The sequence below is a fragment of the Corynebacterium sp. LK14 genome (assembly GCF_008042215.1).
Classification (GTDB): Bacteria; Actinomycetota; Actinomycetes; order Mycobacteriales; family Mycobacteriaceae; genus Corynebacterium; species Corynebacterium striatum.
Map to the genome: position 1 here is coordinate 1 of NZ_NOVQ01000009.1, position 113,942 is coordinate 113,942.

Below are 113,942 nucleotides of genomic sequence, written 5' to 3' on the forward strand. Positions count from 1 at the left end.
TGCATCGACATATTTTCCGCCAAGATGCGGTCTCTCAACGAGACGGACCACGCGGTCCTTCGCATCCTGGTCAAATTTCCTTGGCATGTTCCAGATTTTCCCATCTACTCAAACGGAACAAAACCTGGGGCACTTCAGAAGTAGTTCGGTTCTCTAGAGATCGGGAACACTATGAAAACTCAGTCAAAAGCACTAACTTCACTAGCTTCCATAGCTATCCTTTTTGCTAGTCAGGGACTAGCCTCCGCTGCAGAAAAGGACGATCCTACAACCCCCTCAAGAGTTCCAAGAACAGACCGTTGCGGAAGGAACAGTCACCCCGGAGGTTCTGGATCAAGCTTTTGAAGAACTGATCAACTCGGATGTTCCCCGAACTGTAAATGATGACTCCACCGTAACCTTCGACCTCGAGCACATGGATCTAACGTTAAGGGATCCACATGCCATCACCCCCTATGTGAGCGGAGGGAAAGAAAACGGGGGATTCTGGGTAGAGTTCACCCCTCTTGAGCAGGATATGATAATCAGCGGATCGGGGTTTGCCCTAGGGGCCGCCATCTGCGCCATTCCCGGTGTCGGGTGGGCTGCCTGCACCGTCGTTGGAGCCATCATCACTGGGGCAACAGTAGTCCTCAGTCACCACAAACGCTGCAATAATCGCTTAAAAGCCCATTACACGTGGGCCGGAAGAGTCCGAGGCATCGAGTGTACTTAACGATCAAGTGTAAAGAGGACTAATGAACAGACATAAAATATCTCCCAATGCGATTGTCGTTGCACTATTTGGGCTGGCAATTTCAGGTTATGTCGCCATCACAAACAAGTCGATCCTCGGATTTTTCATCCTCATACTGCTCACTATAGTTGCAGCGGTACTGGTCAATCGCGTCAAAAACAATCATCAGGAATAACCAGTGAGTAAAGTCGTCAGCCGGCGGTTGCATCCGTTAGCGTGGTGTACGAGTTAGTTCTTGTGATGGGCCCCGAGGACAAATAGGGCGACCATCATGGGTACCTTTCGAACCAACTTCTACCTATCCTCGAAAAGGACGCCGGGCGTGACCCCTGAAAAGTAGACAAGGTGAGTGGCAGTAATGCTGCCTTGGTCAGTGTAATAGATTGGGCTTCAAAGACATCGGGCGATACCTGTCCGCATCATGAGTGTCGGCGCTGTGTGTTGTATCTGATGCACCACCGAAATACCTCCCGCCGGCATTGCAGCGGATTGTCGAAGACTTTCCTATTGCGCAGGACTTCTCTTTTCATCGTGGAATTAAATGACTCTGCTAACGCATTATCTGCACTGGTACCGATAGCACCCATGGACTGGATTACGCCAAGTTCCTGGCATCGTGTGCTAAACGCTGCTGATGTGTACACCTTGTGAGCCGTGGTCCGAGTGATAAATTGGGCCCGCCTTTGTCCTTGCGGGATAGTCCAGCGCTGCGCATCAGCCGGGCTGTGTGCTCGCGTCCAATGTTAATGCCCCGGCGGCGCAGCACGTGCCGCATCTTCTGTACGCCGTAGACGTCGTAATTTTTGGAAATGAACGTCGTGACTATGCTCCACGAGGGCAGCGTCGCGAAGACTGCGGGCGCTTAAGCCCCGGGCCTTGGATTGGCGGTATCCACGCGAGCTAAGAAAGATGCCTTCGCGATGCGTGTTTAACGTCTGGCAGATGATCTCGACGCAGCTTGGCGGCCTCTGCCACAAGGTCCTCAGGCAACCGTTCGGTAACGCGTCCCTCACGTCGAGCGGGCTTGCGTCCATTGCCCCGCTGTGTGCCATGATCTTGCAGGCTGCCTGCGTCGAAATACTCTCCGCCAGAATGCGGTCTTCCACGAGGCGGACCACACGGTCTTTTGCCTCCTGATCAAACTTCTTCGGCATGTTCGAGAATTTTCCCATTTACTCAAACGGAACAAACCGAGGGCATTTTACGGTAAGACCGAAGGAGAAAACCCAATATCAAAGGCCGCCCAACGTCGCGAAAGAAAACCAAGAACTGCGTAGGGCCTACCTCAGCTTTTAAGCGAGGCGTAATAGGCGGCGTATCGGCTGCATCGACACCATGGATCATGGAACTGAGTGTTTCTAGCGACGGAGAATTATCACCGAGAACCCGAAGGATCTCTGTCCAAGTCATACCCTCGTCATAAAGTTTCTTCACCGTAGGGCGAAGAGCTCTTAGTCGAGCCGGAGAAAGCTGCTTTCCGGTCATAGACATAACTCAAGGTTCTCTCCGTGCACTGGCCTACAAACCAGCACACGACTCGCGCTACACGAGGTCTCATAAAAAGTCCGCAGTCCCTCGTCAAGCGCGTGCGAACGCGACCTCAAGGTCTGCTTTTGCGTGGCTGGGTGTTTGCTAAGGGGCCGTGATTACTTCGCCGCGCGACGCTGACGAGCGAACTCAGAGAGCACGGCACCCGCAGCAACCGAGGCATTCAAGGACTCAACCCAGGCGGTCATCGGAATGGACATGATGACGTCGCAGTTCTCGCGCACCAAACGGGAGATGCCCTTGCCCTCCGAGCCGATGACGATGACCACAGGGTCCTTGCCGCCGGTGTAGGTATCGAGGGTGTGCTCGCCGCCAGCATCAAGACCCACGACCTGGTAACCCGCCTGCTGGAACTCCTGCACCGTACGGGTTACGTTGGTCACGCGCGCCACTGGCAGGCGAGCCGCGGTACCCGCGGAGGTACGCCATGCCACCGCAGTCACCGAAGCCGAACGACGCTCCGGAATGATGACGCCGTGGCCGCCGAACGCAGCCACCGAACGGATGACGGCGCCCAAGTTGCGCGGGTCGGTGATGTTGTCGAGGATGACGAACATGCCCGGCTCGCCAGCGTCCTTCGCGCGGTCCATGAGCTCGTGGAAGTCCGCGTACTTGTACGGCGGAATCTGCAGGCCGATGCCCTGGTGCATACCATTGCCGGTCATGCGATCCATCTCGTGACGCTGAATCTCAAGGATAGGAATGTTGCGGGAATTCGCAATGGCCACGGCCTCCGACAGGCGCGCGTCGTTGCGGGTGCCCTGCACGATGTACAGCGAGGTAGCAGGCACCTTTGCGTGCAGACACTCCACGACCGGGTTACGGCCGACGACCATCTCCGCCGTCTCCTTCTGGTGGCGGCCCGAGTTGCGGCGCTCGCGCTCCAGCTTGGCCTTGTGCTTCGCGTGGTAGACGCGGTCCTCTGCCTTAGGCGTTGGTCCCTTGCCCTCAAGGCCCTTCTTTACCTGGCCGCCACTGCCTTTAGTAGCGCCTTTCTTGTTGGTCTTGCGGATGCCCGCGCCGCCGCGGCCGTGTGTACGTGCCATGAATTCTCCTTAGGCTAGCGACCAGGTGGGGCCGTCAGCAGTGTCAGTGATGGTGATGCCAGCGGCGGCGAGGCGGTCGCGGACGGCGTCCGCAGTTGCCCAATCCTTCTCCGCGCGGGCTTGGGTACGGCGTTCCAGTTCCGCTTGGACGAGGACGTCCAGCGCTGCATCCGCATTGCTTGTCGACGTCCCATCTTTCCACTGTTCATCCAACGGATCAAAGCCCAGCACCGCGGCCATGGCGCGCACGGACTCAGCCGCCTTGCGGGCCTCGTCTGCAGACCCCTCTGCCAGCGCCTTGTTTCCGGCACGGACCGTGGTGTGGATTTCGGCCAGTGCCTTCGGAACGGCGATGTCGTCGTTCATCGCGTCCTCGAAGCCCTGGGTCCAGTCTCCTACAACGAGGTCGTCGAACTTGTTCACGAAGTCCTCGATGCGGCGGTACCCGGCAGCGGCCTCGGTCAATGCCGCCTCGGAGTATTCCAGCACGGAGCGGTAGTGCGCGGAGCCGAGGTAGTAGCGCAGCTCGACCGGGCGGACGATCTCCAGCATGTTGTCGATGGCCAGCACGTTGCCAAGGGACTTGGACATCTTCTCGCCGGCCATGGTTACCCAGTGGTTGTGCATCCAGTAGTTGGCAAACTTATCGCCCGCCGCGTGCGACTGCGCTACCTCGTTCTCGTGGTGCGGGAACTGCAGGTCAAGGCCACCGCAGTGGATGTCGAATTCGCTGCCTAGGTAGTAGGTGGACATGGCGGAGCACTCCAAGTGCCAGCCTGGGCGGCCTTTGCCCCACGGGGTGGGCCAAGAAGGCTCGCCGGGCTTGGCGCCCTTCCACAGGGCGAAGTCCTGCGGACCGCGCTTTCCGCGCGCAAGCGCCTCTTGTCCCTCGCCTTGGTCCATATCCTCGACGCGGTTGCCGGACAGGGAGCCGTAGTCAGAGCCCTCTGCAGCGTTCCAGGCGGTCACATCAAAATAGACCGAACCAGCGCCGTCTACCCCCGCGGTATCGTCAGGTACCGCGTAGGCGAAGCCGGCGTCGATAAGCCGCTGCATGTAGTCCACCATCTGGGTAACGAATCCCGTGGCGCGTGGCTCTACCGATGGCGGCAGGACGCCCAGGGTGTTGTAGGCCTTGGTGAACTCGCGCTCGTAGGTGGAAACCCACTCCCACCAGGGGCGACCGTTGTCTGCGGCCTTGTTGAGAATCTTGTCATCGATGTCGGTGACGTTGCGGACGAAAGCCACGTCTAGGCCCTGCGCCATGAGCCAGCGGCGCAGGATGTCGAAAGCTACGCCGGAGCGCAGGTGGCCGATGTGCGGCTGGGCCTGCGGGGTGGCACCACACAAGTAAATCGAGGCATGCCCTTCTTTTACGGGCACGAAATCGCGCTGGGTGCGGGTGGCGGTGTCAAAAATGCGTAGGTTACTCACCCGAACCATTCTAGGCTATGGGCTCTTGGCTGTTTGCGGTTGCTTTAAGACACAGAGTTGCGCCTTCCACGCGCGCCTTTCCCGGCAGATACCCAGCCCTGGAAACCAAGACCTCCTGTTCGCTTTCGCCCACGCTTTCCGACGCCGCGCTTTTTACCAGGAAGCTGCATTTCCAGGGCTGGGTGTTTGTGGAGGGAGGAGCGGCCGAGCGTCGGACGCGCTGGGGCTAGGCTTAGTGCTCGGCGCGGAGCGCGGCGGCGAGGAGCGAGCCAGCGGTGCGGTCGGTCTCCTGCAACATGAGCGGGTCGGTTCCCGGCATCGGGGAAATCGTGGTGTCAGGCCACTGCGAGTAGGTGGGGATGCCGATGACGTGCAGGCGCGGATCGGTGCTGCCGTCGGGGCGAACAACCTTGCGCTCCCAGGTGGTCTCCGGGGAACCCGTGGCGTTGCCGTGGTCCACGAATGGACGCACGCGCTCCTGCAGGGAAACCGCGAGGAGGTCTGACGGGCGGCGCACGTCGGGGGAGTGCATCCACGCATCGATGAGGCAAGGGCTGGTGGCCGTGCGCTCGCCGGAAGTCAGCGTGAACTCGGCATCGGTCCAGCTCAAGACGGGGCGGCCGCCGAGGAAGGTGGCCAAGCCGGCGTCGACGAGGGCGAGCAGCTGGCGGGTGCGGAACAGCGGCGGGCCGGAGCCGACCATCTGGCCAAAGGCCATGAATTCCTTGTAGTTGGTGGTGCGCGATTCCCAGGTCATGCGGCCCTCAGAGCCGGCAATCGAGGAAGGCTTGCGGGCCGCGGAAATGGCCCACAGCGCGGCCTTCAAAGGGGAGTCGGCAGCAGCGACTGCTTCCACGATGTCGCGGGCAAGTCCCTCAGCGATGTAATCGGTGAGCTCTTCGACGGTGGTGTCGGCGAAGTCAGCGAGGGGATCGACCCAGTGTGCCAAGTCGAGTGGCTCGGAAGAAACGCCCTCGAGTGCTGCGTTGAGCTCGCGGGAAAGTCCCACGACGTCCTGTGCGGAAAGCTTCGCTGCGTCGATACGGGAGACAATCTCCGTGAGCGGAACCTGCAGCGCATCTGGGCTAACGCGTGCCTGGGTCTCGTAGTACTCGGCGTAGGCATCGCGCACGATGTGTGGCAACAAGTCGCGGCCGAAGTCCACCTCGCGGCCTTGGACCAGTGCCAGCTGCTTGCGGAAGCGCACCAGCTCCGCGCGCGGCGGCAGTGCGTGGTACTCGGATTTTGGGATGTAGGGGTAGCCGCGGCCGGAGGAGACCACGAAGTGTGGCTCGTTGCCGGATGGCTCGTAGCGCAGGCCCGAGCGGGTGGAGTTATCGGTGTGGAAGACGCCGCCGCGGTCGATGGTCAGGAGCGCCATGATGTCGAAGAAGCCCATGCCTAGGCCGCGCACCAGCACATCCTGGCCCGCCGGCACCTCGGAAATGGGCTGTTCAACTGGGTTGTTGGGGCGTACCCAATGCAGCGGGGAGGAGACCTCGGCCAGGTGCTGCTCAGAGTCAGTTAGACCGGGAACCTGCCAGCCGTAGGCCAAGGCAGTGGCGTCGCTTGCAACGTGGGAGCCGTCGGCAAGATCGATGACGTCGTGGCCCTCAGCCTCGTTTACAGCTACTGCGCGCGAGGAGTGGTTGACCACGGTCACGGTCTTAGGCAGCTGTGCCAAAGCCACCTCGAAAGCCCAGCGCAGGTAGGCGCCGTAAAGCGCACGCGATGGGTTGGACTCGGGGCGGGTGGCCTCGATTTCGGCGCGGAAGGACTCGTCGATGGTGACGGGGTGGGCGTCGAAAAGTGCCTGCTTAGTAGGGGAGATGCCATCTCGTTCACCACGCAGGAGCTGGATCCACTCGTACTGTATGGGGCCTTCCAACACGGGGGCCGTCATGGTGGACTCGGGCTCGGTGAAGAGGGTGACCGCGCCTGCGAGGGTGTTCATGCACAACGTCTGGGTTTGTTCGGTATCCCAGATGCGGCCGGCGCCGAGCTGCGCGTCGTCGATGAGGTGCAGCGTGAGGCGTGGGATCTCCGTAAGCGTGTGCAGGTGAGCGGCGAGGCGCTCTACGACTGATATGCCGCGTGGGCCCATGCCCACGATGGCGATGGATGGCGTGGATTCATGCGAAGCCAATTCTATTCATCCTTAATGGCGGGTCTGCAGGCTCGCCGTTTGAGAAAAATTATTAGACCGTTTTGTCTATGGAATTTATACCAACAAGTCTACGTTGTGTTAGTTTACAAGCCTATTTACACTCTCATAAACGAAAGCTACCTCGTGAAAAAATTCCGCACTATCGCCAGCGTATTGGGTGCAGCGGCCCTGCTCGCAGGATGCGCAGCGCCCAGCGGCGAACAGGCAGGGGAGGACAGCAACGTCCTGACCTACCTTGAGCCGCAATTCTTCCGCACGCTGTATCCACCAGCGGCCGGCTTTTACCCGAATGGCGGCGTGGTTAACCAGCTGACCGACCGCCTGCTTTACCAAGACCCTGAGACTTTGGAGCTCTCGCCGTGGATCGCCACCGAGATGCCCGAGGTGAACAAGGACGCCACCGAGTACACGTTCAACATCCGCACGGACGTGACTTATTCCGACGGCACCCCGCTGACCGCGGAGAATGTGGTGCGCAACTTCGATCTTTATGGTCTCGGCGATAAGTCGCGCACACTGACCTCCTCGGAGCAGATTGCCAACTATGACCACGGTGAGGTCGTGGACGAGGACACCGTGAAGTTCTACTTCTCGGAGCCTTCCCCGGGATTCCTGCAGGCCACCTCCTCTTATAACGCGGGCCTTTTGGCGGATAGCTCTCTAGAGCTCGAGGACGAGGGCTTCGGACCGGGCAACGCGAAGAAGGTTATTGGCTCCGGCCCGTTCGTGGTCGATTCCGAGAAGATCGGTACCGACCTCGTTCTCAAGACCCGCGAGGATTACGACTGGGGTCCACCGGCAGTGGAGCACCAGGGCCGCGCCGACATCGACGGTGTGCACTACATCTTGGCTGCAGAGGAGTCCGTGCGCACCGGCGCGATCGTCTCTGGTCAGGCCGATATTGCTCGCCAGATCTCCGCGCCGCAGGAAGGCCTCCTCGAGGACAAAGGCGTGCAGATCATCTCTCACGGCACCAACTCCATTAACAACCAGTTGGGCTTCCGCTTCAACCACCCGTTCCTGCAGGACAAGCGAGTACGTGAAGCCATCATTCACGGCATCGACCGCGAGGAAATCCTCCGCGTGCTCTTCTCTGAGTCCTACCCGCTGGCTAAGTCCTCCGTGGCCCAAACCGGGCTGGGCTTTAAGGACCAGTCGGCGGCGTACACCTTCGACCCTGAGGAATCGAAGCGCCTGTTGGATGAGGCCGGCTGGAAACCAGGCCCGGATGGAATCCGCGTCAAGGACGGCAAGCGCCTAGTCCTGCGTTCGAATACCGCGCTGCCACAGCCGCGTTCCAAGGAAGTCATGACCATGGTCCAAGATCAGCTGGGCAAGCTGGGCATCGCCATCGAGATCAACCCGGGCGACCAGGCAACTCAGAACGCAGATGCGAAGTCCATCGACAAGGTGCAGCTCTATCACATCATGGTGGGCCGCGCGGACTATGACGTTATTGTCTCCATGTACTCGGTGAACAACCGCGACGCCCTGCTCAACCAGGACGAAGAGGGCAATCCTCTCGACGCGAAGCTGGAAGAGCTGCTGGGCAAGGTGACCTCCAGCCCCAAGTCTGAAGACCGTAAGAAGGCCGTCGAAGAGGTGCAGGACTACTTGACCGAACAGGCTTACGTCATCCCGTTCTTCGAGGAGCCGCAGGTCTACGCAGTGGCACCGGAAGTGCACGGCTTTAGCCCCGAGTCCGTGGCCCGCCCGTGGTTCTACGAGGTCAGCCTTGAGCAGGAGGATAAATAAATGACTACCAAGCAATTTGCCGCCCGCATTGGGCAGGCCATCCTGGTGCTGCTGGTGACCTACACCGTGGCCTTCTTCCTGCTGTCCGCATTGCCTTCCGACGCGGTCATGTCCCGCTACGGCGACCCCGCCCTGGGCCTGTCCGAGGCGGAGATTGCCGCCATCCGTGAGGAGATGGGCGTCGATAAGCCGCTGCTCGTGCAGTTCTTTACCGGCCTCATCGGATTCTTCACCGGCCACTTCGGAAACTCCACGCAGACGGGTGCGGCGGTGTCGACGCTCATTGCCGACGCCCTCCCACACACGTTGATTCTGGCTGTCTGCTCGATTGGCCTGGCCATCATAGTGGCGCTCCTCGTGGCCTTCCTGGCAACCCTGCCGGGACTCGGCGCGATTGCCACCTTCTTCCGTGGGCTGCCTTCCTTCATGGTTTCCCTGCCGGGCTTCTGGATTGGTATCCTGCTCATCCAGCTCTTCTCCTTCCAGCTGGGCTGGGTGCGCATCATTGAGCCTTCCAGCATTGAGGGCCTGATTCTGCCCACGCTGACCCTGTCGGTACCGATGGCGGCACCGCTCATTCAGGTCCTCATTCGCTCCATCGACGAGACGCAAGCGATGCCTTTCGTGCAGGCGGTGCGCGCTCGCGGCGCCTCGGAGTCGTGGATCTTCTGGCGCAACATCTTGCGCAACTCCCTCCTTCCGGCACTGACTATGGCGGGCCTGCTCTTCGGTGAGCTCGTTGGCGGTGCCGTGGTCACGGAGACCGTCTTTGGCCGCAACGGCCTGGGCTACATGACGGCGCAGGCGGTCTCCAACCGCGATACGCCGGTTCTGCTGGCCATCGTCCTCATCGCCGCGACTGCCTACGTCATCGTCAACCTCGTGGTGGATCTGCTGTACCCAGTCCTGGACGTGCGTCTGCGCCGTCCTGCCCAGGATTCTGCGAAAGGAGCCCGTGCATGAGCGCGCCAACATCTAACGCCGTGAACACCGCACATCCGGTCGACGGCAGCACCACACTGCGCCGTAACCGCCGCCCCGTCGGCCGCGCCCAGCGCAACCCGTGGACCAGCCCGGCCTCCATCGTGGCTTCCGTCATCCTGGTGGTGGCTTTCCTCGCCGCCCTTTTCCCGGGCCTGTTTACTAACTCTGACCCGTACGCCGGCACCGACGTCGCGCTGCTGCACCCGAGCTCCGAGCACTGGTTCGGCACGGACGCTGTGGGCCGCGACCTCTACGCTCGCGTGGTCTACGGCGCCCGCCAATCCCTGCTGGGCGCGCTGATTGCTGTGGCCGTGGGCCTCGTGGTCGGCACCTTGCTCGGCCTGCTGGCCGGCTCGCTGCGCGGCGGGGTCGATTCGGTCATTATGCGCGTGGTTGACGTGCTGCTGTCTATCCCCGGCATCTTGCTGTCCCTGTCCATCATCATCGTGCTGGGCTTTGGCTCCCTGCAGGCCGCCGTGGCTGTCGGTGCGACGTCGATTGCCACCTTCGCCCGCCTGGCCCGCTCCCAGGTCATCACCGTGGCTGGCTCCGACTACATCGAGGCCGCCTACGGTGCTGGCGCCACCCCGGCGCAGGTCATGGCCCGTCACATCCTGCCCAACTCCCTGACCCCGGTCATCGCCCTGGCCACCCTGCAGTTCGGTTCCGCCATCTTGCAGCTGTCCATCTTGGGCTTCCTGGGCTACGGCGCCCCAGCGCCGACTCCGGAGTGGGGTCTCATCATCGCGGAGGGCCGCGACTTCATGGCTACCGCATGGTGGCTCATCATCTTGCCGGGCTTGGCAATCGTGGCCGTGGTGGTCTCTGCCAACCGTCTTTCCCAGAACTTCCGAGCGGAGGCATAAAAACTCATGACTGATAACCACACTCCTTTGCTCAAGGTTCGCGACCTCAATGTTTCCTACACCACCGCGGCTGGCGAGGTGTCGGCCGTCCAGGGCGTCAGCCTCGAGGGCTACCCGGGCGAAATCACCGCCATCGTGGGCGAGTCCGGTTCCGGCAAGTCGACGTCGGCGATGGCCGCAATCGGCCTGCTTGCCTCCAACGCGCAGGTCGACGCCGGAACTATCGAGTTCCAGGGCCGCGACATAACAGACCTCGACAACAAGCGCTGGCGCGAGCTGCGGGGCCGTTCCATTGGCCTCATCCCGCAGGACCCGAACAACTCGCTCAACCCGTTGAAGACAATCGGTGCTTCGGTGGAGGAGGGCCTGGCTATCCATGGCGTTGGCACTGCGGCTGAGCGCAAGCAGCGTGCCATCGAGCTGCTCGACCGCGTGGGTATCGATGACCCTGAGCGCCGCTACGGCCAGTACCCGCACGAGCTTTCCGGTGGCATGAAGCAGCGCGTGCTCATCGCGGCTGCAGTGGCGCTCGAGCCCGAGCTCATCATCGCCGACGAGCCAACCTCCGCGCTTGACGTCACGGTGCAGAAGGTCATCCTGGACCTGCTCGATGAGATGCGTCGGGAAACCGGCGTGGGCATCCTGTTCATTACCCACGACCTGGCGGTGGCAGGCGATCGCGCCGACCGCATCGTGGTGATGGAAAAGGGTCAGGCGCGCGAGTCGGGCCAGGCGGTCAAGGTTCTCACTGATCCGCAGCACGCTTATTCACGCCGCCTGCTTGCCGACGCCCCGTCCCTGTCCGTAGCCGACGTCGCCAACGCTAAGCGTCGTCCCGCGCCCAGCACCGAGACCGTGCTGCGCGTGCGTGACCTCACCCAGCGCTACGGCGACTTCCTCGCGCTCGATGGCGTGAGCTTCGATGTCGCCAGGGGAACCACCCATGCGCTGGTGGGCGAGTCCGGTTCCGGCAAGACCACCACTGGCCGTTCCATCGCCTTGTTCAACGCGCCGACCTCTGGCTCCATCGAGCTGGCCGGTGCGAATGGCGGCCCCACCGAGCTGACGAAGCTGAAGGGCAAGGCTCTGCGCGAGGCCCGTAAGAACGTGCAGCTGGTGTACCAGAACCCGTATTCCTCCCTCGACCCGCGCCAGTCCATCGGCGACGCCATCGCTGAGCCACTGCGCAACCTCGCGGGCGCGTCCAAAGCCAAAGCGAAGATCCGCGCCCAGGAATTCCTGGAGCTGGTTGCCTTGAACCCGCAGCACTACGACCGCCGTCCGCGGGAGCTTTCCGGTGGACAGCGCCAGCGCGTGGCCATTGCCCGCGCGATGATCGTGGAGCCGGAGTTGGTGGTTCTCGACGAGGCAGTCTCTGCGCTCGACGTGACCGTGCAGGCACAGATCCTGCGCCTGCTGGCAGACCTTCAGGACGAGCTGCAGTTGACCTACGTCTTCATCTCCCACGACCTCGCCGTGGTCAACCAGATCTCGGACACGGTCTCCGTCCTCTCCCACGGCCAGCAGGTAGAGTTGGGCCGCACCGCGGACGTCTTTGCGAACCCACAATCCGAGTTCACCCGCACCCTCATCGACGCGATCCCAGGACAGCGTTACCGCGCCGGTGACCTCAATCTGGGCCTGTAAGGGCCCGAAAGTTAAGGAGTTTTCATGGCAGACATCATCAACCAACTAGCCGAGGTCAGCCCGGAGATTGCTAAGCTGCGCTCCCGCCGCCCTGACGCTTTGGCTAACGCGCAGCTCTCCTTCGAGGCACTCCTCGAGCCGGCTGAGGAAGGAACCTTCCCGTTTACTGAGCGCTATGCCGTGGCCGCCTTCGTGGCTGGCATCTACCAGTCCACGAACGCCCGAGACTTCTACGCCGACTTGCTGGCTGACGACGCCCCGGCAGAGCTCAATGCCGCGGTACAAGAGGCCATTGCGCACGGTATTTCCGTCGGCCCATACGCAGATGCCGAGGGCATTTCTGGCGATGCCGCCGGATTCATCACCTTCGAGTCCGTTGCCGGGCTAGGAGAACGCCTCGTTGCAGCCTTCGACTTCGCGCACCTGCTGGTGTTCCATCCCAAGGACGCAGCGCCCGAGGCCATCGGCCACCTGCAGGCGGCGGGCTGGTCGGACGATGACATCGTCACCCTCGCGCAGCTCATTTCCTTCCTGTCCTTCCAACTGCGCGTCATCCACGGCCTCGTGGTCTTGGGCGGCTCTACGGCTTGTGCTCCGGAAACTGAGAGCAAGGAGGGCGTCGCCAAGCCAGGCTGGCAGAACCACGAACGCACCCTGACCCCGGACGTCCATGCCCCAGAAGGTTTTGTGAACCACTCCCTGGGCTGGAAGCCATGGCTGGCACCGCTGCCCAAGGATGAATTCACCCCAGAACACACCGACGCGCTGATCCGCCCGGAGCGCATCGACTCCGAGTATTTCCGCCTGCTGGCCCGCGACCCTGCGGCGCTGAAGGCACGCACACTCACGGACCTAGATATCTTCTACAACACTGACGGAGGTATGGGCCGCGCCGAGCGTGAGCTGGCCGCAACTGTGGTCTCCCGCTTTAATGGCTGCGAGTTCTGCGCTTCGGTGCACCAGCAGCGCTCGAAAGACGAGGGCGGCGATGCCGATGCCGTGGATCGTCTGCTCTTTGAGGGACTCGACGCAGATCTGGGTTCTGAGCAGTGGGGCGTTATTCGTGACGCCTCCCGCGAGCTGACGCGTACTCCGTTCGCCTTCAACTCCGGTTGCGTGGCCAAGCTGCGTGGCGTCGGATTCGATGATTTGGCCATCATCGACCTCATCAACTCCGCCTCTTTCTTCAACTGGGCCAACCGCCTGATGCTCACCATCGGCGCACCCGACGTGCCTAAGCGCTACCGTTAACAGCAAATAAGACGAGAAGGAGTAAACCATGACCACCTCGAAGATTGCGGTTGTAACAGGTGCCACCGGCGGCATGGGCCGCGAAATCATCCTTGACCTCGCGCGCGACCACCACGTGTATGCGTTGGGTCGCCGCGCAGACGAGCTCGCAGGCATGGACAACGTGACCCCAGTTGCCATCGACCTTGTGGAAGCTTTGGACAAGGGCGAAGAGGAAAACATCGGCCTGCCGGAGCTCGACCGCGTGGACGTCCTAGTGCATGCGGCGGCACGGGCGGACAAGTACTCCGTGGAATCGGCGCGGCCGAAAAACTGGCGCGAGCAGATGGACCTCAACGTCCACGCGCCTTCTGAGGTCACCCGCCGCTTGCTGCCGCAGCTGCGCCAGGCGGAGGGCATCGTGGTGTTTATCAACTCCGGAGCTGGCATTCATAGCTACGGTGACAACGTGATTTATTCGGCCACCAAGCACGCTTTGTACGCGCTTGCCGACGGCCTACGTATTGCCGAGCCTGCCATCCGCGTCAGCACTGTCTCGCCGGGACCGACTGACACCCCAATGCTAAAGGGACTACAGGATTACGACCCTGCCCATGTCATTGCACCTATTGAAGTAGCAAAGGCAATTCGCGCTGCAGTGGATGCGGGACCTTCAACGCAGCTTACTGAGATTCGTGTTCGCCCACGTATTGAGCTGGCGTTAAGAAAATAAATGAAGTAACCATACTAGTTATGGAAGTCACAGCTCCTCGACATGCGATTTTCCGAGAGGTCGGTAAGATCTGGGAACTGTGACTGAAACCACCCGCCGCAGGCCGGCTTATTTGACCATCGCGGATTCCCTGCGCAGCAGGATCGAGTCCAAAGTTCTCAAACCCGGCGAGCGATTCCCCACCGAGCGCGAACTTGTTCAAGAGTTCGGCGTCGCCCGCATGACGGTCCGTCATGCGCTCGACATCTTGCAGATTGAGGGATTGATTGATCGCAAGCGCGGCCGCACCGGTGGTACCTTCGTACGCGCTATTCCACCGACTCTGAGCCTCACCAGCGAGCACGGCATCCTACAGCAGCTCACTGAGCGCGGATTTAAGACGCGCGTGGAAGTTATCTCCCTCGATAAGCTCGAGGTTCTTTCTCACGTGGCTGGAACCCTAGGTGTGGAAGATACCGCGTTAGTGTGGGAGCTCAAGGGTGTCCACTACGTCGACGAGACCCCAATCAGCGTCACCAAGGTCACTATCCCAGTCGAGCTCGTACCGGATCTGGATGAGCATGAACTCAACCAGCCACTCCTGCCACTGCTCGAGACCTATGGACTCAAGTCTGTGTACAAGCGCGAAAACATCATTGCCGCCACTGCCCGCGCGGAGGAGCAAAAACTTTTGGGCGTGGGCCGCTCTCACCCGATGCTGCGCTTTAGCCGCATCATCAAGGCAGCTGATGACACCGTCATCGCCTTCCAAGAAGAAACGCTGCGCCCCGACGTCGCCAACGTCGAGGTCGTCTTGGGCGAGGATCCTTCCCACCAAAAGAATCCCCGCACCTCGACTAGCGCCAGCTTGTCCTGACTAGTGCCAGCTGGCGCTAGTCAGCGTCTACTGCGCGGTTACGCAGCGCACGCGCCATGCGGTCGCGCTGCTCGGTCACGGAGCGGCGCAGGCCGCCCGCCAGATCGCGCTTGAGGAACTCGTCGGCCTCATCCAGGGTCTCCTGCGAGATTGCCCACGACGGGAACAGGCCGGTCACGGAGGTCAGGCCAATCTCGGAGGACTGGGAAGACCAGACCTTCTCCGCCACGTCGAAGAACTCTGACGTCGGCAGCAGCTCATCGGAGCCGGGGTAGGTGAGTCCCTCAAGCTTCGAGGTCAGCTCGCGGTTGGTGAGCTCACCCGCCACGATCTCGTCCCACACCGCGCGCTTGTTATCAGCAGTGTTGACAGCCGCGCGCGCACGCACCGCAGCCTGGTAGCCCGTGGCGGAGTTATCGCGAGCCAGCTGGGCGTCTACAGCAGAGGAGACGTCGCCAAGCGCGCCGTCAGCAGCCAGCGCCGCGATGGCGTACCAACGCAGGCCCTCGTCGTCCGAAGACTCCAGAACGTCCTGCAGAAAAGCGCGGGTGCCATCGGTCAGGCGAATCTTTGCCAGCGCCTGGGCGAAGACGATGGAGCGCTCCGGATCGGAATCCTTGGTGCCTTCGAGGAGGGCGTCGGCAAGCAGCGTCGACTCCTTGGCCCACGCTGGGTCTGCGTAGTTGGATTGCGCCGAAGCCGCCTGCTGCACGATGCGCTCGAGCACCGCCAGCTCGGTCTCTGCCGCTGCGCCGCGCGCTACGAGCGCCACGAAGTCGCGGGCGCGCATGGTGCCGCCGCGGGTCATCTCCCATGCTGCGGACCAGCACAGAGTACGCGCCATTGGGTCGGCGAACTTGTCGATGTTTTCGACCATGAAATCCAGCGACTTGGAATCCAGCTCGATGAGCGCATAAGTCAGATCATCGTCGTTTGGCAGCAGGAAGTCGATGTCTTGTTCCTTGCGGCCTACAAGCTGCGGAATATCGGTGTACTCGCCGTCGATATCCATCTCAATGCGATCGGTGCGAACGGCCTTGCCATCTACCAAGTTGTAGATGCCCACGCCCGCGCGGTGGGTGCGCAGCGTCTCGCCACGCTGGACCAGCTGTGCGGTGGTGATGACCCCGGCGTCGTCAGTGTCTAGCTCAACTGCAAACGTGTTGATGCCCGTGGTCTTGAGCCACTGCTGCGCCCAGAAGGACAGGTCGCGGCCGCTGGAGGTTTCGAGTGAGGAGAGGAGGTCGTCGAAAGTAGCGTTGGAGTACGCATGCGCTTTGAAATGGCGGCGCACGCCGGCGAAGAAGTTCTCGCGGCCCACGTATGCCTGCAGCTGCTTGAGCACGGACGCGCCCTTGGCGTAGGTGATGCCGTCGAAGTTCTGCTCCACGGTCTCAATGTCAGAAGCATCGGTGGAAATCGGGTGCGTGGTGGGCAGCTGATCCTGCTGGTAGGCCCACGACTTCTCCACGTTGGCGAAGGTGACCCACGCGGTGTCGTACTGGGTTTCCTCAGCCTGGGAGATGGCGGCGGACCAGGTGGCGAAAGATTCGTTGAGCCACAGATCATCCCACCACTCCATGGTGACCAAGTCGCCGAACCACATGTGAGCCAGCTCGTGGAGGATGGTGTCCGCGCGGCGCTCGTACTTGTAGTGGGTGGCCTTGGAGCTGAAGACATATTCGTCGCGGATGGTCACGCAGCCTGCGTTCTCCATGGCGCCGGCGTTGAACTCTGGCACGAAGATTTGGTCGTACTTGCCAAACGGGTACGCAAAGCCGAAGTTGCGGTGGTAGAAGTCGAAGCCCTGCTTGGTCTCGGTGAGGATGCGTTCGGCATCGAGGTGCTCCGCCAGGGAAGCGCGGCAGTAGACGCCCAGCGGCACTTCGAGCTTCTGCGCTGGGTTGCCCTCTGGGTGTTCGCTCAGTTCGCCGGTCCAGGTGTCGGTGACCTCGTAGTAGGGGCCAGCGCACAGGGCGACCAGGTAGGTGGACAGCGGGTAATCGATCTCAGTGGACCAAGTCTGGGCGCCGTTTGCGCCCGCCGTGGTCTGGGTGGGGCCGTTCGTGATGACGGTCCAGTCAGCTGGGGCATCGAAAGCCAGCGAGTAGGTGGCCTTCATGTTGGGCTGGTCGAAGCAGGCGAACACGCGCTTGGCGTCGGCGGTCTCGAACTGGGTGTAGAGGTAGACCTTCTCATCTGCTGGATCCACGAAGCGGTGCAGGCCCTCGCCGGTGTGGGAGTAAGGAATCTTGGCTACGACCTTGAGCTCGTAGTCAGCCACCTGTAGGCCCGAAAGGGGAACGCCGAACTTGGCCTCATAGGCGTTGGTGGGCAGGGGAGCACCGTTGAGGCGGAGCTCGAGGAGTTCCTCACCGCGCAAGTCGATGAAGGTGGATCCCGCTTGCTTGGCGTGGAAAGACACCACGGTGGTGGAGATAAAGTGCGTCTCCGAATCCGTGAGGTCTAGGTGAACGTCGTAGTGCTTCACGTCAATCATCTGCGAGCGGGCGTTTGCCTCCTCGCGGGTGAGGTTGATCGAGGTCATTGGGTGTGCTCCTCTGCTTGGTGAATAAGTTTCTGCATCAACCTTAGTCGTGCGCCTAGGGTGGGAAATCGTCAATTACCAATGAATTTTTGTTTGAAGGAGTCAGCATGGCTGAAACCGTGAAGTTTTGGTTCGATTGCACGTGCCCGTTTGCGTGGGCGACCTCCCGCTGGATTAAGGAAGTAGAAAAGGTCCGCGACATCGAGGTCACCTTCGAGCCCATGTCGCTGTCCGTGCTGAACGACGGCCGCGATCTTGATCCCGGCTACATGGAAATGATGAAGGCTAACTGGGGCCCTGCCCGCGTTGCCGCAAAGGTGGCGATTGAGGCCCCAGAGAAGGTCGACGCTTACTACACCGCGATGGGCACCCTCATCCACGGCAAGGGCCAGGGTGGCAAGAAGGGTTACGGCGCCTACGACGAGATCATTGCGCAGGCGCTTTCCGACGCTGGCTTGCCCGCCGAGTTCGCTTCCGTTGCGAACACCGAGGAGGTGGACGAGCAGCTGCGTGCTTTCCACAACGCCGGTATTTCTGAGGTCGGCGACGAAGTGGGAACCCCGGTGGTCAAGCTTGGCGATACCGCTTTCTTCGGCCCAGTTATCACCCGCATCCCAGACGGCGAGGAAGCCGGCGAGATCTTCGACGCCGCTGTCCGCCTGGCGCAGTACCCTTACTTCTTCGAACTCAAGCGCACCCGCACCGAGTCCCCGCAGGTAATTGAAGATTAATTCCTGGCCTTGGACTCTTGGGCCGGCTTGAGGCTGGCCCACGCAGTGAAGGACAACACTGCTGAGAAGACCGTGACGAATGGGATGAAAAAGCTCAGCAGGGCAAAGCCCCCGGCACCCACCATGAGGTTCCGGGGCTTCGTGCTGTCTGTGCTCATTGCCGTGACCAGTGCCAGAGCGGCCATGACAAAGGGGGCGATGCGTGAGACGACGATCATGGCAGCGCGCGCAGTCTCCGGCGAGACGCTGAGCGAATCGAGGCGCTCCTGGAACAAGAAGGTCCACAGGACCTCGACCAAGACCAAGACGATAAAGGCCAAGCCGATGACGAAGTAACGCTTGCCGGTGCGGGAAGGCTCGTTGAGGTGCAGATACGTGATGGAGAGGAACAACAGCACCAGCAACGTGGCTATGGGCGCCACCATGCCTGCGATGTTGATGATGGGCAGCGTCATCTGCGCGGAGTATTCCTCCCACGCTGAGTGCGCCCAGGTAGCCCACGACGCCGCGCCAATCAGTGCGGTAATTCCCACCCGGAGGTCACGGTGTGCGGGGAAGCAGTAGAACGCTCCGAGCACGATGTGGGTGAGGGTAATCAGGATAGTGCCCACGAGCGGCCCCACGAAGGGCGGAAGAATGATCGGAAAAATCGCTAGCAAGAACACGCTGGCGATGAAGATGCTAATTACTAGTTGGGTGGCGAAGCGTACATTCATGGGGGCGCTGCCACCTTTCATCTGAGGTATCCCTGGAGGCATCTCTTAACGGGGGGTTGATTATTGCTAGAACGTCGATCATAGCAACAGGGTTGCTCGCGAGACTGTAGTATCTGGGGCATGCGCGTTTATCTAGGAGCAGACCATGCAGGTTTCGAGACGAAGAATGTCATCGCCGAACACCTGAAGAAGCAGGGCCACGATGTTATCGATTGTGGCGCACACGTTTATGACGCTGAGGATGACTACCCAGCATTTTGCATCGAGGCAGCACTGCGTACTGTCAACGACCCAGGCTCCCTCGGCATTGTCCTTGGCGGCTCTGGCAACGGTGAGCAGATTGCAGCGAACAAGGTAAAGGGCGCTCGTTGCGCTTTGGCGTGGTCCCCAGAGACCGCCCGCCTGGCTCGCGAGCACAACAATGCACAGCTCATCGGCATTGGCGGCCGTATGCACTCTGAGGAAGAGGCGCTCGCTATTGTCGACGCCTTCCTTGACCAAGAGTGGTCCGCTGCTGAGCGCCACCAGCGCCGCATCGATATCCTTGCTGAGTACGAGCGCACCGAGATTCCACCGGAGATTCCGGAGGCTTAAGAGCCCTTTAACTCCGCCGCACTTAAGAGAAAAGCGTTCCCCAAACCATTGTGGTTGGGGAACGCTTTTTGCGTTTAGCGCGTCCTACTTGACGTGGAACTCGTTCGGGTGCGGACCGCCGCGGCCTTCCTCGCCCAAGTCGAGGTCGGTGATTGCCGCCATCTCGTCCTCGGTCAGTTCGAAGCCGAATACATCGAAGTTCTGCGCAATGCGCTCCGGGTTAGCGGACTTGGGGAACACTATGACGCCGTTTTGCAGGTGCCAACGGATGATGACCTGGGCAGGGGAGACGCCGTATTTCTCAGCAGGCTCGGTAACTGCGTCGACCTCGAAGAGGTCCGTCTGGCCCTGGCCCAGTGGGCCCCAAGCCTCGATTTTTACGCCGTGGGCGCGGAAGGCGTCCAGCTCGCGCCAACGCTGCAGGTAAGGGTGCAATTCTACTTGGTTTACCACAGGGGTGACGGAGGTGTGGGTTTCTAGCTGCTCGAGGTGCTCCAGCTCGAAGTTGGAGACACCAATGGACTTGGCCTTGCCGGCCTTCTGCAGCTCAATCATCTGCTTCCATGCCTCGACGTAGTTGCCGTCTTCCGGGCATGGCCAGTGGATGAGGTAGAGGTCCACGTAGTCGAGGCCTAGCTTCTTCAAAGACTCGTCGAGTGCAGCCGCGGCATTGGTCTGGCTGTCATTCCACAACTTGGTGGTGATGAAAAGCTCCTCGCGCGGGATGCCGGAGTTGGCGATTGCGCGGCCTACGCCTTCCTCGTTGCCGTAGACGGCAACGGTGTCGATGTGGCGGTAGCCCACGCGCAGTGCCTCAGCGACGAGATCCTCGGTCTTGTCTGGGTCGACTTTGAATACGCCGTAGCCCAGCTGCGGGATCTTCTTGCCGTCGTGCAGTTCAATCATTGGTACAGTCATGCGGCCCAGACTACGTGCATTTGCCACGGCTTGGCAGGCGCCACCGAATAAACACGGTTTATCCACGGGAAAAGCCCCTGACCATGTGATCAGAGGCTCCTTATGAATCTAGTAGCAGGGCGTTAAAGCGGCATCTAGAAGTCGAAATCGAAGTCGAAGAGTCCGCCGCCGTCGCCACCATCGTCGCCACCGAAGAGGCCGTCGAAGAGTCCGCCGCCGTCACCGTCGCCGCCCATGTCGCCGCCGGCATCTCCCATGTCGCCGCCCATGTCACCGCCGAAGTCGCCGCTTTCAGCTGCAGCAGCGGAGTAACCGATGCCCGACATTCCAGCGAACATAGCGTTGAACATCATGGAGTAACCCACCATCCAAACACCGGTGCTAAGAGCATCGGCCCACCAAGGGCGGGAGTACCAACCGGCCGGAACCGGGCGACCCGCGACCATGCCACCTGGGTAGTAGTTAGGAGTCTCGTTGGATGCATAAGGCGAGGCAGTAAGGGTCTCGCCATTTGCTTCAACGGTGCGGCGCTCGGTGACCTTACCGGCCTGGCGCTGACCCTCTAGTGGCGGCAGCTCGGGGCCGGGGTTCATGCCCATGATTTCGCGTGCAGCGTTGACGTAGTGCATGCCCTCGAGCGCAGACTCGCGGGCCAGGTTTGCCTGCTTAACAGTGGTGGCTTGCGAAATTGCTGAGTTCGCAGCGGTAAAACGCTCGGATGCGTCGGCCATGGCCTGCATCGATGCAGTGTCGGTTCCGGAAATCTGCATCACCTGGCCGCCAAGGCGCTCGGTCCAGCGGCGGGCATCGGCGAGAGCATCATCAAACTTCTGTGCTTCGAGCTCAGCCTGCTTCTTCTTATTGCCGCGGGAGGCCAAGTATGCAGCGCCGCCGCCGAGGACGATGATTACGAGGAGTAATGACACTTAAACTCACTTCCGATTTCTAAAGACTAAATTTCGCACTTACCGACACAACGCTACCGCCTCGCAATTAGTTCCCCGCCAGATCTGCCAAAATCCGCGCTTAATCTGTGGAGTTGGGTGCATGGAAGCCAGCCGCGGGGCGCCGATTAGTGGCCCCAGTTTCCTATTCTCGGTCGCGGTGCGCTAAAGTAGTCCGCACGTCAAACATCGCAGGATGTAGGACTGTGGGAATGTCGTATAGTGGCTAATACCTCAGCCTTCCAAGCTGAAGACGCGGGTTCGATTCCCGTCATTCCCTCCAAGTTTCACCGCTCGGCCTTTCTCGAGGCTCGGGCGGTTTCTGCGTTCTGGGGGAGGGGCTGGCGCCTGGTTGCTGGGTCGGCTGGATACCCAGACCCTAAAGGTCCCTCTCTAAAGGTACTTTTACGAGTACCTGCCGTTGCATGGCAGGGCTTTATGGTCCCTTTACCCCAAAAAGGGGCCAAACGAATGGGACCAAACCAAAGGGACCACTTTGTCCCGCGTCGAGTACTGCCGCTACGGCAGACATTGTCTGCGATCAATCGCAGGGAATTGCACACCTCATTTACGCCTCTCCAGGCTCGCAAGAAACGGCTTAAGGCAAGCAAGTTGTGGATGCATTCGCGGCACAAATTAAGGCCCAATAACCTGGGAAAACTCGCTTAAGTGGGGGTCGGTGTTAGGTCAATTAGCGATATGCCGGTACACTAACCCCAGTAAGCAACGCAGCCACGGCGAAAAGCATGAAATGTTTGGAGACTGTGGAGGCCTACATACGGGGCGTGGCGCAGTTTGGTAGCGCACCTGCTTTGGGAGCAGGGGGTCGCAGGTTCAAATCCTGTCGCCCCGACGTATGGGGGTCTGAAAATACCCTTAAAAGTATTTTCAGACCCCTTATTTACATTCTGAACCAATTTATGCCAGGAGAGTTTCTCGTGAAGACCACCGTAGATAAGCTGAGCGATACCCGCGTCAAGCTCACCGTCAACGTTCCGTTCGCTGAGCTGGACAAGGAAATCGACCAGGCCTACGCGGCGATCGCGCAGCAGGTATCTATCCCGGGTTTCCGCAAGGGCAAGGCTCCGCGCCAGCTTATCGACGCCCGCTTCGGCCGCGGCCCGATTCTCGAGCAGGTTGTCAACGACATGCTGCCAACCCGCTATGAGCAGGCAGTTCAGGAGAACGAGCTCAACGTTATTGGTCAGCCAGATGTTGACATCTCCAAGATCGAGGACAACGACTTCGTCGAGTTCACCGCTGAGGTTGATGTTCGCCCAGAGATCACTGTTCCGGACTTCTCCAAGCTCTCCGTTACCGTTCCAGCCATCGAGGCTAAGGACGAGGACGTCGACAAGGCTCTTGAGGAACTAGCTTCCCGCTTCGGTGAGCTCAAGGACACCAAGCGCAAGATGAAGACCGGCGACTTCGCCATTATCGACATTGTCGCTGAAATCGACGGCACCAAGCTGGACGAGGCTTCCTACGAGGGCATGTCCTACCAGATTGGTGACGACGACCTCATCAAGGGCCTCGACACCGCACTGCGCGGCATGAAGACCGACGAGGACACCGAGTTCACCTCCACCATCCAGTCCGGCGAGCACGCTGGCGAGGAAGCAACCATCAAGGTTCACGTTCAGCAGACCAAGGAGCGCAAGCTTCCGGATCTGGATGATGAGTTCGCACAGATGGCTTCCGAGTTCGACACCATGGAGGAACTCCGCGAGTCCACCAAGACCCGCGTTGAGGAGTCCAAGAAGGCTGAGCAGGCTGCCAACATCCGCGACGAGGTTTTGAAGGCTGCCCTCGAGGGCACCGAGTTCGAGCTTCCGACCGCTGTGGTTGACGAGCAGGTTCACGCACAGCTCCACCAGATCCTGGGCCAGCTGGCACACGACGAGAAGGCTCTCGCCCAGCTGCTCGAGGCACAGGGCACCACCCGCGAGGACTTCGATAAGGAAGCTCGCGAGTCCGCTGAAGAGTCCGTCCGCACCCAGCTCTTCCTGGATGCTGTTGCAGACGAGGAGCAGCCTGAGGTCTCCCAGCAGGAGCTGACCGACCACATCCTGTTCACCGCTCAGTCCTACGGCATGGACCCGAACCAGTTCATCCAGCAGCTGCAGTCCAACGGCCAGATTGCTAACCTCTTCTCCGACGTCCGCCGTGGCAAGGCTCTTGCAGCCGCTATCTGCCGCGTTGACGTGAAGGACGAGGACGGCAACAAGGTTGACGTTGAGCAGTACTTCGGTGAGATCGAAGAAGAGGGCGCTGAAGATGCTACCGAGGAGAAGTAGTTTTCTTTCGTAGCGAGCGGTTTCTAGCGCACTAGCAAACCCCGGATTCATTCATGAATCCGGGGTTTGCGTGATCGTGAATGCCCTCTAGAGATGTGCTGTGATGTTTAGTGACTTCTTGGACTCGGAGTCCAGTTAGTTTTTTGACGCGGAGTCTAGGAAGTTTATGGACAGGATGTCTAATGACTTTTTGGACTCTGGTTTCTTGACAATGTGGGGATGGCAATTCCCATTACTCTCCGCAAGAAGATAGCGGATTTCGACCCCATCCGTGAGGGCATCACGGTCCAGCAGTTCTGCAAGAACATCGGTGTATCGAAGCAGACGTACTACAACATCAAAGCACGTATCGCCGAACGCGGGCGGGCTGGCATCGTGCCGGACAGCACGGCACCGCTGAACCCGCGACGGGTCTACGATGACAAGATTCGACAACAGGTCCTGCATGCTCGCGGTACGTTACAAGCCCGCGGCCAAGACTGTGGCCCATGGTCAATCTTCTACTTCTTCCTCGACGAACTCGGCTACGACCAACCACCATCACGAGCTTCAATCGCACAATGGTTGCACGAGGCTGGCGTCGCTGACATCAATGCACGTAAACGACCGCGTAAGTCCTACAGACACTTTGCCAGGGGCGAAGTCAATGAACTGTGGCAGATCGATGCGTTTGTCTACAGACTCTTCGATGCGCCTCACACGCAAGTGACTATCTACCAGGTTATCGACGATGCCAGCCGCTTCGACGTCGGCTCCCAAGCTTTTGGAACTCCAGAAAACGGCACCGATGCCCGCATCACGCTGCGTGGAGCCATTGATGCTTACGGGCTTCCCCAAGAAGTCCTCTCTGACAACGGTGATGCCTTTGCCACCTACCATCGCGGCCGGCTGTCGCAAACCGAACGCTGGCTCGCCAGCCTGGGAGTTCAATCAAGTACGGGTTTTGCTCCCACGACGCAAGGCAAAGACGAGCGATCGCACGAAACCATGACCAGGTTTTTGGATGCTCGTACCCCCACGACACTGGCGCAGGTCCAACAGCTGATTGTCGACTACCACAACTTCTACAACACACGCCGTCGCCACCAAGGACTTCTTAGGGGCAAGATGCACATCACCCCAGCCCAAGCCTGGGAGATTATCTCGCATGCCCAGCCACCGACGCAGCCGATTGACCCAGATGTTTTATGGACAAAAATCGCGAAACAATATCACCGGATTCACCCCGACAACCAAGCAGATGCCTTAGCAGCCGACACGGTGGTCGCGACAGATAATGCCCTGGCTGAAGTTGCAGCTTCAGACAAGGCACCAGGTAACGACATTCAGGCGATCCAGCAAGATACACCCCATGCCGATTCCTCAACCGTAATGCCAAGCTCTACCGGTGTAAATGCACTCTGGCCTATCCCGGACAAGCTGTGGATCAACAAAAGCGGGGTGGTCCGCGTCATGGGACACGGCCTCTACGTCGGGCTGCGCTTTAAAAATCGAGCCATCTACAGCAGCGTAGCCGGTGACTATGCGGAATCTTTTACTGATCACGACGGTGAGAAACTGTTTTCATTTCCGCTACCGATACAACTGAATCAGCGTCCACCCGGCGGTCAAATCAACATAAACCACGTTGTCGGCATGTGGCACCGACAACCCCCAGAGCTAAAGCCCAACCTCTCTGGACCACGGCCAAGCCGCCGGAAGAAGCCAAGCTAGCACCAGTACAAAAACTCCGTGGACTCCCCGTCCAAAAAGCGGGGAGACTCCGCGTCCACAAAGTCCCTAGACTCCGAGTCCACAGAGTAGCTGGACTCCAAGTCCAAAAACCTCATGGACATAACACCTCTAGAGATGTGCGTGGGTCTTAGCTGGTTAAGGCATTGTCCACCAGAGCCAGGAAGCGCATGACGTAGTCCTTCACAAATTCTGCGGTGTGGTCATTAAGGCGGCCCGAGTCTTCGAAAAGGGTGGGTGATTGGCCGAGGAATACCTCGGGCTGCCCAGGAAAAGGCATATCAAAGTAAGACAGGGCCAATCGGAGGTTCTTTTGTGAGCTGTACCCACCCATGCGCCCTACGGAGTGGCTGATGATTCCTGCGGGAAGGTTCTTCCAAGCCACATCTGAGTTGGGTTTAGAACCGATGTCCACCGCGTTTTTGAGGCATGCGGGGATTGTGCGGTTGTTTTCGGGCGTAATGAAAAGGACTCCGCTAGAGTTCTTGATGGTGTCGCGGAAGGTGGTGTACGCGGACGGAGTTGGCTTGTCCGTGACCGCGGGATCATCGTAGTCGAAGTCATAAAGGGGCAAGTTGCGGATTTCGAGGATGTTTGCCTCGTAGTCTTTCGGGATCATTGTGAGTACTTCGTGCGCAATCTTGCGCGCAATTGATCCGCGACGCAGGCTACCTACGATAACGGTGATGCGTGGGGTGGAAGTCATACTGAACCTTCTTTCTTCATTGGGGCTGGATTAAGGGAGAAAAGGCTTGCAACCGAAAGCTGGCGGCGGGCCGGCACTGTGGGCGGCAGCGAGAAATCCCTCTACTTTGTCATCTTCTTCATTACGGAAATACAGTTCAATTAGGCCCAAGAGCCCTCCCAGGACGGCCTCGCGTGCGGCCGAGGTTTGTAGCAGCCGCAATGCCGCAGGTTGGTTTCCTTCACGAATAGCCTCAAACAATGCAATGGTTTCAAGCCAGCTTCCTTGGTCTGGTCGTGGGAAGGGATTAGAAATCCCAGTCATCATCACTCGTTTCTTCAGCGGTACCAATGACATAGGAGGAGCCTGAACCAGAGAAGAAGTCATGGTTCTCATCTGCTCCAGGAGCTAGGGCGGCGAGAATTTCTGGGTTAACTTCCGTTTCCTCAGGTGGGAAGTAATCTGGGTAGCCCAAGTTCATCAGGGCCTTATTTGCGTTATAGCGAACGAATACGGCCACATCGTCCATGAGTCCTAATGGTTCATATAGTTCGCCGGAGTATTCCAGCTCTAGGGAATAGAGCTCCTCGAGCAAAGAGATGGTGAAATTCTTCATCTCTTGTTGCCTTTGAGGAGAAGAAGATTCTAGGCCACGCTGGTATTTATATCCCGAGTAGTAACCGTGTACTGCCTTGTCACGCAGAATGAGGCGAATCATGTCTGCCGTATTGGTCAGGGTGGCGTGGACAGAAAAGTGTAAGGGGAGATAGAAACCTGCGTATAGAAGGAGCGAAGAAAGCAGCGTCGATGATACCTTGCGCTTGAGCGGATCTGGCCCGTAATAGTGTGTGAGGACTTTCTTGGCACGTGCTTGGAGAAGGTCATTATTCACCGCCCAGCGGTAGGCTTCGTCGATTTCCTTTGTGCTGCTTAGCGTAGAAAACACTGAAGAGTAAGAACGGGCGTGAACTGATTGCATGAAGGCAATGTTGGTGTAAACGGCCTGCTCATGCTCGGTGCGGGCATCTTGAATCTGGCAGATTTCTCCCACGGTAGCCTGCACGGTATCTAGAGTGGTCAGGCCTGTGAACACCCGCATGGTGAGGTTACGCTCTGAGGGCGTCATTTTCTGCCAGGCTGAGAGATCATTAGAAAGCGGCACTTTCTCCGGCAGCCAGAAATTGGCGGTGAGCCGGTTCCATACTTCAAGATCCTTTTCGTCACTCACACGGTTCCAATTGATGGGGCGGATGCGGGCTGAGGGATCATGCCGGAAGCCCGGAGGCGTAACAGAGATGCTAGTTAACGCAGCAGCGTTCGATGCTGAAGTCATTACTTTTTCCTTTCGGGTGAATTGGTAGTGCAAAAGATGGGAGGTCAGTGCTCCTACAAAGCGCAGGAGACGCAGCCTTCGACCTCAGTGCCTTGGAGCGCGGATTGGCGTAAACGGATGTAGTACAAGGTCTTGATGCCGGCCTTCCAGGCATAGATTTGCGCCCTGTTGATATCCCTAGTGGTGCTGTCGGCAGTAAAGAACAAGGTCAGAGAAAGGCCTTGGTCCACGTGCTGCGTGGCCATGGCGTAGGTATCAATGATTTTCTCGTATCCCACGGTGAAAGAGTCCTCGAAATACTCCACATTGTCGTTGGTCATTCCCGGCGCGGGGTAGTACACGCGCCCCAAGCGGCCTTCCTTGCGAATTTCGATCTTGGAGGCAATCGGGTGGATGGATGCAGTCGAATCATTGATGTAGGAAATTGATCCAGTGGGTGGAACTGCTTGTAGATAGGCGTTATATATTCCGTCTCGGGCCACCTGATTCTTTAATTTCAGCCAGTCCTCGCGTGTAGGAATCCGCACGCCTGCTTCATGGAAAAGCTGCTCTACTCGCTTGGTGGCAGGTACCCATTCCTGTTTGAGATACTTGTCGAAGAATGCGCCGGAGGCATAAGCAGAGTCTTCAAAACCCTGGAATCGCTGACCTTTCTCTACCGCTAACGCATGGGATGTGCGCAGCGCATGATAGGTCACAGTCAGGAAATAGAAGTTGGTAAAGTCCAAAGCCTCGGCGCAGCCATAGTGAATCCGTTTGGAAGCAAGGAAACCATGGAGATTCATCTGCCCCAAACCAATCGCGTGCATGGATTCATTGCCTTTAGCAATGGAAGGAACTGCTTCGATATCGGTAAGTTCTGAGACTTGGGTGAGCGCGCGCACTGCGGTTTCTACAGTTGCTCCAAAATCCGGTGATTCAAAGGCCTTAGCGATGTTGAGCGAACCCAGATTGCATGAAATGTCTTGGCCGATGGTGGCGTAATTGCCAGATGGGTCAAGAGTGGATGGCGCGTTGACTTGAAGGATCTCGCTACACAGGTTGGACATATTGATATGCCCTTTGAGGGGATTAGAGCGATTGACCGTATCTTCGAAGAGGATATAGGGGTAGCCAGATTCAAATTGAAGCTCAGCAAGCGTAGTGAAAAACTCCCTGGCCTTGATGGTGGTGTGCGAAATTCGCGGATTGGTCACCAGCTCGTCGTAATGCTCGGTGATAGACATGTCGGACATGGGCACGCCGTATTCGCGAGCAATGTCATAAGGACTAAACAGATGCATGTCCTTGTTCTCTTTGGCCAGGCGAAACGTTATATCCGGAATAACGACACCCAGTGAAAGGGTCTTGATGCGAACTTTTTCATCTGCATTTTCCCGTTTGGTATCGAGGAAGCGAAGAATATCTGGGTGATGCGCATGCAGGTAGACAGCCCCAGCGCCCTGGCGGGCTCCCAGTTGGTTGGCATAGCTGAAACTATCCTCCAGAATCTTCATAACTGGGACTACGCCGGATGCTTGGTTCTCAATCTTTTTGATCGGGGCTCCGGATTCGCGCAGATTGCTTAGCAATAGGGCCACGCCACCGCCGCGTTTTGATAGCTGTAGCGCGGAGTTCACACTGCGGCCAATGCTCTCCAAGTTGTCTTCTATTCGCAGGAGGAAGCAAGACACCATTTCGCCGCGCTGAGCCTTGCCTGCGTTGAGAAAAGTAGGGGTGGCGGGCTGGAATCGTCCGGACATGATGTCGTCCACCAGTTTCTCTGCAAGAGCTTTGTCGCCTTGTGCCAGGTAAAGAGCTGTGGTGGTGACGCGTTCTTCGTAGCCTTCGAGGAGTGTTGAGCCGTCAAAGGTTTTTAGCGCGTAGGAAGTAAAGAACTTAAATGCGCCGAGGAATGTGCGGAACCGATGCTGGGCGCGATGTGCTCTGTCATATATGGCGCACAGGAACTCGTCCTCGTAAAGTTCGAGGAAACCCCGCTCATAGTATTCATTATCTACTAACCATTCCAGGCGTTCCGTGGTGGAGCTAAATGTGCGCATGCGGGGAGCAACATGGTGGGCTAAATAATCCTGTGCTGCCTGAATGTCTTTGTCGAACTGAATTCTCCCGGAAGAATCGAATAAGTTCAGCTGCGCGTTGAGCGCATGGTAACTTTTGCGCTTACCAACGCCGCTCTCGTCGTTAGCACCGGTGGTGATGCGATGGGTTGCGTCAACAGGCTGCGCGGGTGTGGTCTGCGGAGGGGTCATTGTGTAGTCCAATCTGTGTGGTCCGGACGTGTTCTTCATCTTTTGACGTGTTCTTGCTGTTCCCAAAACTTGTGAAGACCTTGTTTTACGGTGTCAATATCTTTTTGGGTGCCGAGTAGCTCGAAGTGATACAGCTCGGGCACGTGGCACTTGGCGGAAATGATTTGGCCGGCTACGCAGTAGGCGTTACCGAAATTGGTGTTTCCTGAGGAAATGACGCCGCGGATAAAGGATCGATTGATTGGGTCGTTAAGGAAAGCGATGACCTGTTTAGGAACCGCGCGTTTGAGAGAGCCGCCTCCGTAGGTGGGGACGACGAGTACATACGGGTGTGAAACCTGGATCATTCCGTTTTTCTTGGGCCGTAGTGGAATTCGCACTGCGGGTCTGCCTAGGCGTTCCACAAATCTTTTTGTGTTTTCAGAAACGCTCGAAAAGTACACCAAATCTGGTGAGTCTGACATAGCAATCCTGCTCATCCTGGCCTGAGCCATTCGTGGGATATGTGATATCCGATAGGTTAATTACGTGTGGGCGGAGTTGCAAACTACGGTGCAACGTATATTTTAAAAGCGCAGGTAATCTTAGGTTTAGGCGGAGGGGATGGCTTTTATGGGGTATGAGGAGCTACAAAAACTGCGTCGGTAGCCGGGCGCCCGAGCAGTACCCACGGAGCGCTACCAAATACTCGAACTTCGAGTGAGTCTGAAAAGGGGGCTCCTTCGCGCGTGTCTAGAACGGCACCCGTGACAATGCCGTGTTCTTTCAGGAAAGCTAGTAGTTGTGGGTCGGAATCGGAGATCCGTTCAACGATCACCTGAGATTGTGCTCCGCTGTCAGAGAGCCGGTGTGCACGAGGAATCGTGATGATCCCATCGGCTGTGGGAATAGGATCGCCATGTGGATCCCTACTGGGAAAATTGAGGAATTTGTCCACGCGCTCTATCAGCATGTCCGACACTGCGTGTTCGAGATTTTCTGCTTCGTCATGGACTTCGTCCCATGTATAGTCCAATGCCTGTACCAAGAAAGATTCAAGCAATCGGTGACGGCGCACCATATCCAATGCATACTGTCTACCCCGACCGGTGAGCTCCACTGCTCCGTAAGGTGTGTGTGATACCAACCCTTGCTTGGTCATTTTGCGCACTGCATCGGAGACTGAGGAGAGTTTGAGCCCTAACCGTGCTGAAATAAGTGTGGCGGTTACGGGCTCAGATGACCATTCCTTTAGCCCCCAGATGGCTTTCAAATAATTCTGTGTGCTAGTGGAAAGCTCGGAAACAGACATGGGTAAATCTTAACCCAGCACCTTAGTGTGTGCTGACGTAGCGCTTCCAACGCTCATAGCGAACAGGGGCCCAATTTGAGAAGAATGTCGGTAAGGTGGGGCCAGTTAAAAATTCTTCAATTGAAGGAGCATCATTAATGTCTGAGAAGATTTCAATGAACTCATCCGCTACTGGTATGAGCCTGGGCGATAGCGTCTATGAGCGCCTCTTGCGCGAGCGCATTATCTTCCTGGGAACCCAGGTGGACGATGAAATCGCCAACAAGCTCTGCGCACAGATTCTGCTTCTGTCCGCTGAGGACCCAACTCGGGACATCTCCCTGTACATCAACTCCCCGGGCGGCTCCGTCACGGCGGGTATGGCTATTTACGACACCATGAAGTACTCGCCATGCGATATTGCCACCTATGGCATGGGCTTGGCAGCTTCCATGGGCCAGTTCTTGCTCTCCGGCGGCACTAAGGGCAAGCGCTACGCTCTGCCACACGCTCGCATCATGATGCACCAGCCTTCCGCTGGCGTGGGTGGCACTGCTGCTGACATCGCCATTCAGGCTGAGCAGTTTGCTCAGACCAAGCGCGAAATGGCGCAGCTGATCGCTGAGCATACCGGCCAGAGCTTTGAGCAAATCACCAAGGATTCTGACCGTGACCGTTGGTTCACCGCACAGCAGGCCAAGGAATACGGCATCGTTGACCACGTCATCGAGTCCGTAAACGGCCCGATCAATAACTAGGGAATAAGGAGAATTATCACTATGTCTAACCTTCAAATGCCTAATTCCCGCTACGTTCTGCCGGAGTTTGTCGAGCAGAACGCACAAGGCTCTAAGACCACCAACCCGTACTCCAAGCTCTTCGAAGAGCGCATCATCTTCCTAGGAACCCAGGTTGATGACACCTCGGCGAATGACATCATGGCGCAGCTGCTGGTCCTCGAGTCCCAGGATCCAGATCGCGACATCACCATGTACATCAACTCCCCGGGTGGCTCCTTTACCGCGCTGATGGCCATCTACGACACCATGCGCTACGTCCGCCCAGACGTGCAGACCGTCTGCCTGGGTCAGGCTGCATCTGCTGCAGCCGTCCTGCTGGCTGCCGGTGCACCGGGCAAGCGTGCGGCACTGCCGAACTCCCGCGTGCTGATTCACCAGCCACGCACCCAGGGCACCCAGGGCCAGGTTTCTGACCTAGAGATCGAGGCTAACGAGATCGAGCGCATGCGCCGCCTCATGGAGAACACCTTGGCTGAGCACACCGGCCGTACTGCGGAGCAGGTTCGCATCGATACCGATCGTGACAAGATCCTGACCGCCCAAGAGGCAGTAGAGTACGGCATCATCGATACCGTCTTTGATTACCGCAAGCTCAACGCCTAAAACCAGTAGTTAAGCTAAAGCCCTTGCACCGTATTCGTGGTGCAAGGGCTTTGGTTTTAGTTCTATAGGTCTTGGTGCGTCACCCAAATCCGTTCTACGGATGGATGTGTCTAGGCAGCCGCCACATCAGCACAACGCTGACGATGATAGCGATACCGCTGAAAATGAATAGGCCTGGGTACGGTGCCTCGATTGGGATACTGAAGGTGTATGCGGCCCAGTTTATCGCGATTGCTAGGAAATAGACTAGGAGAATGCCTCCAGCGGCGGTGATGGTTCGCATAGCGATACTTCTATTATCAAGCGCTTTGAAGAGCATCCCTATCGCCGTGCCAGCATAGCCCGCAACGAGGTAAGTGGTCAGGAATGCCAGGACAGAAAGCAAATGAGCTAACCAAGTTGGAAGGGTGCCGGTATCGCCGTTGACAGCAACCTCAAAAGAGCTATCGACATCAACGCCTGCGGATACCGCGATGTAATGTGCTGCGGCGGCGACGAGTCCAAAGATGACGGAACCCACGATGACAAACCCGTGAGCTGCGATCTGCCACCGCTTCTGCGGCATATCGAGGCTGCGCAAAACCTTGAACTGCGAGGTTGCGCTTGCGCAAAGTATCGCCCAAAAGATAGCCGAGAAGATGATCCAGAAAGTGGGATTAACGCTAACTTGGCTGGAGTCATGCGGAACTAGGTAAGCGCCCACGGCGAGCACAATGATGAGGGGTGCAAATACTGCGATTGTCTTTCGGTGTGCCGAAACGAGTGCGGTCATGGTGTTGCTCCTTTAAAGCTGTGCGGATACAAGTGAGTCGATGAGTTGGACGTCGTCTGGGAAATCGGTGTCTATGCCGTGGAGAAGAGTATTCAGCGGCTCCGCTAGTTGGACACGTACGCGAGAGGTTCGCCCGAGCTTTTGCTGGCTGACGACGCTCCCCGTGAGTGCGGCAACTGCGTCATCAACGGCACTGCTCTCGCCCGTGAACAGTGGATATAGTTCCCGCTGTTCGTCGAGCAGAAGTGGACCAACCGCGCGGCCTTTCTGCACGACGATGAGCCCCTCAACGAGGCCAGCGAGATCCTCGGCGCGATGTGAGGATAGAAGTAACGTCCAATCGTCGTTGTGGGATGCGTGTTCGATGATGACTTGGCGCAGTACCTCACGCGTCGGTACGTCTAGCCCAGTGAAAGGCTCATCCATCAGCGTGACAGGCGTGCGTGCAGCAAGAACGGTGATGTTGGCAATCAATTGGCGCTTGCCGGTGGAAAGCCTCGAGCAGACCTCTGAGGGGTGAAGCTCAAAGCGGGCTAGGAGACGGTTCGCATAGGCGATGTCGAGTTCGCCTCGTGCTTTCTGGGCGATGTGAAGGTGATCTTTCACTGTGTGCCCCGCCAGCAAAATGTCAGCGCCAGTGCGTGCAAGGGCAGTTGGGGCAGTCTCGATAGAGCCGGATGTCATTGGAAGGTGACCCGCAATCGCTCTCATAAGCGTCGTCTTGCCCGCACCGTTGGTGCCGATAATGCCGTAGATTCCGGGCTTCAATCGGATCGAGTGAGCGTGGAGAAAGTCCTTTACTCGGAGGTCTTTTGCCTCGATAGTGTGCATGGTTATTCTCCTTCGCTTTTGATGAGTTCGATGAGCTCAGCCGTTGTGATTCCGAGGGCTCGTGCTTCGGCTAGAAGCGGTGCGACGAAATCCTCGTGTAATGCGGCACGACGCTTTTCTCCAACGCGGGTGCGCGCTTCGGGAGTGACGAACATTCCAAGTCCGCGACGCTTTTCGAGCAGGCCTTCGTCGAAGAGCGCGGTTAAGGCCTTGGACGCTGTCGTGGGGTTGACTGAGTGGAATGCGGAAAGCTCGTTTGTGCTGGGGGCGCGGTCGCCGGGGGCGAGCTGGCCGGACATGATCATGTCGCGGATGCCGCTGGCGAGTTGTTGGTAGAGGGGGAGGGGATTGCCCATGAGACCTCTTTTCGGATGCGTGACTGATAACAAAGCGGTTTGTGGGTTTGTGGGTTTACCACCTATGTGGGTAACCCTAAATGAGCTTTGATGTATCGTCAAGGGCAAGCGGCAGAAGTGGAGGTTGATGCTCCGACCCTTGGTCGATTCGGCTGCAAATATAAGTGTGAAAGTTTTCGCAGTGCGGGGCCGTGACGTGGAATTTTCTGCAGCTGCGTGCCTTGACAATTATTTCGGGCAACCAACCGATTTGTTGTTACCGAGAATTAGTGGTCAACTATTTATATGTCAGATCACAATACGCAGCTGTCTGGCGCGACAGCACACAAAACGGAGTCTGAAGAAAGACTGTTCTTCGGGCATCCGTGGGGCCTAGCCAACCTATTTGGCATCGAGATGTGGGAGCGTTTCAGCTTCTACGGCATGCAGTCGATCGTTTTGCTCTATATGTACTACTCCGTCACCGATGGCGGACTAGGCATGGACAAGACCGCTGCAACGTCCGTGGTTGGTGCCTACGGCGGTCTGGTCTATATGGCCTGCCTTTTGGCCTCTTTGGTTGCAGACCGAATTTTGGGCCCGGAGCGCACCCTGTTCTACTCCGCGAACCTGGTGATGCTCGGTCATATCGCTCTGGCGTTTATTCCGGACGTTATTGGTCTGGCGATTGGTTTGGTTCTCATTGCCATCGGCTCTGGCGGTGTGAAGACCACCGCCCAAGTGGTGCTTGGCTCGCTATATAGCCGTGATGACACCCGCCGTGACGGTGGTTTCTCCATTTTCTACATGGGGGTCAACATCGGCGCTCTATTCGGCCCGTTGATCACAACGATCATGTGGGGCTGGAAGGGATTCCACTGGGGCTTTGGCCTCGCGGCAATCGGCATGTTCGCGGGCCTGATTCAGTACACCCTGATGCGCAAGTCCACCATCAAGGATGCAGGCCACGAGGTCCCGAACCCTGCTAGCAGCAAGCAGATGCTGCTCGGCCTAGCTGCCGTCCTTGGCATCGTGGCAATTGCGGTAATTTCCATCGCAACCGGCGTTGTCAAGGTCGATTGGCTATCCAACATCGTCACCGTCGTTGCGCTGTTGGCGGCAATCGTATTGTGGTGCCAGATGTACTTCTCCGAGCTGGTTGATGCGGAAGAAAAGAAGCGTCTGCTGGGATTTATCCCTCTGTTTGTCTCTGGTGTTTTGTTCTTCGGTATCTTCCAGCAGCAGTTCACCGTCATGACCATCTATGCGGACGTGCGCTTGGACCGTAACGTCTTCGGCATCGAGATTCCGCCGTCACTCGTGCAGTCCTTCAACCCGATCTTCATCGTGATCTTCTCTGCGGTTTTCGCAACGATGTGGACCAGGCTCGGTAACCGTCAGTGGTCCACGCCGGTGAAGTTCGGTGCCGCCAACATCATCATCGGTATTTCTTTGTTCTTCTTCCTGCCGTACTCCGGTACCGGTGCAAATTCCACGCCGATGTTTGCCATCATTGGCATCCTCTTCCTGTTCACCATGGGCGAGCTTTTGCTGTCCCCGGTTGGTAACGCGCTTGCTACCAAGGTCGCGCCACGTGCCTTCCCCTCCCGCATGATGGCGGTGTGGATGATGGCCGTTGCCATGGGTACCTCCTTGGCTGGCTCCCTGGCTGGTTTCTACAACCCGGAGGATGCCACCGCAGAGAACACCTTCTTTATCTCACTTGGCGTGGCCTCCATCGTGCTGGGCGTCATCATTCTGGCTCTGAGCCGCTGGGTGGTCAAGAAGTTCGCTACCTTCCGCTAACGGGGAGGAAGGATAGCTTCGGGGGATTCGGGGAGGATTTGGCCGCCGTCGACAATGAGCGTCTGGCCGGTGATGTAGCTTGCTTCACGAGATGCAAGGAAGACGGCGGCATTTCCTATGTCGCGAGGGGTACCGAGGCGGTGCATCGGCACCGAGCGAGTCATCTGGTCTAGGTATTGCTGACCTTGGCCCTCCAGGCCTTCGGTCAAGATATTGCCCGGCAGTACGCCGTTGATGGTGATATTGTCACGTGCGACTTCGAGGGCTGCCGAGCGCATGAAGCCCTGCTGGGCGGCTTTCGACGCCCCATAGTGGGCCCAACCTGGGAAGCCAGTGTGGGAACCAGTGATGGAAGTCGTGATGACGATGCGGCCGTAGTTCTGCTTGCGCATAAAAGGCAGTGCTTCCTGGACCACCTTGAACGTGCCGTGGGTGTTGATGGCGAACATCGCCTCCCACTTTTCATCCGTCATCTCGTCCAAGGGGCAGTTGGGGAATACGCCCGCATTGGAACAGACGATGTCGATGCGGCTGTGTTTGTCCACCACAGTGCGGTAGAGCTCACGTACGGATTCACGGTCGGTGACATCTACCTTGAGGGTCTCCGCGCCGAGCTCGGCGGCAGTAGCTTGGGCGTGTTCTAGATCGATGTCAGCAATGACGACGTGTGCGTCTGCTTCGCGCAGCGCGGATACAATTCCGCGCCCGATGCCGGCGGCGCCACCGGTAACGATGGCAACTTGGTTCGTCAGGTCGAACATGATGGGGTCTCCTTCGGCTGGGAAGATGAAAAGCGGTTTCCACCTTCCCAGCGTAGAGGCTAAACCCGGCTGGTGAGAGGGGCGTCGGAAAGCGCGGCGTCAGCAGGCGTAGAAGCTGGAGCTTCATCGGCGATCTTGGCGGAGTAGGTGCGCACACCGAAGAGGGAAAGTGCGGCGAGAAGCGCCGTTGCACCAGCGAGTGTGTACAGGCCCGTCGGAGTCCAGCCGGAGCTGAGGAGGTAGCCGGCGAGGAACGGGGCGAGCGTTGCCCCCACGCGTGCGATGCCGATCGCAGCGCCGGTACCCGTGGTGCGCAGTGCAGACGGGTAGGCCTCGGGAGCAACCGTGTACAGGCCGGTGATGCAGGCATTCAAGGTGAGGTCCACGCCGACGCCCAGGGAGAACATCAGGGTCGGGATGGACGTGGAGAAAATGAACCCCACGAGCACGCCGGAGGCTACCAAGCACGAGACGATGAGCAGTGGGCGGGCATCGAACTTCGTGGTGAGGAATCCGAAGATGAGCGCACCGATGGTGCCGCCGAAGGACAACATGATGCCGCCGATGACGCCCTGCTGCGCGGTGAGGCCTTCCTCCGTGAGCAGCTTCGGGGTCCACTGGGAAGTGAAGTTGTAGGCGAACATCACGAAGGAGAAAGCCAGCCACAGCTTGATGGTCGTGCGCACGAAGGAGGGCGGAGAGGATGTCCTTGAAGGAAGCGTGCGGTTCTTCGTCCTTGGCGGCGCGGACGCTGACCTCGCCCTTGAGACCCAACTTGGCGACGACGGTAAGGCCGGCACCTACCCAGAAGATGGCCTGCCAACCGTAGGACGGCGCCACGGCCGATGCGATGACGCCGCACAAGGAAGCGCCCAGGCCGTAGCCCGAGGCATAGATTGCCACCGCCAGGCCTCGGAAGCGGAGATTCGAGTATTCGCTGACCAAGACGGTGACGCAGACGAGCACGCCGCCGACGCCGATGCCGGTGAGAACGCGGAAGATGAAGAGCAGAGCGAAAGTCGGGGCGAAGGCCGTGGCAACTAGGCCCACCAAGTCGATGAAGAGCGAGATGGTGATAAGGCGTGTACGGCCCATACGGTCGGCGGTCGGGGCAAGGAAGAGGGAACCCAGGCCGATGCCGATGAGGGCGGCGGAGAGCAGCCAGCCGAGCTGGACGTCACTCAAGGTGAAGGCTTCGGTCACCTGGCCGGCGCCGAATGCCATCGCGACCATGTCATAGCCGTCGAGAGCGTTGCGGTACAAGGCAACGAAAATGATAGACCATTGCCGCAATCCCATAGGGGAGCTGTCGATGAGCTTACGGATATCCATGTGTGCTGCAACCTTTGCGTTTGTTTTAAAGATATGACTTAGGGCCTTTTGGGGAGGTCCTGATTGCTTGCGGACAAGGTACTGGACAGCTTGGTCTATGTCTACGGAGTAGCTTTTTAAATTCATGAACGGCCCTGGAGAGGTATCAATCAAAGGTTGAGGCTGCGCCACGCGGAGGAATGAATGAGGGTCGTGTCGTGTTGATTTACTAAGGTGGAGATATCTGTGGGACGCGCCTTCTGGGTGTGCAGGATACGAGTACTCTCCGCATCGGAATCCGCCCACCTCAAGTTGAAGAAAAGCGAGTGGAAAGACCTTAATGGCACGTATGCAAGAAAGCGCTGACCTGCTCAAGTGTTCCTTCTGTGGCAAGAGCCAGAAGCAGGTGAAAAAGCTCATCGCCGGCGGCGGTGTCTACATCTGTGATGAGTGCATTGAGCTGTGCAACGAGATCATCGAAGAAGAGCTCGGCGCCGCTGCGGCTGCTGAGACCTCGGACAAGGAAGTAAAACTTCCCCGTCCGTCGGAGATTTCTTCCTTCCTCGACAAGTACGTTATTGGCCAGGATCAGGCTAAGCGTGTGCTTGCAGTGGCTGTGTACAACCACTACAAGCGCATCAAGGTAGAAGAGACCGCGGGCCTTGAAGGGCGCCGCAAGAAGGTCGAAGATGAGGACGTAGAGATTGCTAAGTCCAACATTTTGCTGCTTGGTCCCACCGGTTCCGGTAAGACCTACCTGGCGCAGACTCTGGCGCGCATGCTCGACGTCCCGTTTGCCATTGCGGACGCAACCAGCCTTACCGAGGCGGGCTACGTGGGCGAGGACGTGGAAAACATCCTCCTCAAGCTGCTCCAGGCGGCGGACTTTGATGTGGAGCGCGCACAGCGCGGCATCATCTACGTCGACGAGGTGGACAAGATTTCCCGCAAGTCTGAGAATCCCTCGATCACGCGTGACGTCTCCGGCGAGGGTGTGCAGCAGGCGCTGCTGAAAATCCTCGAGGGCACCGTCGCTGCGATTCCGCCGCAGGGTGGGCGCAAGCACCCCAATCAGGAGTTCATCCAGCTGGATACCTCCAACATTCTCTTCATCGTCGCCGGCGCGTTCGCAGGCCTGGATAAGGTCATCGCGGAGCGCGTGGGCAAGAAGGGCGTGGGCTTTGGCGCCAAACTGGAGACTGCGGACGAGCGCGAGAAGCTCGACCTCTTCTCCGAGGTCCGCCCTGAGGACCTCGTGAAGTTTGGCCTCATTCCTGAGTTCATCGGCCGTCTGCCCATCGTGGCTACCGTGGATAACCTTGACCGCGAGTCCTTGGTCAAGGTCTTGGTCGAGCCGAAGAATTCACTGGTCAAGCAGTACCAGCGCCTGTTCGAGATGGACGGCGCGGAGCTCGTGTTCGAGGACGGGGCATTGGGCGCTATCGCGGAGCTCGCGCTCGAGCGTAAGACCGGTGCACGTGGTCTGCGCGCGATCATGGAAGAGCTGCTGGTACCCATCATGTACGAATTGCCTGACCGCGAAGACATCACTGCGGTCCACATCACCGAGGCCTGCGTGAAGGGTGAAGATGAGCCAAGCTTTGTCTACACCGACGCTGAAAAGGAATCCGCCTAAGGGCAGATGGCTTTAAGGGGCCGCAGATCACTTAAGATCTGCGGCCCTTTAGGCATAAAGCTAAAGAGCAAAGGTTTAGGTGTAGATGTCAGACCCGCTCTGGTCTTCGTCGCTGGAGTAGATATCTTGTGGGATTGAGTCGTTGTCTTCCACCGAGGCTCCCGTGGACAGATAAGAGCTGTACCCCGAGTCCGGGATGTTTGCGGTGAGGAAAGCCAAGACTGCGTCGACCGCCATGCGGTGCATACCCTCGGTGTTTTCTGGGCTGTGCATGTCGATATCCAGCAGGTTCTGCATCATTGAACGGTTGGTTACGCGGTACATCGTTAGCGACGCAATGAGCGTGAAGATGTCATTGGCGGAAATACCCGGGCGGAACGCACCGGAATCCTGACCCAGCATGAGTAGCTTGTCGAGGTGCAAGGAGACCTCAGAGACGTCGATGAGCGCCTGGCCCGCCTCCAAAGCACCTGTGGAGGTTTCCATGGTCATCATGCGGATTGCTTCAGGGTGCTTAACGTGCTGCTTGAATAGCCAGTCAACGAGCGTGCGGACGCCTTCTACCGGGACGGCTGAATCAATGTCGAGAGAACCCGCCGGCGGGTTGAGGCGGCGCGCGGCCGTGCTCAGAGCCTGCTGGTAGAGCCCCTTCTTGTCGCCGAAGTGGTAGTGGATCATGCGCTTGGACATGCCAGCGAGGCGGGAGATATTGTCCAACTTTGCGTCAGCAAAACCCAACTCAGAAAACTGCTCGATGGCTACGTCGATGACTCGCTCGACGGAGCCTGAGAGTTCGGCGGTGCCGACGGAATCGGTCGAAGCCGAATCAGTGGCGTCCATGGTCATAATTTTTACGTCCTTGATGTCCTATGTCAGTACGAATCTTTCCCAGATTCTTCTCTTTTCCTCCTCCTATAGTGCCGAAAAACAAACATTTCCGAGATTCAAGTAAGAATAAAGTCGCGAACTGCGGGACATTCGGGGGTAGTTTGGTGGAAATTGTGATTAAGGATGACTCCGAAAGAGGGGAGTTGTCCACGACACGTTCGGGCAAAAGAGGGCTAGTGTGGGGATTGAAGAACGCCATTTCTGGCACCGCTTTTCCTTAGGAGGACTGAACATGACCCAGGCTGCTAATCAACCAGTGAAGATCACCGTCACCGGTGCAGCCGGCAACATTGCGTACTCACTTTTGTGGCGTATTGCTGCTGGCGACGTCTACGGCAAGGACACCCCAGTAGAGCTCGCGCTGTTGGAGATCCCGCAGGCCGTCGGCGCTGCAGAGGGCGTTGCCATGGAGCTGGCCGACTCCGCCTTCCCGCTTCTGCGCGGCATCACCGTCACCGATGATCCGGACGTAGCTTTCAAGGACACCAAGGCTGCCTTCTTGGTTGGTGCACGCCCGCGTTCTAAGGGCATGGAGCGTGCCGACTTGCTTGAGGCAAACGGTGCCATTTTCACGGTCCAGGGCAAGGCTATCAACGACAACGCTGCACGCGACGTCCGCGTGCTCGTCGTGGGCAACCCAGCAAACACCAACGCCTTCATCGCAGCAAACAGCGCACCGGACCTTGACCCGAGCCAGTTCAACGCGTTGATGCGTCTGGATCACAACCGCACCCTGAGCCAGCTCTCGCTCAAGACGAGCCGCCCCACCGCTGAGTTCACCAAGGTTGCCGTATGGGGCAACCACTCCGCCACCCAGTTCCCAGATCTCACCTACGTCAACGAGGAAGTGGATCAGGACTGGTACACCGGCGAGATGATCCCCAAGGTGGCTAACCGTGGAGCAGAGATCATCGAGGTGCGCGGTCACTCTTCCGCTGCCTCTGCTGCCTCCGCAGCGGTGGACCACATGCATGACTGGATCCACGGCACCGAAGACTGGCGCACCGCAGCCGTAGTCTCTGACGGCTCTTATGGCGTGGACGAGGGCCTCATCTTCGGCTTCCCCACCGTGGCCAAGAACGGCACCTGGGAGATCGTCCAGGGTCTGGAACTCAGCGACTTCCAAAAGGAGCGCATCCAGGCCAACGTGGAGGAGCTGCGCTCCGAGCGTGAGGCAGTCCAGCACCTTCTCAAGTAGGACCTTCTCAAGTAAGAGGGCTAGAGCTCGAGATTATCGATAAGCCGCACCGGGCCCACGTGTGCGGCAACCAGCGCTAGAGCCGGGCGGGCATTAACGTCCACCGGCTTAAGCGTTTGTGGATCCACCACCGTGAGGTAATCCACCCGTACACCATCGCTTGCATCTAGGGCTTTGGATGCTTCCTCCGCGGAGTTGAACTTGCCGTCCCGCAGGCCAAAGAGGGTGCGCGAGAGCGCAAGGGCCTGCGTCCGCTCGGCATCGTTTAGGCGCTGGTTGCGGCTCGACTCAGCCAAGCCGTCCGCTGCACGCACGATGGGCGCAGCCACCAGCTCCACGGGGAAGTCCAAGTCTGCGACCATCCGGCGCAGCACCGCTACCTGCTGGGCATCCTTTTGCCCAAAGTATGCGCGGGTGGGGCGCACCAGATTAAACAGCTTCGAGACCACCGTAGCCACGCCGTCGAAGTGCCCTGGCCGAGAGGCGCCTTCCAGCACCTCACCCATGGCCCCGGTGCGTACCCACGCTAGCGGGGTGCCACTCGGGTACATCTCCTCCACGCTCGGGGCGAAGACAGCATCGGCGCCTAGTGATTCCACGAAGGCCGCGTCTGCCTCCACGTTGCGTGGATAGTTCCGGAAGTCGTCGCACTCGCCCAAATCGCTAAACTGCAGCGGATTGACAAAGACTGAAACCACGACGACGTCGTTAGCTTCCCGCGCCGCCTTAATCAGCGAGCCATGGCCTGCATGCAGCGCGCCCATCGTGGGCACGAGGCCCACGCTGCGGCGTTGACCATCCTGCTGCGCACGAAACTCAACGAGTTCTTTTTTAGTAGTGAATACCTGCACGGTTACTTAACCTTCTTTCACAGAGTCGCCAAAGGACTCTGCCTCGTTTGGAAATTTACGCTCAGCCACGTCGGCGGCGTAGGCGCGGGCGGCGTCGGAAAGCACGGTGCGCAAGTCCGCGTATTGGCGCACAAAGCGCGGCGTCTTGCCCGCGCCCATGCCAAAAGCGTCGGTCCAGACCAGAATCTGCCCATCGCAGGCATTGCCCGCGCCGATGCCGATGGTGGGGATGGAGACCTCCTTGGTCACCTGCGCCGCGAGCTCAGCCGGAACCATCTCCAGGACCACGGCGAAGGCGCCTGCGGTGGCAACAGCCTGGGCGTCGGCAAGCAAAGGCCCCGCCGCCTCGCCACGGCCCTGCACTACGAAACCACCCAGCGCATGCACTGACTGCGGGGTGAACCCGATGTGCGCGCACACCGGAATGCCCGCGGCAACCAAAGCGGAAATCGTCGGCGCAATCTCCTTGCCGCCCTCAATCTTGACCGCCTGCGCACCCGTCTCCTTCAGCATGCGGACCGCCGAGCGCAAAGCCTGCGCCGGGGATTCCTCATAGGAACCAAAAGGCAGATCCACCACCACGAAGCTGCGGGAGGTGGCCTCAACGACCGCGCGCGTTAGCGGAATCATCTCCTCCATGGTTAGCGAGAGCGTGGTCTCGCGGCCCAAAACCACGTTGGCCAAGGAATCGCCCACCAAAAGCAAGTCGATTCCCGCCTCATCGAATACCGCGGCGGTCATGCAGTCATAGCTGGTCAAACAAGAAAAGGGTGCGCCCTTAGCCTTTGCCTTGGCAAAGAAACGAGTACGCAGGCGCGCCGGGGAAGTTCCAGGATGTGAAGACATGACAGACAATGTATTCAGTCGCCGGCGCCCGCGGTGCCAATTTCGCCCAATGGGGGTGAAAAAGCCAGTTGACCGACAGGGTAGACTTGTCCGGGTGACTGAGCAGAACAACGCTGTAGATAAAGAGCAACTAATAGGCACTAACCGGGCTGACGCGCTTCCGAAGTCCTGGGAGCCGCAGGCGGTAGAAAAGGACCTTTACGAGTCCTGGGTGGAAGCAGGCTACTTCACCCCGGATGCCACCAGCGAGGCAGAGCCTTATTCCATCGTGCTGCCGCCACCCAACGTGACCGGCCAGCTGCACATGGGCCACGCCCTAGACCACACCCTCATCGACTCCATCATTCGCCGCAAGCGCATGCAGGGTTATGCCACCCTGTGGCTGCCGGGCGCCGACCACGCGGGTATCGCCACCCAGACCAAGGTCGAGGCCAAGCTCAAGGAGACCGAGGGCAAGAAGCGCTGGGACTACGAGCGCGAGGAGTTCATCTCCAAGGTCTGGGAGTGGAAGGAAGAATACGGCGGCACCATCCAGAACCAGATGCGTGCCATTGGTGACTCCGTGGACTGGTCCCGCGAGCGCTTCACCCTGGACGAGGGGCTGTCCCGCGCGGTCCAGACCATCTTTAAGCAGCTTTACGACGCCGGCATGATCTACCAGGCCCACCGCCTGGTCAACTGGTCCCCGGTGCTGGAAACCGCGGTCTCTGACATTGAGGTCGTGTACAAGGACGTCGAGGGCGAGCTCGTGTCCATCCGCTACGGCTCGCTAAACGACGACGAGCCGCACCTCATCGTGGCCACCACTCGTGTGGAGACCATGCTTGGCGACGTCGCGATTGCCGTCCACCCCGACGACGAGCGCTACAAGGACCTGGTGGGGCAGGAGTTTGCTCACCCCTTCCGCGAGGATCTCAAGCTCAAGGTCATCGCTGATGATTACGTGGACATGGAGTTCGGTACCGGTGCTGTGAAGATCACCCCGGCCCACGACCCGAACGACTACCAGATGGGCCTGCGTCACAACTTGGACATGCCGACCATCATGGACTCCACCGGCCACATCGCGAACACCGGCACCAAGTTCGATGGCCTGACCCGCGAGGAAGCGCGAGTCGCCATCCGTGAAGCTCTCGCCGAGCAGGGGCGCATCGTCAAGGAAATCCGCCCCTATGTCCACTCCGTGGGCCACTCGGAACGCTCCGGCGAGCCGGTCGAGCCGCGCCTTTCCCTGCAGTGGTTCGTGGCGGTAGAAAAGCTGGCCAAGTACTCCGGCGAAGCCGTGCGCGAGGGCGATACCAAGATTCACCCGACCTCCCTCGAGCCGCGTTACTTCGAGTGGGTCGATGACATGCACGACTGGTGCATCTCCCGTCAGCTGTGGTGGGGCCACCGCATCCCAATTTGGTACGGCCCGGAGACCACCGACGCCGAGGACAACACCACCCGCGATATCGTCTGCGTCGGCCCTGACGAGGAGCCGCCAGCAGGCTACGAGCAGGATCCAGACGTTCTGGATACCTGGTTCTCCTCCGCACTGTGGCCATTTTCCACGCTGGGCTGGCCGGAAAAGACTCCGGACCTGGAGAAGTTCTACCCAACCAACGTGCTGGTCACTGCCTACGACATCCTGTTCTTCTGGGTCGCCCGCATGATGATGTTCGGCACCTTCGCTGGCGTCCAGACCCCAGAGCTGCTCAACGCTGGTGATGGCTCCGCGCGCGATGGCCGCCCGCAGATTCCTTTCCACGACATTTACCTACACGGCCTCGTCCGCGATGAGCAGGGCCGCAAGATGTCGAAGTCCCTGGGCAACGGCATCGACCCGATGGACTGGGTACGCGACTATGGTGCAGATGCCCTGCGTTTTACCCTGGCCCGTGGCGCCAACCCGGGCGTCGACCTGCCGCTGGGCTCCGACGCCGCTGCGGCTTCCCGTAACTTCGCCACCAAGCTTTTCAACGCCACCAAGTTCGCGCTCATGAACGGCGCTGGCGTGGCGGAGCTGCCGGCCCGCGAGGAGCTGACCGACGCTGACCGCTGGATCCTGGACCGCGCCGAAGAGGTGCGTGTCAAGTTTGACGCTTACCTGGACGATTACCAGTTCTCCAAGGCTAATGAGCTGCTCTACCACTACATCTGGGACGAGCTGTGTGACTGGTACCTGGAGATTGCCAAGTCCCAGATTCCGCGCGACGTCGATTCGGCAGATACGTCAGACGCGGAGCGGCTGACCGGCCGCAACACCCAGATCGTCTTGGGCCGCGTCCTCGACGTCGTCCTGCGCCTGCTGCACCCGACCATGCCTTTCGTCACCGAGGTCCTGTGGAAGGCACTTACCGGCGGCGAATCAATCGTGATTGCCCCGTGGCCAACCGCGGCTGATACCAACGGTGGCGTGGCCACCGACGAGGTTGCCGCTCGTCGTATCGCGGACGCCGACAAGCTCATCACCGAGCTGCGCCGCTTCCGCTCTGATCAGGGCGTGAAGCCTTCGCAGAAGGTTCCGGGCCGCCTGGACTTCGCCTCCGTTGACCTGGCTGGCCAGGAGAACTTGGTGCGCAACCTTGCTAACACCACGGTTCCGGGCGAGGACTTCACCGCGTCCGCCTCCATCGAGGTTCGCCTGTCCCAGGGCACCGTCGAGGTCGCACTGGATACCTCCGGCGCAGTCGACGTTGAGGCAGAGCGCAAGCGCCTGGAAAAGGATCTGGCCAAGGCAAATAAGGAGCTCGAGCAGACCGGCAAGAAGCTGGCTAATGAGTCCTTCCTAGCCAAGGCTCCGGACGAGGTCGTGGAGAAGATCCGCACCCGCCAGCAGGTGGCACAGGAAGAAGTCGACCGCATCACCGCACGCTTGGAGGCACTTAAGTAGTGAGCAAGCGAGAAGATCGCGAGGAATACGAACTCGTTGATGCCTTGAAGGAGGGCACTGAAGGCGGACCCGTGGAGATCACGGAATCCGGTCTCAAGCTCAATCTCGGTATGGGCGGCGAGGAGGAATACGAGGAGGCAGCGCCGCTCGAGGTCAACCCGGAGGAGCTGCAGGAGCTCGCGCTTGTCGACGCCGAGCTCAACGCCCGCGCGCCCGAAACCCAGATCGCTCCGAGCCTGGAACGCATCCAGGCGTTGATGGATTTGCTGGGTAACCCGGAAAAGTCCTTCCAGGTCATCCACGTCGCGGGCACGAACGGCAAGTCTTCGACTTCCCGCATGATCGACTCCTTGCTACGCGCCTTCCACCGCCGCGTCGGCTTGGTGACGAGCCCCCACCTGCAGCTGGTGAATGAGCGCATCGGTATCGATGGCCGCCCGATTCACCCGCGTGACTTCGTACGCATCTGGAACGAGATCAAACCCTATGTGGAGATGGTGGACGCGCGCTCCGACATCCCGATGTCCAAGTTTGAGGTGCTCGTGGCGATTTCCTACGCGGCTTTCGCTGATGCGCCAGTCGACGTCGCCGTGGTCGAGGTCGGCCTCGGCGGCACCTGGGATGCCACCAACGTGGTCAACGCCGAGGTCTCCGTCATCATGCCGGTGGGCCTCGACCACACCGACTACCTAGGCGATACGCTCGCCGAGATCGCGGGGGAGAAGGCCGGCATCATCAAGGCACGCGACGTCGATGCGGACGATGTGTTGGCCCCGCGTGAGAACATCGCCATCATCGCCGAGCAGGAGCAGGAAGCCATGACGGTGATCCTGAACCGCGCGGTGGAGGTCGGCGCGGGCGTGGCTCGTTCCGGCAGCGAGTTCGCCGTGCTCGAATCCCGCATCGCGGTCGGCGGCCAGCAGCTGAACATTCAGGGCTTGGGCGGCCTCTACGAGGACGTCTTCCTGCCGCTGCACGGCGAGCACCAAGCCAAGAACGCGGGCGTGGCGCTGGCTGCGGTCGAGGCCTTTTTCGGGGCATCGTCTGGCAAACCGCTCGATATTGCCACCGTGCGCACTGGTTTTGCCAAGGCTATTTCGCCCGGCCGCCTAGAGCGCGTGCGCACCAGCCCCACGACCTTCATCGATGCATGCCACAACCCGCACGGCGCCAAGGCGTTGGGTGCGGCACTGGATCGCGACTTCGACTTCGCACGTCTCATCGGCGTGCTCGGCATCTTCGAGGACAAGGACGCCGAAGGCATCCTCACCGCGTTGGAGCCTTACCTGACGGAGGTAGTCATCACGCAGAATTCTTCGCCTCGTGCACGTGATGCCTATGAGCTTGCGGAACTTGCTCGCGATATCTTCGGCGAGGAGCGCGTCTACGTGGAGCCTGATCTGCCCGGTGCCTACGCGCAAGCAGTGGAGCTTGCGGAGGATGCGGAAGTTCAGTCCGGCTCAGGTATCGTCATCACGGGTTCAGTCGTCACCGCTGGCGACGCCCGCGCGATGTTTGGAAAGGATCCCGCATGAGTGACTCTCGCCGCGACAGTGTGTCCAACAGTGCCCCCAATAGTGTCCCCGCTGAGGAAATCAGCCCCCTTGGCCTAGGTGAGGCCCCGGTCAAGGACCCGCTGAAGCAGTTCGGCGGAATGGTTGTGGCCAGCTCCCTGACCATGGAGTTGCTCACGCTGGTACTCGCGTTGCCGCTGCTCTACAAGCTCTATGACGGCACCTTGTGGACACCTTTCAATTACTCGGTGGTCATCGGCATGGCCGTGATTCTCTTGGTGAGCTTCGCGTTCACGAACAAGCCATGGATCGTCAACGCCATGATTGCGCTGCACGTGCTGGCAATCGTCTTAGGATTTATGATCCACTGGTCCATCGCCGCCATCATGATAATCTTCGGCCTGCTGTGGCTGATGGCCTCCTACATGCGCGGCATCATCGTCGAGCGCATGAAGCGTGGCTACCTCACTACGCAGCACCTCAATAAGTCGAGTTAAGTGTTGCGAGTTTAAGCACAGACGACGTCCTACGTGTCCTTCAGGGATTCACGCAGGACGTCTTTTGCTTGCATAACCAGGCTTTATCTGGTTAAAGCCCCAGCGTTCGCTGGACCTGGAGAAGGAATGAGTGCAGCGGCTTGATAGCACCGACTGCAACGGCGATTGCCGCAAAGAGGCCTAGCAGTACTGCGAGAGGAGTCCCTGCTGAAGAGGAAGGCGAAGGCTTCTTGGGCTTTTCTGGAGGTGTTGGCTGCGGGGAGCTTTCAGTTGGAGGTACCGGCTGCGGGGAGCTTTCAGTTGGAGGTACCGGCTGCGGGGAGCTTTCAGTTGGAGGTACCGGCTGCGGGGAGCTTTCAGTTGGAGGTACCGGCTGCGGGGCCGGTTCTTTGGCCGCAGTATCCACGCGGCGCAGCACATAATACTCCTCATAATCTCCGCGCGATTCATCGAGGGTGGGGACAAAAATGGCTCCGTCCTTGCGGGCGATGAATGAGCCATTGGCCACGTTGGTTGTTTCGCGGCCGTTTGGAAGGGTGAAGGAAGCAGTGGTCTCAAACGTTCCCGGCTTGAGCCAGTTGAGATCCCCTGTTGCGCCATTTTGTTGAATCGGCGTGCCTTCGGCGTCGAAAGCTAGCGACGCCCAGCCCGGGAGCACTGAGCGCGTGGGCTCGGTTACGGCTACTACATCGCGCTGGGCAGCATCGTAGCGCAGGATCTGTGCCACGGCGGAGGCCCGGTTCGGATTCTTGTCGAAGCGGTAGATGGTGGAGCCATCGCTAACCAATGAGTTCATGTACAAAGTGTTGTCGCCGTGGCGTGAGCCCTTCATAAACTTTGCTCGGTCACCGACCTCAGTAGCGGAGGGCTTGATTGAATAGAGCAGTCCCTTCGCGGATTTGTCCTCGTTGTCGAGCAAGATGTCAACGGCACCGTTGTACAAGAAAGTTCCATCTTCCATGGGCACGAGTTCCGCGTTGTCTTTGGTGCTAATGATATTGCCCCATGCGCCGTCGCCGCCGGAAGCTGGGGTATCGCCAAAGAGCTGCGCGGCGTCGGGAAGCTCTGCTTCGTGGAACGAACCTTTGGTACCGGTGACCAAAGTTGCGCTGGTAAAGGAATTGTTCTTGCCGGTAGCTACTGCGGCTACGGTGTCAGTCTCTGGGTGGTATCCCACGGCGTAGATGGGCTGGGAAGCAGTGAAGACGGTGCGTGGTTCGGACAATGAATCGGCGCTGACGTCCACTGCCTTCAAGTCGTTGCCCTCGCCGTAGTAAAGCACCGAATGCTGGGAATCGAAGGTCACGATGTTGCGGTCGGTCGTGGCTGCGCGGCGGGAAGCGAGCTCTTTAAGCTCCGAGTTGAGGAGCGCAAAACCGTGTCCCTTGGGCATGGAGACGATGATGTTCTGGCCGGCTTCAAAAAGCTGGTGAACGCCATCGTCGTACTTTGCCTTCGAGTCCCATTTCGCGGTAGACAGCGTTGGTCCAGACGTATTGAGCGGAGCGGCCTCACCGGCATAGCTCAAGGAGACTGGGTCGAGGCCTTCGCCGTCAGTGTAGAACTTGCTGAACATGGTGTTTCCCTCGGGGGTTAGCGTCGATGCAATATTCGACCAATCGACGCGGCCGTTGGCTTCTCGCAGCGTTGCCGATTGAGGTTGGAGCTTCGCAATTTTTACCGGCTTTTCAGGGGCGAAGGTAGTGCCGGAGAGGTATTGGCGTGAGCTGACCGTCGCTTCGAGATACGACTCTTCCGGAGCGAGCACGACCTTGGGATCCTCGAAGTGGAGATCGAGGTCGCAGTGGCCTTCGAGCGGGTTCGATGCGTTTTTGCAGTACTTTCGGTAGACCACCGTGCCGTTGAATTGCGCTTCGGTTCGCTTCGCTGCCTTATCGACAGTGAGGTCGGTTAGTTCGAATTCGAAAGCGTTGCCTTTGCGCGTGGCGCCATCTTTGACCAAGGTGGCACCGCCGGTGTAGTTGTTGAAGCTGGCGCGGATTCCCCAGGTCAGGTGGCCGTCCGTGGCGGGGATAGCCAGAGCAGGTGGCGCAAGCGGAATAAGAGAAGCTGTCACTAATGCGGCGAGAAATGTGCCACGGCGAGAAGTCATTGATCCTCCTTGGGAGAGAACGAAGATGAAAATTTAAAGTGTCAGTGGGAAGAGCCGAAAATGGATCTCACTGGCGTGAATAAATTAAGCACACCTAACGTAGGTAAAGCTAACCTTAGTGTGCGGTGGGGGTGGCGCAAAGGGGTACCTTTACGGAAAATGCATAAGTTCCATTTGGTGGAGGGGCTGTGGGTGCCGCTGTTTGTGCCGGTTGGAGCGACTAACCTAGGTCGAGCACTGCCCGCAGCTCTGCAAAGGCTGCGGCCACAACTGTATGAGTGACGGCACGGCCAGCGCGTTCTTTCGTGAGCAGTCCGGCCTCGGTGAGTTTCTTTAGGTGATGGGATACGGTGGGCTGGCTGAGCCCGCTAGATTTGGTGAGGTCATTGACACTGACTGGTCCGCAGCCTTCCGTCGCCAGCTGGGAAAGTAGGCTTAGGCGGGCGGGGTCGCCCAATATTTTGAATAGCTGGGCGTACTTCTGCGCTTCTTCGGCAGTTAGCGGATTCGCGCCCAGTGCGCAGCATTCTTGGTTGGGGGAGGGCATGCACCCATTATATATTGACGACTGTCGATAGAACGGCTTATGTTCATATCGATAGGAATCGATATGAAAGGTAAGCTGTGACCACTCAAGCCGCGGAGAAAATGTCCGTGAAACTGTCAATTCTTGACCGCTTCCTGCCGTTGTGGATCTTGCTCGCGATGGGGTTCGGTCTTCTGTTAGGCAATGCCGCGCCGGGGCTTTCCGACGCCCTCGATAGCGTCAAGGTAGGCAGCATCTCCATTCCCATCGCGCTTGGCCTCCTCGTCATGATGTACCCGCCGCTGGCCAAGGTTCGCTATGACAAGGCTGCTGAAATCGCGGCCGACAAGCGCTTGATGACGGTCTCGCTCATTCTCAACTGGCTGGTGGGCCCGCTGGTGATGTTCACCCTGGCGTGGCTGTTCCTGCCTAACGACGCCGAGCTGCGCACCGGCCTCGTCATCGTCGGCCTTGCCCGCTGTATCGCCATGGTCTTGGTGTGGACTGATCTGTCCTGTGCCGACCGCGAAGCCACCGCAGTGCTGGTGGCCATCAACTCCGTGTTCCAGGTTTTCATGTTTGGTGTCATGGGCTGGTTTTATCTCCACATTCTTCCTTCCTGGCTGGGCCTTGAAACCACCTCCGCCGAGTTCAGCTTTTGGGCGATTGTGACCTCAGTTCTGTTATTTCTCGGTATCCCCCTGCTGGCAGGCGTGCTAAGCCGCATCCTGGGGGAGAAGTTCAAGGGGCGTCAGTGGTACAACGACGTCTTCATCCCACGCATCTCGCCGCTGGCTCTCATCGGCTTGCTCTACACCATCGTCCTGCTCTTTGCCCTGCAAGGAAAGCAGATCTCCTCTGAACCATGGTCCGTGGTGAAGGTGGCAATTCCACTCTTCCTCTACTTCGTGGTGATGTTTAGCGTGGCGTTGGTGACGGCCAAGCTAAGCGGCATGAACTACGCGCAGGCGGCTGCCGTGTCCTTCACTGCCGCCGGCAACAACTTCGAGCTGGCCATCGCCGTCTGCATTGGCACTTTTGGCGCGGCTTCCGGCCAAGCCCTCGCTGGTACGGTGGGTCCTTTGGTAGAGGTCCCCGTCCTCGTGGCCTTGGTCTACGTGATGCTGTGGATTGGTCCCAAGTTCTTTGCTGGCGACGCCACGCTCCCGCAGCACCGCGGCTAGTCTCGCCGTAAACTGAGCAACCATGCGCTATCTCTACTTCGCATTGGCGGCCTTGGGCTGCATCGCTGCCCTCATCTTGCGTGCCATGACCGGCCAGCCGTGGGCGCCCCTCGTGGCCCTCGTTGCTGCAGCCGTGTTCCTCGTTCTGGGGCTTATGCAATCGGCTAAGCCAGCCGCTGCGGTCTCTGTGGAAGACCTTGACGAATCCCAGCGTGAGAAGCTTCGCCGCCTGCTTGACAACGGTCAGTTTGGCACGGCGGTCAAGCAAGTTCAGCTGTGGTTTAAAGGGGTGGGATACGAGCACGCCGAGGAAATCGTGCGACAGCTCACTTAAACCCCCTAGCGCAAGACGATGCGCCATTGCTCTAGTACTATGTCACCCATGACTGAACGTACACTCATTCTCATCAAGCCGGACGGCGTTAAGAACGGCCACATCGGCGAGATCATTGCCCGCATCGAGCGCAAGGGCCTCAAGCTGGTTGCTATGGATCTGCGCGTTGCAGACGAGGCTACCGCTAAGAAGCACTACGCAGAGCACGAGGACAAGCCATTCTTCGGCGAGCTCGTTGACTTCATCACCTCCGCACCGCTGGTTGCCGGCGTTGTCGAGGGCGAGCGCGCTATCGAGGCGTGGCGTCAGCTGGCCGGCGGCACCGACCCAGTTTCCAAGGCCACCCCGGGGACCATCCGCGGTGACTTCGCTCTGACCGTTGGCGAGAACGTCGTCCACGGTTCCGACTCCCCAGAGTCCGCAGAGCGCGAGATCTCCATCTGGTTCCCGAACCTGTAAAGCATCTAGCTTTTAGCCCGCACTCGCTTGGCGAGTGCGGGCTTTCCTCGTGCTTGGCGCCCCTTCTCCTTCGCTTTCTTTTTCGCTGGTGCCGTATTTGCACCGCGTTGGCGCAATTTGCCAAATATGCCGCCAAAACCACCCCATTTCAGCGCACTATTTGGCAAAATGCGCGGCCCAAGCCTTAGCGGCCCCAGTAGCCGCAGACTCCGCAGTCGCCAACCAGCTCCTAGCCTCAGCTAACGCCTCCGCGCCTCATACATGCTCCGCACACCCAACTCGGTCAGCGTGACATCCCACGTGCGAGTGTTATCGGAATGGCGCACACCGCGCAGCTTCACCACGCCGACCTTTTCCAGCTCGCGTAGGCGCTCTTCCAATGCTGGCGTGACACCCAACAGTTTGCTAAGGCGTGCCGCGGTCACCATGTTTCCCTCCACCGCACCTGCGGCCACAAGACACGAAATGATGTCTGCATGCTTTGTCACCGCATCGAGCGTGGTGACAGTGATTCCCTCAAGAGACGTGGACTCCAAAGTCGTGCGGATCCTCCTGCGCCCCACGCGGTAGGGGCCATTCATACTTGCCCACGCGCCTAGGGAGAAGGCCGGGACCAAGTAGATTGCCTTCACGACGCTCAAAAGGATAGGGGAGACGGTCACATCTGGGAGGAGCCCAAGGTCGTCCATACCCCACAGGACGGGTGGCAGTGCAATGGGAATAAACGGCCCGATGTACGCAAGCGAAGAGTAGTCGCCCGACTTGAATTCTTCGGGCGCGGCCTGAATGAGCTTCGGCTTTTTGCGAACAACGTTGATACCCGCGGCAACCGTCAAGACGATGCAAATACCTACCAACAGGTACTGGCCGGGGTAATGCGGAAGATCGGAACTTGAGAGCGCAAAGGCCAGCGACAAGGGAACGCTCGTGATGAACAAATCTTTGATTGATGGTTCATTAAGCGCCCGTGCCTGCGCCACTGTGTGCGGTGTGTCCACAGGTTTGGCAACTTCCGCAGTGGCGTCCGCGCCTTCCTCGGGCCCCTCAGTGTGCTCATCGATTTCCGCCATGGGCAACAGGATAGATCACAAGAGCGTTCGGCAAAGCACAGACGAGAGCAAAGTTGTGCCAGAATGGACGGAAGAAAACTAAATAACGCACCATACATTCCGGCTCCCTCGTGCGGCGGCGGTAACGAGTAGACGTTTGAAACAACAGTTACAGAAATCTTGTTGCCTGCGCCCGGGGAAGAGGCCGCTGATTTGTCAGGAGAACGTCACCGCATGGCGACTAAAAAGACTGAAACCAAGAAGAACGAAAACGCAAAAACTACAACTGAAAACCCGCTTTCCGCGGCGGCAGCATTTGCCCAAAAAGTAGACCGGGCCAGCTTCGCCGCGAAGACCCGCCTCCACGCCGTGGCCAAACAAATCGGTTTGAGCTCCAAAGAGCTCGCTGCCGAGTACGCAGAGCTCGGAGTTAAGAAGGCCGCTCAGTCCTCGCTGACCCCAGAAGAGATTGGCCAAGTCTTCGACGCCATCATTGCCAAGGCCGCTCTGGCCAAGGACACTGACGCTGCTGCAGAAGCACCAGCCAAGAAGTCAAGCAAGAAGTCTGCCAAGAAGACCACGAAGCGCGCGGTTAAGAAGGCCACCAAGAAGGCCGCACAGGAGCCAGAAGCGCCGCTTGACGACGCCGTCGATTCCTCCACACCACAGGAACCACAGGAACCACAGGAACAGACGGTAGACCCCACTGCTGACGAGAAGCTGCGCAACCGCGTTCGCAAGAATGTCGAGAACGAGATTTCCCAGATTGAGGAGAAAGTCGAGGCAGAGCTTGTCGACGCCGCCGAAGAGCAGCGTGAGGACTATCAGAACCGTGAGACACACCAGGGCCGTGAGGTTCAGCAGGACACGGGCACTGTCGACGTCGAGAAGCTGCATGAAGCCCTCGTAGAGGCCGGTGATGACTTCGACGAGGACGACTACGCCCCAGTCATCACCCCGATGCCGGACGACGAGCCGGAAGTCTACGATTTCGCGCCCATCTTCATGGCGCCGAAGCTTGAGAAGCCAGCGCCGCGTGCGCAGCGCGAAGACAGTCGCGACGACCGCGAGGACCGTGAAGGCGACGACTCTCACAAGGAAGAATCCCGCGGTGGCGGACGCCGTCGTGGCAGCCGTGGCACCTCCCGCGGTCGCGGCGGCAGTGATTCACGCCAAGACGCTCGCACCAACACCGATGAGCCAGAGCTCATCGAAGAGCCAAAGGCAATCAAGGGCTCTACCCGCATTGAGGCGCAGCGTCGCCGTCGCGCAGAGCTGCGCGAGAAGGGCCGCGTGCGTCAGCACATCGTCTCCCAGGCAGAGTTCCTCGCACGTCGCGAGTCTGTTGAGCGCACCATGGTCGTCCGCGACAAGGAGCGCACCGACGGCGCCGGCATCATCACCCAGGTTGGCGTCCTCGAGGATGACCTCCTCGTCGAGCACTTCGTCACCACCGAGGCGCAAGCTTCGCTCATTGGCAACATCTACCTGGGCCGCGTACAAAACGTCCTGCCTTCCATGGAGGCTGCCTTCATCGACATCGGACAGGGACGCAACGGCGTCCTCTACGCCGGTGAGGTGGACTGGCGTGCCGCGGGCCTTGGCGGACGCGGACGCAAGATCGAAAACGCACTCAAGTCCGGTGACCAAGTCCTGGTTCAGGTGGCTAAGGATCCAATCGGCCACAAGGGCGCACGTCTGACCACCCAGATTTCCCTGGCAGGCCGTTACCTGGTCTACGTTCCAGGTGGCCGCAGCGCAGGTATCTCCCGCAAGCTGCCTGTCCCTGAGCGCAAGCGCCTCAAGGGCATCCTCGAGCGCGTTATCCCGGGTGACGGCGGCGCCATCATCCGTACCGCTGCGGAGAACGTGTCAGAGGAAGCAATCGCAACTGACGTGAACCGTCTCCACGACCTGTGGGAGGACATCACCAAGCGCGCCGATCATGAGAAGTCCACCAAAGGCGCCAAGCCGGTCACCCTTTACGAAGAGCCGGACCTGCTGGTCAAGGTCGTCCGTGACCTCTTCAACGAGGACTTCACCAAGCTCATCGTTGACGGTCGTCGTTCCTACAACACTGTCAGCGCTTACGTTGATTCCATGGCCCACGACTTGGCCGACCGCGTGGAGAAGTACGACGCCCGCGAGCACGGTGGCGAGGACGCCTTCGTGACCTACCGTATCGACGAGCAGCTGCACAAGGCGCTCAGCCGTAAGGTGTGGCTGCCGTCTGGCGGCACGCTTGTCATCGACCGCACGGAGGCGATGGCCGTCATCGACGTCAACACCGGCAAGTTCACCGGTTCCGGCGGCAACCTCGAAGAGACTGTCACCCGCAACAACCTGGAGGCAGCCGAGGAGATTGTGCGCCAGATGCGCCTGCGTGACTTGGGCGGCATGATCGTCGTCGACTTCATCGACATGGTCCTGCCTGAAAACCAGGAGCTGGTCCTGCGCCGCCTCAAGGAGGCTCTTGGCCGTGACCGCACGCGCCACCAGGTCTCGGAGGTCACCTCCTTGGGCCTGGTGCAGATGACCCGTAAGCGCCTGGGCACTGGCCTCGTCGAGACCTTTTCCACTGAGTGCGAGGCGTGCCACGGACGCGGAATCATCATCCACGAGTACCCAGTGGATGAAGAGCAGGAAAATGACGCCCACGAACACAAGGGTCGTCGTCCGCGTCGCGAGCGCCGCAAGCCAGAACACGATCCGCAGCAGCACCCAGCTGCCGTGGCCATGCACCGCCACGAGGAAGCCGAGGACGCCCGCGCGGCAGCTTCCAACGACGCTGAGTCTCATGAGGAACAGAAGACCTCCATCGAGGATCTCGTCGCCGGCATTATTGTCAACGATGACAAAGACGAAAAGCGCGAGCACAACGATTCTCAGGAGAACAACCGTAAGCAGCGCCGCGGCCGCCGCTCGCGCCGTTCTAACCGCCAAGAGGGCCACGCGTACAAGGAGCAGCAGGACTCCGCGGATGACATCGCCAGCATCGGTTATGCAGCTGCCGATAATGCAGCTGAGCTTGACGACGTCGCCGAGTTCAATTCCTACGTCGCCGACGAGGAACCTCAGGTAGAAGCGCAGGTTGAAAATCAAGAAAAGGAGCAGCGCGAAGACGCGGGCGCAAAGCGCTCTCGCGGCCGTGGCCGCCGTCGCAGCGCCCGTACCAACGCGTCCCAGAAGTCTGAGCCGCAGAAGTCCAAGCCGCGGAAGTCTGAGCAGACCTACGAGGAAGCCGTAGCTGAGTTCGAGGCCTCCCCGCGTCGTAAGCGTCGCACCCGTGGCAACTCGCGTTCGGATCACCGCCCGCAGCCGCAGGACTTTCTATCGCCGGCTGAGCACCACTCCGAGGAAGCGAAGCCGGAGCAGAGGGCAGAGGATAAACCAAAGGCGGCAGCTAGGCGTGCGCGTGGTCGCCGCAGGGCAGTTCGCCACACCACAGTTAAGGCTCCACAGGCTGCAGTTGAGCAGGTGAAAACAGAGGAAACGCCGGCAGAGGAAACCAAGGTAATCCGCCGTGGTCGCAAGCGTGCTGTGCGTAAGGTCGTCGCTCGGAAGGCACCCCAGAATGGGGCAGGGGAGACGTCGGAAAGCGCAGCTCAGCCCAAGGAAAAGGCAAAGGTCGCCAAGAAAGCAGACAAGAAGCCAGAGGCGGCCGAAACCCCGAAGGCGGGCACACGCGGGCGACGCCGCGTAGCACGGCGCAGCGCAAAGTAGGTCAACGCCACGCGGGGCAGAAAATACGCGGTTTGTATTTTCTGCCCGTGGCGGGGTAGTCTTTGACAGTCGCTGTTTAGACCACGAATGCGCCTCGGCGGGTCGGGTCGCGGATTTCACGCGGGCTCCTGCAGGTGAGCGCCAGGTATAAACGCAATAAGTAATTGTCCATTCAGAAGTGGCTCACCCTGCTGCTTCTGAGCCGAGTTTAGATAAGGGGTAACCCTCTATGTACGCGATCGTCAAGACCGGCGGAAAGCAGTACAAGGTTGCTGAAGGTGACCTCGTCAAGGTCGAGAAGATCGAGGGTGAGCCGGGTGCGTCCGTAGCTCTCACCCCGGTTCTGCTCGTCGATGGCGCCACCGTTAAGGCAAAGGCTGCTGACCTCGAGAAGGTCTCCGTCTCCGCTGAGATCGTCGAGCAGGGCAAGGGCCCGAAGATCGACATCTTGAAGTACAAGAACAAGACTGGTTACAAGAAGCGTCAGGGCCACCGTCAGCCGCTGACCGTTCTGAAGATCACCGGTATCAAGTAAGCCTTAACCGGCTATTACATCCCTGAAGGAGGGAAAACCACATGGCACACAAGAAGGGTGCTTCCAGCTCCAGCAACGGTCGCGATTCCGAGTCCAAGCGTCTCGGTGTCAAGCGCTTCGGTGGTCAGCAGGTTAAGGCCGGCGAGATCATCGTGCGTCAGCGCGGCACCAAGTTCCACCCAGGTGAGAACGTTGGTCGCGGTGGCGACGATACCCTGTTCGCACTCGAGGCAGGCGCTGTTGAGTTCGCTATCAAGCGCAACCGCCGCATCGTGAACATCGTTCCGGCTGAGCAGGCTGCAGTTGAGGCTTCTGCCTAATTAAATAACGCCAAGAAGGTCTGATTCCGATTGAGGTGTCAGGCCTTCTTTTCGTTTTCTTGATCCCAGGTGATCGAAGACCGTATCGGCTGATCTAGGCTTTGGACGGTGTCTTTAAGCGAGTCTAGGGCCGACTGGGCATCATGACGCCCAGGTAAATGACCTAGGACGCTAAACCGTGTTGTGCGTTCTAGCAGTGTGAGAACGGCTGACTTGTTTTCTTTGCCCAAAATGAGATCCCCTTCCCAGTGGTCAGGTACAGCCCGGTCATTAGCTTCTGCTGGGCGCTGGTCAATGGAACAGAACTCATCAACAAAGCGTCTGCGGGGTGACTGTTCGCGCACGCTAGTGCGCGTACGGCGTTTAGTACGCCCACTGGGCAGTGAGAGTCCTAGGTCTTTAAGTCGGTCTTTTGGCTCAAGATAGAAAGCTTCATAGATTGTTTCGGCACTCACGCGCATGTCCTTATCATCAGGAAAGCCAAGCCGGATTCGGCCTTAGTCCGCAAAAACGCCTTTCCAACACAGCATAACCCCAGGCCACAGCGTTAGGGGCCAGCAAACACGGGATTTGTTGTGAAAGTCGGGTGCTCACGCCGAGCCCAGCCGTCCTGGCTGCGGCTCGGTCTTTTTATGCCCCGGGTTGCTTGAAACCCCTGGCATAAATCCACCTACGGGTGAAAAGTCATGGTCTGTGAGCGAGATGTTTGCTCCTGGGGTATCAGGGATAAAAATCGCGTTATCTTTCGCCGTTTCGCGTTTTGACAGCGGCCGGCAATTATCAATAAAATACGGCCAGCACTGTTGTCTCGCGGCAGTCTCATCCTTTTACTCTTCCAAGGAGATTCCTATGTTCAAGCGTTCACTCGCGTCCTTCGCTGCCGTCGCCGTCGCCTCTGGTGCGGTTGTTGCGCCGGCGAATGCCATGACAGTCACGGTCAATGATGATACGACCTGCACCATTGAGCTCACTGATGAAGAAGCTAAATTGACAGGCTCGAAACCGTCGGCAAACCTCAACAAGGAAGAAGCTGCTCATCTTAAAGCGACCCTCCTAGACAAACAGCTGCCTGCCCTTGGCGCGGAAATAGAGAAGGATAAACAGGAACTGGATAAGCCCGGACTTGGCGAGGAGAAGAAGGCGGCCTTGAAGAGCGCGCTGGAGGAGAAACAGAAGAGGTTCACCGCCAACAATAACTTCAAGAAGGCGCTGGAGGCGTGCATCGACGGGAAGAGCTACGACTCGAATCAGTCCGATGACTCCAAGCAGCCTGATGGCTCGAATAAGCCTGATGACTCGGGTAAGCCTGGTGGCTCGGATAAGCCTGGTGACGGACACGCTTCGTCTTCGATCGACGGAGCAGGAATCGGCGTCATAGTCGCGGTTCTCGGCATCCTGGCCGCCGCGCTGTCGTTCATTAAGCCGCTGCTCCCGGCTCAGCTGCGGGCTCTCCTGCCGTAAGTAGGTACCCACTCCGGGCTCAGTAGCCACCCCCCCGCCGCGGTCTCAAAAGAGATTGTGCGCGGGGTTTCGTGCTTTCCTGGTAAGCATAGGGCATGCTCGTGGCGATCTTAAGGCCTGTTTTCCCATTACATGGGACATAAATGCATCTCGCAAGTCGGTAGAGGTCTAACAAAGTGAGATAATCGGGCGACATTTCTTCTTATGAGGGCGCGCCGTACGGCGCTGCGCCGGCAAGTAACACTCGCCATAGAAAGACTGATGACTTTTACCTGACTTCTACGATTTGGTTGAGTCCGCGAGTTTCGGCTTAGTCTTCAAGGATTGTGGTGATGAGGTTCGTGGTTTCTTCGTTGATGTTGGGCGGGATGTCGTAGTGGTGTGTGCCGGTATCAATGGTGGTGTGGCGCAGCCTTTTAAGCCGCTCCACTAGTTTCGGCGCGGTCACACCACTTGTGAGGTATATGTGCTTTGACATGGCTAAAGCCGCCATCACAACCGTCAAGTGGGCACGGATAGCGTCTTGGGTATGGTGGAAGATTGGTCGCGCCTGCAGATCGGTTTTCGCCATCCGGAAGGCGTTTTCGATGTGGTAGAGCTCGTGATAAAAGCTAATGACTGCTCGACCGGACAACTGTTCTTGGGACAGCTGGTGACGTAGCCTTTCCAGCCGGTTAGCGACAAGGCCTTGTCGTAGGCTTTCTCGTTGACAGTAAGCTTCGCCCCAGCCTTGGACACGAACCGTGGAAGTCGAGTTGGTTTGGTGGCGTTGACGGCGGCTTTGGCTTTTTCTTTTTGCTTACAGGGTGAATACGCGTCGTACTTGTAGCGTTCGGGGCTAAACCCCACACACAAACCATCAGACACTCTCTCGCAGGCGGGCCCGTGCTGGTGGTAGTATGAGCAGCTCAGATTAAGAAAAACTGCTACTTATTTTTAAGGGCGAGGAAACCAACTTCATGGCACGTTTTATTGACCGCGTCGTACTTCACCTGCAGGCCGGCGACGGAGGCCACGGCTGCTCTTCGGTGCACCGTGAAAAGTTTAAACCGCTGGGCGGTCCAGACGGCGGCAATGGCGGCCACGGAGGAGACATCCTGCTGGAGGTTTCCACGCAGGTTCACACCCTGATGGACTTCCACTATCGTCCACACCTAAAGTCCGGCCGCGGTAACAACGGTGCTGGTGACTGGCGCAATGGCGCCCGCGGCGAGGATCTCATCCTCGAGGTCCCGGCCGGCACCGTGGTCTACTCCGAGGACGGCGAGATGCTGGCGGACCTTACGGTTCCTGGCACCCGTTTTGTAGCCGCGGAAGGCGGCTTTGGCGGCCTTGGCAACGCAGCCCTAGCCTCTGCTGCCCGCAAGGCGCCAGGCTTTGCGCTTCAAGGCGAGCCGGGCGAGGCCCGCGATCTGGTGTTGGAGCTTAAATCCATGGCAGATGTCGGCCTCGTCGGTTTCCCATCGGCCGGCAAGTCTTCCCTAATTTCCGTGCTTTCTGCGGCCAAGCCAAAGATTGGTGATTATCCGTTTACCACTCTGCAGCCGAACCTCGGCGTGGTGGACATGGGCTTTGAGTCCTTCACCATGGCCGATGTTCCAGGTCTTATCCCCGGCGCTGCTGACGGCAAAGGCCTCGGATTGGACTTCCTGCGCCACATCGAGCGCACCGCGGTGCTCGCACACGTCGTTGACGTTGCCACCTTGGAGCCGGGCCGCGACCCGCTTTCCGATATTGAGGCGCTCGAGGAGGAGCTCGCAAAGTACCAAGAACTGCTGGACCAAGACACTGGCTTGGGTGATCTGCGGCAGCGTCCACGCATCATTATCTTGAACAAGGCGGATATTCGGGAGGCGGAGGAACTAGCAGAGTTCGTCAAGCCAGAGCTGGAGGAGAAGTACGGCTGGCCCGTCTTCATCATTTCTGCGGTGGCACGCAAGGGCCTCGATCCGCTCAAGTACAAGCTGCTTGAAATGGTCAAGGAGCACCGCCGCACACAGCCGAAGGTCAAGGCGGATAAGAACCACACGATCATCCGCCCACGTGGCGAGCGTAAGTCTGGCTCCCACGCTGACTTCACCGTGCGCCCTGATCCCGAGCTTGCCGGTGCCTTCGTGGTGGAGGGTGACAAGATCGAGCGCTGGATTGTGCAAACCGACTTCGAAAATGATGAAGCCATCGGCTACCTTGCTGACCGCTTGGCCAAGGCTGGTGTGGAAGATGAGCTGTTTAAGCAGGGCGCTGTTGAGGGTTGCCCGGTGACCATCGGTGGCATCACCTTCGAGTGGGAGCCGATGACTGGCGGCCGTGCCACGGATGCCGGCCGCGGCTTCGACGGTCGCCTCGGCGGCACCGAGCGTGTTTCCGCCGCTGAGCGTAAGCGCGCTTCGCAGGCTCGCCGTGGTCTCATCGACGAGTATGACTTTGGCGATGACGAGAAGGTCACCCGTGAGCAGGCGAACCGCGATCGTTGGCAGGGCTAGGACCAAAGGTCTGTATGCTGGGATGGCATGACCTCTGACACATCAGATCGCCGTTCCATCCCTACTCTCAACGAGTCCTTTCCGGAGTATCCGCTGCCGCTAGAGCCCTCGCAGGGCAAGATTGCGCAGCCAGATTTCCCGGAATTAGGCGAACCCGCTGCATATCAATCCGAGCTGCGCAGCGAGCTAGCTCGGGCCAAGCGCATCGTGGTCAAGATTGGCTCCTCGTCTCTGACTAAGGACGATTTCACTACCTCTACCGAGAAGATCGACCGCATCGTCGACGCCATCTGTGCGCGCATGCAGGTCTCTGATGTCATTCTGGTTTCCTCGGGCGCGGTTGCCGCTGGCATTCGCCCGCTGGGGCTCAAGCGTCGCCCGCAGGATCTTGCTACCAAGCAGGCGGCTGCCGCGGTGGGGCAGGTGCACTTGGCTTATGAGTGGGGCGTGTCCTTCGCCCGCTATGGCCGCTCCATCGGGCAGGTACTTTTGACCGCCTCCGATACTGGGCAGCGTGATCGCGCGCGCAACGCGCAGCGCACCATCGACCGCCTACGCCAGCTCGGCATCGTGCCCATCGTTAATGAGAACGACACCGTCGCTACCTCGGAGATGCACTTCGGTGATAACGATCGCCTCTCTGCATTGGTGGCGAACTTGGTCGGTGCCGACGCACTGTTCCTCCTGTCTGACGTGGATGGCTTGTACGACAAGAACCCCTCTGAGCCCGGGGCCAAGTTCATCGAGGAGGTTCGCACGGGCAAGGACTTGAAGGGCGTCGTCGCTGGTGATGGCGGCCGCGTGGGCACCGGCGGCATGGCCACCAAGGTCGCCGCAGCGCGCATCGCCACGCGCGGAGGCATCCCTGTTCTGCTGACTGCGGCTGACAACATCGGGCGCGCGCTTGCCGACGCCTCCGTGGGCACCGTGTTCCACACCCGCCCCGAGCGCCATCTTTCGGCCTGGAAGTTCTGGGCTCTCTACTGTGCCGATACCGGCGGTGCTGTGCGCCTTGACGAGGGCGCGGTAGAGGCCGTGACCAGGGGAGGAAACTCCCTACTGGCAGTTGGCGTCACCGAGGTCATCGGCGAGTTTAACGCCGGGGAAATCATCGACATCCTGGGACCCAAGGGCGAGAACATCGGCCGTGGCGAGGTGGGCTTTGACTCGAAGATTTTGCGCTCGGTCATCGGCCGCCACACCGAGGAGCTGCCCGAGGAGCTGCGCCGCCCGGTCGTGCACGCCGACTACCTTTCTAATTACGCCTCTCGAATCTAGACGCTAGAAGCGAGAGAAACCCTAGGAGAAGACCATGAAATACGCCATGTTGCCGGAACAATGGGAAGAATCCATCGAGACCTTGCGGGGAGCTGGCCATGAGCTCGCGGAGCTTTCCGATGCCGACTTCCTCATCTACAACGGCGACGGCTCGGACTTCCCGTTGCCACTGCCGGAGAACATCAAGTTCGTGCAGATTCCGTCTGCAGGCGTAGACCATCTGCTCGACGTCATGAAGGAGACCGACGTTATCTGGTCCAACGCCGCTGGTATATTCGATAACACCGTGGCGGAATCCACCATCGCGCTGCTGCTCGCGCAGCTGCATGCCCATCGCTATGTCAACGACACCTTCTCCAACTACGAAGAGGTGCAGGATCACAAGTCCTACCTGCACGAGGACAAGACTGTGGCGATCATCGGCGCCGGCGGCATCGGCAAGCGGCTCATCACGATGCTCTCTGGCTTTGGCCCGCGCATCATTGCCGTAAACCGGTCCGGCAACGAGGTCCCAGGCGCGGATGAGATCTATCCCATCTCCGAGGTGGACAAGGTCTGGCCTGAGGCCGACTACTTTGTGCTCATCGCGCCGCTTACCCCGCAGACCCACCACATGGTCAACAAAGACGTGTTTGCCCAGATGCCGAATCACGCGGTGGTGGTCAACGTGGGCCGTGGCCCACTCATCAGTACCAAGGATCTTTTAGCAGCGCTGGACTCTGGCGAGATTGCCGGCGCAGCGCTCGACGTCACTGAGCCGGAGCCGCTCCCGGATGATCACCCGCTGTGGAAGGACCCGCGGGTGGTCATTACACCGCACATTGCTAATACCCGTAACTCGGTGCGCCGCCACTTGGGAGCACACACCGCAAAGGTGGCCGCGGCCTTTGAGGCCGGCGAGGAAATTCCTACCCGTGTGGATCCGAACGCTGGATATTAAAGTCTAAAAGCATGGACAAAGACATTCGTGTAGGAGACGCCGAACGCCACAATGCCCTAGACCTCCTTAGCACCCACTTCGCTAACGGTCTCATCGACATCAACGAGTTCGAAGACCGCACAGGAAAGGCGGCTGTTGCGCGTACCCGCGGCGAGATCGCTTCCCTCTTTGAGGACCTTCCTGACAATCCAATTGCAGAGGTCGCCCCGTTCAAGGAATCGGAAGCGCAGGCCGAGCTCGACCGGCTCCAGCGCCGCGGAGGGTTAGTCCACCGCATCGATGCCGTCATTTGGTCAGCGACGATGATCCTCTTCTTCCTGGGTCTTTTCGTCTTAGACTTGAACTATTTCTTTTTTGTCTTCCCGATTGCAGGTATCGCCTCGTGGGGCGTCAGGGAGGCGGTCAAGCTCTCCGACGACGACGAAAAGCTTTATGAGGAATTGAAAAAGAAGGATGACAAAGACCGGGCCGAGCGCCTACGTCTGGCAGCCGAGCGCCGCAAGGAGCTGGGGCAGTAGTCCGCGGGGTCCGCGGGGGGAGTGGCTGCGCGCTTGGGCTATAGCCGCGCGTGACATACAGCGCGGATAACCATGCTGCTGGGGATGAGTTTCTTCAAGAGGATTCTATTCAGCTTTAAAGTGACCTAAATAAAACTCGGGGGGACCATTTTCCGGGCCTATGTGAGTGTTGTAACCTTACCCTCGTTCAATTTAGCCAAGCCTTAGTTAACCTGGTTAGTGTTCGTGAGCAAAGGATTCTCTTTCATGACCCATTCAAACTTGCCCAAGTACTCCGTCCGCATTGCGGCAGCCACCCTGGCCATGCTCGCATCCGTGACTGCGTTGAGCGCGTGCAGCAGCAACGAAGACACCTCCGCGTCCACCGGCTCTACCGGCGCCGCGGGGGACGCTGCTCTAACCATCACTGACGTCGCTGGCCGCGAGGTCACCTTCGACAAGCAGCCAGAGCGCATCGTCCTGGGCGAGGGCCGCGGTGTGTTTGCCACCTCGATCCTCAACCGCGAGGATCCGCTCGAGCACGTCGTTGCACTCGGCAAGGACTTGCATGAGGCTGCACCCAGCTTCGAGTCCAAGTTCGCCGAAACCAATGCGGCGTACAAGGATCTGCCGACTATCGGCAACATCGCCAAGGGCGACGTAACCGTCGAAAACCTGCTCGCGCAAAAGCCGGACGTCGTGGTCATGACCCTCGACCACAAGAAGGGGGCGGAAAAGACTGGCTTCCTGGACAAGATGGACCAGGCCGGCCTGAAGTACGTCTTCACCGACTTCCGTCAGAAGCCACTGGAGAACACCCCGAAGTCCATGGAGGTCTTCGGCCAACTCCTCGGCCGCGAGGACAAGGCCGCAGAGTTCAACAAGTTCTATACCGGCAAGGTAGATGACATCAAGTCCCGCGCGGAAAAGGCAGGCAACAAGCCGCGCACTCTGGTCTGGCGTGCCGCGGGCCTGAAGGATTGCTGCTCCACGGTCAAGGACTCTAACCTAGGTGACCTGGTTAATGCCGCTGGCGGCGAGAACCTGGGCGATAGCCTGCTGGACACCGAGTCTGGAGACCTTACCGCAGAAAAGGTGCTCGCTGAGCAGCCAGAGCACATCATCGCCACCGGCGGCGCATGGGCCAAGGACCCGGAAAAGCCGGAGGTCCTGCCGCACGTGGAGATGGGTTACGCGGCCAAGGAAGAAAAGGCACAGGAGACCCTCGAAGGTCTGCTGAAGACCCCGGGCTTCGACCAGCTTGAAGCGCCGAAGGCAGGCAACTTCCACGCTGTCTACCACCAGTTCTACGATTCGCCTTTCAACGTCTTCGCCCTGGAGCAGTTTGCCGTGTGGATGCACCCAGAAACCTTCAAGGACTTAGACCCAGAAAAAGACTTCGCTGACTTCCACGACAAGTGGCTGCCCATCGACTACAGCGGCGTTTTCTTCACCACCAAAGACGCACACAAGCACTAGAAAATGGCACTTTTGACCTCTTCTGATCGTTCGCAGACTGACCAGAAAACCGAAACCAACCAGGTAGTCGCCGAGTACCGTAGCAATAACTTCCGCAAGGCACTCACCATCGGTGGACTGGTGCTGGCTGCCTTCGTGGCCTTCGTCATCGCCACGGTGGTCGGCCCGATTCACCTTTCCCCGATGGAGATGCTGCGTGGCATCTTCTCACCTGGCCAGGTGGATGAGACCACCCGGACGGTGCTGTGGAACCTGCGCCTGCCGGCGTCGGTTATGGCCGTGCTCATCGGCGCCGCACTGGCGCTATCCGGCGGGCATATGCAGACCATTCTGGATAATCCGCTGGCGGAGCCTTTCACCTTGGGTATTTCGGCAGCAGCCGCTTTCGGTGGCGCGGCCTCCATCGTGCTGGGCTGGACCGTGCTGGGAAATCCGCAGTTCAATCTCGCGGCCGTCGCTTGGCTGTCGTCTCTCATTGCCGTGGCCATCGTCGCCGGTGCTGCCGTGTGGCGCGGTGCCAGCGCGGAGTCGATGATTCTGCTCGGCATCGCCCTGGTCTTCCTCTTCCAGGCGCTCCTTTCGCTGATGCAGTACAGCGCCTCGACTGAGGCCCTGCAGCAGATCGTCTTTTGGACCATGGGCTCCCTGCAGCGTGCGAATTGGGTGTCTAACCTGATCATCGCGGCCACATTGTTGGTTGCTATTCCTTTCACCATGCTCAACGCGTGGAAGCTCACGGCGCTGCGCTTGGGCGACGAGCGCGCGGCAGCGCTGGGTATCAACGTGCAGCGGCTGCGCGTTACCACCCTCATCGTGGCATCCTTGCTGGCCGCTAGCGCCGTGGCCTTCGCCGGAATCATCGGCTTCATTGGCTTGGTTGGCCCACACGTGGCCCGCTTATTGGTGGGCGAGGATCAGCGTTTCTTCGCTCCGGCCTCCATGGCAGCGGGCGCGATGCTGCTGGCGGGGGCCCACGCGGTATCCATCACCATCATCCCCGGCGTTGCCGTGCCCATCGGCATCATCACCGCGCTCGTTGGTGTTCCATTCTTCGTGCTGCTCATCTTCACCAAGAGGAGGATCAAGTGCTGAAAGTAGAACAAGCATGCGTGAACTTTGGTAAACGGGAGGTTCTAAAGGGCGTTGACCTCCCAGAACCAGGCCCCGGCACCATCGTCGGCCTTATCGGTCCGAATGCCGCGGGCAAGTCCACCTTGGTCAAAACCATCGCTGGCATCCAAAAACTAACTTCGGGTACGTGCGATACCGGTGATGCCACCGTGGGCTACGTGCCGCAGGACCTTTTGACCAGCGCTTCCCTGACCGCCTTTGAATCGGTGGTCATCTCCGCTAAGCGCGGTTCGGCCAACGTCTTGGAATCGGCGGTGCAGGCACTCGAAAAGCTCGGCATCGTGCATCTCGCGCACCGCTACGTCCACCAGCTCTCGGGCGGCCAGCGCCAGCTCGTTGCCGTGGCGCAGATGCTGGCCCGCGAGCCGGAACTGATGCTGTTGGATGAGCCGACCTCCGCGCTCGACCTGCGCCACCAGGTGCATCTGCTGGATACCTTGCGCAAGGAGGTCTCCCGCGGGGCAGTGGCGTTGGTGGCTATCCATGATCTCAACCTGGCCGCGCGCTATTGCGATGAGCTCGTGGTTCTCCACGGCGGCCGCGTGCATGCCCATGGAACGCCTGCAGAGGTGCTGAACACCGAGCTGTTGGGTGAGGTCTATGGCATCCGCGCTCGAGTCATCGATGACGAAGGCGTGCCCATGGTCTGTCCTGTCGAGGCTAACTTCAGTAAGCTTGAGCCTCATGAGCCAACTCACTCGCGATGAAGAACGAGACCAAGTACTAAAACTGGCACGTCAGGCGAAGAAAGTTGCGCCGCGGTTCGCGCAGCTTTCTACCCCGCGCAAGAATGAGATTCTTCTGCGCGCCGCTGAAAACCTGGTGGCCCGCACCCCTGAGATCCTCGAGGCCAATGAGCGCGACGTCGCCGCTGGCCGCGCGGCCGGGATGAATGATTCTTTAATCGACAGGCTCTCGCTTGACACCACGCGCGTCGAAGGTATCGCCGGCGGCCTGCGCCAGGTCGCCGCCCTGCAGGACCCAGTAGGGGAGGTACTGCGGGGCCACACCATGGACAACGGCATCCAGATGAAGCAGGTGCGCGTGCCGCTCGGCGTCATGGGCATGGTCTACGAGGCCCGCCCGAACGTCACGGTGGATGCCTTTGGCCTTGCGCTCAAGTCTGGCAACGTGCCGCTGCTGCGCGGATCTAAGTCCGCACGCAACTCCAACGAGCAGCTCGTGGAGATCCTCCAGGACACCCTGGCGCACTTCGACCTTCCGCGCGAGGGCGTGCAACTCCTGCCGTGCGAGAGCCACGATTCGGTGCAGGATCTCATCACGGCGCGCGGGCTTGTCGACGTCGTGATTCCCCGTGGTTCTGCTCGCCTCATCAATGCGGTGGTGGAGGGCGCTACCGTCCCTGCCATTGAGACCGGCACCGGCAATTGCCACTTCTACATCGATGCCAGCGCTGACCTCGACAAGGCCATCGCCATGGTTATCAACGGCAAGACCCGCCGCCCTTCGGTTTGTAACTCCACCGAGTGCGTGCTGCTCGACGCCGCGCTTGCCGACGCCGCGAAACTCCGCGTCATCACCTCCCTTCAGGAAGCGGGCGTGGTTATCCATGGTGACGTTGCTGAGCTCGAGCAATTCGGCGTGGCCAATGCCGTGGAAGCAACCGACGAGGAATGGCGCGAGGAGTTCTTAAGCAACGATATCTGCGCCAAGGTCGTGGAAGGTGTCGATGGCGCCATCGCGCACATCGCCGAGTACACCACCGGCCACACCGAGGGTATCGCCGCCCAGGACGCCGATGTTCTGCTTAAGTTCGCCAATGAGGTCGATGCTGCCGCCGTCATGCTCAATGCCTCCACCGCCTTTACCGACGGCGAGGTTTATGGCATGGGCGCGGAGATCGGTATCTCCACCCAGAAGCTGCATGCTCGCGGTCCGATGGCGTTGCCGGAGCTGACCTCCACAAAGTGGATTCTGCAGGGAAGCGGTCAAACTCGACCTTAAAATATGTCTCTATCTCTTTTTCACCCAGGCGCCCACGCCCGCGGATGGGCAGAAGGTGCACGTATAATCTCCACTCATGACTAGTCCACAGCGCATTGGAATCATGGGCGGCACCTTCGACCCCATCCACAATGGCCACCTCGTGGCCGCCAGTGAGGTGGCCTACCGCTTCCAGCTGGACCAAGTAGTCTTCGTGCCCACCGGCCAGCCGTGGCAGAAGGCGGGGCGCGACGTCACCGCAGCCGAGCATCGCTACCTGATGACCATGGTGGCAACCGCCTCGAATCCGCGCTTTACCGTCTCCCGCGTCGACATCGACCGCAAGGGCCCCACCTACACCATCGATACCCTGCGTGACCTGCGCGAGCTTTTCCCTGATGCCGAGCTCTATTTCATCACCGGCGCCGATTCCCTGGCCTCGATCATGAGCTGGCGCGATTGGGAGGTCATGCTAGAGATGGCCAACTTCGTCGGCGTCACCCGCCCCGGCTACGAACTCAGCAAGGATATGCTGCCGCTGGAATCCCAAACCGGGATCGAACTCATCGAAATTCCCGCCATGGCCATTTCTTCCACCGATTGCCGCGAGCGCGCCAGGGAAGGCGAGCCGGTGTGGTACCTCGTGCCGGATGGGGTTGTGCAATACATCGCTAAGAACAATCTTTATGGCCCTAATCCTGATAAGCCTTTATAGAATTTGGGAAAAAAGAATTCACGGAAATAGCCAAACGCACCTCTCACGTGCGAAACTGGCAGAACTAAAAAGTTTTCGAAGATATTTGAAGGAAAGCACATGTCCGTTACTGATGTAGCCCGCAAGATGGCTGAAACCGCGGCGCACGCTGCTGACGAGAAGCTGGCCACGAACATCGTGGCCATCGACGTCTCTGACGTGCTTGCTATCACCGAGATCTTCGTGCTGGCATCCGCCGAGACCGAGCGCCAGGTGGCCTCCATCGTGGAGGAAATCGAGGACGAGCTGACCAAGCTTGGCCATGAGCCAAAGCGCCGCGAAGGCAACCGCGAAAACCGCTGGGTACTGCTGGATTACGGTCACATCGTCATCCACGTCCAGCGCAACGACCAGCGCGAGTTCTACGGCCTGGACCGCCTGTACCACGACTGCCCGATCATCGAGATCGACGGCATCGAGACCCCAGAGCGCCCAGGCGAGTGGTCCAACGAGGTAAACCTGCGCGAAGTCGAGTCCATTGACGAGATCCCGCTGGCTCAGCCGGAGCCGGAAGAGGACGAGGAGTACTAAAACCTTGGTTCGCCGTCTTATTCTGATCCGTCACGGTCAGACCACCTATAACGCCACCGGCCGCATGCAGGGCCACCTGGACACCAAGCTGTCCGCGGTGGGTTATGAGCAGGCCAAGGGCGCGGCGGCGATGCTCAGAGACAAAAACATCTCGGCCATCGTGTGCTCGGATCTCATCCGTGCCCGCGAGACCGCGCGCGTCATCGGCGAGGAGCTCGGGCTTGAGCCTTCCATCGACGCCCGCCTGCGCGAGACCAACCTGGGCGACTGGCAGGGGATGAGTTCCGTCGAGGTCGATGAGGAGTTCCCTGGCGCACGCGCCATCTGGCGCCACGATCCCACCTGGGCGCCGCCGCAGGGCGAGTCGAGGGTGGACGTCGCCAAGCGTGCCCGCCCCGTCATCGACGAGCTCATGCGCACCCATGACTGGAGCCCGGGCCCCGTGCTCGTGGTAGGACATGGAGGCGCGATTTCCGCGTTGACCTGCAACCTTCTGGGCCTCGAGCACAATCAATACGGCATCCTTTCAGGACTCAAAAACACCCACTGGTCCCAGCTGACAGCCCGCCCGGACTTCAACCCGGACAATCCCACTGTCTCCCTGGAGTTCACCCCGGACAACGTCGATGGCGCCAAGTGGTACTTCGACGCCTGGAACATGGGCGCGCACGTGGTCGGCGGAGCGGGGGCGGACGTCTAGTGTCCGTTCGCATTGTCACTGACTCTGCTGCTGGTCTGTCCCAAGAAATCGTGGAGCAACTCCAGATCCAGGTTCTTGATCTGCACGTCATGGATACCGAGGGCGAGCAATCTACCTCGGGCCTGACCTCCTTAGAGCTGGCTGCCGCCTATGGTCGGCAGATGGAACGCGCCAACGACGCCGGCGTGGTGGCCATTCACCTGTCCAAGGAACTGTCCTCCACGTGGTCGGCCGCGGTCACCGCGTCCGGCGTGTTCCCGGATACCGTCAAAGTGATCGACTCTGGCTCCGCCGGCATGGTCATGGGCGCGGCGGCAATGGCTGCTGCCAAGCTTGCCCAGGAAGGTGCCTCGCTGGAGGAATGCCACGCCGCGGCCGTTGACACCGTCAAGCGCGGCAAAACCTGGGTCTACCTCAACTCCACGGAGGACTTGCGCCGCTCGGGTCGCCTTTCTGCCACCACCGCCATGTTGTCCACAGCACTCCTGGCTACCAAGCCGATCATGTCCATCGTGGGTGGCAAGCTGGAGTTGGTGGGCAAGACGCGTACGCAGACCAAGGCCTTCACCAAGCTCGTGGACCTCATTGCCTCCCGCGCGGACGGCGACCCGGTATTTGTGGCTTTGCAGCACAACGACGCCGAAGAACCTGCTGAGCGTCTGCTTGAGCTGCTCGAAATGGCTTTGCCGGAGGGCTCGTCCTTCATGCTGGAAGAGCTGACGGACGTCCTCGCGGTCCACGCTGGCCCTGGCGCCATCGGCGTCTCCGTGGTCTTTAGCAAGGAGACCCCAGACAAGCCGCATTCCTTCTTCGCGCCACGAAAGCCTGCGGAGAAGTAACCTATTTGTTGACGCGCTCAACAAGTTATCCACAACTTTGAGAATTGACCCTCGACTTTCGGGCGCCGCCTTCGTAGCGTCGAGGGCATGCCCCACATCAGCGACCGCCTTCGCGAGCTCTCCCGTCCCACAGGGGAGGAGGATCTCCTCACCGTCAGCTATCCACGCCCGCGCATTTCCGTGCCGCCGTGGATTGCGTGCACCATCGCTGTCCTGGTGGCCGCGGGAATCTTGGTGTGGCTGGGGATTTCCTCGCGCGCGGAGCCCTATGCCGCGATCAGCCCCACCTCCTCGACTCCTGCGCCAAGCTCCCTCGTGGTCTCCGTGGTGGGGGAGGTGGACAATCCTGGCCTGGTCACGGTGGCACCTGATGCGCGCATTGCCGACGCCCTCGACCACGCCCGGCCCAAGCCCGGCATCGATCTCCTCAACCTCAACTTGGCCAAACGGCTGACCGACGGCGAGCAAATAGTCGTCGGCATGCCTGCGCCCGTGCCAGGATCCGCTGGCGAACCTGGCCAAGGTCCGCTGAGCCTCAACACCGCCACGAAAGAACAGCTCATGGACTTAAAAGGCGTCGGCGAGGTGACCGCGGAGGCCATCATCGCGCACCGCGAGGAAATCGGTGGCTTCAGCTCAGTGGAGCAGCTTATGGACATCAGCGGCATCGGCCCGGCCAAGTTCGAGGGCCTCAAGGACCAGGTCCAGCCATGAAGCAGCTGCGCCTGTTGCCGGCCGCATGTGCGGTGTGGGCGGCCACGCTGCTGGCCTTGCACGGCAACTGGTGCATTGTGGTGCCAGTCCTCGCCCTCGTATTGTGGCGGTGGCAACGGGGCCAGGCAATCTTGTGCGCTGCTTTGAGTGCGCTTGCGATTGTGGTCACCAAGGTGCGGCTGGCGCGCGCAGTGCCGCTTGGCGACGTCCTCACCGGCACCGTCATCTCCGATCCCTCCGAGACCCGCGGCGGCTGGTTGCTGCGTTTGCGCGTGCCGGGCTACCCCTTCCAGGTTCCGGTATTCGCGGATGAGCCTGCTCCCAGTGGGGCAGAGGTCACCGTCTCCCATGGGCGGCTGACGAGCTTGACGCCGCCGGACTCGTTGGCCGCGCACGTGGCGGAGAACTTCCGCGAGCTCGTGGTCACCACAGTGGGCCCTTCCTCGCAGGGACTGCTGCCCGGCATGGTGTTGGGCGATACCACCCTGCAGGATGCCGCGGAGAAGCAGCTCTACATTGATACCGGCTTGTCTCACCTAAGCGCGGTCTCCGGCTCCAACGTGGCGATTGTCTGTAGTGCTGCGGCCCTGTTGGTGAAGGGCCCACGGCTGCGTGTAGCGGCGTCGTTAGCCGCGCTCGTGGTGTTTGTGCTCCTCGTCGGGTTTGAGCCCTCCGTCCAACGTGCCGCCGTGATGGGCCTGGTGGGGTTGCTCGCGGTGCTCAACTCTTCCCGGATGGAGCCGATGCATGGCCTGAGCCTGGCGATAATCGTGCTGCTTTTCATCGACAGCGAGCTGTGTTCTAGCTTTGGCTTTGCACTCTCCGTGGCCGCGACTGCGGGAATCGTGGTGGTCTCGCCCTTGCTCTACCGGCACCTTGCGGTGATCGGCTGGCCCGACATCTTTATCCGTGCCCTTGCCGTAGCCATCGCCGCGGACCTAGTGACAATGCCGATTGTGGCGTTGATGGCGGGGGAAGTCTCCGTGGTCTCGGTACTGGCCAACGTCCTAGTCGCCCCCGCCACGGCGCCGGTGACCATCCTCGGACTCATAGCCGCCATCTTCGCCCAGCTAGGGCCGCTCTCCGTCTTGGGCGCGGGCCTGCTCGCCGTGGCGGAACCCTTTACTTGGTGGATCAACACTATCGCTCACGGCTGCACCGGGCTTCCTCTCAACACCGTGGCCGCCAGCCCGTTCCTCGTGCTGCTGGCCTATGGCTGGGTGGTGGCCGGCATTATTTATCGCCGCCCACTGCTGACCCTTTTGTGCGTGATTGCGGTCCTCGTCCCGCGGCACCTGGAGACACCGCAGAAACCTGTGCACGTGGTTGCCACGGAGGAGGATGTTTATCCGATCCCGCCGGGCACCTGCTCCATCGTGGTTACCGAAGACTCCCCGCCGGACTATCCCACCCGCACTCCTGAAGGCATCCCGGTGTTCTACCGCTAGAATTGCACCCATGCAGCAAGTCCACCTCATCCTTGGCGACGACGAATTCCTCACTGAACGCGCCCGACTTTCCATCCAGAAAGCGGCCGGGGAGGGCGTCGAGGTGGTGCGCCTGAAAGCCTCTGAGGTCTCCGAAGGCGAGATCGCCATGGCCACCAGCCCGTCACTGTTTGGTGACAACCGCGTCATCGTCATCAGCGACGTGGAAAAGGTGGGCAAGGAACTGACCCAGGTCCTGCTCACTGCGGTCGCTGATCCTGGACCGGGCATGACCTTGGTGCTCATCTACACCGTCACCGCAAAGACACTGAAGGGCAAGAAGAAACCACCGGAGATCGTGGCCAAGCTGCGAAAGGTGGGCGAGGTGCACGAGGTCTTCTCGCTGTATCCCAACGAGCTGGGCTCTTGGGCCACCCGCGAGTTCGCCTCCCACGGCGTACGGCCGACCCCTGACGTGGTGCAGGCTGTCCTCGACGGCGTGGGCTCTGACCTGCGCGAGCTGGCCTCGGCCATCTCCCAGCTGGTCTTTGACACCAACGGCAACGTCACTCGTGAGGCCGTGCACAACTACTACGTGGGCATCGCTGAGGTGGCCAACTGGGACATTGCCGACGCCGCCGTGGCCGGCCGCGTCGAGGCGGCCGTGTCTACCTGCCGTCGCGCGCTCCAGCTTGGCGCCTCCCCGGTGGCTATTGCCGCGGCTCTCGCCAATAAGGTCGGCGCCATCGCCCGCCTTTACTCAGCCCGCGGCGACCAATACTCCCTGGCCAAAGACACCGGGCTGGCCCCTTACGTGGTGAAGATGACTCAGCCGGTAGCGCGCCGCTGGTCTGAGGACAACGTCAACAAGGCGGTCATCCTCATGGCGGAGCTCGACGCCGCAGTCAAGGGCCAAGGCGGCGATGAGGACTTTGCCATTGAGGCAGCCGTGCGCCGGGTCGCTGAACTCGCGCGATAGACTTGCTTTTCATGGAAGACATCACCCAAGACGTCCAGGAATTCGCCTCAAAGCTTTTTGACTTCGCCCGCCACGGCGACGCCGCCCTCCTCGAGTACATCAAGCAGGGCGTCAACGCCGATATGGTTAACCAGGACGGCCAGTCCTTCGTTATGCTCGCTGCCTACAACGGCCACGCCGAGCTCGTGCGCGAACTCGCCGGCCTTGGCGCTGACGTTAACCTTCTCAACGACCGCAATCAGTCCCCGCTGGCTGGTGCCATCTTCAAGAAGGAAGACGCCGTGGTCGACGCACTTCTGGCCGCCGGCGCTGACCCGCAGGCTGGCACCCCGAATGCCGTGGACTCCGCCCGCATGTTTGGGCGCGAAGACCTGATTGAGCGCTTTTCATGAGTTGGTCCGCATTTGCGGCACTGATGTTCATGAACCTTCTGGGCGCGTTGGCTCCTGGGCCTGACATCGTATTGGTTACCCGCTACGCCACGCGCTCGCGCAAGCACGCCATCGCTGCCGCGACCGGAATCCAGTTGGGAGTGCTCTTTTGGTACACGATCACCGTGTTTGGCGCCGCCGCAGTTCTCACCGCGTTCCCGGGGATTCTGCGGGCCATTCAGGGAATCGGTGGTGCCTTCCTGATTTTCATGGGCGTGCGTTCAATCAAGGGCGGTCTGGAACTGCTCCACAATCCGCCCGCTGATATTGAGGAGGCCGCCCTGCGCTTGGGCAGCCTTGGGCAGGTCTTCCGCACCGGCTTGGCCACGAACCTTTCCAACCCAAAGATCGTGCTCTACCTCGCGGCGATGATTGCCCCGCTTCTGCCACCGCATCCGCCGCTGTGGCTCGCGGTGGCACTCATCTTGGGCCTGTCGCTTTCGGCCTATCTCACCTTCGTGCTGCTCAGCACGGTTATTTCTACGTCCGCGATTCGCCGCCGCATGCTGGCCGCTGGCCCCTGGATTGACATCGCATCCGGCGCGTTCTTCATCATCGCCGGATGCGTTCTCATCAGTGCTTCCGTGGGGATAGCGCCGCAGCTACACGCTTAAGCTGCTCCGGGTAGTCGTTGTACGGGGTCACCGCTTCAACAAAGACCAGCTTGTCCTTGTTCGCGGTGGCCACGGCCACGGATTCTTCGAGCTCCGCGCCAGTAGTGGCCCGCAGCGTAAGCCCAAAGTCGCCAGCCCCAAAGAAATCTAGCGTCTTGGACCAATCCCACGCCGGGATGTCGTTGTAGTACTCGTCCTCGCCGTTGATTGCGCGTTCAACGGTGTAGCCATTGTTGTTCACCAAGAAGATGGCCGCGGGAACCTTTTCGCGCACCATCTGTCCGATTTCCTGGATGGTCAGTTGCGCGGAACCATCACCGATGAGCAGCACTGGACGACGCCCCGGCTGCGCCAGCGCCGCACCAAGTGTTGCGGGCAGCGTGTAACCGATGGAGCCCCACATCGGCTGGCCGATGAACACTGTATCGGTGGGGAAGTGGTGCGCCGAGAGTCCAAAGAAGGAGGTGCCCTGCTCCGCGATGACCACGTTGCCCGGCTCCAGCGCGCGTGAGACCACCGCCCAGAGTTGTTCCTGTGACAACGGATCGTCGGTGATTTCTACCTTCTCTGCAGGGTTGGTCTTGCCCACCGGCATGAACTCTGGCGATACCTCGGCTGTGACTTGGTCCAGAATCTCGATGGCCCGGCCCATGCTCAGCGGCGTGTAGGCATTGCCCTGGATGTAGGCCGTATCACGGCGAATATCGACCTGGTTATCTTGGGAAATCGCAACGGAGAAACCCGCGGTGATGTTATCGGTAAAGTCCACGCCCACGGTCACCAAGGCGGTGGCCTCCTCGACGGTTTTGCGGGTATCGCCATGCGACGCCGCACCAGAGTAGATTCCCGCGAAGTTCGAGGTCTCCTCATCGATGAGGGACTTGCCCCAGCTCAACGTTGCTACAGGAACCCCGGATCGATCCAGGTAGCCCTGGAGCGTGGACTGGCAGCCAAAGCGATGCACGAGGACGTCGGCAAGCACTGCGAGAGTACGCCCCTTGAGGAAGCCCTTCAGGTCCCGCTCAAACTCTTGTGCGGCGGCTTCCGAGTCGAGCTGCTCGATGAGCGGCAGCGGAGCCTTCGGCGGCGTGCAGGGGGTGCTGGCGACGTCCGCCGCCAGATGCAGCGCGCCGGGCTTGCGCTGGAACAACACCTGGACAATGAGGTTATCGATCTGCGCCTGCGCGGTCATTGCGTTGAGATCCTCGGCCACGCAGGTCAGCTCGCGGTCAACGCGGAAGAAGCGGGCGAAGTCGCCATCGCCCATGGAGTGGTGGATCTTGGCCACAGAGGCTTGCAGCTCCTTGCGCGGCGAACCAACAATGTGGATGACCGGCACGTTCTCCGCGTAGGACCCCGCGATGGCGTTGGCGGCGGAGAGCTCGCCCACGCCGAAGGTAGTGAGGAATGCGCCGATGCCGCGCAGGCGGGCGTATCCATCGGCCGCATATCCGGCGTTGAGCTCGTTGGAATTGCCCACCCAACGAATCTTCTCGTGGGCCACAACGTGGTCGAGGAACTTGAGATTGAAATCGCCGGGAACACCGAAAAGTTCCGTGATGCCGACTTCCGCCAAGCGGTCGAGAAGATAATCACCAATCGTGTACATACGTACAACATATCCCAATAGGTGAGACGGCGAAGGCTATACCAGCATCAATTGTTCTGGTGCGATGAGCTCCCAAATCCACTGCGACCACGCCGCGACTGTCGACGCCCTCCTCGGTAGCGTCGACCCCGTAAGCCCCAGGTCTGCTTTCTCCATGAGCGCCTGAGCCTCGGCCTTGGTGAGTGCGCGCTGCTGCTCCACGACTTCCCGAATGACGGCGTTGAACACCTGCCGCCGCGCGAGGGCATCCACCAGCATCAGATTGCGCTCGTCGCGCGAACCCGTCAGCGGGGTGCCTTCAACCACTCCGTCGTTTACCTCCATCAGGCCCAGGTAACGCCCGGCGTTCACGTAATAGTCCGCTTGGCGCGGCGTGAAGCCGAAGCGTTGCGGAATCTCTGCTTTGGCCACGGGCAGCATCTCCAGCAAGCTGACCACGCGCGCGAAAGAATCGGCTTGCGGGAACGGGATGCGCGGCTCGGGCTCGGGTTGCGTGCGGTGCGCAACGGCGCGCAGCGCAGAGCTTGTGACCTCCGAACCGCCAAGCACGTAGCGGGCGGAATCCTCCAGCTTTATACTGCGGAAGTCTGCCGGATTAGAAAAAGAATAACGGTACAAATGGAATACTCCGTTGGAATAGACCACGTACAGCGGCACCACTTCCTTGGCGAGTGCCTGGGAGAAGCGCCGGTACGGAAAATACAGCTGGCGGATGTTGAAGTCGGGCGAGATATGGTTCTTGGCCTCAACCAAGATGAGCCGCTCCGCGGATTCGAAGCCGCCGTCGATCTCCATCTGCGCGCGGTCGACGTCCAGCTCCAAGTTCAGGTCAGCCAGGCGAATAGGCAGCTGCAGTGTGGACATGCGGCCAGTCACGGTGGGGTAGAGCTGCCCGCCACCCACGAAGTCCGTGAGGATTCCGGACAGTGCCGCCGCATTGAGCATCACCGCCTCCGAGTTCAGGTTCTTAAAATCCAGCGACTCAATGCCGCTCGGAATGGGCAGCGACTTCAGCGGTGCGGCGTGCTCGGGAAACTTCTCATAGACATCGAAGCGGCCAATCAAGTACGCATCTCGGCGCACCGGCACGATGGATAAGCCGTGTTCCCGGAAGAACCAGGGCCGCGCCGCGGAGAAGTCGTGCTTGGCCATAAGCCGCGGCTCACGGCTGGACAGTGCCTTGATGCGCGCTGCTTCTACCACCACGAATCCGGTGCGCTCAAGCTGCTCGCGAACGGTGGGATCGCGGAAAACCTTGAGCCAGCCGACGTCGTTGAGCCCCAGCGTCTGCCCATCCGGAACGTCGAACTCCGCGCACAAGCTAGCCAGCTGCTCATCCATAGTTGCGCACCAGAACCTCGTCTACCTTGCCGCGCTTGCTCGCCACCGAATTGATGGAGCGGGTGGCCCCGACGATGTTTATCTCGTACTCGGAGTAGATCTCCTGAATGAAGTCCGTGGCCGAGTTCGAAAGCAGGAACTTCACGCCGGCGGCGTCGAGCTTATCGCAGACCCCCTTGAGACGCAGCTGATCCTCGCGGCCGAAGCCCCCGGACTGATACCCCGTGAAGTTGCTGGTGGGATTGACCGGATCATAGGGCGGATCGAAGTAGACAAAGTCGCCTTCCTTGGCGTCTTTCAAGATGGCCGCGTAGTCACCGGTATTGAAAGAAACCTTGTTGCTGTTCAAGTACTCGGAGACCGCACGTAGCGTTTCCTCATCACAAATGGCGGGGTTGGTGTAGCGGCCGAATGGCGAGTTGAACTGGCCGGCGTTGTTGACGCGGTACAGGCCGTTGTAGCAGGTCTTGTTGAGATAGACCGTTCGTGCGGCGCGCTCCGTGCGCGTCATGTGTGCAAAGGAGGAGTCACGGTCTTTGCTGCGCATCTCGTAGAAGAAGTCTTCCTCGTTGGGATAGGTCTGCAGCAGCTCGATGAGACCTGCGACATCGTCTCGGACTGTCTCGTAGACGTTGATGAGCTCCGTGTTGAGATCGTTGACCGCGGCCTTGTGCGGGGTCAGCGAAAACAGCACTGCGCCACCGCCGAGGAAAGGCTCGAAATATCCGTCGAATCCTTCTGCCGGGAGGGCAGCGTGGATCTCGGGCAGTAGCTGGCGTTTTCCGCCGACCCACTTGAGCAAAGGCTTCACATTTTTCATAACGTTTGCCATAGTAGCGGGCCGCCCGGACATGGCCGTCTATGTGTTCGAATAGATCGAAAGAAGGGACCCCACAAGGAGGTCCCTTCAATCAAAAGCGGTGTGTATTACGCCATCTTGTTGAAAGCGTTAGCCATACCGGACTTCTTGTTGGCAGCCGTGTTGCGGTGGAAGACACCCTTGGACACGGACTTGTCCAGAGCGCGGGAAGCGACGCGGAGCTGCTTCTCAGCAGCTTCCTTGTCACCAGCGGTGACAAGCTCGCGGAACTTGCGGATCTCGGTACGAACTGCGGAACGAACAGCCTTATTGCGCTGACGTGCCTTCTCGTTGGTGAGAATGCGCTTCTTCTTGGACTTGATGTTTGCCATCTTTAATACCTCTTGGAAATCGAATGATTACATTGGGAAACCAACCCGCCGGACATGTCCCGCATGGTGCTCGGCGTTGATGTTCGATGGGCGGACCCAAGGTCCTGACCGCCCCGACCAACGCGCCCGGAAAGTAAGTAACTTCCAAAACCTAGCAGGAGCAGGAAGAAAAACCCAAATCAGGCCTTGGACTTAGGACCAGTGGTAACGCGAGCGAAGACGGTTGGCAATGCGCTCAAAACGGCGCTCCGGGAAGAGCGTGCCCTGGCGGCGGCATTCTTCCTCAGAAATCTCGAGGATTCTGTCGAGGCGAACCCAACACTGGCGGCCTGCTTCGTCCCATTCACCAGTGCCGATGTCGAGCCATTCCTCTTCGTGAGCATGGTTTGGGTTGGGGGAGATGAGCAGCCCCAGCACGGTGGTGCGGGTGCGGGAGATAATGAGCACGGCGCGTTCGCGCGGCGGGGATTGCTTGCCGTCGGAGGGCGCCCAGACCCAGACGACCTCGCCAGAATCTGCTTGGCCGTCCATGTCGGGGGAGAAGCACACAGAGCGCGGATGGGAGTTGGTGCATTCGACGCGGATGCGGGCGGCTTTGCGGGGTTCGCGGTATTCGGCGGCGTTATTCATACCGAGACGCTCGGAGATTCGGGCTAGTCCGACGTCGACAGGCTCGCGTTCGCCAATTCCGAGTGCCACCCGTAAGCGGGTGAGTGGGTTGCCGCTAGTCATGTCGTCTATTCTAAACCCATGTCTAAAAACTTTGCGGCCACTACGTTTACGAATCCAACCCAGATTCGAAACTTCTGCATTATCGCCCACATCGACCACGGCAAGTCGACGCTGGCTGACCGCATCCTGCAGTTTTCGCAGGTCGTTGACGCGCGTGACATGCGCGATCAGTACCTCGACAACATGGATATCGAGCGCGAGCGCGGCATTACCATTAAGGCGCAGAACGTGCGTCTGCCGTGGATTCCGCGCACCGGAAAGCACGCGGGCGAAGAGATCGTCATGCAGATGATTGATACCCCGGGCCACGTGGACTTTACCTACGAGGTCTCCCGCGCGCTGGAGGCATGTGAGGGCGCAATTTTGCTTGTCGACGCCGCCCAAGGCATCGAGGCCCAAACCCTCGCCAACCTGTACCTGGCGATGGAAAATGACCTGGAGATCATCCCGGTCCTCAACAAGATTGACCTGCCGGCTGCGGACCCTGAGAAGTACGCGCTGGAGATTGCCCACATCATTGGCTGCGAGCCAGAAGAGGTTCTGCGCGTGTCCGGCAAGACTGGTGAAGGCGTGGAGGACCTGCTGGACAAGGTAGCTGAGCTGGTGCCGCCGCCTTCCACGGAGGCGCCTCACGACGCCCCTGCCCGCGCCATGATCTTCGACTCCGTCTACGACACCTACCGTGGCGTTGTCACCTACATCCGCATGATGGACGGCAAGCTCACCCCACGCCAGAAGGTCACCATGATGTCTACTGGCGCGAACCACGAGCTGCTCGAGGTGGGCATCGTGTCCCCGACGATGCAGAAGTGCGCCGGCCTGGGCCCGGGCGAGGTGGGTTACCTCATCACGGGCGTTAAGAACGTGCGCGAGACCAAGGTGGGCGACACCATTACCTGGGCGTCGAATGGCGCAACCGAGCCGCTTAAGGGCTATGCGGACCCGAAGCCAATGGTCTACTCCGGCTTGTTCCCGATTTCCCAGGCGGACTTCCCCGACTTGCGCGATGCGCTGGAGAAGCTGCAGCTTAACGACGCCTCCCTGACCTACGAGCCCGAGACTTCTGTGGCGTTGGGCTTCGGCTTCCGCTGCGGTTTCCTGGGCCTGCTCCACATGGAAATCACCCGTGACCGCTTGGAGCGCGAGTTTGGCCTGGACCTGATTTCGACCGCACCTTCCGTTACCTACCGCGTGGTGGCCGAAGACGGAACCGAGTCCCTCGTCCACAACCCTGCCGACTGGCCGGGCGGCAAGCTGCGCGAGGTCTACGAGCCAATCGTGAAGATGACCATCATCGTTCCTGAACAGTTCGTGGGTTCCACCATGGAGCTGTGTCAGTCCAAGCGCGGTCAGATGGGCGGCATGGACTACCTTTCTGAGGACCGCGTGGAGCTGCGCTACACGATGCCGTTGGGTGAAATCATCTTCGACTTCTTTGACATGCTGAAGTCCCGCACTAAGGGCTATGCTTCGCTGAACTATGAAGAGGCTGGGGAACAGCTGTCTGATCTGGTCAAGGTGGATATCCTGCTCAACGGTGATCCGGTCGACGCCTTCTCTGCCATCGTTCACCGCGATTCGGCGCAGTGGTACGGCAACAAGATGACGAAGAAGCTTAAAGAGCTCATTCCGCGCCAGCAGTTCGAGGTCCCGGTCCAGGCAGCCATTGGCTCCAAGATCATTGCGCGTGAGAATATCCGCGCTATGCGCAAGGACGTCCTGGCGAAGTGCTACGGCGGCGATATCTCTCGTAAGCGTAAGCTACTGGAGAAGCAGAAGGCTGGTAAGAAGCGCATGAAGTCCATCGGTTCGGTTTCCGTGCCGCAGGAGGCGTTCGTGGCAGCGCTTTCTACCGACGGTGAGGGCTAAGACCTAAGCCCAAAAAAGACCCCAGGCTTGGCCCTGGGGTCTTTGCCATGGGTGGGGGAACTGGGCGTCGTCAAGCATGCTCTTTTTGGCTGAAACTTCCGGCGGGGGTAGGCGGGGGTAGTGGCTTTGTCGAACTGGCAAAAGTACCAATAGCGCCGTTTCTATTTTCGAAAATTCTTGCGGGTGTCCGGGGCGTTTTGTAGTTTGGGTGGCAAGCGGCTCGGAGGGGGAGTTGCGCAGCGAAAGCTGTTCTCAAAACTACGTTTAAGGAAACTCGATGGACGGACCCTACTTCGCTCCACTAAATCCAAAGTGTGAGGTTGGGCGGTCATTTGTGGAAAGTAATCGCCTGACTTGGCGTGCCTTTAATGCAATTTTGCCGCAGCCTGACGAGGATGCTGAACTAGCGTTCGCAGATGTCTCGCGCAAGCTTGGCCTGACCTCCTACAAAGCGGAACATCTGTTCTACGGCTTCAAAAAGATCTCGTATCTGCCCAAACTACGTCACCTCAACAAACTGGACTGGTTCTTGGACTATGACCGGATCTTGGCCATCGGCAAGGCGCTGCAAGGCGTCGAGGAACGCATCTATCCGTTCGTGGATGATGCTCTCGAAGAGCTCTTCACCCCGCGTCGTCCGAATCAGCGCCTGCCCGAGGCCTCCCGTATTCGGAAGGTGATTTCTGAGGTGCTCGCCCTGCACTATTGCGTTGAAGGCGAAGTTGAAGAAGATCGCGACCGCTACCACATGGAGCGGTATGCCGGTCGTGGTGAAATCACCGCCAACCTGGATGCAGTTACCGCAGAAACCATTGACCGTCTAGTCCGTAAGCGCGCGGAGAAAGAGGGCATCTCCTTTGCCCGTGCGTTGGCGGCCACCATCCTTGATCCGATCGAGCAAAAGATCGTTATCAACGTTTTCCAGCAGGCTGATACCTCACTAGCCTTCGCTCCCGGATATGGGTATATCGACCCACCAGAGGGCGCCTCGACTCGAGAAATCGCGCCAGGTGAAACCGAGGGGTACCGCCCGACTGAAGCAATTCGAGCGTTTGTTGAGGCGCGCGATGGAACGTGCCGAGGTCCAGGTTGTGACATGCCTGCTCACCTTACGCAGCTCGACCACCGAATTCCCTACGCGGATGGCGGAAAAACCTCGAGCGATAATTTGGTTTGCCTTTGCCAACGCTGCCACAACATCAAGACGGATGGCAGGGCGTTCTATGTCATGGACCCCGACACCGGAGTAGTTCTATGGTGCTGGGCAGACGGCACCTGGGAGAGCACCGTTCCGAAGGGGCTTCTCGTTCCCAACAATGCGAACTGGCGCCAGAGCGTGGCTGAACGAATGGGCGCCTGGGAAGCGAGAGGAGGGTTGCTTTCCTTCGATGACGCTACTGCAACGCCGGCTTAATTCCGTCCCATGTACGCTGCAGTTGCTGACCGAACATGGTCCACCCGTGGATTCCTTTGTCCAGGTAGTCCCTCCGGATGGGATGCGACGTCGTTTCGCGGCCTGGCTCCTCAGTGGGAGTCCGCCTGTTCGGACCTCCAGATGTCAGTTTGTGGTGCAGTTCATTGCAACTGGGTTCCATGTAGTGTCGATGGTCAAACCCGGGAAGGATTGATTCATGGAACCCATCAAGAAGAAGGCACCTCGCCAAGGCCAGCAGCTTCCACCGCTGCCAGTTACCGCTGCCAAGATTGGTGAGCGCATTGCCAGTGAGGTGTTCTTGGAGGAAGGCCAAAAGCTCTTACCGCAGCTGCAGGAATTCCGGCGGGATATGCACCAGCACCCGGAAATTGGGCTCGAGCTTCCGCGGACGCAAAAGAAGGTCCTCGAGGCGCTCAAAGGCCTGCCGTTGGAGATTCAGGTCGGCCAGGATTTAAGCTCCGTGGTCGCGGTCCTTCGCGGCGGCAAGCGCGGCCCACGGCCGGTTTCGGTGCTGCTGCGCGCAGACATGGACGCGTTGCCGGTCCGTGAGCAGACGGGCGATCCTTTTGCTTCCACCAACGGGCTGATGCACGCGTGCGGCCACGACCTTCACACCGCAGGGCTCATCGGTGCGGTGAAGTTGCTGTGCGCGCAGAAGGAGCACTTGCTTGGCGACGTCACGTTCATGTTCCAGCCCGGCGAAGAAGGCCCGGGTGGTGCCCTCCCGATGATCGAAGAAGGCGTCCTCGATGCAGCGGGGCGTCGTCCGATTGCCGCTTATGGCCTGCATGTCGGTCCGCAGGATCGTGGCACTTTCCACCATATTTCCGGGCCCATGATGGCATCATCGTCGAATCTGAAGATCACTGTCTATGGCAAGGGCGGCCATGGGTCGCGGCCGCACGATGCCATCGATCCCGTCGCAGCGCTGGGGGAGATTCAGATGGCCTTGCAAATTGCACTGACTCGCCGTTTCGATGCCAACGAGCCGATCGTCATCACAGTGACTAATCTGCGCGCAGGCGACGGCGCCATTAATGTCATCCCTGACCACGCCATGCTCGGTGCTACAGTGCGCGTGCTGCGCGATGAAAAGATTGAGCAAGTGCGCCAGATGGTTGTGGAAGTGGCCAGTTCTGTCGCGGCGTCGCATAGATGCACCGCAAAGGTAGATTTCGAGGTTCTGTATTCCGCAACCAAAACCAACCCGCGCGAGAATCAATTCGCCGCGGCGCTGTGGGGTGGCATGTTCGGAGCAGAAAATGTCATCCCGATGGAAACGCCCATGATGGCTTCGGAGGACTTCGGCGGCGTACTAGCGCAGGTACCTGGCACTTTCATGTGGTTCGGTACCGTCAATCCGGATACCCCAGAGCACCTGCGCGAGTGGAATCATTCGCCGCTGGCGAGGTTCGATGATTCGGTGCTCGGTGACCAAGCCGCAGCACTCGCCGCCGTCGCCTTTGAGCGCTTGGCTGCCGAAGACGCGCATCCTTCGCCGGCAACAAGAGTGATGCGCTCTGCGGTGGAGGGCGTTGAGTAGTACAAGATTGCCGAGATAACAATGCAGGTCAATGCGCTGAGCAGGGTTTGACCCCAGCCCACGTTCTCAGCGTTAACGTCCACCAAGCCCAGGGTGCCAGCAGCGAAGAAGACGAAGTTATTGCACGCATGAATCACGCATCCGTACTCGATCCCGTTCGTCTTCACTGTGAGCACGCTTAGGCAGACGGCGAAGACAAAGATGTCAACAAGCCCGATCCAGTTATAAGTATGGCCTGCAACAAACAACGGAATCGAGGGCGAATAGGCCAACCACGGCGAGCGCAGCCACCGGCCGAATACCTGGGGAAGCAGACTGCGAAAGACAACTTCCTCCGTCACTGACTGCAGCGGCACCAAGATGACCGCCAGCCCCAGCATCAATAGAGCGTTTGGAGCAGGGGAGAATCCATTTCGGAGAAGCGGAAGAAAGCTCAACAGCGTAACGGGCAACGCCACCAGAAGGGCGCGCCGGGCGTAATCCCACCGAAACCGACCTGCGCCTGACCACACCATGCCGGGCCGGCGTCGGCAAAAGGCTCCTGGGAGGAACACGATGATGAAGAGCATCATGATGCTAAAAGGCAGCGGCGCGTTCATGTCGTCGAGATTTAAGTCTGGTGCGAGAATTGCGAGACCGATAATGAGCGCGACGAAGAGTACGGCGCTCAGCACCGCCCAAAAGAAGAAGTAAATGATCGGGCGTTTTAAGCAGCGATGAAAAGTCATGATTAAACAGTCGCTGGTAATTAATCATCCCTAAGAATGAGTTTGCGGCCTTTAAGGTATGAATCATGACTAGGAACCGTTGGCAGGTAGCTTTCATCGTCGTGCTCTGCGTGCTAGGTGGGTGCTGCTTTGGGCTGATCGGTATCGGCATCGACTTAGAAGACATGGGGTTGCCCAACATCGATCCGCAAAACGATAGAGCCTATGTCGGCTTCGTTTGCTTGAGTTTCATCGCCGGGGTGGTTTCGTGGAGTTTGCTGCCATGGGCCATTTCTCATGATCCGCGGGAGCTGGAGCAATCTGATTTCCCAGGAACGCGGAAGACCTTCATCTGCGGAGTTGTCGTGATTGCTTGCGGCTTTTCTTATTTTGCCGCGCTATCTCAGCTGGTGGCCATGGTGTCCATGACATCGCGGAGGTCCGTGAAGTGGTCGGTGGCGGCAGTAGTGGCGGCGCTTAGCTATCTCGCTGCCTATCCTCTCAACCCTGCGAGTGAGTTCGAAGGCTGGCTCGAATTTGGCATCGTTCCAGTACTCGTAATCGTGCTTCTGATCGGCATGCAGCGCGGCAAGAACCGCGAGAAGCAACAGAATTTGCAGCGCGAAATTCGGGAAGAGATAGCGCGAGACATGCACGATTCACTGTCGCATCGGTTGTCGATGATTGCCGTGCATGCAGGGGCTTTGTCTTTTCAGAATGAGCAGGTTCCCAAGGAGTATTCTGAGGCGGCGGAGACGATTCGCCAAGAAGCGAATGCTGCAGTGCAGGATCTGCGCGCGGTGCTTTATGCCCTGCGGCAGGAGGCAGCAGAAGATCCACGGGCAAGCATCGAAACGCTCATTCGAGATGACAACGTTGAGCTGCGCTATTCCACTGATCCAGACATAGTAGAAAGGCTCGATACCTTAGGTCAGCACACGTTGTATCGCGCGGTCCAGGAGGCAGCCACCAATGCCCGCAAGTACGCGCGGGGAAAGCCGGTGCTTTTCGACGTCGCCAAGCGCGGCCCCAATCTCGTGCTCACCGTAACCAACGCGCATACGGGCCCGGTGGGGCGTGGTTTTGGGCTGCGGGGTCTGGCTGAGCGCGCGGAACTTATCGGAGGAGAATTTCGGATGCTGGAGGGAGATGAATTCGGATGGGAATTGCAGCTGCCGATGAAGCGCTAAAGGTGGTGCTGGTCGATGACGAAGCGCTATTGCGCAGTGGCCTGCGGCTCATGCTGGCCAATGCCGGCATCAAGGTGGTGGGGGAGGCGTCTAATGGCAAGGATGCGATAGCAGTGGTGCTGGACGCGCTTCCCGACGTCGTGCTCATGGACATTCGCATGCCCGTCATGGATGGCATTGAGGCGCTGGGGAAGTTGCCGGCGTCGATTCCCGTGGTGATGTTAACCGCTTTCGATACCGACGAATTTATTGTCGATGCGCTCCAAGCCGGTGCCGTTGGATTCCTATTGAAATCGACGCCACCGGAAGCGCTTGTTGCTTCCATTCGCGCGGCTGCGGCAGGCCAACCGATGCTCAGCCGCGAGGTACTGGAACGCCTGCTCTCCCCGCGGCCAAAGCGGAAGAACAGGCGGCTGGCGCACCTCAGCGACCGTGAGATGGAGGTTGCGGAGCTGGTGGCAGATGGGTTAAGTAATCAACAAATTGCAGAGCAGCTTTTTATTTCGCTACCGACAGTAAAGACTCACGTGCAGAAGATTTTGAAGAAACTCGGCGGGACGAGCCGCGTTCACGTCGCGATTGCCGTATGTGGCGGACGATAAACCAGAGCGCTACAATCCAGGTTGCCCCCACTACCGCTAAAGCTGCAAGTTTCGGCCAGTGGCTGTCCGCGAAGGCGTAATCCAGCGAGGGAAAGAGGTTCTGGAAGACGTGAACCGTGACGGCGCCCATCCAGCCGGCGAGTGCACGGCCACGGGCCAAGCCATATGCCGCGATGCCGGTCATGAGGGAGTGCGTGAAGGTGCAGGCAATAAACCTGATGAGCACCCCAGTAGTTGCGCCCATGAGATCTGAGTCGAGGTCTTGCAGCGTCAGGCGTGCGAAGAAGGTGCAATCTTCCACGACCGCAAAGCCCATGCCTACGGCGATACCGACGTAGACGAAGTCGCGAGTGCGTTGGTGCTTAATGAAGTAAGTACAGATGAGCAGAACACCAATGAACTTCAGAGTCTCTTCAGTAATTGGCGCGAAGCCAGCGCCATCTAGCCACTGCAATTGCAGTTTTCCCAAGATGGTGGTGAAGTGCGAGTTGAAGAAGACAGCCGGGCCGGTGCACGCCGCGCCCCAGAGCATGCCTAGGGCCGTGCCGCGGTGGCCTCGGAACGCGAGCCAGGAGGCACAAGTCCAGATCGCCACATGGATGAGTGCAGCGATGAGGCTGGCGGTGACGTAAGGCTGGTTAAACTCGAAGTGCACGGAGTAGGCGAGACCCGCGGTAGCGAGCACATAAAATAGGTATTTCATTATTTGACCTCCACTTTGTCTGCATAGCGGGCGGCGTCAGGCCCCTCGAGATGGAAGAACTGCTTCTTATCGTCGGAGTCGTACAGGATAGTTACCTTGTCGCCTTCGTCGAGGCGATAGATATTCTTCTGAGGCTGGCGTACCGGGGCATTTGAGAGGGAATCGGTAGCGAGCATATAGCGGTGCTGTCGTAGTAACGCAGTCTCAGGTTCCAGGAAGGACTCGGCGGGGTCAGCGCCGATGGTGGTATCCCCGCATTCCCATCTGGGGGAGTCTTTAAGATATGTCGGGCTTTGCGCGCATTCCAGATCGGCGATGGCTACATCGTGGAAGGCGACGGCGCTTGTCGGGGTAGTGGGCTCAGGCAGCAGTGCGCTTGCCGCCGGCACTGCCACGAAATACGCAGTAGCTGCGGCTAGGGCTGTTAGTACTTTCTTGTCCATGTCTTCGACGCTACGGAGAATGGCTTTGCATTAAATCCACCCCAGGGTAGATTTGCGGCTTTAGGCCTTTACTACTGTGGGTGGATATGAGTACGGCACGGTCGAAGATGAAGAACTGGATTGAAAAGCAGCGGCATGCCACCTACCTCAACACGTTAAACGGGGTAACGCGGTGGCGGCGTGCCGCCATCGTTGCCGTGTGTGTATTGGCTGATGTAGTCACGATGGGGGCGATGTTCATACGCTTCGACGAGCGCTCTGGCAATTCATGGGATGATCGCATCCTTACTGAGGCCGCTATTGGGTCGTTGGTGAGCATCCTCACCTGGGTCTTGCTGGCCTTTGCGCTGCGGCACGTGCCGCGGGAGTTTAGCATTTACGAACGCTATCCTGGTCCGGTCTCCGCGCTGGTCAGTGCGGTGATCATTTGCGCTTCGGCGGGACTGCATCAGTTCTCACTGACAGTCTTCGTTGCCTATGTTTCTTTAGTCTCGCGTGGAAGTAAGCGCTGGACATTGGCAGCAACGGCGGTGCTCACCTTAAGTTATGGCGTCAAGGTTTATAGGCCTGATTCTTTCGAAACCGTGCCATTGGCGGTGGCCGGGTATGCCATTTTATGGGCCATGCTGGTTCTATCAGGGCTGTCGATAGGCGTCGTGCGTCATAGTCGCCGGCAACGTCAGGCCACGCTGGTGGCGCGCGCGGAGCTGAATAAACAGACCCTGGAGGCAGAAAACGAAAAAGTTCGCCAGGATGAGCGCAACCGCATCGCCCGCGATATGCACGATTCGCTTTCACATCGGCTAAGCCTTATCTCTGTATATGCCGGTGGACTGGCGTACCGGAAGGATTTGCCGCCGGAGCAGGTGGCGGAATCCGCTACGACTATCCAAAAAGAGGCCCAGCAGGCGGTGACCGATCTGCGGCAGGTCATTCGCTCTTTGCGTATCGATGATCGAATTGACCCGCGCACCAGCATCGACGATCACGTAGTGCGGGCGCGCGCCGCCGGTGCCAAGGTCACACTTGAGTACCGCGATGACTGCTTAGATAAGATATCGACTATGGGTGTGCATGCGTTGAGCCGTGCGGTGCAAGAAGGCCTGACGAATGCGCGCAAGCATGCGCCGGGGCAGAAGATTGCGATCGAGGTAGCCCAAGATGGTGCTTTGGCTCGGGTGACGATGCGCAACCGGAAGGTAGAGGGGGCGTCGGCAAGTGGCGGCGAGCATGGGCTTATCGGCATGCGCGAACGCGCACGCTTGGTAGGTGGGCGCCTAGACGTAGAAGATGGCGAAGAGTTTAGTTGGAGCCTGTATTTGCCAATGGAGGAACGATGATTTCTGCAGTGCTTGTCGACGACGAGGAGCTGCTGCGCCGCGGCATCCGTCTGATTCTAGAGGGCGCAGGCGACATCGAAGTGGTGGGCGAGGCCAGCAATGGGCGCGATGGCGTGCAGCTGATTACGCAACAACGCCCGGATATTGTGCTGATGGATATCCGTATGCCGGTCATGGATGGGATTGAGGCGGTGGCGCAGCTGAAGACGGCCGTGCCCGACATTCCTGTGGTGATGCTGACGGCCTTCGACACCGACGAATTCATCGTCGATTCCTTGCACGCGGGAGCGATGGGGTTTCTGCTGAAGGCCACAGGTCCTGAGGCATTAGTCGCCTCAGTGCGGGCGGCCGCGCAGGGCCAGCAGCTGCTTAGCCCTAAAGCGCTGCAGAACCTGCTGGCGATTCCGCATGCCCAGCCGCAAGAGCCGCTCGTCCTGGCGGATTTGAGTGCGCGCGAAAACGAGGTGGCGCAGCTGGTGGCGAAGGGGCTGGACAATACTGAAATCGCGGAGCAGCTTTATGTCTCTGTGGCCACGGTCAAGACGCACATCAAGCACATCTTGGAAAAGATTGGCGGCACGAACCGGGTGCATATCGCGATTGCAGTGCTGGAGCAGCGTTAGCTTTCCTTGTCTTCGCCGGTGTAGCCGTCAGCCCAGGTGTCGGTCTCGAAGTCGTAGTAAACGTTCTCGCCGTCCTCGTCCGTGCGCTGATACCACTCGGTGTAGCGCTGCGCGGAGGAGTCGAAGTCGGAGCCCGCACCGCGGCCCTCCTCAGCATGCTCAATGGAAAGCTCGAAGTCGTCGCCGTGCTCCTCGATGCCGCGGACAACCGCGTTCTCCACAGCGGCACGGGCGTACTTGCGGCGAATGAACATCGGATCAGAACGCAGGTCCTTGATGAAGGCGACCATCATCACCAGCAGCACCACGCAGAAAGGAAGCGCGGAAAGAATAGTTAGGTTCTGCAGGCCGGAAAGCACGTCCTCGCCGCCGGTAAGCAGCATGACGATGGCGATGCCCATCATGCACAGACCCCAGAAGACCACCACGAGTTTGTTGGGCGCAGGATCTCCCTTGGAGGACATCGTGCCCATAATGACGGAGGCAGAATCCGCGGAGGTAATGAAGAAAATTGCGAGGACGAAAAGCAGGATAAACGGCGTTACCTGGTGCAGCGGCAGGTTATCGAACATAGTGAACAAGACCTGCTCGCCGGAGGCGGTTCCGTCGAAGCCTGGGACCTTTTCGCGGCTAAATTGAATCGAGGTTCCGCCGAAGACGGTAAAGGCCATGATGAGGATAAGCGTTGGCGCGAAGACGGTCACGGCGGTGAACTCACGGAGAGTGCGTCCGCGGGAGATGCGGGCAACGAACATGCCCACGAACGGCGTCCATGCAATCCACCATGCCCAGTAGAAGGCGGTCCAGTAGGACTGGAACTCGATGGTTTCATCGCCCCAGGATAGGCCTTTGGCCATCATCGGCAGCAGCTGGTCGATGTAGGTGACGATGCCCGAGGGGATGAGGTTGAGCAGCAGCAAGGTTGGGCCGGCGAGGAAGACGAAGACCACGAGGCCCAGCGTGAGCGAGATATTGATGTTGGACAGGTAGCGCACGCCGCGGGAGACGCCGGAGACTGCGGAGATGATAAAACCACAGCCGAGAACCGCAATGATGACAATCAGCGCGGTATTGGTCAGCGGTCCAGCGCCGCGGATGATGGAGACGCCTTCACCCATCTGGATGGCGGAAAGGCCCAGCGTGGCAGCGGTGCCAAAGAGGGTAGCGATGAGCGCGAGGACGTCGATTAGCTTGCCCAGTGGCCCATCAGTATCGCGGGAGCTGAACAGCGGCTTGAAGATGGAAGATATCAACGGGACGCGGCCGCGGCGGTAAGAGGAATAGGCAATTGCACCGCCTACCAATGCATAAGCGGCCCACGGGGAAAGACCCCAGTGGTAGTGTGCCTGGGCCATGGACTGGTGCAGAGCCTCAACCGTGTTGCCGTCAACGGTGTGCGGCGGCGGGGTGAGGTAGTGCGAAAGCGGCTCCGACGGGCCGTAGAAGAAGATACCCACACCGATGCCGGCGCCGAACATCATGGCCACCCAACTGAACCAGCCGAACTCGGGCTCTTCGTCATCGGTGCCGAGCTTGATGCGGCCGAGGCGGGACAGGCCCACGTAGGCCATGGTGGCGATGGCCATCATCATGGTGATGTTGAGCAGCCAGCCGGTGTTGGTGATTGCCCACGAGAATGCGCTTGACGACGCCGCGGAGACCGACTGCGAGGATAAGATGCCCCAGATGATGAAGCTGACGACGGCGATTGCCGTCACGGAGAACAAGGCCTTATCAAGCCCGAACGTGTTGCGCTGGTTCTCAACGCCGATGCCTGGGACGAGGCCCGGGTGCATGTCGTGGGGATAGAGGCCCACGGCGCGGGCTTCTGTGTTCGTATCTGTGTTCGTAGATGCAGGGGTACTCGGCGAATCGTTGATGGGAGAAGACAAACTTTCCTAACTTGGCGGCACCTCAATGGGCCTGCCTTTTAGACATTGGCCCTCCATTGTTCAGGAGAAAAGGTGCAAGTGCCAACTTATCCGCTAGTATCAGGGAATCAGAGTTTCTAATGGATTGGATTGCCACGAATGCAACTGCCAAATTTTGATAATTCTTCGTACAACGTCGCAGAGGCCGAGTTGCTATCGGCTTTTGAGGTCTTCGAGCGCATCGAAGAGCATGTGCTCGATAAATCTCTACTTTTCGAAGTCTATTCGCGCTAGGGATACCAGCGCGTTGATGTCACCCGGAACCTCGTCCGGGTGAATTGAGCAGTAATCCAAGATGAAATAGCCCGCATGCTGCAGGGCAAGGTGGCGCTGCCAGAACTCACCCACGTGTTGCGGGTGGTTGACTGCAATGGACTGGATGGAGCGGCGCTCAGAAAGCAGCTCGTACTGCAGGTCGCGGCGAGCAGCCAGGGACTCGTCGGGGGTCGAGAAAAGTAGTGCGCCCAGCAGGCTGGTGATTGCTTCCTGGCAGCGGACCTGCAGACGGTAGTGGTTGGTCAGCTGGGCACGCGGCTTCCAGAGCCAGAGCACCAGCAAGGAAAAGACCACCGACAGCGCGATCTCACAGATGCGGGAGAAGGCCGTGAACGCCAAGTGATCGGCCGTATGGCCCATGAGCAGCGCCAGCGGCGTGGAGAAGATGACGCAGATGGCGTAGTTCTTGACCACGAAGATCTCCGCGCAGAATTGGCAGGCAGCGAGCGCGAGCAGCAGCGTCCAGCTTTCTAAACCGAAGGACGCAATGAGGTAGAACACGCACACACCGAGCAGCGAGCCCACCATTCGCTGCAATCCGCGGATGGTGCCGGGCACATGGTCCGGGCCCCACTGCAGAAGAAGCAGCACGGAAACTGCGCCCCAGTCTGGGCGGTCTAGGCCCAGTGCAAGGCCCACGAGCGTGGTGGCGATGGCCGCAATCAGAATCTTTTCTACCGTCACCACCGCATGCGAGTTGCCCACCGACGCGCGGTAGATGCGGTAGCGCATCGTCGGCTTGGTGTGCGGGATGGCGGTGCGGTTTGGGTCGACGTAGGTCGGGGAGTCAGAAAGCTCATCCGAGTTGGCAGAGAGATCCAGTGACTGGTTGTGCTGCACGATGCGGTTCTGCGCGGCAAGGGCACGCTCCACGAGGTGGCCTTGTGCTGCTTGAATGACGCGGCCGCCGCGGACGATACCGGCGTCGGAAAGCGCTTGCCACGTATTCGCCAGCGCAGTCTGTGCCTGATGGTGGCGTGCCAAGACGTCGGTTGTGGAGTTCTCAAAGGCGGCAGTGGCCTTCTCTAGGGTCGCGACAGTGCGGGTCTCCGGACCGTGCGGGGAGTGGAAGCGAGGCAGCATGCCCAGGCAGTACGCAGCTATGACACCCGCAATGGACCACGCAGCGACCTCAAAGGGGGTGATGTCGGTGCGCGCGAGCATGGTGGAGCCGCCGCCGACCATCACCACGAAGAAGGAACCCGGCGGCGGCAGGCGTAGCGCATTCTGCAGGAAGGCGCCGAGCGCGCCAATAGAAATAGCAAAGGCCGCAGACAGCAAAAGCCACCAGTGTCCGTGGCCCGGGGCGAAGACGAGCTCACCCACCAGCGAACCAACGGTAGCGGCCAAGGTAAGGAGCACACCCGCAGTGAGAATCACCCAACGGCGGGTGCGATAGGGGTGCTCCTCGCCGTAAATGACGGACATCGCGCCCGCGGTGACCAACAGCACGGCGTCGGGGTGGCCGGTGAGGATGGCGAGCGCGCCGGGAATGGCGATGGCGAGAGCAGCACGCATCGCGCCCGGCCAGCGAGTCACCGAAGAGTTGTAGGCGGTGAAAAGCTGTAGCGGGCGCGGGCGTTGCGGTAGGGGATGCTCAATCAATTCGCTCATATCGTGGCATACGTTACCCCTGCGCAGCCCCTAGAAGCGACTTGGTATACGGGTGCTGTGGGGCGGACCATACTCCGCGTTCGACCAGCTCACCATGGTAGATGACAGCCAGGCTGGAACACACTTGCTTGACCACACCTAGATCATGCGAGATAAACACCAGCGTCAGGCTGTAGCTTTCAACGAGCCTCTCAAGCAGCTCGAGGACCTGGGCGCGCACAGAGACGTCGAGGGCGGAGACCGCTTCGTCGGCGAGGAGGATGTCCGGGTTGCCGATGACCGCGCGGGCAATCGAGATGCGCTGGCGCTGGCCGCCGGAGAACTCGTGGGGGAAGCGGTCCAAGGCATCCTCGTCGATGCCGACCTCCGCCAAGACTTTCGCAATCTCGGCACGCGTGACCGGTGTGGGTGAGCCCTCAGCCACGATCTTCCAGATTGGCATGCGCGGATTGAGGGAACCTTGCGGGTCCTGGAATACCATCTGCACGCGGCCTTCCACCTGCACGGACCCGGAGGTCGGCTGCTCAAGGCCGGTGATGAGCTTGAGTAACGTCGTCTTACCGGAGCCGGAGCTGCCGACGACGCCGATGCGCTCGCCCTTGCGTACTTCGAGGGAGACGTCGGAAAGCGCAGTAGTGGAGCCGTAAGCCTTGGTGACGTGGTCGAGGGAAATGACAACCTCGCCGAGCTTCGGCTCAGTGGCGGCCGGCTTGGACTGGGAGGCCGCGATGAGGTGCTTGGTGTACGGGTGCTGGGGGTTGTCCAGCGCCGCGCCGGATTCGACGATCTGGCCGTCCTGCATGACCAACGTCTCAGGGCACATGCGGCGGATGACGCGTAGGTCATGGCTGATGAACAGCAGCGCGGTGTTGTGGCGCTGGGTCAGTTCCATGATGAGGTCCAGGATGCTGTCTTGCGTGGTGGCATCGAGGGCCGTGGTGGGCTCGTCGCAGATGAGCAGCTTGGGGTTGCGGGCCATGGCCATGGCAATCATTACGCGCTGGCGCTGGCCGCCAGACAGCTCGTGCGGGAAGCGCGAGGCAAGGGCCGCATCGAGGCCCACCTCGTTGAGCGCCTCAGCAGACGCGCCGGCGTAGCGCAGCTGCTTGCTCACGCGCATGAGCGGGTCGAGCGCGCTCATCGGCTCCTGAAAGACCATCGCCATGTCGGCGCCGCGCAGCTTGCGCACCTGGCGGTCGCGCAGGCCCACGAGCTCGCGTCCGCCAAGCTCGATGGAACCCTCAGCGTGGAGGTTCTTTGGCAGTAAGCCCATTATGGCCAGCGCGGTCAGGGACTTGCCGGAGCCGGACTCACCGATGATGCCCAGGCGTTGGCCGGACTCAATGCTAAAGCTGAGCGGGCCAACGATGGTCTCCTTGCCGGTGCGGATGCACAGGTCTTGTACGGAAAGCATGGGGTGGTTCATCGCTGGCCTCCTTTCAGGCGGGGATCGAGGATGTCGCGCAGGGCGTCGCCAAGCAGGTTAAAGCCCAACACCGTGGCGGCGATGGCAAGGCCCGGCCAGAAGGCCTGCATGGGATGGCTGGCCAGCAGGGGCTGGGAATCTTGCAGCATGCGGCCCCAAGACGCGGTGGGCGGGGTGGTGCCGAGGCCCAGGTAGGAAAGGCCGGCCTCGGCGAGGATCGCGAGTGCGAAGTAGACGGAGGACTGCACGATGATAAGTGGGGCGATGTTAGGCAGGATATGGCGCACCGCGATGGTGGGCGCTGGAACCTTGGACACGCGCGCCGAGGCGATGAAGTCCTGCGTGACTACCTGCAGGGTGCCCGAGCGTGCCACCCGGGCAAAGGAAGGGATTCCCGCGATGCCGATGGCGATCATGGCCGTAATCGTCGACGGACCCCACACCGCGCCAGCGATGATGGCGAGCAACAGCGCCGGGAACGCGAGCAAGAGATCCGAGCCGCGCATGATGAGGGAGTCGAGGATGCTATTGCGGCGCATGCCCGCCACCACACCGAGCGGAACGCCGACGAGCGCGGCAATACCGACGGCGATGACGCTCACGAAGAGCGTGATGCGTGCGCCGACCATCAGGCGCGAGGCAATGTCGCGACCAAAGCGATCGGTGCCGAGGAGATGCTCAGCGGAGCTGCCCGCCAGCAAATCGGGCGAGGCGATGTTCGGTGCATAAGGCGTCCAGAAAAGGGAGACCGCCGCGAGGAGGACGGTGATACCGACGAGAACGAAACCCAACTTCTTCATCGCTTCTCCTTCAAACGCGGATCGATTACGCGGTAGGCCAAGTCGGTGGCCAAGTTGATGGCCAACGTGAAAAAGACCAACAGCATAACCAGGGTCTGCACGGTGGTGAGATCGCGGTTGGACACGGCGTCGAGAAGCATGCTGCCCAAGCCTGGAATGACGAAGACGGACTCGATGACCACCGCACCCACAATCAGGGTGGTCAGCTGCAGACCGGTCACCGTGAGCACGGGAAGGGCCGCATTGCGCAGGCCGTGGCGGCGCAGCGCCTCCGCATGGGATAGTCCCAGCGCGCGGGCGGTGCGGATGTAATCCTGGTCCATCACATCCACGACGGAGGAGCGCACGTAGCGGGTGAGCATCGCGCCCTGCACCAAGGCCAAGGAGATCACCGGCATGATGAGCCGGGCGATAAAGCCGCCGAAGTCCTGGTCCGGTGGAATCCAGCCGTTGGCGGGCAGCCAGCCCAGACGCACGGCGAAGAAGGCCACCATGATGATGCCCACGAGGAAGCTCGGGACGGCGATGCCGATCTGAGTCAGTGCCGAGACGAACGTGTTGCCCGTGCGCGCCAGCCACATGCCCATGGGCACAGCGCCGGCTAGCGCTAGCACGATGGCCAAGCCCACCAGGATGAGGGAGACCTGGGCGCGGTCCAGCACCAGCGGAGTGATGTCCTGCTGCGAGGACAGCGAGGTGCCGAAGTTGCCGCTGAGCAGCCCACCCACCCACTCGAAGTACTGGGTGATAAGCGGGCGATCAAGGCCGAGGGTCTGGGTGAGCTCGGCGACGGCGTCTTCAGTGGCGTTCACGCCCAGCGCCACGCGCGCCGGGTTGCCGGGCACTGCGCGCATGAGCAGGAAGATAGCAACGGAGGCCGCAAACAAGGTCAGGACGAACTTGGCCAGCGCCTTGAGGTAGGTCATGCCTGCTCCTTTAAGTTGCGCAGCTCGATGGCGTCGGTGATTTGATTGGGGTCAAGGCCCTCAATCCCGTCGCGATAGAGCACGATGTTGGGCATGTTCATCAAGGTCAGTGCACCGGCGTCAGCCATGATCTGGTCCACTGCCTCGCCCATGAGCTTGGGGTACTGCTCCTCGGGGGCGGCGTCGGCAGCCGCGAGCAGGTCACGGGCCTTCTGCGAGTCGTAGCCCAGGTAGTAGTCTGGGTTGCCAAAGAGCGTGGGGATGTCGCGCGGCTCCACGTGGGAGACCAACGACATCTGGTAATCCTTGGCGCCCATGACCTGGCCCAGCCACACGGCGGGGAACTCGGCGGACTCGAGGGTGACGTCGAAACCGATCTCGGTCAGCTGGGAGTAGAGCAGCTCTGAGACGCGCTGGGCGTAAGGCAGGGTCGGCGCGGTGATGGTGACGGGGGCTCCCACGGCACCGGCCTCGGCGAGGAGCTTTTTCGCGCGCTCGGGGTCGAATCGGTAGTAGTCCTTATCGCTAGACCAAGGGTCCGTCGGTGGGACCGGTGCACCGCCGGTGTCCTGGGCCATGCCGCCCCACAGGACCTGGTTGGCGGCATCGCGATCCACGCCGTAGGCCACGGCCTGGCGCACGCGAGGGTCGTCGAAAGGCGCGGCGTTGTTGTTCATGGAAAGCAGCACCTCGCCGTTGGTGGTGCCCACCGTGGTGCGGATGTCGGAACCCAAGTCATCGAGGAGCTCCGGGTTCTGCATTGCCCACACCACGTCGACGCCGCCGGACTTCAGCGAGTTCACGGAGGAGACAGCATCGGGGAAGTACTGAATGGTCACGTCTTCCTGCGGGACCTTCCCCCAGTAGTCACGGTTGGGGGTCAGGGAGATGAACTCGCCTGGGGTAAAGCCTGCGAGCGTGAACGGGCCCGTGCCCACCGGGGTGGTGGCAAGGTCCGTGGCGGTGGGGGTCATCATCGCGCCGATGGCGGTGCCCATGGACCACAGCCAGCCGTTGGAATGCTTGGACAGTTTCACCTTGAGGGTGTGCTCGTCGATTGCGGTGGCGGAGTCAACTACCGCCATCTGCTTGGCGATGCCGTTGGTCCAGTTCTCTTTCACATTGTTGATGGAGTAGACGGCGGTGTCAGCGGTGAAGGCGTCACCGTTGCTGAACTTGATGCCCTTGCGCAAGTGGAAGGTGTAGGTAGTGCCGTCGGTGTCCCAGTTCTCGGCAAGTCCGGGGACAATCTCATCGCCCTCAATACGTACGAGGGTCTCGTATACGTTGCTCATGAGTGCAGCGGGAATGGCCGCGCCGCCTACATTGGTGAAATCGAGAGAGGTGGCGGCGCCGGTTGCGGCGATGGTCAGCGAATCACTGGTGGTTTCTTTGACCGCGGTGTGGCCAGCTGAGCAGGCGCTTAGCGACGCCCCGAGAACTAGCGCGCAGGCCATGCGCGCTAGGTGTACTTTCTGCATGAAAGCAGGTTAATCGGTGGGGGTGGGTTGCGCGAAATCTAGTCAGATAGCTCGAGCGGGAAGCGCCATAGGGGTGCACCGGGCTCGCAGGCAAGAGCCTGTGCGTCTTCGTCAGAGGCATAAACGAGAGTTGGAAGCCGGTGGGCATTGTCGTAATCGACACCCTTTTCAAAAAGGTGGCTGTGGATGGAACCGGATTCGGCATCAAGGCCGCGGCTTTCGAGCCAGTGGGAAATGGAAAGGATGGAATCAAAGTCTTCCGAGTTGAATCGGCCCAGAACTACTGAGCGGCGCCCGCGTCCGGAACTGACTAATACCTCTGCACGCAGAGTTGAGATCTTTTTTGTGATGCTGCACATCGCGCACTGCCATGCGTCCACCTTCGCTACTGAACAATGGAAATGCTAATCAAGTTAAATCCAAGGTTTCAATTTCATGGAAGTTATGTGTTTTCCCTATTTTGAAAATAGTCCAGCTGCCGCACAGGTAACTTGCTGGAAACTGCATGACCAGTGGTCGTGCATTCGCGCTCCAGCTGATATGTAGTTTTGATTTGCGCAGGATTTCTAGTGCAGATCCCAAGCCTTCGCCAGAAGGTCCATGTTGTGGAGCACGTTGTCGTGCGTGGTGGACTGCAGAGAAATCATGAGCTCGTCCGCCTGAGCCTTTTCCTGGAAGCCCTCGAGGTACTCGCGGACTTCATCGGTGGTGCCCACGGCGCTGTACTGCAGCATGTCGAGAATTTGCTGGCCTTGGTAGGAGCTGACGATCTGCTCGACCTGCTGGTCGGTGAGGTGCTTGCCGCGGCCGGCAAATGCCTTGACGCGGTTGAAGCAGACCTTTTCGTATTCGGCGTCGGCCGCCTCCTTGGTGTCGGCGGCTAGGACGTTAACGCCGGCAATGACGTAAGGCTCGCTGAGTGCCTCAGAAGGCTCGAAGTTGTTGCGGTAGTACGCCGTGGCGGACTCTAGGTGGGTCGGCGCGAAGTGGGAAGCGAAGGCATAAGGCAGGCCATATTTCGCTGCTAGGGATGCGCCGAACATGGATGAGCCCAGAATGTAGAGCGGCACGTGGGTGTTTACTCCGGGGATGGCCTGGACGCCTGGGACGAGGGACTTGCCGGAGAAGTAACCTTGCAGCTCGCGGACGTCTTCCGGGAAGCGCTCAGCGGCGTGGGCATCGCGGCGCAGGGCGCGGCCGAGGGTGTGCATGTCGGTGCCGGGCGCACGGCCGAGGCCCAAGTCGATGCGATTGGGGTAGAGCTCAGCTAGCGTGCCGAACTGCTCGGCGATGACATAAGGGGAGTGGTTGGGCAGCATGACGCCACCTGCTCCCAGGCGGATGGTGTTGGTCTTAGCGCCGATGTGGGAAATGAGCACCGCCGGGGATGACGAGGTGCTGTTCGGCATGTTGTGGTGCTCGGTGTACCAGATGCGGGAGTAGCCCAGCTTTTCGGCTTCTTGGGCTAGCTCCACGGACCTGGCCATGGACTGTGAGGCGGTCTCGCCCTCGTAAATGGTGCAAAAGTCGAGGATTGATAGCTTGGCGTGTTCAGGCACTGAAATAGGTCCTTAGTGGGCATTGATGTGCGAGTTCGTTCTCGTCTTCCAACGCTACGCCAGCACCATTTATTTCTCTCTAATTCTTTCGCTGAGCGAAGTCGATGGCAACGCCGATGAGCGCCGCAACGGCGGTTGGAACGAACCAGCCCAAGTCGACGGACTGGCCTGGGGAGGCGTTCAGTAGCGGCTCGGCAGCAGCCAGCCAGCCCTGGTTTGCCAGCACCGTCAGCGCAGACCAGACCACGGAGGTCCACAGTGCAAGCAGGAAGGCCCAGCGGAAGGCCACGGCGTTCTTGACCACCGGCTGGATAAGGGTCAAAGCGATGAGCGTGATAGCTGGTGGGTAGAGGAAGATGATGAACGGAACCGCGATAGAAAGCACTGTCTCGAGGCCCTGGAATGCGAAGGCGATAGAAAGCAGGGTGAAGACTACGGCCCAGAAGTGGTAGGTGGTCTTAGGGACCAGCTGAGCAAAGAACTCAGAGGTTGCAGTAATCAAGCCCACGGCGGTGGTCATGCAGGCGAGGATGACAATCGCGGAGAATACCGCCTGGCCCACGCCGCCCATGGTGGAGTTCGCGGCGTCGGCAAGCAGTGTTGCGCCGGACTCATAAGACTGTCCATCCTGGATGGTCTGGCCGATCCAGCCCAGGCCCAGGTAGATACAGGCGAGGAGGCCACCGGCGATGACGGCCGCTGTGATGGTGCCGCTGATGACCTGCTTGCCGGCTTTGAAACCCTTGGACTGTAGGGAGGAGACAATGACGATGGAGAACGCCAAACCTGCGATGGCATCCATGGTGTTGTAACCCTCAAACAGTCCGGTGACCATTGGTGCGGAGGCGTAATCTTCGGTCGGGGCGGCCGGGATGCGTTTAGCGCCGAACGTGGCCAAAGTGATGAGCACAAGCAGCAGGATGACCAGTGCAGGGGTCAGGAACTTGCCCAGGGTGTCGATGATGCTGTTGGGCTTCCAGGACAAAGCAAGGGCGATAAGGAAGAAGATGATGTTGTAGGTGACGTTGGCGCCGAAGCCTTCCCAGCCAAACAGCGGGGTGATGGCGGTCTCCATGGAAACCGCACCGGTGCGCGGCAAAGCGTAGAAAGCGCCGATAGCAAGGTATGCCATGGCGGAAAAGACAACGCCGAAGAACTTGCCGCCGTAGTTGCCGATATCGCGCACGGACTGGCCGGAGATGGACACTGCCACCACGGCTAGGACTGGCAACAAGACGCCTGCGGCGAGGAATCCCAGAATGGCAGGCCAGAAGTTGGTGCCGGAAGCGACGCCCACCATCGGCGGGAAAATCAGGTTTCCAGCGCCGAAGAACATGGAAAAGAGCATGAGCGAAGCCACGATGATGGTCATCGTGGGCTTCGTGTTGGAGCCAGTAACCGGGCTCGCGGCGGTATCTGTTTGTGTTGTCATTATCTTCCTCGTTTGTCTCAATCCTTGGGATGAGTTTCTCACACGACGTTAATCGGTGATGGGAAGTAAAGGCAAATTTCTAATTATCGCTCGAAAGCATTCTCGAGGCGGTTGAGTGCTTCCTCGAGGATCTCGCGGGACGTGGCGAAGTTCAGACGCGCGTGATGCGAGCCTCCAGTGCCGAAGGTTTCGCCCTCGTTGAAGGCCACCTTGGCATGCTCACGCAGCCACTTCGCCGGCTGTGGATTGTCCCCGATGGCGGTCTCGCGAAAGTCGAGCCACAGCAGGTAGGTGGCGTCCGGCTGGCTGGACTTGAGCCCTGGCACGCGCTTCGGTAGTTCTTCAACGAGCCAGTCACGGGTCTCGCGCAGGTACTCCAGCTCTTCATCCAGGAACTCCTGATCGCGGTAGGCGGCCTCGGCCGCCAAGACTCCGAGGGTGCCGGTTCCGTCCTTGGCCACACCGGTCAGGGAGTTCCACGTTGCGACGTCGTCGGCGTTGGAGAAGATGATCTGCGCGCACTTGAGGCCCGCGGTGTTCCATGCCTTGGACGTGGCGGTCACGGTAAGAGCGCGGCGTGCACCGGCCTCGCCTAGGGAGGCAACCGGAATGTGCTTGCCATTGAAGACTAGGGGAGCATGGATCTCGTCGGAGAGAATGCGCGCGTCGTACTTCTCAGCCAAGGCGACGAGTGCGGTCAGGTACTCCTCGTCGAAAACGATGCCCAGCGGGTTGTACGGGTTCGAAAGAAGAATGGACCCGGCACCTGCCTGGAATGCGCGCTCAATATCGTCGAGCTCCAGGGAGGTCTCAATCTTCTCGCGGCCGGCAGTCTCCGGCAGCTCCAGCAGCGGCGGGTAGGAAGGGACCGGCACTACGACGGCAGAGCCCGGGCGGGTGAAGTATTGCAGACCCACTAGGAGGCCGCGGACGACATCGCCGATCCAGAAGATCTGCTTCGGGTTAGGGCGCCAGCCGTAGCGGGAACCGTAGAAGTCAGCCAGTGCCTCGTTGAGGCCAGAGGATTTGGGGGCTGGGGTGTAGCCGAATGTCTGTTGCTCCAGGGCCTTTTCCAAGACCTGCTTGACCGCAGGGGCGGTGTCAAAGTCGGATTCGGCGATCCACAGTGGGAGGACGTCTTCGCCGTACACCGTCCACTTGCGGGTACCACGGGCTTTCAACTCTTCAAGGCTTGGAAACTGCATGCTCCCAACCCTAGCGCGCAGGCTGAAAAGGGGCTGGGAAATTTATTCTTGGCCGCTAGCCTCGTAGTCCTCTTCGTCCTGGCCTGGCTCCACGAAGCCGTACTTCTTCAGGCGTTCGCGGTCGGCGCGGGAGTTGGACTGGGTAAGGCGCAGCAGCTCCGCGTAGATGCCGCCGGACTGGGCGAGCTCGGCAGGGGAGCCAATCTCGTCGATGCGGCCGTGATCGAGAGTGATGATGGTATCGACGTCCGCGATGGTGGACAGGCGGTGGGCGATGATGAGCGTGGTGCGGTCCTTCATCAGCTCATCCAGTCCTGCCTGCACGGCGCGCTCGGCCTTGGTGTCCAGCGCAGAGGTGGCCTCGTCGAGGACCAGGATAGGGGCGTCCTTGAGCATCGCGCGCGCCACCGCCACGCGCTGCTTCTGGCCGCCGGAAAGCTTGAGACCGCGTTCGCCGATGACGGTGTCGTAGCCTTTGGGGAAGGCCTGGATGAAATCGTGGGCATTGGCACGCTTGGCGACGTCGATTACCTCCTGGTCGGTGGCACCCGGCTTGCCGTAGGCGATGTTGTCACGAATAGAGCCCGAGAACAGGTAGGACTCCTGGAAGACCACACCCACCGAGGCGCGCAGGCGCGCTGCGGTGAGCTCGTCGACGGCGTGGCCCAAGACGCTGAGCTGACCCTCGGATGGCTGGTACAGGCCCAGCAGCAGGTTGACCAGAGTGGACTTGCCGCCGCCCGACTCGCCCACGAGCGCCACCTTGTGGCCTTCCTCCGCCGTGAAGGAGATGTGGTCCACCACAGGTTTGTCCTCCTCATAAGCAAAGGAGACGTCGTTGAAGGCAAAGATCGGCTCGCCCGGGGTGGGCTCCAGCGGGGCAACCGGGGTGAGGTCGAGCGCCGGGGCGTCGGAAGCCGTGGTGGCGTCGATGAGGCCTTGGTTGGCGGTGGGCTCGAACTCTTCCTCCATGACCTTGAAATAGTCCTTGGAGCCGGCGATGGCGCGCTGTGCGGTATCAACGATCCAGCTCATCATGAACACCGGCTGCTTGGCTAGGTTGACCAGCTGCAGGATCATGACCATGTCACCGATGCTGAAGTGACCTTCCAGCGTGCGCCAGAAAACGATGCCGTAAATGCCCAGGAAGATAAGGGCCATGGCCACGCCGCGGACGGTGTCCATGGAGTGCCACCAGCGCGACTGCGGCTTGGTGGTGTCCACGATGCGGCGGTAGAGCTTGCCAAAGTAGTCGAGTTCGCGGACCTCGGCCACGAAGGACTTGGTGACCTTGACCTGGCCGATGACCTCAGCGAAGCGGCCATTGGCCTCGTCGATGTCGGCGTTCTTTTTGCCCTCGTACTTCTGCCAGCGCGTGGAGGTCAGCGCAGTCAGCCACATGTAGATGGGGAAGAGGGCGGCGAGCAGGATCGCTAGCGGCCAGTAGTAGAAACCCATGATGACGAGGACGGCGATGGCCTCGATGAGCATCGTGAAGAAGTTATTGGAAAAGGACTGCACGAACTGCGTGATATTGGAGATCGAGCGGTCCAAACGCGCAATTAGGGTGCCGGTGACCTGGTTGTCGTAGTAGCCCTGGGGCACGGAGAGCAGCTTGGCAAAGTAGCGCGTGGACAGGATCTGGCGCAGGCGGGCGACCATGACGTCGCCGATGTAACCGCCGACGTTCCTGACGAGATTGCCAATCGCGTCCGCGGCAAACAGGGCGATGACCAGCCACATGACGGTACGCAGGGCGTCGCCAGCCGGTGTCCCACCGCCCAGCGAGTCAACGATGGTGTCGGTGGCTTCGCGAACCAGGAACGGCGAGACAAGCGACAACACCGCAGTGATGGTGGCGGTGAAGAGGACACCTACGTAGAAGGGCCACAGTGCGGAAGCACTGCGAGCGATGCGCAGAATGGAATTCACGGGGTTTAGCTCAATTCGGTAGGAGGCAAGGCCGCACGGCCTAACTTTCAAGCAAACGGACAGTATGCCACTCCAAGCAGATAGCAACATAGTCCACATTCCATAGTCACTGACAAGACAGGCATAGCTGTGCTGTGTTTGTAGAGCCGTGATCGCGGGGAATGGAGCTGTCTGCGTTAAGGTATTGAGGAAAGTTTGTTTTGTCCCACAGCAAAGAGGAATTCGTGGTGAAAAGGTCTCTGAAAATGATTGCCGGCTTGGCTGCAATCAGCACCATCACTTCGGGCTGCGCCATTCTGCAGCCAGAGGATACTGGTTTGGGCGAAAACATCGTGGTTTCCAGCTCTGAAGAGCCTCCGTACGAGCCCAAAGACGTAGACAACAAGGAAATTACCTCGGATCTCGGCGCCAAAGTTAAGGACGATGGGCTCAACGTCGAGTGGGAGCTGCAAGGCGTCTATTCCGACTCCGTGCAGGGATCTGTGGTGACCATCAAGCTGCACAACCTCAATGACCAGGCCCTACCTGTTGATGCTTTCGAGGATCCCGTCCTTGAGCGCGCTGACGGCAATGGTGGCTGGTCCAAGATTGAGCTGCTGCCTTACGACGCCGCGACCAACCCCGATGTTGCCGCCCCTGGGCTGGACCTTCCGCTGGGCGCCGGTGCTTCCACCAACTTGCAGTACCGCTTCAACGTGGCCCCGGGCAACCTGTGGAACGCCCGCTTTACCATCGGAAACGTTACTTACGTGGGAGACCTTAACCTATGACAGAACTCGTAGTCCTCGCCGGTTCCGACGGACTACCAGCCGGAACAGCTGATAAAGCGGCCGTTCACAGCACGGATACCCCGCTCCACTTCGCGTTTTCTGCGTGGGTACTGCGTGAAGGCAAGGTTCTGGTCACTCGCCGTGCGTTGAGCAAGAAGACGTGGCCGGGCGTGTGGACTAACGCTTTCTGCGGTCACCCCGCCCCAGGCGAGGAGAACGCCGCTGCAGTCATCCGCCGTGCCCACTTTGAGCTTGGCCTTGCGATCTCCGAGGTCCGCGAAGTGCTGCCGGACTTTTCCTACCGCGCGGTGGATTCCTCTGGCATCGTCGAACACGAGATTTGCCCGGTCTTCCTCGTGGAGCTCGCGCCCGGAGTAGAGCCGCAGCCTAACCCAGATGAGGTCGACTCCTACGAGTGGGTCGAACCCGCCGAGCTCATCCGCGCCGCCGAGGCCACCCCGTTTGCCTTCAGCCCGTGGATGGTTGAGGAGCTGGCGGAGGCGCCGCTGCGCCAAGTGCTGCAGTAGTTCTTTGTAGTTCTTTGCAGTTTTGTAATTCTTAGAGCAGACCGCCTGCGTGGGTGTCTTCGGAAAAGGCTGCCGCAACGTAGTCGAGGCTGGCGTACGCCACTCGATTTTCCTCGCTGTCGAGGTCGTACTCCCAGATAGCGTGATCGGGGCGGTACTCGGGGATGTTGGTGGTGCCAGTGCGCGCAAATTCCTGGAGCCAGCTGTTGAGGCGGTTGCCTGGCTTCTTCACTCCAAACATGGGCTTGAGCTCGTCGCAGTGCTGCGCGGGGCGCTGGCTGCCGGTGAACTCAATCATCCAGGTCTGTCCGGGGGCGTCGGCAGCCGCTTGGGCAACCCACCGGCGGATAACAGCGTCGCCCACCATGCGCCCAAGCGGACGCTGCTTATCGATGTAGTTGGCCACCTGCAGCCACGGCGCAACCGTGCCACGGGGGAAGTCAAACTTTGGAGCTAAGTAGCGCGCGATGACGTTGCGCAGCGGGGTGGAGTCTGCCTTTTGAGTGGCCGTAAGACCATAGAACTCGTCGCGTGTAGAGGCAACGACGAGCGGGACGTCGGCAAGCTCGCGAGCGTCGAAAGGCGAGGGGCCCAATGCCATGCCATACCGGTACTTCTTGGCAAATTTGGCGTAGCCCGCCTCGATCTTGTCCGCAGGCAGGGAGGACAACGACGCGCGAGTAATGGGCTCGCCCATTGCCTGGCGCAGCGTGGCTTTGCGCGACTCGAAGTCGCTGCTTGGTAACGCGGGCGACAGCGCCACCACGCGGCGGAAAGCACCCTTGTAGTGGTCGCGGCGCATCAGCCACAGGGCGGTGGTGGCGCCGGCGGACTGGCCGATGACGGTGACGTTTGTGGGGTCGCCGCCGAAGGACTCGATATTGCTCTGAATCCACTCCAGCGCCAGCTGGCAATCGTCGATGCCGCGGAAGCGGAAGGACTCATCGTCGTGGAACTGCGCGAAGCCCTGCAGGCCCACGCGGTAGCCGACTTGGACCTGGATGATGCCGGCGCGCGCATTGGCGGTGCCCTCCACGCGGGAATCCTCATGGGTGCCGTTCTCGTAGCGGCCGCCGTGGATGTAGACCAACACCGGCGCGTCAGTGGCCTGCTGGGGCGCGGTGATTGTCAGCGCCACGGCGTCGGGACGCGGCGTGCGTGCGTCTAGGTCGCGGGCGGCGTTGAGCTTTACTGCGTTCTCAAAATCGCCCGGGATGAGGGAGTAATCCACGGAGTGGAAATAGTTGACGTCGCCCTCGGTGTAGCCGGTGATGGTGCCGGCGGGGCAGGAGACATGAACTGGCGTGCTAGACATACCCGTCAGACTACCGGGCAGCGAACTGGGCTAGAATCTCGCCTTATGGAATGGTGGACAAATCTTACTGGCGTGCTCTCGCAAGCCATGGTGCAAGCGCCCGTGTGGGTGCAGATATCCGTGCTCATCGTCATCGCCGTTCCGCTTCTGGCCATCGCGGCGTGGTGCCTGATGTTCGTCATCGATTTCGTGGGCCGCCCCCGCTTCCGTGGGGCCGCAACGGGGTCTGAAATCCAGAAAAGCGACTCCACGCGCTAAGGTAGTAAACCATGTCAACGCCAGAACAACCGCGGCACGACGATCCGCGCGAAGGGCTCTGGGACCCAGAACGCACCGTCCCTGCCGCCCCGCGCAAGCGCGCCCTGCCCAAGTCACGCGTGAGTCTGACCCTGTGGGCGATGATCGCGCTCGTCGTCGTGGTGGCGCTTATCGGTTTGTTTACCTAGCGCTGGCCTCAGCCACGCGCTGGAACAGCTCGTTGCCCGCTAGGTCCTCGATGAGGATGGGGGTCCCGGCGGCGTCGCAAAGCGGAATGCACCAGTTAGGGTAGAGGTCCTTCGTGGTGCCTGGCTGGTTCTGCGCGCGCACGTCACCCACCATGTCCACCAGGCTCGTGCACGTCAGCGCGGAGGGGGTTCCCGCGACGTACTTGTGCAAAGCCACCACCAGATCCGCCTCACTGCCGCGGTCGCTGCGCTGTGCCGTGCGGAAGTCGCGCTGCGGCAGGAGACCGGCCGCCGCCACCTGGTCCAACACGCGGGCCTGCCACTCGCGGTCGTCGGCCTCTTCCTCCACCACAGAGCGAGTGAGCACGCCCAAGCGAGCGCGCAGCGAGATGTGATCGCCGCGCAGGTAAGCCAAGGTCGGCGGAAGATCGTGCGTGCCCACAGAGGAAAGCGCTAGGCGGCGGTACTCCTGCTGCAGAAGCGGAGACTCGTTGTCCTCGGAGCGCTCGAACCACACGATGGAGGTGCCCAGCACGCCGGTCGCAGCCAGCGCATCCTGTACCCATGGCTCCAGCGTGCCCAGGTCCTCGCCCACGAGCACCGCGCCGGCACGCTCTGCCTCGAGAGCGAGAACACCGAGCATGGCCTCATGGTCGTAATAGACGTAGGTGCCGTTGAGTGGCGAGGTCATACGCGGAATCCAGAACAGGCGGAACAAGCCCAAGATGTGGTCCACGCGCACGCCACCGGAGTGACGCAGGATGGTCTGCAGCATCTCGCGCCACGGGCGGTAGCCAGACTCCGCCAAGCGCACCGGGTGCCACGGCGGCTGGGACCAGTCCTGGCCCTGCTGGTTGTAGTCATCCGGGGGAGCGCCCACGGAGCTCTGCGGCACGAGGTACTCAGCGAGGTTGATGGCATCCGCGCCGCCAGGGTGCACGCCCACGGCAAGGTCGGTGACCAAGCCGATGCGCATTCCCGCCTCCTTGGCGCGGCGCTGCGCGGCGGCCAGCTGCTCGTCGCACAGGAACTGCAGCCAAGCGTAGAACTGGGCAAGGTCGCTGGCTTCTTCCTCGATGGCATGGCGCTGGCCGGTGCGGCGCGCCAACTCCTGCTCCGCGCACCATAGAGCGAAAGCGCTTAAACCCTCGCCCTCGCTGCGCTGGTACTCCGCGAACTCGTTCTGGCGCTGCGGGGTGAAGTTGAGGGAGAAGAGCTCCTTGAGTACCTGCAGCTTGGCCTCGAAAATTGTGTCGCGCTCGATTTCGTCGGCGCTGCGGTTGCGCTCGCGGAACTCGGCGGCGAGCTCGCGGACGTCGTCCTGCAGGACCGGGTCTAGCTGCGACAGCTCCGGGATGTCCTCGATGTGGAGGTAGAGCGGATTGATGAAGCGGCGGGTGGCGGGCAGGTACGGCGAATCCTCCACTGGCGGCAGTGGCTCTGCGGCATGCAGCGGGTTGATAAGCAGGAAGTCGGAATACGGTGCCAAGGTCTCCGCGAGGCTGCCCAGGTCGTGGAAGTCACCGATCCCCCAGGACTGCGCAGAGCGCACCGAATACAGTTGCGCCATGACGCCGGCTGCCGGCTTGTCCAGGTAGGGGTCCGCGGTGGTCAGCCGCGCCGGGGTGATGATGAGCGGGCAAGAGTAGGACCCGATCTCCGGGGAGGACATGTGGATCTCGTGGAAGCCCAGCGGCAGATCACCTGGGATGTGAAAGGTGGCCTCGCCCCAGTGGGTACCGGCGACGTTGGCAGTTGGCGCGTCGTTGGGGTCCTGGTAGACCTCGCGCGTGCCGCCTTCTTCGAGCTCAATGTGGATATCCACCGGTTGGCCGGCATGCACGTGGACGTCGAACTGCTTCTCGACGCCCTGCTTGCTCACCACGCACGGGGGTAGCGGGCGGGAGGAGCGCTCGAGGTAGTCCTCGTAGAGCAGTGAAGTCAGGCGAGACTCGTCGGCGCGGTCCTCTACGCTGACGCCCAAAGCGCGCAGGGTATAGGTAATAGTTTCATCCGTTACATGAATGGGGTAGCCGGATTGGGAGGAATACGAGCTGGCAACGCCATGGCGCTGAGCTAGTTCTTCGAGCAGTTCACGGGTAGTCACAACGCCACATTCTGCCATGGCTTAACAGCGCGTGCCTGGGGATCGGTTGGTAGAGTGGGCTGGAATTACCTAGCTGTGCGAAAGGACACCCGTGACACTGCAAGAAGCGCACACTCCTGCGAAGTTTGAAATCGAAGACGGCGAAACCTGTCTGACCCGCATGATGGCCACGGCGAAGGCGCGCCCACACGGCGTGATGTTTACCCGCCCGGCCAGCTATGAGTGGGTTAACGTCACTGCCAAGCAGTTCGTCGAAGAGGTCTACGCAGTGGCAAAGGGCCTTATCGCCGCCGGCGTGGAGCAGGGGGATCGCGTGGTCTTGCTGTCGAACACCCGTTACGAGTGGTCGCTGCTGGATTTCGCTATCTGGGCTGCTGGTGCGGCTTCGGTGCCGATCTACCCGTCTTCTTCACTGTCCCAGATCCAGTGGATCGTGGAGGACTCCGGCGCTGTCCTGGCCATCACCGAGTCTCGCGAGCACTCCGAGCTGGTGGCGCACCTGAAGCTGCAGGATGACGGCAAGCCGGCGCTGAAGAATTCGCCTTCGCAGCTGCGCCGCATCTTGGAGATCAACTCCTCGGCCATCGATACCTTGATGTTTGAGGGCCGCGAGCTTTCTAACGACGTCGTCGATGCGCGCATTGCTGCCACCAAGACCGACGACCTTGCCTCGCTGGTTTACACATCCGGTACCACCGGCCGCCCGAAGGGCTGCATGCTGACCCACCGCAACTGGCTGGCTGAGACCTTGGGTCTGCTGACCAACCCGATTGGCGGCATTGCAGTTCCAGGCAACCACGTTCTGACCTTCCTGCCGCTGGCCCACGTGCTGGCACGCGCAGTATCCCTGGCCGTTGCCATGAGCGGTGCTTCGCAGAATCACTGGTCTGACTTCAGCACCATCACCATCGAGTTCCAGCGCTCCCGCCCCAACCTCATCCTGGGCGTGCCTCGCGTGTTTGAAAAGGTGCGCAACGGAGCCGCTGCCAAGGCTAAAGATGGCGGAGCCGTCAAGGGGGCCATCTTCCGCGAGTCGGAGAAAGTGGCCATCGAGTACTCGCGTGCGTTGGACACAGCGGAGGGGCCAGACCGCGTGCTGCGTGCAAAGCACAAGCTCTTTGACCGACTGGTGTACTCCACCATCCGTGAAGCGATGGGCGGCGAGGTGAAGTACTGCATCACCGGTGGTTCGGCGATGAGCCATGACCTGCTGCACTGGTTCCGTGGAATCGGCGTGACGATTTATGAGGGCTACGGCCTAACCGAGGTCGCCGCGGCGGCAGCCGTGGACTTTGAGAACCAAAAGATCGGTACCGTGGGCCCACCGCTGGAGGGCACCACCATCCGCGTCAATGATGACGGCGAAATCCTCATCAAGGGTGACATCGTGTTCAAGGGGTACTGGAACAACCCGGAGGCCACCGCAGAGTCTCTCGAGGACGGCTGGTACAACACCGGTGACTTGGGCGAAATCATGGACTCTGGCCACGTGGTGATTACGGGCCGCAAGAAGGACCTCATCGTGACCGCGGGCGGCAAGAACGTCTCGCCTGGCCCAATGGAAGACATGCTGCGTGCGCACCCGCTTATCTCCCAGGCAATGGTGGTCGGTGACGGCAAGCCGTTCATTGGAGTGCTGCTTACCCTGGACGAGGACGCTTTGAAGCGGTGGAAGGCTGAGCACAACATCCCGGCCAACCGCACGATGAAGGAAGTGGCTACCGACGCCACCTTGCGCGCCGAGATTCAGGACGCCATCAACCAGGTCAACACCACCGTTTCTCATGCGGAGGCCATCAAGAAGTTCTTCATCTTGGAGTCTGACCTGACTGAGGAAGACAATGAGCTGACCCCGACCATGAAGGTCAAGCGTTACG

Annotated in this window: 101 protein-coding genes, 2 tRNA genes and 4 pseudogenes (1 of these 107 running past the window's edge); 59 read left to right on the forward strand and 48 right to left on the reverse strand. The window is 59.8% G+C overall.

Annotation, left to right across the window (positions count from 1 at the left end):
• Positions 1–737 precede the first annotated feature (737 nt).
• Complete coding sequence (locus CHU71_RS12755) at positions 738–911, forward strand: hypothetical protein (RefSeq protein ID WP_005530995.1); 174 nt, start codon at positions 738–740, stop codon at positions 909–911.
• A 247-nt stretch (positions 912–1,158) separates the two neighbouring features.
• On the opposite strand, the pseudogene CHU71_RS12985 reads toward CHU71_RS12755, so the two are convergent.
• The 4 genes and pseudogenes from CHU71_RS12985 to CHU71_RS03305 all read right to left on the reverse strand — a co-directional run.
• Positions 1,159–1,444, reverse strand: a pseudogene (locus tag CHU71_RS12985) (integrase core domain-containing protein); the annotation flags it as partial.
• A 938-nt stretch (positions 1,445–2,382) separates the two neighbouring features.
• Complete coding sequence (gene rlmB, locus CHU71_RS03290; RefSeq protein ID WP_005530982.1) at positions 2,383–3,330, reverse strand: 23S rRNA (guanosine(2251)-2'-O)-methyltransferase RlmB; 948 nt, start codon at positions 3,328–3,330, stop codon at positions 2,383–2,385.
• 9 nt (positions 3,331–3,339) lie between these two features.
• A complete protein-coding gene (cysS, locus tag CHU71_RS03295; protein WP_070420678.1) occupies positions 3,340–4,773 on the reverse strand; it encodes a cysteine--tRNA ligase in 1,434 nt (477 codons plus the stop codon).
• Between the two features lie 223 nt (positions 4,774–4,996).
• On the reverse strand, positions 4,997–6,868 hold the full coding sequence (locus tag CHU71_RS03305; RefSeq protein WP_147760515.1) for an FAD/NAD(P)-binding protein: 1,872 nt from the start codon (positions 6,866–6,868) through the stop codon (positions 4,997–4,999).
• A gap of 57 nt (positions 6,869–6,925) precedes the next feature.
• On the opposite strand from CHU71_RS03305, the gene CHU71_RS03310 reads away from it, so the two are divergent.
• The 7 genes from CHU71_RS03310 to CHU71_RS03340 all read left to right on the forward strand — a co-directional run bounded on the left by CHU71_RS03310 (position 6,926) and on the right by CHU71_RS03340 (position 15,002).
• Positions 6,926–8,686 carry a TIGR04028 family ABC transporter substrate-binding protein gene (locus CHU71_RS03310; RefSeq protein ID WP_147760516.1) on the forward strand — a complete coding sequence of 587 codons (1,761 nt, stop codon included), beginning with the start codon at positions 6,926–6,928 and terminating at the stop codon, positions 8,684–8,686.
• Positions 8,687–9,649, forward strand: a complete 963-nt coding sequence (locus tag CHU71_RS03315) for an ABC transporter permease (RefSeq protein ID WP_005530973.1) — start codon at positions 8,687–8,689, stop codon at positions 9,647–9,649.
• Positions 9,646–10,536, forward strand: a complete 891-nt coding sequence (locus tag CHU71_RS03320; RefSeq protein ID WP_236593687.1) for an ABC transporter permease — start codon at positions 9,646–9,648, stop codon at positions 10,534–10,536. The genes CHU71_RS03315 and CHU71_RS03320 overlap by 4 nt, the downstream gene beginning before the upstream one ends.
• A 6-nt stretch (positions 10,537–10,542) precedes the next feature.
• Positions 10,543–12,183, forward strand: coding sequence for an ABC transporter ATP-binding protein (locus CHU71_RS03325; RefSeq protein WP_147760168.1), 1,641 nt, complete (start codon positions 10,543–10,545; stop codon positions 12,181–12,183).
• Positions 12,184–12,207: 24 nt separating this feature from the next.
• Complete coding sequence (locus CHU71_RS03330; protein WP_147760169.1) at positions 12,208–13,434, forward strand: alkylhydroperoxidase domain protein; 1,227 nt, start codon at positions 12,208–12,210, stop codon at positions 13,432–13,434.
• Positions 13,435–13,462: 28 nt separating this feature from the next.
• A complete protein-coding gene (locus CHU71_RS03335) occupies positions 13,463–14,146 on the forward strand; it encodes an SDR family oxidoreductase (protein WP_147760170.1) in 684 nt (227 codons plus the stop codon).
• Between the two features lie 79 nt (positions 14,147–14,225).
• Entirely contained in the window at positions 14,226–15,002 is a 777-nt protein-coding gene (locus tag CHU71_RS03340) for a GntR family transcriptional regulator (protein WP_049151684.1), read from the forward strand.
• 16 nt (positions 15,003–15,018) lie between these two features.
• Here CHU71_RS03340 and pepN read toward each other — a convergent pair whose 3' ends face one another.
• Complete coding sequence (pepN, locus tag CHU71_RS03345; RefSeq protein WP_147760171.1) at positions 15,019–17,550, reverse strand: aminopeptidase N; 2,532 nt, start codon at positions 17,548–17,550, stop codon at positions 15,019–15,021.
• A 107-nt stretch (positions 17,551–17,657) separates the two neighbouring features.
• On the opposite strand from pepN, the gene CHU71_RS03350 reads away from it, so the two are divergent.
• Positions 17,658–18,281 (forward strand): DsbA family protein, encoded by a 624-nt coding sequence (locus tag CHU71_RS03350; protein ID WP_147760172.1) that lies wholly within the window; start codon positions 17,658–17,660, stop codon positions 18,279–18,281.
• Here CHU71_RS03350 and CHU71_RS03355 read toward each other — a convergent pair.
• Complete coding sequence (locus tag CHU71_RS03355) at positions 18,278–18,997, reverse strand: hypothetical protein (protein ID WP_147760173.1); 720 nt, start codon at positions 18,995–18,997, stop codon at positions 18,278–18,280. The two genes, CHU71_RS03350 and CHU71_RS03355, sit on opposite strands and share 4 nt — an antisense overlap.
• Positions 18,998–19,117: 120 nt before the next feature.
• Between CHU71_RS03355 and CHU71_RS03360 the strand changes: the two genes are divergently transcribed.
• Positions 19,118–19,591 carry a ribose-5-phosphate isomerase gene (locus CHU71_RS03360; protein ID WP_086890857.1) on the forward strand — a complete coding sequence of 158 codons (474 nt, stop codon included), beginning with the start codon at positions 19,118–19,120 and terminating at the stop codon, positions 19,589–19,591.
• Between the two features lie 84 nt (positions 19,592–19,675).
• Here CHU71_RS03360 and CHU71_RS03365 read toward each other — a convergent pair whose 3' ends face one another.
• Positions 19,676–20,509 (reverse strand): aldo/keto reductase, encoded by an 834-nt coding sequence (locus CHU71_RS03365; RefSeq protein WP_147760174.1) that lies wholly within the window; start codon positions 20,507–20,509, stop codon positions 19,676–19,678.
• Positions 20,510–20,643: 134 nt separating this feature from the next.
• Complete coding sequence (locus tag CHU71_RS03370) at positions 20,644–21,435, reverse strand: hypothetical protein (protein ID WP_005530952.1); 792 nt, start codon at positions 21,433–21,435, stop codon at positions 20,644–20,646.
• A 226-nt stretch (positions 21,436–21,661) separates the two neighbouring features.
• Between CHU71_RS03370 and CHU71_RS03375 the strand changes: the two genes are divergently transcribed.
• The 4 genes from CHU71_RS03375 to CHU71_RS03390 all read left to right on the forward strand — a co-directional run bounded on the left by CHU71_RS03375 (position 21,662) and on the right by CHU71_RS03390 (position 25,463).
• Positions 21,662–21,736 (forward strand) — tRNA-Gly (locus tag CHU71_RS03375).
• Positions 21,737–22,232: 496 nt separating this feature from the next.
• Positions 22,233–22,306 (forward strand) — tRNA-Pro (locus CHU71_RS03380).
• Positions 22,307–22,391: 85 nt separating this feature from the next.
• Positions 22,392–23,750, forward strand: coding sequence for a trigger factor (gene tig, locus CHU71_RS03385; protein WP_187272012.1), 1,359 nt, complete (start codon positions 22,392–22,394; stop codon positions 23,748–23,750).
• 219 nt (positions 23,751–23,969) lie between these two features.
• Positions 23,970–25,463: a DDE-type integrase/transposase/recombinase gene (locus CHU71_RS03390; RefSeq protein WP_147760176.1), complete on the forward strand. Its 1,494-nt coding sequence runs from the start codon at positions 23,970–23,972 to the stop codon at positions 25,461–25,463.
• 148 nt (positions 25,464–25,611) lie between these two features.
• Here the strand turns inward: CHU71_RS03390 and CHU71_RS03395 are convergent, their stop codons facing one another.
• From CHU71_RS03395 to CHU71_RS03420, 5 genes are all read right to left on the reverse strand, one after another.
• A complete protein-coding gene (locus CHU71_RS03395) occupies positions 25,612–26,187 on the reverse strand; it encodes an NADPH-dependent FMN reductase (protein WP_034657575.1) in 576 nt (191 codons plus the stop codon).
• Positions 26,188–26,473: 286 nt separating this feature from the next.
• Entirely contained in the window at positions 26,474–27,499 is a 1,026-nt protein-coding gene (gene nrdF, locus CHU71_RS03405) for a class 1b ribonucleoside-diphosphate reductase subunit beta (RefSeq protein WP_080970012.1), read from the reverse strand.
• Between the two features lie 53 nt (positions 27,500–27,552).
• The gene (nrdE, locus tag CHU71_RS03410) at positions 27,553–29,751 is read right to left on the reverse strand and encodes a class 1b ribonucleoside-diphosphate reductase subunit alpha (RefSeq protein ID WP_034657573.1); all 2,199 of its coding nucleotides are present in this window, start codon (positions 29,749–29,751) and stop codon (positions 27,553–27,555) included.
• Between the two features lie 35 nt (positions 29,752–29,786).
• Positions 29,787–30,245, reverse strand: a complete 459-nt coding sequence (gene nrdI, locus CHU71_RS03415; RefSeq protein WP_034657571.1) for a class Ib ribonucleoside-diphosphate reductase assembly flavoprotein NrdI — start codon at positions 30,243–30,245, stop codon at positions 29,787–29,789.
• A gap of 116 nt (positions 30,246–30,361) precedes the next feature.
• Positions 30,362–31,042 carry a metal-dependent transcriptional regulator gene (locus CHU71_RS03420; protein WP_147760177.1) on the reverse strand — a complete coding sequence of 227 codons (681 nt, stop codon included), beginning with the start codon at positions 31,040–31,042 and terminating at the stop codon, positions 30,362–30,364.
• 137 nt (positions 31,043–31,179) lie between these two features.
• Between CHU71_RS03420 and CHU71_RS03425 the strand changes: the two genes are divergently transcribed.
• Positions 31,180–31,779 (forward strand): ATP-dependent Clp protease proteolytic subunit, encoded by a 600-nt coding sequence (locus CHU71_RS03425; RefSeq protein ID WP_062043541.1) that lies wholly within the window; start codon positions 31,180–31,182, stop codon positions 31,777–31,779.
• 21 nt (positions 31,780–31,800) lie between these two features.
• A complete protein-coding gene (locus CHU71_RS03430; RefSeq protein WP_070455897.1) occupies positions 31,801–32,424 on the forward strand; it encodes an ATP-dependent Clp protease proteolytic subunit in 624 nt (207 codons plus the stop codon).
• Between the two features lie 94 nt (positions 32,425–32,518).
• Here CHU71_RS03430 and CHU71_RS03435 read toward each other — a convergent pair whose 3' ends face one another.
• The 3 genes from CHU71_RS03435 to CHU71_RS03445 are packed head-to-tail and all read right to left on the reverse strand — an operon-like array spanning position 32,519 to position 34,383.
• Positions 32,519–33,196: a hypothetical protein gene (locus CHU71_RS03435; RefSeq protein WP_147760178.1), complete on the reverse strand. Its 678-nt coding sequence runs from the start codon at positions 33,194–33,196 to the stop codon at positions 32,519–32,521.
• Positions 33,197–33,208: 12 nt separating this feature from the next.
• Entirely contained in the window at positions 33,209–34,027 is an 819-nt protein-coding gene (locus CHU71_RS03440) for an ATP-binding cassette domain-containing protein (protein ID WP_147760179.1), read from the reverse strand.
• Positions 34,028–34,029: 2 nt separating this feature from the next.
• Complete coding sequence (locus CHU71_RS03445; RefSeq protein WP_147760180.1) at positions 34,030–34,383, reverse strand: GntR family transcriptional regulator; 354 nt, start codon at positions 34,381–34,383, stop codon at positions 34,030–34,032.
• 285 nt (positions 34,384–34,668) lie between these two features.
• On the opposite strand from CHU71_RS03445, the gene CHU71_RS03450 reads away from it, so the two are divergent.
• Positions 34,669–36,168: a peptide MFS transporter gene (locus CHU71_RS03450; RefSeq protein ID WP_147760181.1), complete on the forward strand. Its 1,500-nt coding sequence runs from the start codon at positions 34,669–34,671 to the stop codon at positions 36,166–36,168.
• Here the strand turns inward: CHU71_RS03450 and fabG are convergent.
• The 3 genes and pseudogenes from fabG to CHU71_RS13160 form a co-directional block, all read right to left on the reverse strand.
• Positions 36,165–36,929: a 3-oxoacyl-ACP reductase FabG gene (gene fabG / locus CHU71_RS03455; RefSeq protein WP_147760182.1), complete on the reverse strand. Its 765-nt coding sequence runs from the start codon at positions 36,927–36,929 to the stop codon at positions 36,165–36,167. The two genes, CHU71_RS03450 and fabG, sit on opposite strands and share 4 nt — an antisense overlap.
• Before the next feature lie 59 nt (positions 36,930–36,988).
• Entirely contained in the window at positions 36,989–37,615 is a 627-nt protein-coding gene (locus tag CHU71_RS12990) for an MFS transporter (protein ID WP_255456384.1), read from the reverse strand.
• A 145-nt stretch (positions 37,616–37,760) separates the two neighbouring features.
• Positions 37,761–38,660: pseudogene (locus CHU71_RS13160) on the reverse strand (MFS transporter); the annotation flags it as partial.
• Between CHU71_RS13160 and clpX the strand changes: the two are divergent.
• The gene (gene clpX, locus CHU71_RS03465; RefSeq protein WP_147760183.1) at positions 38,581–39,876 is read left to right on the forward strand and encodes an ATP-dependent Clp protease ATP-binding subunit ClpX; all 1,296 of its coding nucleotides are present in this window, start codon (positions 38,581–38,583) and stop codon (positions 39,874–39,876) included. The pseudogene CHU71_RS13160 and the gene clpX sit on opposite strands and share 80 nt — an antisense overlap.
• A gap of 75 nt (positions 39,877–39,951) precedes the next feature.
• On the opposite strand, the gene CHU71_RS03470 is transcribed toward clpX, so the two are convergent.
• A complete protein-coding gene (locus CHU71_RS03470; RefSeq protein ID WP_147760184.1) occupies positions 39,952–40,722 on the reverse strand; it encodes a TetR/AcrR family transcriptional regulator in 771 nt (256 codons plus the stop codon).
• Between the two features lie 274 nt (positions 40,723–40,996).
• On the opposite strand from CHU71_RS03470, the gene CHU71_RS03475 reads away from it, so the two are divergent.
• Positions 40,997–41,962 (forward strand): malate dehydrogenase, encoded by a 966-nt coding sequence (locus CHU71_RS03475; protein WP_034657569.1) that lies wholly within the window; start codon positions 40,997–40,999, stop codon positions 41,960–41,962.
• A gap of 20 nt (positions 41,963–41,982) precedes the next feature.
• On the opposite strand, the gene panC is transcribed toward CHU71_RS03475, so the two are convergent.
• Both panC and panB read right to left on the reverse strand, forming a co-directional pair.
• The gene (gene panC / locus CHU71_RS03480) at positions 41,983–42,813 is read right to left on the reverse strand and encodes a pantoate--beta-alanine ligase (protein ID WP_147760185.1); all 831 of its coding nucleotides are present in this window, start codon (positions 42,811–42,813) and stop codon (positions 41,983–41,985) included.
• A 6-nt stretch (positions 42,814–42,819) separates the two neighbouring features.
• Positions 42,820–43,659, reverse strand: a complete 840-nt coding sequence (panB, locus tag CHU71_RS03485) for a 3-methyl-2-oxobutanoate hydroxymethyltransferase (RefSeq protein ID WP_147760186.1) — start codon at positions 43,657–43,659, stop codon at positions 42,820–42,822.
• A gap of 49 nt (positions 43,660–43,708) precedes the next feature.
• On the opposite strand from panB, the gene CHU71_RS03490 reads away from it, so the two are divergent.
• From CHU71_RS03490 to CHU71_RS03500, 3 genes are read left to right on the forward strand one after another with little or no spacing between them, the layout of a single operon-like run.
• Positions 43,709–46,534: a valine--tRNA ligase gene (locus tag CHU71_RS03490; protein ID WP_147760187.1), complete on the forward strand. Its 2,826-nt coding sequence runs from the start codon at positions 43,709–43,711 to the stop codon at positions 46,532–46,534.
• Positions 46,534–48,069: a folylpolyglutamate synthase/dihydrofolate synthase family protein gene (locus tag CHU71_RS03495; RefSeq protein ID WP_147760188.1), complete on the forward strand. Its 1,536-nt coding sequence runs from the start codon at positions 46,534–46,536 to the stop codon at positions 48,067–48,069. The genes CHU71_RS03490 and CHU71_RS03495 overlap by 1 nt, the downstream gene beginning before the upstream one ends.
• A complete protein-coding gene (locus CHU71_RS03500) occupies positions 48,066–48,545 on the forward strand; it encodes a DUF4233 domain-containing protein (RefSeq protein WP_049158824.1) in 480 nt (159 codons plus the stop codon). Before CHU71_RS03495 ends, CHU71_RS03500 begins: the two co-directional genes overlap by 4 nt.
• 91 nt (positions 48,546–48,636) lie before the next feature.
• On the opposite strand, the gene CHU71_RS03505 is transcribed toward CHU71_RS03500, so the two are convergent.
• Together CHU71_RS03505 and CHU71_RS03510 are read right to left on the reverse strand one after the other, a co-directional pair.
• The gene (locus tag CHU71_RS03505; protein ID WP_147760189.1) at positions 48,637–50,658 is read right to left on the reverse strand and encodes an HtaA domain-containing protein; all 2,022 of its coding nucleotides are present in this window, start codon (positions 50,656–50,658) and stop codon (positions 48,637–48,639) included.
• 220 nt (positions 50,659–50,878) lie between these two features.
• Positions 50,879–51,205, reverse strand: a complete 327-nt coding sequence (locus tag CHU71_RS03510; RefSeq protein WP_147760190.1) for a helix-turn-helix transcriptional regulator — start codon at positions 51,203–51,205, stop codon at positions 50,879–50,881.
• 101 nt (positions 51,206–51,306) lie between these two features.
• Here CHU71_RS03510 and arsB point away from each other — a divergent pair, with 101 nt between their 5' ends.
• From arsB to ndk, 3 genes are read left to right on the forward strand one after another with little or no spacing between them, the layout of a single operon-like run.
• Positions 51,307–52,368 (forward strand): ACR3 family arsenite efflux transporter, encoded by a 1,062-nt coding sequence (gene arsB, locus CHU71_RS03515; RefSeq protein WP_049160825.1) that lies wholly within the window; start codon positions 51,307–51,309, stop codon positions 52,366–52,368.
• 22 nt (positions 52,369–52,390) lie between these two features.
• A complete protein-coding gene (locus tag CHU71_RS03520; RefSeq protein WP_049160756.1) occupies positions 52,391–52,702 on the forward strand; it encodes a hypothetical protein in 312 nt (103 codons plus the stop codon).
• Positions 52,703–52,750: 48 nt separating this feature from the next.
• Positions 52,751–53,161: a nucleoside-diphosphate kinase gene (ndk, locus tag CHU71_RS03525; RefSeq protein ID WP_034657564.1), complete on the forward strand. Its 411-nt coding sequence runs from the start codon at positions 52,751–52,753 to the stop codon at positions 53,159–53,161.
• Between the two features lie 239 nt (positions 53,162–53,400).
• Here ndk and CHU71_RS03530 read toward each other — a convergent pair whose 3' ends face one another.
• Positions 53,401–54,231, reverse strand: a complete 831-nt coding sequence (locus CHU71_RS03530; RefSeq protein ID WP_147760191.1) for a hypothetical protein — start codon at positions 54,229–54,231, stop codon at positions 53,401–53,403.
• Between the two features lie 213 nt (positions 54,232–54,444).
• Here CHU71_RS03530 and CHU71_RS03535 point away from each other — a divergent pair, with 213 nt between their 5' ends.
• The 3 genes from CHU71_RS03535 to rpmA all read left to right on the forward strand — a co-directional run bounded on the left by CHU71_RS03535 (position 54,445) and on the right by rpmA (position 58,788).
• Entirely contained in the window at positions 54,445–57,933 is a 3,489-nt protein-coding gene (locus tag CHU71_RS03535; protein ID WP_147760192.1) for a translation initiation factor IF-2 N-terminal domain-containing protein, read from the forward strand.
• A 229-nt stretch (positions 57,934–58,162) separates the two neighbouring features.
• Entirely contained in the window at positions 58,163–58,468 is a 306-nt protein-coding gene (gene rplU, locus CHU71_RS03540) for a 50S ribosomal protein L21 (protein WP_005531748.1), read from the forward strand.
• Between the two features lie 41 nt (positions 58,469–58,509).
• Positions 58,510–58,788, forward strand: coding sequence for a 50S ribosomal protein L27 (gene rpmA, locus CHU71_RS03545; protein ID WP_005531747.1), 279 nt, complete (start codon positions 58,510–58,512; stop codon positions 58,786–58,788).
• 50 nt (positions 58,789–58,838) lie between these two features.
• Here the strand turns inward: rpmA and CHU71_RS03550 are convergent.
• A pseudogene (locus tag CHU71_RS03550) lies at positions 58,839–59,285 on the reverse strand (IS30 family transposase); the annotation flags it as partial.
• A gap of 352 nt (positions 59,286–59,637) precedes the next feature.
• Here CHU71_RS03550 and CHU71_RS03555 point away from each other — a divergent pair.
• A complete protein-coding gene (locus CHU71_RS03555) occupies positions 59,638–60,249 on the forward strand; it encodes a hypothetical protein (RefSeq protein WP_147760193.1) in 612 nt (203 codons plus the stop codon).
• Between the two features lie 310 nt (positions 60,250–60,559).
• On the opposite strand, the gene CHU71_RS03560 is transcribed toward CHU71_RS03555, so the two are convergent.
• On the reverse strand, positions 60,560–60,727 hold the full coding sequence (locus CHU71_RS03560) for a hypothetical protein (protein ID WP_255456400.1): 168 nt from the start codon (positions 60,725–60,727) through the stop codon (positions 60,560–60,562).
• Positions 60,728–60,778: 51 nt separating this feature from the next.
• Here CHU71_RS03560 and CHU71_RS13165 point away from each other — a divergent pair, with 51 nt between their 5' ends.
• The 18 genes from CHU71_RS13165 to CHU71_RS03650 all read left to right on the forward strand — a co-directional run bounded on the left by CHU71_RS13165 (position 60,779) and on the right by CHU71_RS03650 (position 76,990).
• The gene (locus CHU71_RS13165) at positions 60,779–60,910 is read left to right on the forward strand and encodes a hypothetical protein (RefSeq protein WP_370450485.1); all 132 of its coding nucleotides are present in this window, start codon (positions 60,779–60,781) and stop codon (positions 60,908–60,910) included.
• Positions 60,911–61,208: 298 nt separating this feature from the next.
• Positions 61,209–62,732, forward strand: coding sequence for a GTPase ObgE (gene obgE / locus CHU71_RS03570; RefSeq protein ID WP_005528303.1), 1,524 nt, complete (start codon positions 61,209–61,211; stop codon positions 62,730–62,732).
• A 27-nt stretch (positions 62,733–62,759) separates the two neighbouring features.
• Positions 62,760–64,010, forward strand: a complete 1,251-nt coding sequence (gene proB / locus CHU71_RS03575; protein WP_005528305.1) for a glutamate 5-kinase — start codon at positions 62,760–62,762, stop codon at positions 64,008–64,010.
• Positions 64,011–64,044: 34 nt separating this feature from the next.
• Positions 64,045–64,950, forward strand: a complete 906-nt coding sequence (locus CHU71_RS03580; RefSeq protein WP_147760194.1) for a D-isomer specific 2-hydroxyacid dehydrogenase family protein — start codon at positions 64,045–64,047, stop codon at positions 64,948–64,950.
• 11 nt (positions 64,951–64,961) lie between these two features.
• A complete protein-coding gene (locus CHU71_RS03585) occupies positions 64,962–65,468 on the forward strand; it encodes a DUF1707 domain-containing protein (protein ID WP_147760195.1) in 507 nt (168 codons plus the stop codon).
• 246 nt (positions 65,469–65,714) lie between these two features.
• Complete coding sequence (locus CHU71_RS03590; RefSeq protein WP_147760196.1) at positions 65,715–66,926, forward strand: ABC transporter substrate-binding protein; 1,212 nt, start codon at positions 65,715–65,717, stop codon at positions 66,924–66,926.
• 3 nt (positions 66,927–66,929) lie between these two features.
• A complete protein-coding gene (locus CHU71_RS03595) occupies positions 66,930–68,018 on the forward strand; it encodes an iron ABC transporter permease (protein ID WP_147760197.1) in 1,089 nt (362 codons plus the stop codon).
• The gene (locus tag CHU71_RS03600) at positions 68,012–68,764 is read left to right on the forward strand and encodes an ABC transporter ATP-binding protein (protein WP_005528314.1); all 753 of its coding nucleotides are present in this window, start codon (positions 68,012–68,014) and stop codon (positions 68,762–68,764) included. The genes CHU71_RS03595 and CHU71_RS03600 overlap by 7 nt, the downstream gene beginning before the upstream one ends.
• Complete coding sequence (locus tag CHU71_RS03605) at positions 68,742–70,022, forward strand: glutamate-5-semialdehyde dehydrogenase (RefSeq protein ID WP_147760198.1); 1,281 nt, start codon at positions 68,742–68,744, stop codon at positions 70,020–70,022. Before CHU71_RS03600 ends, CHU71_RS03605 begins: the two co-directional genes overlap by 23 nt.
• Positions 70,023–70,098: 76 nt before the next feature.
• Entirely contained in the window at positions 70,099–70,716 is a 618-nt protein-coding gene (gene nadD, locus CHU71_RS03610) for a nicotinate-nucleotide adenylyltransferase (protein WP_005528316.1), read from the forward strand.
• Positions 70,717–70,815: 99 nt separating this feature from the next.
• On the forward strand, positions 70,816–71,286 hold the full coding sequence (gene rsfS, locus CHU71_RS03615) for a ribosome silencing factor (RefSeq protein ID WP_005528318.1): 471 nt from the start codon (positions 70,816–70,818) through the stop codon (positions 71,284–71,286).
• A 4-nt stretch (positions 71,287–71,290) separates the two neighbouring features.
• Positions 71,291–71,986 carry a histidine phosphatase family protein gene (locus CHU71_RS03620; protein ID WP_147760199.1) on the forward strand — a complete coding sequence of 232 codons (696 nt, stop codon included), beginning with the start codon at positions 71,291–71,293 and terminating at the stop codon, positions 71,984–71,986.
• A complete protein-coding gene (locus CHU71_RS03625) occupies positions 71,986–72,825 on the forward strand; it encodes a DegV family protein (RefSeq protein WP_070420130.1) in 840 nt (279 codons plus the stop codon). Before CHU71_RS03620 ends, CHU71_RS03625 begins: the two co-directional genes overlap by 1 nt.
• A gap of 87 nt (positions 72,826–72,912) precedes the next feature.
• Positions 72,913–73,539: a ComEA family DNA-binding protein gene (locus CHU71_RS03630; RefSeq protein WP_147760200.1), complete on the forward strand. Its 627-nt coding sequence runs from the start codon at positions 72,913–72,915 to the stop codon at positions 73,537–73,539.
• Entirely contained in the window at positions 73,536–74,987 is a 1,452-nt protein-coding gene (locus CHU71_RS03635; protein WP_147760201.1) for a ComEC/Rec2 family competence protein, read from the forward strand. Before CHU71_RS03630 ends, CHU71_RS03635 begins: the two co-directional genes overlap by 4 nt.
• Positions 74,988–74,997: 10 nt before the next feature.
• The gene (holA, locus tag CHU71_RS03640) at positions 74,998–75,945 is read left to right on the forward strand and encodes a DNA polymerase III subunit delta (protein ID WP_172953403.1); all 948 of its coding nucleotides are present in this window, start codon (positions 74,998–75,000) and stop codon (positions 75,943–75,945) included.
• 11 nt (positions 75,946–75,956) lie between these two features.
• On the forward strand, positions 75,957–76,337 hold the full coding sequence (locus CHU71_RS03645) for an ankyrin repeat domain-containing protein (RefSeq protein ID WP_049151644.1): 381 nt from the start codon (positions 75,957–75,959) through the stop codon (positions 76,335–76,337).
• Complete coding sequence (locus tag CHU71_RS03650; protein WP_049147748.1) at positions 76,334–76,990, forward strand: LysE family translocator; 657 nt, start codon at positions 76,334–76,336, stop codon at positions 76,988–76,990. The genes CHU71_RS03645 and CHU71_RS03650 overlap by 4 nt, the downstream gene beginning before the upstream one ends.
• Here CHU71_RS03650 and CHU71_RS03655 read toward each other — a convergent pair.
• The 5 genes from CHU71_RS03655 to CHU71_RS03675 all read right to left on the reverse strand — a co-directional run bounded on the left by CHU71_RS03655 (position 76,950) and on the right by CHU71_RS03675 (position 81,863).
• Positions 76,950–78,599: an alpha-keto acid decarboxylase family protein gene (locus CHU71_RS03655; protein WP_049063151.1), complete on the reverse strand. Its 1,650-nt coding sequence runs from the start codon at positions 78,597–78,599 to the stop codon at positions 76,950–76,952. The two genes, CHU71_RS03650 and CHU71_RS03655, sit on opposite strands and share 41 nt — an antisense overlap.
• Before the next feature lie 36 nt (positions 78,600–78,635).
• Positions 78,636–79,940: a hypothetical protein gene (locus tag CHU71_RS03660; RefSeq protein ID WP_147760202.1), complete on the reverse strand. Its 1,305-nt coding sequence runs from the start codon at positions 79,938–79,940 to the stop codon at positions 78,636–78,638.
• Positions 79,933–80,760 carry a DNA adenine methylase gene (locus CHU71_RS03665; protein ID WP_187272013.1) on the reverse strand — a complete coding sequence of 276 codons (828 nt, stop codon included), beginning with the start codon at positions 80,758–80,760 and terminating at the stop codon, positions 79,933–79,935. The genes CHU71_RS03660 and CHU71_RS03665 overlap by 8 nt, the downstream gene beginning before the upstream one ends.
• Positions 80,761–80,867: 107 nt before the next feature.
• Positions 80,868–81,131 carry a 30S ribosomal protein S20 gene (gene rpsT / locus CHU71_RS03670; RefSeq protein ID WP_070420135.1) on the reverse strand — a complete coding sequence of 88 codons (264 nt, stop codon included), beginning with the start codon at positions 81,129–81,131 and terminating at the stop codon, positions 80,868–80,870.
• Positions 81,132–81,323: 192 nt separating this feature from the next.
• Positions 81,324–81,863 (reverse strand): type II toxin-antitoxin system PemK/MazF family toxin, encoded by a 540-nt coding sequence (locus tag CHU71_RS03675; RefSeq protein ID WP_147760203.1) that lies wholly within the window; start codon positions 81,861–81,863, stop codon positions 81,324–81,326.
• Positions 81,864–81,881: 18 nt separating this feature from the next.
• Here CHU71_RS03675 and lepA point away from each other — a divergent pair, with 18 nt between their 5' ends.
• The 3 genes from lepA (at position 81,882) to CHU71_RS03695 (ending at position 86,710) form a co-directional block, all read left to right on the forward strand.
• Positions 81,882–83,732, forward strand: a complete 1,851-nt coding sequence (gene lepA / locus CHU71_RS03680; protein WP_147760204.1) for a translation elongation factor 4 — start codon at positions 81,882–81,884, stop codon at positions 83,730–83,732.
• Between the two features lie 334 nt (positions 83,733–84,066).
• Positions 84,067–85,146: an HNH endonuclease signature motif containing protein gene (locus CHU71_RS03685; protein WP_187272014.1), complete on the forward strand. Its 1,080-nt coding sequence runs from the start codon at positions 84,067–84,069 to the stop codon at positions 85,144–85,146.
• 217 nt (positions 85,147–85,363) lie between these two features.
• On the forward strand, positions 85,364–86,710 hold the full coding sequence (locus CHU71_RS03695; protein WP_100087360.1) for a M20 family metallopeptidase: 1,347 nt from the start codon (positions 85,364–85,366) through the stop codon (positions 86,708–86,710).
• Between the two features lie 122 nt (positions 86,711–86,832).
• On the opposite strand, the pseudogene CHU71_RS13170 reads toward CHU71_RS03695, so the two are convergent.
• A pseudogene (locus tag CHU71_RS13170) lies at positions 86,833–87,438 on the reverse strand (lysostaphin resistance A-like protein); the annotation flags it as partial.
• A 65-nt stretch (positions 87,439–87,503) separates the two neighbouring features.
• Here CHU71_RS13170 and CHU71_RS03705 point away from each other — a divergent pair.
• Both CHU71_RS03705 and CHU71_RS03710 read left to right on the forward strand, forming a co-directional pair.
• Positions 87,504–88,607: a sensor histidine kinase gene (locus CHU71_RS03705; protein ID WP_100087358.1), complete on the forward strand. Its 1,104-nt coding sequence runs from the start codon at positions 87,504–87,506 to the stop codon at positions 88,605–88,607.
• A complete protein-coding gene (locus CHU71_RS03710; protein ID WP_100087357.1) occupies positions 88,577–89,209 on the forward strand; it encodes a response regulator transcription factor in 633 nt (210 codons plus the stop codon). Before CHU71_RS03705 ends, CHU71_RS03710 begins: the two co-directional genes overlap by 31 nt.
• Here CHU71_RS03710 and CHU71_RS03715 read toward each other — a convergent pair.
• Positions 89,106–89,912, reverse strand: a complete 807-nt coding sequence (locus CHU71_RS03715; protein WP_147760208.1) for a PrsW family glutamic-type intramembrane protease — start codon at positions 89,910–89,912, stop codon at positions 89,106–89,108. The two genes, CHU71_RS03710 and CHU71_RS03715, sit on opposite strands and share 104 nt — an antisense overlap.
• Positions 89,912–90,355: a hypothetical protein gene (locus CHU71_RS03720; protein WP_049063144.1), complete on the reverse strand. Its 444-nt coding sequence runs from the start codon at positions 90,353–90,355 to the stop codon at positions 89,912–89,914. The genes CHU71_RS03715 and CHU71_RS03720 overlap by 1 nt, the downstream gene beginning before the upstream one ends.
• 86 nt (positions 90,356–90,441) lie before the next feature.
• On the opposite strand from CHU71_RS03720, the gene CHU71_RS03725 reads away from it, so the two are divergent.
• Together CHU71_RS03725 and CHU71_RS03730 are read left to right on the forward strand one after the other, a co-directional pair.
• On the forward strand, positions 90,442–91,695 hold the full coding sequence (locus tag CHU71_RS03725; RefSeq protein ID WP_236593692.1) for a sensor histidine kinase: 1,254 nt from the start codon (positions 90,442–90,444) through the stop codon (positions 91,693–91,695).
• Positions 91,692–92,318 (forward strand): response regulator transcription factor, encoded by a 627-nt coding sequence (locus tag CHU71_RS03730; RefSeq protein WP_049063143.1) that lies wholly within the window; start codon positions 91,692–91,694, stop codon positions 92,316–92,318. The genes CHU71_RS03725 and CHU71_RS03730 overlap by 4 nt, the downstream gene beginning before the upstream one ends.
• On the opposite strand, the gene CHU71_RS03735 is transcribed toward CHU71_RS03730, so the two are convergent.
• The 11 genes from CHU71_RS03735 to CHU71_RS03785 all read right to left on the reverse strand — a co-directional run bounded on the left by CHU71_RS03735 (position 92,315) and on the right by CHU71_RS03785 (position 106,900).
• Entirely contained in the window at positions 92,315–94,114 is a 1,800-nt protein-coding gene (locus CHU71_RS03735) for a BCCT family transporter (RefSeq protein ID WP_147760519.1), read from the reverse strand. The genes CHU71_RS03730 and CHU71_RS03735 overlap by 4 nt on opposite strands.
• Positions 94,115–94,456: 342 nt before the next feature.
• Positions 94,457–96,139: an FUSC family protein gene (locus CHU71_RS03740; RefSeq protein ID WP_147760209.1), complete on the reverse strand. Its 1,683-nt coding sequence runs from the start codon at positions 96,137–96,139 to the stop codon at positions 94,457–94,459.
• 13 nt (positions 96,140–96,152) lie between these two features.
• On the reverse strand, positions 96,153–97,565 hold the full coding sequence (locus CHU71_RS03745) for an ABC transporter ATP-binding protein (protein ID WP_147760210.1): 1,413 nt from the start codon (positions 97,563–97,565) through the stop codon (positions 96,153–96,155).
• Complete coding sequence (locus CHU71_RS03750; RefSeq protein ID WP_100621901.1) at positions 97,562–98,365, reverse strand: ABC transporter permease; 804 nt, start codon at positions 98,363–98,365, stop codon at positions 97,562–97,564. The genes CHU71_RS03745 and CHU71_RS03750 overlap by 4 nt, the downstream gene beginning before the upstream one ends.
• Entirely contained in the window at positions 98,362–99,291 is a 930-nt protein-coding gene (locus CHU71_RS03755; RefSeq protein ID WP_100621902.1) for an ABC transporter permease, read from the reverse strand. The genes CHU71_RS03750 and CHU71_RS03755 overlap by 4 nt, the downstream gene beginning before the upstream one ends.
• On the reverse strand, positions 99,288–100,772 hold the full coding sequence (locus CHU71_RS03760; protein ID WP_255456386.1) for an ABC transporter substrate-binding protein: 1,485 nt from the start codon (positions 100,770–100,772) through the stop codon (positions 99,288–99,290). The genes CHU71_RS03755 and CHU71_RS03760 overlap by 4 nt, the downstream gene beginning before the upstream one ends.
• Before the next feature lie 38 nt (positions 100,773–100,810).
• Positions 100,811–101,131, reverse strand: a complete 321-nt coding sequence (locus CHU71_RS03765) for a hypothetical protein (protein ID WP_070420143.1) — start codon at positions 101,129–101,131, stop codon at positions 100,811–100,813.
• Between the two features lie 207 nt (positions 101,132–101,338).
• Positions 101,339–102,331, reverse strand: a complete 993-nt coding sequence (locus tag CHU71_RS03770) for an LLM class flavin-dependent oxidoreductase (RefSeq protein WP_147760211.1) — start codon at positions 102,329–102,331, stop codon at positions 101,339–101,341.
• A 79-nt stretch (positions 102,332–102,410) separates the two neighbouring features.
• A complete protein-coding gene (gene brnQ / locus CHU71_RS03775; protein ID WP_236081521.1) occupies positions 102,411–103,763 on the reverse strand; it encodes a branched-chain amino acid transport system II carrier protein in 1,353 nt (450 codons plus the stop codon).
• Positions 103,764–103,846: 83 nt separating this feature from the next.
• Positions 103,847–104,968 carry a MalY/PatB family protein gene (locus tag CHU71_RS03780; protein WP_147760212.1) on the reverse strand — a complete coding sequence of 374 codons (1,122 nt, stop codon included), beginning with the start codon at positions 104,966–104,968 and terminating at the stop codon, positions 103,847–103,849.
• A 42-nt stretch (positions 104,969–105,010) separates the two neighbouring features.
• Positions 105,011–106,900 (reverse strand): ABC transporter ATP-binding protein, encoded by a 1,890-nt coding sequence (locus tag CHU71_RS03785; RefSeq protein ID WP_110092228.1) that lies wholly within the window; start codon positions 106,898–106,900, stop codon positions 105,011–105,013.
• Between the two features lie 245 nt (positions 106,901–107,145).
• Here CHU71_RS03785 and CHU71_RS03790 point away from each other — a divergent pair, with 245 nt between their 5' ends.
• On the forward strand, positions 107,146–107,670 hold the full coding sequence (locus CHU71_RS03790; protein ID WP_049151658.1) for a hypothetical protein: 525 nt from the start codon (positions 107,146–107,148) through the stop codon (positions 107,668–107,670).
• Entirely contained in the window at positions 107,667–108,197 is a 531-nt protein-coding gene (gene idi / locus CHU71_RS03795; protein ID WP_147760213.1) for an isopentenyl-diphosphate Delta-isomerase, read from the forward strand. The genes CHU71_RS03790 and idi overlap by 4 nt, the downstream gene beginning before the upstream one ends.
• A gap of 31 nt (positions 108,198–108,228) precedes the next feature.
• On the opposite strand, the gene CHU71_RS03800 is transcribed toward idi, so the two are convergent.
• On the reverse strand, positions 108,229–109,512 hold the full coding sequence (locus CHU71_RS03800; protein ID WP_147760214.1) for a carboxylesterase family protein: 1,284 nt from the start codon (positions 109,510–109,512) through the stop codon (positions 108,229–108,231).
• Positions 109,513–109,557: 45 nt separating this feature from the next.
• Here CHU71_RS03800 and CHU71_RS03805 point away from each other — a divergent pair, with 45 nt between their 5' ends.
• Together CHU71_RS03805 and CHU71_RS12765 are read left to right on the forward strand one after the other, a co-directional pair.
• Entirely contained in the window at positions 109,558–109,770 is a 213-nt protein-coding gene (locus CHU71_RS03805; RefSeq protein WP_147760215.1) for a hypothetical protein, read from the forward strand.
• A gap of 11 nt (positions 109,771–109,781) precedes the next feature.
• The gene (locus tag CHU71_RS12765; RefSeq protein ID WP_005528392.1) at positions 109,782–109,958 is read left to right on the forward strand and encodes a hypothetical protein; all 177 of its coding nucleotides are present in this window, start codon (positions 109,782–109,784) and stop codon (positions 109,956–109,958) included.
• On the opposite strand, the gene malQ is transcribed toward CHU71_RS12765, so the two are convergent.
• Complete coding sequence (gene malQ, locus CHU71_RS03810; RefSeq protein ID WP_255456387.1) at positions 109,951–112,065, reverse strand: 4-alpha-glucanotransferase; 2,115 nt, start codon at positions 112,063–112,065, stop codon at positions 109,951–109,953. The two genes, CHU71_RS12765 and malQ, sit on opposite strands and share 8 nt — an antisense overlap.
• 91 nt (positions 112,066–112,156) lie before the next feature.
• Here malQ and CHU71_RS03815 point away from each other — a divergent pair, with 91 nt between their 5' ends.
• Positions 112,157–113,942, forward strand: partial view of a long-chain fatty acid--CoA ligase gene (locus CHU71_RS03815; protein ID WP_147760217.1) — the 5' portion only. The gene runs 56 nt beyond the window's last position; the window shows 1,786 of its 1,842 coding nt (coding positions 1–1,786); its start codon is at positions 112,157–112,159; the stop codon falls past the right edge of the window.

Excerpts from the sequence above, each read along its gene's own strand:
- CHU71_RS12755 (WP_005530995.1), top strand. The coding sequence starts at position 738 with ATGAACAGACATAAAATATCTCCCAATGCGATTGTCGTTGCACTATTT.
- rlmB (WP_005530982.1), bottom strand. The coding sequence starts at position 3,330 with ATGGCACGTACACACGGCCGCGGCGGCGCGGGCATCCGCAAGACCAAC.
- cysS (WP_070420678.1), bottom strand. The coding sequence starts at position 4,773 with ATGGTTCGGGTGAGTAACCTACGCATTTTTGACACCGCCACCCGCACC.
- CHU71_RS03305 (WP_147760515.1), bottom strand. The coding sequence starts at position 6,868 with ATGGGCCCACGCGGCATATCAGTCGTAGAGCGCCTCGCCGCTCACCTG.
- CHU71_RS03310 (WP_147760516.1), top strand. The coding sequence starts at position 6,926 with ATGGCGGGTCTGCAGGCTCGCCGTTTGAGAAAAATTATTAGACCGTTT.
- CHU71_RS03315 (WP_005530973.1), top strand. The coding sequence starts at position 8,687 with ATGACTACCAAGCAATTTGCCGCCCGCATTGGGCAGGCCATCCTGGTG.
- CHU71_RS03320 (WP_236593687.1), top strand. The coding sequence starts at position 9,646 with ATGAGCGCGCCAACATCTAACGCCGTGAACACCGCACATCCGGTCGAC.
- CHU71_RS03325 (WP_147760168.1), top strand. The coding sequence starts at position 10,543 with ATGACTGATAACCACACTCCTTTGCTCAAGGTTCGCGACCTCAATGTT.
- CHU71_RS03330 (WP_147760169.1), top strand. The coding sequence starts at position 12,208 with ATGGCAGACATCATCAACCAACTAGCCGAGGTCAGCCCGGAGATTGCT.
- CHU71_RS03335 (WP_147760170.1), top strand. The coding sequence starts at position 13,463 with ATGACCACCTCGAAGATTGCGGTTGTAACAGGTGCCACCGGCGGCATG.
- pepN (WP_147760171.1), bottom strand. The coding sequence starts at position 17,550 with ATGACCTCGATCAACCTCACCCGCGAGGAGGCAAACGCCCGCTCGCAG.
- CHU71_RS03350 (WP_147760172.1), top strand. The coding sequence starts at position 17,658 with ATGGCTGAAACCGTGAAGTTTTGGTTCGATTGCACGTGCCCGTTTGCG.
- CHU71_RS03355 (WP_147760173.1), bottom strand. The coding sequence starts at position 18,997 with ATGAATGTACGCTTCGCCACCCAACTAGTAATTAGCATCTTCATCGCC.
- CHU71_RS03360 (WP_086890857.1), top strand. The coding sequence starts at position 19,118 with ATGCGCGTTTATCTAGGAGCAGACCATGCAGGTTTCGAGACGAAGAAT.
- CHU71_RS03365 (WP_147760174.1), bottom strand. The coding sequence starts at position 20,509 with ATGACTGTACCAATGATTGAACTGCACGACGGCAAGAAGATCCCGCAG.
- CHU71_RS03390 (WP_147760176.1), top strand. The coding sequence starts at position 23,970 with ATGGCAATTCCCATTACTCTCCGCAAGAAGATAGCGGATTTCGACCCC.
- CHU71_RS03395 (WP_034657575.1), bottom strand. The coding sequence starts at position 26,187 with ATGACTTCCACCCCACGCATCACCGTTATCGTAGGTAGCCTGCGTCGC.
- nrdF (WP_080970012.1), bottom strand. The coding sequence starts at position 27,499 with ATGACTTCAGCATCGAACGCTGCTGCGTTAACTAGCATCTCTGTTACG.
- nrdE (WP_034657573.1), bottom strand. The coding sequence starts at position 29,751 with ATGACCCCTCCGCAGACCACACCCGCGCAGCCTGTTGACGCAACCCAT.
- nrdI (WP_034657571.1), bottom strand. The coding sequence starts at position 30,245 with ATGGCTCAGGCCAGGATGAGCAGGATTGCTATGTCAGACTCACCAGAT.
- CHU71_RS03420 (WP_147760177.1), bottom strand. The coding sequence starts at position 31,042 with ATGTCTGTTTCCGAGCTTTCCACTAGCACACAGAATTATTTGAAAGCC.
- CHU71_RS03425 (WP_062043541.1), top strand. The coding sequence starts at position 31,180 with ATGTCTGAGAAGATTTCAATGAACTCATCCGCTACTGGTATGAGCCTG.
- CHU71_RS03430 (WP_070455897.1), top strand. The coding sequence starts at position 31,801 with ATGTCTAACCTTCAAATGCCTAATTCCCGCTACGTTCTGCCGGAGTTT.
- CHU71_RS03435 (WP_147760178.1), bottom strand. The coding sequence starts at position 33,196 with ATGACCGCACTCGTTTCGGCACACCGAAAGACAATCGCAGTATTTGCA.
- CHU71_RS03440 (WP_147760179.1), bottom strand. The coding sequence starts at position 34,027 with ATGCACACTATCGAGGCAAAAGACCTCCGAGTAAAGGACTTTCTCCAC.
- CHU71_RS03445 (WP_147760180.1), bottom strand. The coding sequence starts at position 34,383 with ATGGGCAATCCCCTCCCCCTCTACCAACAACTCGCCAGCGGCATCCGC.
- CHU71_RS03450 (WP_147760181.1), top strand. The coding sequence starts at position 34,669 with ATGTCAGATCACAATACGCAGCTGTCTGGCGCGACAGCACACAAAACG.
- fabG (WP_147760182.1), bottom strand. The coding sequence starts at position 36,929 with ATGTTCGACCTGACGAACCAAGTTGCCATCGTTACCGGTGGCGCCGCC.
- clpX (WP_147760183.1), top strand. The coding sequence starts at position 38,581 with ATGGCACGTATGCAAGAAAGCGCTGACCTGCTCAAGTGTTCCTTCTGT.
- CHU71_RS03470 (WP_147760184.1), bottom strand. The coding sequence starts at position 40,722 with ATGACCATGGACGCCACTGATTCGGCTTCGACCGATTCCGTCGGCACC.
- CHU71_RS03475 (WP_034657569.1), top strand. The coding sequence starts at position 40,997 with ATGACCCAGGCTGCTAATCAACCAGTGAAGATCACCGTCACCGGTGCA.
- panB (WP_147760186.1), bottom strand. The coding sequence starts at position 43,659 with ATGTCTTCACATCCTGGAACTTCCCCGGCGCGCCTGCGTACTCGTTTC.
- CHU71_RS03490 (WP_147760187.1), top strand. The coding sequence starts at position 43,709 with ATGGGGGTGAAAAAGCCAGTTGACCGACAGGGTAGACTTGTCCGGGTG.
- CHU71_RS03500 (WP_049158824.1), top strand. The coding sequence starts at position 48,066 with ATGAGTGACTCTCGCCGCGACAGTGTGTCCAACAGTGCCCCCAATAGT.
- CHU71_RS03505 (WP_147760189.1), bottom strand. The coding sequence starts at position 50,658 with ATGACTTCTCGCCGTGGCACATTTCTCGCCGCATTAGTGACAGCTTCT.
- CHU71_RS03510 (WP_147760190.1), bottom strand. The coding sequence starts at position 51,205 with ATGCCCTCCCCCAACCAAGAATGCTGCGCACTGGGCGCGAATCCGCTA.
- arsB (WP_049160825.1), top strand. The coding sequence starts at position 51,307 with ATGTCCGTGAAACTGTCAATTCTTGACCGCTTCCTGCCGTTGTGGATC.
- CHU71_RS03520 (WP_049160756.1), top strand. The coding sequence starts at position 52,391 with ATGCGCTATCTCTACTTCGCATTGGCGGCCTTGGGCTGCATCGCTGCC.
- ndk (WP_034657564.1), top strand. The coding sequence starts at position 52,751 with ATGACTGAACGTACACTCATTCTCATCAAGCCGGACGGCGTTAAGAAC.
- CHU71_RS03530 (WP_147760191.1), bottom strand. The coding sequence starts at position 54,231 with ATGGCGGAAATCGATGAGCACACTGAGGGGCCCGAGGAAGGCGCGGAC.
- CHU71_RS03535 (WP_147760192.1), top strand. The coding sequence starts at position 54,445 with ATGGCGACTAAAAAGACTGAAACCAAGAAGAACGAAAACGCAAAAACT.
- rplU (WP_005531748.1), top strand. The coding sequence starts at position 58,163 with ATGTACGCGATCGTCAAGACCGGCGGAAAGCAGTACAAGGTTGCTGAA.
- rpmA (WP_005531747.1), top strand. The coding sequence starts at position 58,510 with ATGGCACACAAGAAGGGTGCTTCCAGCTCCAGCAACGGTCGCGATTCC.
- CHU71_RS03555 (WP_147760193.1), top strand. The coding sequence starts at position 59,638 with ATGTTCAAGCGTTCACTCGCGTCCTTCGCTGCCGTCGCCGTCGCCTCT.
- CHU71_RS03560 (WP_255456400.1), bottom strand. The coding sequence starts at position 60,727 with ATGTCAAAGCACATATACCTCACAAGTGGTGTGACCGCGCCGAAACTA.
- CHU71_RS13165 (WP_370450485.1), top strand. The coding sequence starts at position 60,779 with ATGGTGGAAGATTGGTCGCGCCTGCAGATCGGTTTTCGCCATCCGGAA.
- obgE (WP_005528303.1), top strand. The coding sequence starts at position 61,209 with ATGGCACGTTTTATTGACCGCGTCGTACTTCACCTGCAGGCCGGCGAC.
- proB (WP_005528305.1), top strand. The coding sequence starts at position 62,760 with ATGACCTCTGACACATCAGATCGCCGTTCCATCCCTACTCTCAACGAG.
- CHU71_RS03580 (WP_147760194.1), top strand. The coding sequence starts at position 64,045 with ATGAAATACGCCATGTTGCCGGAACAATGGGAAGAATCCATCGAGACC.
- CHU71_RS03585 (WP_147760195.1), top strand. The coding sequence starts at position 64,962 with ATGGACAAAGACATTCGTGTAGGAGACGCCGAACGCCACAATGCCCTA.
- CHU71_RS03590 (WP_147760196.1), top strand. The coding sequence starts at position 65,715 with ATGACCCATTCAAACTTGCCCAAGTACTCCGTCCGCATTGCGGCAGCC.
- CHU71_RS03595 (WP_147760197.1), top strand. The coding sequence starts at position 66,930 with ATGGCACTTTTGACCTCTTCTGATCGTTCGCAGACTGACCAGAAAACC.
- CHU71_RS03605 (WP_147760198.1), top strand. The coding sequence starts at position 68,742 with ATGAGCCAACTCACTCGCGATGAAGAACGAGACCAAGTACTAAAACTG.
- nadD (WP_005528316.1), top strand. The coding sequence starts at position 70,099 with ATGACTAGTCCACAGCGCATTGGAATCATGGGCGGCACCTTCGACCCC.
- rsfS (WP_005528318.1), top strand. The coding sequence starts at position 70,816 with ATGTCCGTTACTGATGTAGCCCGCAAGATGGCTGAAACCGCGGCGCAC.
- CHU71_RS03630 (WP_147760200.1), top strand. The coding sequence starts at position 72,913 with ATGCCCCACATCAGCGACCGCCTTCGCGAGCTCTCCCGTCCCACAGGG.
- CHU71_RS03635 (WP_147760201.1), top strand. The coding sequence starts at position 73,536 with ATGAAGCAGCTGCGCCTGTTGCCGGCCGCATGTGCGGTGTGGGCGGCC.
- holA (WP_172953403.1), top strand. The coding sequence starts at position 74,998 with ATGCAGCAAGTCCACCTCATCCTTGGCGACGACGAATTCCTCACTGAA.
- CHU71_RS03645 (WP_049151644.1), top strand. The coding sequence starts at position 75,957 with ATGGAAGACATCACCCAAGACGTCCAGGAATTCGCCTCAAAGCTTTTT.
- CHU71_RS03650 (WP_049147748.1), top strand. The coding sequence starts at position 76,334 with ATGAGTTGGTCCGCATTTGCGGCACTGATGTTCATGAACCTTCTGGGC.
- CHU71_RS03655 (WP_049063151.1), bottom strand. The coding sequence starts at position 78,599 with ATGTACACGATTGGTGATTATCTTCTCGACCGCTTGGCGGAAGTCGGC.
- CHU71_RS03660 (WP_147760202.1), bottom strand. The coding sequence starts at position 79,940 with ATGGATGAGCAGCTGGCTAGCTTGTGCGCGGAGTTCGACGTTCCGGAT.
- CHU71_RS03665 (WP_187272013.1), bottom strand. The coding sequence starts at position 80,760 with ATGAAAAATGTGAAGCCTTTGCTCAAGTGGGTCGGCGGAAAACGCCAG.
- rpsT (WP_070420135.1), bottom strand. The coding sequence starts at position 81,131 with ATGGCAAACATCAAGTCCAAGAAGAAGCGCATTCTCACCAACGAGAAG.
- CHU71_RS03675 (WP_147760203.1), bottom strand. The coding sequence starts at position 81,863 with ATGACTAGCGGCAACCCACTCACCCGCTTACGGGTGGCACTCGGAATT.
- lepA (WP_147760204.1), top strand. The coding sequence starts at position 81,882 with ATGTCTAAAAACTTTGCGGCCACTACGTTTACGAATCCAACCCAGATT.
- CHU71_RS03695 (WP_100087360.1), top strand. The coding sequence starts at position 85,364 with ATGGAACCCATCAAGAAGAAGGCACCTCGCCAAGGCCAGCAGCTTCCA.
- CHU71_RS03705 (WP_100087358.1), top strand. The coding sequence starts at position 87,504 with ATGACTAGGAACCGTTGGCAGGTAGCTTTCATCGTCGTGCTCTGCGTG.
- CHU71_RS03710 (WP_100087357.1), top strand. The coding sequence starts at position 88,577 with ATGGGAATTGCAGCTGCCGATGAAGCGCTAAAGGTGGTGCTGGTCGAT.
- CHU71_RS03715 (WP_147760208.1), bottom strand. The coding sequence starts at position 89,912 with ATGAAATACCTATTTTATGTGCTCGCTACCGCGGGTCTCGCCTACTCC.
- CHU71_RS03720 (WP_049063144.1), bottom strand. The coding sequence starts at position 90,355 with ATGGACAAGAAAGTACTAACAGCCCTAGCCGCAGCTACTGCGTATTTC.
- CHU71_RS03725 (WP_236593692.1), top strand. The coding sequence starts at position 90,442 with ATGAGTACGGCACGGTCGAAGATGAAGAACTGGATTGAAAAGCAGCGG.
- CHU71_RS03730 (WP_049063143.1), top strand. The coding sequence starts at position 91,692 with ATGATTTCTGCAGTGCTTGTCGACGACGAGGAGCTGCTGCGCCGCGGC.
- CHU71_RS03735 (WP_147760519.1), bottom strand. The coding sequence starts at position 94,114 with ATGCACCCGGGCCTCGTCCCAGGCATCGGCGTTGAGAACCAGCGCAAC.
- CHU71_RS03740 (WP_147760209.1), bottom strand. The coding sequence starts at position 96,139 with ATGAGCGAATTGATTGAGCATCCCCTACCGCAACGCCCGCGCCCGCTA.
- CHU71_RS03745 (WP_147760210.1), bottom strand. The coding sequence starts at position 97,565 with ATGAACCACCCCATGCTTTCCGTACAAGACCTGTGCATCCGCACCGGC.
- CHU71_RS03750 (WP_100621901.1), bottom strand. The coding sequence starts at position 98,365 with ATGAAGAAGTTGGGTTTCGTTCTCGTCGGTATCACCGTCCTCCTCGCG.
- CHU71_RS03755 (WP_100621902.1), bottom strand. The coding sequence starts at position 99,291 with ATGACCTACCTCAAGGCGCTGGCCAAGTTCGTCCTGACCTTGTTTGCG.
- CHU71_RS03760 (WP_255456386.1), bottom strand. The coding sequence starts at position 100,772 with ATGCAGAAAGTACACCTAGCGCGCATGGCCTGCGCGCTAGTTCTCGGG.
- CHU71_RS03765 (WP_070420143.1), bottom strand. The coding sequence starts at position 101,131 with ATGTGCAGCATCACAAAAAAGATCTCAACTCTGCGTGCAGAGGTATTA.
- brnQ (WP_236081521.1), bottom strand. The coding sequence starts at position 103,763 with ATGACAACACAAACAGATACCGCCGCGAGCCCGGTTACTGGCTCCAAC.
- CHU71_RS03780 (WP_147760212.1), bottom strand. The coding sequence starts at position 104,968 with ATGCAGTTTCCAAGCCTTGAAGAGTTGAAAGCCCGTGGTACCCGCAAG.
- CHU71_RS03790 (WP_049151658.1), top strand. The coding sequence starts at position 107,146 with ATGATTGCCGGCTTGGCTGCAATCAGCACCATCACTTCGGGCTGCGCC.
- idi (WP_147760213.1), top strand. The coding sequence starts at position 107,667 with ATGACAGAACTCGTAGTCCTCGCCGGTTCCGACGGACTACCAGCCGGA.
- CHU71_RS03800 (WP_147760214.1), bottom strand. The coding sequence starts at position 109,512 with ATGTCTAGCACGCCAGTTCATGTCTCCTGCCCCGCCGGCACCATCACC.
- CHU71_RS03805 (WP_147760215.1), top strand. The coding sequence starts at position 109,558 with ATGGAATGGTGGACAAATCTTACTGGCGTGCTCTCGCAAGCCATGGTG.
- CHU71_RS12765 (WP_005528392.1), top strand. The coding sequence starts at position 109,782 with ATGTCAACGCCAGAACAACCGCGGCACGACGATCCGCGCGAAGGGCTC.